This is a genomic window from Streptomyces sp. NPDC050485 (genome assembly GCF_044458185.1).
Taxonomy (GTDB): domain Bacteria; phylum Actinomycetota; class Actinomycetes; order Streptomycetales; family Streptomycetaceae; genus Streptomyces.
The window spans coordinates 507,272-590,068 of record NZ_JBITHR010000003.1; the positions used below are offsets into that span (position 1 = coordinate 507,272).

An 82,797-nucleotide genomic window follows, 5' to 3' on the forward strand; every position below is an offset into this window, starting at 1 on the left:
GGTCGACCTGGTGCGGTCTGACGATCTTCGCGCTCGCCTCCGCGCCCTGGGCGAGGATCCTGGGCCTGCTGTACCCCATGGCCACGCTGGTCGTGATCGTCTCCACGGCGAACCACTTCTGGCTGGACGCGGTGGGCGGCCTGCTCTGCCTGACCTTCGGCCTGCTGGTCTCCCGCGCGTGGTACGGCAGCCTCCCGCACCGGCTGCCGCAGTCGGTGGAGAGCCCGGCGAGGTCGCGTACTACAGGTGCGCCCCGTAGAACCGCTCCTCCACAACCGCCCGCGCCCGTCGCGTAAGACGCCGGTAGTCCTCCAGCATGTCCCCGACGTGCCCCGGCTCGTACCCCAGGTAACGCCCCACCGCGGCCAGCTCCCGCCCGTCGGAGGGGAAGGTGTCGCCGGCCCGCCCGCGCACCAGCATGACCCCGTTGCGCACCCGGGTCGCGAGCACCCACGCCTCGTCCAGTATCGAGGCCTCCTCGGTGTCGATCAGCCCGGCCGCGTGGGCGGCGGCCAGCGCCGCTCTGGTCCTGGTGGTGCGCAGGCCCGGGATCTCCCAGCCGTGCCGCATCTGCATCAGCTGGACCGTCCACTCGACGTCGGACAGACCGCCGCGGCCGAGCTTGGTGTGCAGCGTGGGGTCGGCTCCGCGCGGCATGCGTTCGGACTCCATCCGGGCCTTGAGCCGGCGGATCTCGCGCACCGCGTCGTCACCGAGGCCCTCCACCGGATACCGCAGCGGGTCGATCAGCTCGGTGAAGCGGACCCCCAGGTCCCGGTCGCCCGCCATCACCTCGGCGCGCAGCAGCGCCTGGCTCTCCCAGACCAGCGACCAGCGCCGGTAGTACGCCTCGTACGACTTCAGCGTGCGGACCAGCGGGCCGGACTTGCCTTCCGGGCGCAGATCCGCGTCGATGAGCAACGGCGGGTCGGTGGTGGGGAGTTGGAGCAGTCTGCGCATCTCGGCGACCACTCTGGCCGCGGCCCGCGAGGCCTCCTGTTCACCGACGCCCTCGCGGGGCTCGTGCACGAACAGGACGTCCGCGTCGGAGCCGTAGCCCAGCTCGTGGCCGCCGAAGCGGCCCATGCCGATGACGGCGAACCGGGTCGGCAGGGTGTCGCCCCACTCGGCCCGCACCGCCGCGCGCAGGGCGCCCGCGATGGTGGCCGCGTTCAGGTCGGTGACCGCGTTGCCGACCCGGTCGACGAGCGCGCCCGGGTCCTGTTCGGCGGGTCTGTCCTCGGTGCCGTACGAGCCGATGAGGTCGCCGGCCGCGGTGCGGAACAGTTCGCGGCGGCGCACTCCGCGGGCCGCCGCGACCGCGCCCTCGGCGGTCTCCGCGCGGCCGACCGCGGCCAGTATCTCCTGCTCCAGGTGGTCCCGGCCGCGCGGGACGAGGCCGCCCTGGTCGCCGAGGATGGCCACCGCCTCGGGGGCCCGGAGCAGCAGGTCGGGGGCGAGCCGGCCGGCCGAGAGGACCCGGGCCAGGTTCTCGGCGGCGGCGCCCTCGTCGCGCAGCAGCCGCAGGTACCAGGGGGTCTTGCCGAGCGCGTCGGAGACCTTGCGGAAGCCGAGCAGTCCGGCGTCGGGGTCCGCGGAGTCCGCGAACCAGCCCAACAGGACGGGCAGCAGGGTGCGTTGGATGGCGGCCTTGCGGCTCACCCCCGAGGACAGCGCCTCCAGGTGGCGCAGGGCGGCGGCCGGGTCGGCGTAGCCGAGCGCTTCGAGGCGGACTCCGGCGGCGCGGGCGCTGAGCCGGATCTCGCCGGGCGCGAGCTGGGCGACCGCGTCCAGGAGCGGCCGGTAGAACAGCTTCTCGTGCAGCCGCCGCACCGCGGACGCGTGCCGCTTCCACTCCTTGTTGAGGCTGGCGACCGGCTCGGTGCGCAGCCCGAGCGAACGCCCGAGCCGGCGCAGATCGGCCTCGTCCTCCGGGACGAGGTGGGTGCGGCGCAGCCGGTAGAGCTGGATGCGGTGCTCCATGGCGCGCAGGAAGCGGTACGCCTCGCCGAGCTGGGCGGCGTCCGCCCGGCCCACGTAGCCGCCCGCGGCGAGCGCGTCGAGCGCGTCGAGGGTGGTGCCGCTGTGCAGCGTCGCGTCGCTGCGCCCGTGCACCAACTGGAGGAGCTGGACGGCGAATTCGACGTCGCGCAGCCCGCCGGGCCCGAGCTTCAGTTCGCGCTCGACCTGGGCCACGGGGATGTTGTCGACGACTCTGCGCCGCATCTTCTGCACGTCGCCGACGAAGTTGTCCCGGTCGGCCGCCATCCACACCAGCGGTGAGACGGCCTCGACGTACTCCTGGCCGAGCTCCGGGTCGCCCGCCACCGGCCGCGCCTTGAGCAGCGCCTGGAACTCCCAGGTCTTGGCCCACCGCTGGTAGTACGCGAGATGGCTGGACAGGGTGCGCACCAGCGGCCCGTTGCGGCCCTCCGGGCGGAGGTTGGCGTCGACCGGCCAGATCACGCCCTCGACGGTGGTCTCCGAGCAGATCCGCATGAGGTGCGAGGCGAGCCGGGTCGCGGCCTGCAGGGCCTTGCCCTCGTCGGCCCCTTCGACGGGCTCGGCCACGAAGATGACGTCGACGTCGGAGACGTAGTTGAGCTCGTGCCCTCCGCACTTGCCCATCGCGATCACCGCGAGCCGGCACTGGGCGGCGTCGGCGGGCGCGGCGGTGCGGGCGATGGCGAGCGCGGCGCGCAGCGTGGCGGTCGCGAGGTCGGCCAGTTCGGCGGCGCTCTGCGCCATGTCGGTCGTCCCGCACACGTCGCGGGCGGCTATCGCGAGCAGACAGCGCCGGTAGGCGACCCGCAGCGTCACCGGGTCGACGGCGTCGGCGAGACCCCGCTCGAATTCGGCGACCCCGGGGTGCAGGTCGGCCGCCTCATAGGTGACCAGGGCGTGCCAGTCCCGGGGGTGGCGGGCCAGGTGGTCGCCGAGCGCCTCGGAGGCGCCGAGCACCCCGAGCAGCCGGTCCCGCAGCGGCTTCGCCGCGACCAGCGTGTCCAGGAGCGCCTGACGCTCGTCGGCGTCCTGCGCCTGAATCGCCTCCACGACACGGACGAGTCCGAGGAGGGCCAGATCGGGGTCGGCGGTGGCGCCCAGCGCGTCCAGGAGGACCGGATCGGACCGTACGGCCGAGAGCTCGGGGGTCTCCAGGAGGCGCTCGGCGGCCGAGGGGTCGGTGAAGCCATGTCGCAGCAGTCGCGTGAACGTACTGCTCCTGCGCCCCGGCACCGTCATCTGGCCGCCTCCCACGTCGTACGCGCGCACGCCCGGCCCGGGTCCGGCGGAACCCGGCCCGCCCGGTCGGGCTGCCCCGGCTTCCGAGCCTAGCCGCAGTGGGCGCTCGGAGGCCCGGCGAGGTGTTCCCCGACGGCCGGAAGGGACGGCCCGCGCACCCCCCGGGGTGATCAAGGCCACATGACTGGTCCCGAGTCCAAATGAACCCGATTCTTGGCCCTTTCGTCTTCCCTGCCGATCAGGTTCTGACCAGCCCTGATCGAGCACTCAGGACCGGACCCGGCCAGGACGTGCTCCGCACCCTGACCGGCCGCCGAGGCCGCCGTACCGAAAGACCGCACCCATGAAGCCCAGGCTGCCGCTGCGCTCCGCGCTGCTCTCCCGCCGTGGCGCCGTCGCCGGCTCCGCGCTCGTCGCCGCGCTGCTCACCGGCGGGGTCTTCGCGGAACTCGCGATGTCCGACACCGAGGGCACGGACACCCCGGGCGCCGCCGCCTCGGCCGCGCCGGCCGCCGTGTCCTCGGGACCGGTGCGGCCCGCGGGCGGCTCCGTGCTGCAGATCATGGCCCACCCCGACGACGACCTGTTCTTCATGAACCCGGACACCGGCCAGTCGCTGCGCTCGGGCCGCCCCATCACGTCGGTGTACGTCACGGCCGGCGAGTCGGACGGCGTGAACTCCCCGCCGCCGAAGAAGCCGGGCGGCCCGCGGCCGAAGGCCGACCGGGCCAAGTACGCCGAGGCCCGCCAGAACGGCATACGCGGGGCCTACGCGCAGATGGCGACCGGCGACCGGGCCGGCGCGTGGACGCGCGTCTCCATACCCACCGCGGGCGGTGGCACCGCCGAGCTCGACACGCTCGACGCCCGCCCCGACATCCACCTGGTGTGGGTGCAGCTGCGCGAGGCGGAGACGATCCTCGGCAACCAGCCGCACAGCCTGCGTGGCCTGTGGAACGGCCAAGTCGCCACGCTCACCTCGCAGTTGTCCTCGGGCAGCCCGGCCCACTCCTTCACGTACACGAAGGACCAGATGGTCAAGACGCTCGCCGGGCTGATGGAGCGGTTCCGCCCGACGCATGTGCGCACCCTCGACCCGACGCCGGGCGTGGACGGCAAGCCGCAGAAGATCATCGACCACCAGGACCACATCTTCAGCGCCCGTTTCGCCCAGGCCGCGCTCCAGCTGTACGCCAAGTCCGCGAACCACCCGGACTTCACCGTCCAGACGTACTTCGGCTACAACACCAGCCACCTGCCGCACGCCTTCGCCAAGCCGGCCTCCGACGCCAAGGCCGACATCGTGAAGACGTACGCCTGGATGGACCCGGACGACAACTACTGCGACAGCACGGCCGGTTGCGGCGACCGCAAGGTGTCGACCGACGTGTACGGCAACAACTGGGCCCAGTCGGTCCGTTACAGCCGCACCAACTCCACCTCCTGGCTGCAGTCCGGCAAGGACGGGAGCCTGTGGGCGTTCGGCGTGCTCGACCAGCGGCTCGCCGTGTGGCACAAGGCGCCCGGCGCGGACGGCACTTGGGGCAAGCCCGAGCTGCTGCCCGGCGACGGCATGGACCCGGGGGTGAGCTCGACGCGGCTGCCGGACGGCCGGCTCGCGGTGTTCGGCACCCGTACGGTCTTCGGCGCCGGGCTCACCGACTACCACCGCGAGGTGGTGGCCGCGGTGCAGACGGCCGACGGCGGCTTCGGTCCCTGGCGTTCGCTCGGCGCGCCCGAGCGGAGCGGCAGCGACGGCATCTTCGACATGTCCACGCCCACCGCGGCGGTGGACGGCTCCGGCAGGCTCACCGTGTTCCTGCGCGGCGGCGACCGCAGCCTGCACTCCGCGACCCAGACCGCGGACGGCGGCTGGACCCCGTGGGCCGGCCTCGGCGGCGCCGACCTGGTCGGCGACCCGGTGGCGGCCACCGACGGCGGCGGCCGCGTCCACGTGTTCGCCAGCACCCCCACGTCGATGCCGACCTGGGCGCAGGCCACCCCGGACGCCCCGATGCCCGCGCGCGCCGAGGAGACCAAGCTGCCGCCGAACACGATAGGCATGTCCGCCCGCGCGGACGGCGACGGCGTGCGGGTGTACTACCGCAAGGGCGGCTCGGGCAACGTCCAGAGCGTGCTGTTCACCGGCGCGGACCCGGCCGGGGTCACCGACCTCGGCGACACCTCCGGCTACGGCATGGTCGGCGCGGCGGGCCCGCTCCTGGCGGGTCGCACCGCCTCCGGCGCGCTCGCCACCCTGGAGCCGGGCGGCGCGGACCCGCAGTGGAAGCCGGACGGCACCATCCTGTTCACCGGTGCCCCCTCGGCCGTGCAGGACGGCCAGAACGCCGTGGCGGCGGCGATCGGACTGGACGGCCGGCTGTACTGGACGCAGACCGCCGGCCCGGGCGGCCCGGCCGGCGGCTGGAAGCCCGTCCCTTAGCGGGTGCCGGTCACGGCACGAGGCTCTTCTCGCGCTCGGCGGGCGCGGCCACCGGCGTCGGCGGCTGCGGCTCGGGGACCAGCCACCTCGGCAGGCGCGGCTCCACCAGGGGCCGGACCAGGACGCGTACCGGCTTCGTCGACAGCAGTGCGACCACCGCCACCGCGACCGCGCTGAGCACCAGCTGTCCCGAGAGCCCCGTCTGCCGGACGATCCGGAAGACCCCGTAGTACTCGGCGACGCGGAGCAGGATCCCGTGCAGCAGATACGGGTAGAGGGTGACCGCGCCGAACGCCGTGATCCACAGGCGGCGGCCCGGCACCAGTGCCAGGAACGACGCCACCAGGAGCGCGCTCACCGCGAACAGCGCCAGCCTGAGCAGCAGGTACCGGCCGAGCGGGACGTGCAGCGCGACGTTCCCGGCGTCCATGGACAGCCAGTCGTCGCTCGGTTCCGGTGACAGCCGGTAGGCGAGCGCGAGAGCGCCGATGAAGACGGGCACGGCGAGGCGGCGGGCCGTGCGGGTGCGCAGCCGGGCGAAGTGTTCGGGGCGCAGCCGCAGTCCCAGGACGAAGTACGGCAGGAACATCAGCACCCGGGGCAGCGCCAGGTCCCCGCCGATGACGGTCGTGCCCGCGGCGAGCGAGACGACGACCGCGATGGCGACCGGATGGCGCACGGCGTTCCAGACGGGCGTGGTGAGCCGCCAGACGAACAGGGCGATGAGGAACCAGCACAGGTACGTCGGCGAGGTCGGGGTGATCGCGAGCTCGGTGCCGCGCAGCCAGTGGTAGACGAGGCTGTAGATGGTCTCGAAGATCAGATACGGCACCAGCACTCCGGACAGGAGCCGGCGGATCTGGTCGGGGCGGCCGGTGAAGCTGCGGGAGAAGTAGCCGGAGAGCAGAATGAAAGCCGGCATGTGAAAGGCGTAGACCAGGTTGTGCAGGGCTCTGAGGGCCTGCGTGTGGGGGGTGATCACCTGCTCCCAGCTGTGGCCGAGCGCGACCAGGGCGATCAGCAGGAACTTGGCGTTGTCGAAGAACGGACTGCGATCGGGGGTTCGGGGACTGCCAGGACCGGGATGGGGGGTGGAGCTGGTCATTCACCCCAATGTAGGGGGACGGGAGTGCCTCATGGGGACGTCATCGCCGTGGGCACGGGACGTTCCCCGGGTCTTCACTCACTTTCACCTTCCCGGTTGACATGGACACCCCTAACCTCTGGGTGCACCGCCCCCCGCCATCCCCCCACGTCATCCGGAGGTAGCCGTGTCCGGCGAGCCGAAACCGCGCCGCACCCGCACCGCCCTGCTCTGTGCCCTCGGCCTCGCGGCCGCGTCCGCCGGCCTGTGGGCCGGCCTCGGCGGGACGTCCTCCGCGCACGCCGCGGCGAGCGTCCCCACCCCGGACCACGTGATCGTGGTCGTCTTCGAGAACCACGCGTACAGCCAGGTCATCGACAGCTCCAGCGCCCCGTACATCAACTCGCTGAAGTCCGGCGGCGCCAACCTCTCCGCCTCGTACGCCGAGACCCACCCGAGCCAGCCGAACTACTACGCGATGTTCTCCGGCGCCACCCAGGGCATCACCGACGACAGCTGCGTCACCCCCGGCTTCTCCGCCGCGCCGAACCTCGCCTCCGAGCTGATCGCGGCCGGTAAGACCTGGGCGAGCTACAACGAGTCGCTGCCCGGCGAGGGCTCCACGACGTGCTCCAGCGGAAAGTACGCGCAGAAGCACAACCCGTGGTTCGGCTTCTCCAACGTGCCGACGTCGTCGGCCCACACCTTCGCCCAGTTCCCCACCGACTACTCCACGCTGCCGCAGGTCTCCTACGTCGTCCCGAACCTGTGCAGCGACATGCACGACTGCTCGGTCGCCACGGGTGACAGCTGGCTCAAGAAGAACCTGGGCGCGTACGCGACCTGGGCCAAGACCCACAACAGCCTGCTCGCCATCACCTTCGACGAGGACAACCGGCTCAGCGGAAACAAGATCCCGACGGTCCTGTACGGCCAGCAGGTGACCCCGGGCTCCTCGTCGTCCACCCAGTACAACCACTACAACCTGCTGCGCACGATCGAGGACATGTACGGCACCGCGCACGCGGGCCAGGCCGCCAACTCCACCGACATCACGGGCATTTGGACCTCCTGACGTGTACGTAGCGGACAGCCGCGGCAATCCAGCCGCCGCGGCCGACGCCGCCCGGGTCTCCTCCGGGCGGCGTTCGGCCGTCGCCCCCACCGTGTTCGCGCTCGGCACGGTCAGTCTCATCACCGACGTCTCCTCGGAGATGGTCACCGCCGTCCTCCCGCTGTACCTGGTGACCGGTCTCGGCCTGTCCCCGCTCGGCTTCGGCCTGCTCGACGGCGTGTACAACGGCTTCAGCGCGCTGGTGCGCCTGGTCGGCGGCCATCTGGCCGACCGGGGCGGGCGCCACAAGACGGTCGCGGTGCTCGGCTACGGCCTCTCCGCGCTGTGCAAACCCCTTCTGCTCCTTGTGAGTTCACTGCCGCTGATCGGCGCGGTGCTCGCCGCTGACCGCACCGGGAAGGGCCTGCGCACCGCGCCGCGCGACGCCCTGATCTCGCTCGCCTCCGAGCCGGAGGCGCGCGGCCGGGCGTTCGGGGTGCACCGGGCGATGGACACGGCGGGAGCCCTCCTCGGCCCCCTGACCGCCTTCCTGATCCTGCGTCAGGCGGCCGACGGCTACGACGCCGTGTTCACGGTGAGCTTCTGCGTGGCGGCGATCGGCGTCCTGGTCCTGCTCCTCTTCGTGCCCTCCCGCACCACGGCGGCTCCCGCCGGGGACGCCCCCCGCCCCTCCCTGAAAGCGGCCCTGGCCCTCCTTCGCGACCGGACCGTACGCCAACTCGCCATCGCCGCACTCCTGTTGGGCCTGGCCACGGTGAGCGACTCGTTCATCTACCTGCTTCTCCAGCACCGGCTCGGCGTCCCCGACCGCTGGTTCGCGCTGCTTCCGCTGGGCACGGCCGCCGCCTTCCTGCTGCTCGCCGTGCCGCTCGGGCGCCTCGCCGACAAGGTGGGCCGCTGGCAGGTGTTCCTCGGCGGCCATCTCGCCCTGCTCCTCGCGTACGCACTGCTCCTGACCGGCTGGCAGAGCCCGGCGCTCCCCTTCCTCACGCTGGCCCTGCACGGCGGTTTCTACGCGGCGACCGACGGCGTCCTGATGGCCGCGGCGGCCGGGTCGGTTCCGGCCGCACTCCGCTCCTCCGGGCTCGCGCTGATCCAGACCGGCCAGGCCGCGGCCCGCTTCGTCTGCTCGATCGCCTTCGGTGCGGCCTGGACGGCCTGGGGCGACCGGACGGCGCTGGGCACGGCGGCGACGGCCCTGGCCGCCTGCGCGGTGGGCGCCTTTCTGCTCCGCCCCTCGACCAGCGCGAAGGAAGTCCGGCCTTGACGCTCCGCAACAAGATCCTGGTGCTGGTGGCGGCGCTCGCCGTGCTTGCGGCCGTCGCCACCGCGTCCGTGCTGCACGCGGCCGGCCGCGCGGACCGCAAGAACCAGACCCAGGCGGGCGGCCCCCAAGTGACTGCGGGAAAGGTGTCGTTGACGCCCGGCGCCACCCGCCGGATCGTGTTCCGCAACATGGCGTGGGGCCCGCACCGCGACGAGCTGGCCACCGTCCCGGCCACCGATCCGGCGGGCCCGCGCACCGCCTCCGGCGTGAAGTGCCTGCGCTTCTACGCGGCGGCGGGCACCGGCATCTGCCTCCGGGCCGAACACGGCACGGTCCAGGACTCGTACCGCGCGGTGCTCCTGGACGCCCAGCTCAAGGAGCGCGCGCACTACGGCCTCCCGGGCATCCCGACCCGGTCCAGGGTCTCACCGAGCGGCCGCTGGGTGGCCTGGACGGTGTTCGTCGGAGGCGACTCGTACGCGGGCACGAACTTCTCGACCCGCACCGCGATCCTCGACACCAGGACCGGTCAACTCACCCAGTCCCTCGAAGACTTCAAAGCTATGAAGGACGGCAGGGAGCACCACGCAGCGGACACCAACTTCTGGGGCGTGACCTTCGCCGCCGACGACCGGCGGTTCTACGCGACGATGGCGACGGGCGGCCGGACCTACCTCGTGCGGGGCGACCTCGCGGACCGCACCGTGACCACCGTCCACACGAACGTCGAGTGCCCCTCGCTCTCCCCCGACGGCACCCGGATCGTCTACAAGAAGCGGGTGCCGGGCCTGCCCGCCGACGCCCCCTGGCGGCTGTACGCCCTGGACCTGGCGACGATGCGCGAGAGCGCGCTCGCGGAGCCGAGGAGCGTCGACGACCAGGCGGTCTGGCAGGACGACCACACGGTCGCCTACTCGCTCGCCGGGGACTACGGAGCCGACCTGTACACGGTCCCCGCCGACGGCACGGGCAGGCCGCAGCACCTGCTCACGGCGGGCCTGGCCCCGGCCTACCTGGGCTGAGGGCCCGGCTACTCCTTGTGGGCGCGGTAGTAGTCCCGCTCCATCTCCCGGGTCTCCACCATGACGTGCAGGCGGCGGCCCGCGACTCCCGTCACATGCTTGCGGGCGATCTCCAGGACGGTCTCGCTCAGCTCCTCGATCGCCTTCGGGGTGCGCCCGGAGAGGATCGCGACCTGGATGAAGACGGCGTCGACATCGTCCTCGGCCGCGCCGAAGTACGACTCCTCGATGCGCCGGAAGCGGGTCTTGAACGCCTCGGTGGTGGCGTTGATCGGGGCGGGCGCGACCTCGTGGACCTCACGGGCGAAGGCCCGCCGGTCGAAGGTCGCGGCGAGCCGCTCGGAGTACTCGACGGTGACGAATGGCATGAGGCCAATTCCCTTGTGTAGTAGTGCCGTTGATCAGGTGGACGTCTTGCGGGCCGCGTAGTGGCGGGCGGCCCGTACCCGGTTTCCGCACTTGGTGGTGCACCAGCGGCGGGCCGCGTGGGAGCGCAGGAACCAGCGGGTGCAGCCCTGGGCGCCGCACGGCGCGAGCAGGTCGGCGTCGGGCCCGGTGAGCAGGTCGGCGCCGTCCTCGGCGAGCAGGGAGAGGGCGGCGCCGGCCGGGTTCCCGGTGTCGGGTTCGTCGGCGCGGTGCGGCGCGCGGCCGGTCCAGACGAGGCGGGGTGTGGGAGGCGCGGCGGCCAGCGCGGAATTGAGCGCGTCCAGGCTCGGCGCGGGCGGCCGGGTTCCCTCGGCCCGCGCCGCGAACAGCTCCCGGAGCGCCTCGCGCAGGGAGCGCAGCCGGCTCGCCTGGCGGCCGTTCAGAACCGTCCGGTCGGGCAGGAGTTCATGACGTACCAGCCAGAGCCGCGCGGCGTCGGTGTCGTCCAGTAGGTCCACCGGCCCGTGGCTGAGCGCGAACCGGGTGTTCACCAGGGCGAGGGAGGCAAAGCGCTCCTCGCCGGGAACCGGCAGCTGATGGAGGTAGTGCGGCGCGTCATGATCCACGCCTCTCATGCTAACGCTTGCCGTTCCCCGTGAGAAGGTCTAGCGTTCCTCACGGAAAAAGGAAATCCAAAGCGTTAGACAGCGTTAGACAGGGGGCGCCCGAAGATGGCGTACGACGTGCCGGACTTCGACGTGGACCGGATACGCGAGGACTTCCCGATCCTCGGCCGCACACTCGACAGCGGGGCCCAGCTGGTCTATCTGGACTCGGGCGCCACCACCCAGAAACCGCTCCAAGTCCTGGACGCGGAACGGGACTTCTATCTGCACCACAACGCGGCCGTGCACCGCGGCGCCCACCAGCTCTCGGTCGAGGCGACCGACGCCTACGAGGGCGCGCGCCGCACGATCGCCTCCTTCGTCGGCGCGGCCGAGGACGAGATCGTCTTCACGAAGAACACCACCGAGAGCATCAATCTGGTGGCGTACGCCCTCGGCAACGCGGGCGCCCTCGGCCCCGGCGACAAGATCGTGGTCACCGAGATGGAGCACCACGCGAACCTGGTGCCCTGGCAGCAGCTCGCCGAGCGGACCGGGGCAAGGCTCGCCTGGTTCGGCCTCACCGACGAGGGGCGCCTGGACCTGTCGGACCTCGACCGGCTGGTCGACGGGACGACGAAGGTCGTCGCCCTGACCCACCAGTCGAACGTCCTCGGAACGCTCAACCCCGTCCGTACGATCGCGGACCGGGCGCACGCGGTGGGCGCGCTGGTGGTGGTCGACGGCGCCCAGTCCGTACCCCATCGGCCGGTCGACGTACGGGAGTTGGGCGCGGACTTCCTCGCGTTCTCCGGGCACAAGATGCTCGGCCCGAGCGGCGTCGGCGTCCTGTGGGGCCGCGCGGGCCTGCTCGACTCGCTCCCCCCGTTCCTGACGGGCGGCTCGATGATCGAGGTGGTCGAGATGGAGCGCTCGACGTTCCTTCCGCCGCCCCAGCGCTTCGAGGCGGGCGTCCCGATGACCGCCCAGGCGGTGGGTCTCGCGGCGGCGGTCGACTACCTTCAGGCCCTCGGGATGCCGGCGGTCGCGGCGCACGAGGACCGGCTCACCGCGCTCGCCCTCGACCTCCTCGGGGAGATCCCCGGGGTGCGGATCATCGGCCCCCCGGACCTCACCGAGCGGGGCTCGGCGGTGTCGTTCGTCGTGGCGGGCATCCATCCGCACGACGTCGGCCAGGTCCTCGACGACCGCGGCGTCGCCGTCCGGACCGGCCACCACTGCGCCCGCCCGCTCGCCCGCCGCCTGGGAGTCCCGGCGACGACGCGGGCGAGCTTCTACCTCTACAACACCCCGGCGGAGGTGAAGGCCCTGGCGGACGGGGTGCGAGCGGCCCAGAAGTACTTCGCGTGAGGGGACCTTGCCTGGGAGCCGAGGGGCCTCCGAGCTGAGGGGGCTGACGCCCCCTCAACTCCCTTACAGCACCGGCAAGTTCTTCCGCAGCTCGAACGCGGTGACCTCGCTGCGGTACTCCTCCCACTCCTGCTTCTTGTTGCGCAGGAAGAAGTCGAAGACGTGCTCGCCGAGCGTCTCGGCGACCAGCTCGCTGCGCTCCATCAGGGCGATCGCCTCGCCGAGGTTCTGCGGGAGCGGTTCGATGCCCATGGCGCGGCGCTCGGCGTCGGTCAGCGCCCAGACGTCGTCGTCGGCGCCCGCCGGGAGCTCGTAGCCCTCCTCGATGCCCTTCAGGCCGGCCGCGAGGAGCAGGGCGTAGGCGAGGTAGGGGTTGCAGCCCGAGTCGAGCGAGCGGACCTCGATCCGGGAGGAGCCCGTCTTGCCCGGCTTGTACATCGGGACGCGGATGAGCGCCGAGCGGTTGTTGTGGCCCCAGCAGATGTACGAGGGCGCCTCGCCGCCGGCGCCCGCCGTACGCTCCGAGCCGCCCCAGATCCGCTTGTAGGAGTTGACCCACTGGTTGGTGACCGCGGCGATCTCGGCGGCGTGCTTGAGGAGGCCCGCGATGAAGGAGCGGCCGACCTTGGACAGCTGGTACTCCGCGCCCGACTCGTAGAACGCGTTGCGGTCGCCCTCGAAGAGGGAGAGGTGGGTGTGCATGCCCGAGCCGGGGTACTCGGAGAACGGCTTCGGCATGAAGGTCGCCTGCACGCCCTGTTCGAGCGCGACCTGCTTCATGACCAGGCGGAAGGTCATGATGTTGTCGGCCGTGGACAGCGCGTCCGCGTAGCGCAGGTCGATCTCCTGCTGACCGGGCGCGCCCTCGTGGTGGCTGAACTCGACCGAGATGCCCATCGATTCGAGCATCGTGATCGCCTGTCGGCGGAAGTCCATCCCGACGTTCTGCGGGGTGTGGTCGAAGTAGCCCGAATTGTCGGCCGGGACGGGGCGGGTGCCGTCCAGCGGCTTGTCCTTCAGCAGGAAGAACTCGATCTCGGGGTGCGTGTAGAAGGTGAACCCGAGGTCGGAGGTCTTGGCGAGGATGCGCTTGAGGACGAAGCGCGGGTCCGCGAAGGACGGGGAGCCGTCCGGCATCCGGATGTCGCAGAACATCCGGGCGGTGCCGGGCGCCTCGGCGCGCCACGGCAGGATCTGGAAGGTGGACGGGTCCGGCCTGGCGATCATGTCGGACTCGTAGACGCGGGCGAAGCCCTCGATGGCCGAGCCGTCGAAGCCGATTCCCTCGTCGAAGGCCTGCTCCAGCTCGGCCGGGGCGACCGCCACCGACTTGAGGAAGCCCAGCACATCGGTGAACCACAGGCGCACGAACCGGATGTCGCGCTCCTCGAGAGTCCGGAGCACGAACTCCTGCTGCTTGTCCATAGCCACATCCTTGCAGTTCAGACGGCCTGTGCATCACTACCCCGCCAAGAACGGGGACGGCGTGGGAGCCCTCAGTATCGAGGCGCGGGATTACCTCCACATTACGCACTCGGTATGACGTAGAGCACGTCCCCTCCCCTGGGGTGCCCCGGCGCGTTCCTCGGAGGCCGATGTGGTGGATACTCGCTCCTCGTTGCCCGCAGAAAGGCTGAGGAGAACCGAGCATGACCGGCACCCAGGTGGACCCCCCGGATACCACCGTCGCATCCCCCGAGCGGCGCCGCTGGCGCGGCTGGCTGCTCGACGGGCTCAGCGAGCGCTCCGCCCGCCACCCCGGGCCGCACGGCACCCCGCCGGCCGAGCACAAGGGCCAGCGCTGGTGGCGGGTCATGTGCCTGACCGGCGTCGACTACTTCTCCACGCTCGGCTACCAGCCCGGCATCGCCGCGCTCGCCGCCGGACTGCTCTCGCCGCTCGCGACGCTGGTGCTGATCGCGCTGACGCTCTTGGGCGCGCTGCCGGTCTACCGGCGGGTCGCGAAGGAGTCGCCGAACGGCGAGGGCTCGATCGCGATGCTGGAGCGGCTGCTCCCCTGGTGGGCCGGGAAGATCTTCGTCCTGGTGCTGCTCGGCTTCGCCGCCACCGACTTCATGATCACGATCACGCTGTCGGCCGCGGACGCCTCCGCGCATGTCGTGGAGAATCCTTTCGCCCCGAACTTCCTGCACGGCTCCAACCTGTGGATCACGCTCGCCCTGGTCGCGGCGCTGGGCGCGGTCTTCCTCAAGGGGTTCAAGGAGGCCATCGGGATCGCGGTGGCGCTCGTCGGCGTCTATCTGGCGCTGAACCTCGTGGTCCTCGCCACCGCCGTCTGGAAGATCGCCACCGAGCCGGTCGTCATCGGCAACTGGTGGGACGCGATGACGGCCCAGCACTCCTCGCCGCTCGCGATGATCGGGGTCTCGCTGCTCGTCTTCCCGAAGCTCGCGCTCGGCATGTCCGGGTTCGAGACGGGCGTGGCGGTCATGCCGCAGATCCAGGGCGACGCCTCCGACACCCACGACAAGCCGGCCGGCCGCATCCGCGACACCCGCAAGCTGCTGACCACCGCCGCGCTCATCATGAGCGGCTTCCTGCTGGTCTCCAGCCTCGCGACGACGATCCTGATCCCCGAGTCCGAGTTCAATTCCGGCGGCCAGGCGAACGGGCGCGCCCTCGCCTACCTCGCCCACCAGCACCTGGGCGAGGCCTTCGGGACGGTGTACGACATCTCGACCATCGCCATCCTGTGGTTCGCCGGGGCCTCGGCGACGGCGGGCCTGCTCAACCTCGTACCGCGCTATCTGCCGCGGTACGGGATGGCGCCGGAGTGGACCCGCGCGGTCCGGCCGCTGGTCCTGATCTTCACGGCGATCGCCTTCTTCATCACCTGGTGGTTCGACGCCGACGTCGACGCGCAGAGCGGCGCCTACGCCACCGGCGTGCTGGTGCTGATGCTCTCGGCCTCGTTCGCCTCCACGGTCGCCGTGCACCGGCGCGGCAAGCGGGGCGCGGCGCTCGGCTTCGGGGTGATCACCGCGGTCTTCGCGTACACGCTGGTCACGAACGTGATCGAGCGGCCGGACGGCATCAAGATCGCGCTGCTGTTCATCGTGGCCATCGTGGTGTCGTCGTTCGCCTCGCGGGTGCACCGCGCCTTCGAGCTGCGGGCGACGGCGGTGACCTTCGACGAGTGCGCCGCCCGGTTCGTGGACGAGGCCGCGCGGAGCGGGCCGCTGCGGATCATCGCGAACGAGCCGCACGAGCACTCGACGCGGGAGTACCGCGCCAAGGAGTACAGCCAGCGCGAGGAGACCCACATCCCCGAGGGCCGGCCCGTGCTGTTCCTGGAGGTCTTCATCCAGAACTCCTCGGACTTCACCACCGAGCTGACCGTCCACGGCGACGAGAAGCACGGGGTGCGCAGGCTGCGGGTCGAGGGCGCGGTGGTGCCCAACACCATCGCGGCCGTGATGATGGAGCTCCGCCACCGTACGGGCGAGGTCCCGCACGCCTACTTCAACTGGACCGAGGGCCATCCGCTCAGCCACCTGCTGCGCTTCCTGGTGTTCGGCGACGGCGAGGTCGCGCCGGTGACCCGCGAGGTGCTGCGCCGGGCCGAGCCGGACCTGAGCCTGCGCCCCCGGGTGCACGTCGGCTGAGCCCGCTGCGATGATTCCGGCCGGGTGACGCCCCGGCCCGCCGTGAGCCGCACTCCTCCCCCAGCATCTGCGCCCGGGGGAGTGCGGCTCACGCGTATCACGCGCCTGCTCCGCCCCGACTCCCCCTCAGCAGAGGGACGTTACGGACAGATGACCACCAACGGCACGTCAGGGCCCGGGCGCAAGACTGGTGCAGGGCTGTGCTGAGCGCTGCGCGGTGGGCCCGGAGAAGCAGTTGGCACAGGGCGTGGTCGACTCCCAGCGGTCGGAAATCGACCTGATGGCACAAATGCTGAAGAAAGGGGGCGCTCAGGCGCCCTCCAACTGACCGTCACTAAACGCTCTTTGGCGTTTCTTGGTGATCACTTGCCCCCCGCATGAACTGTTCCTGACAAGAGTGACGCATTACGTGCGCGCATCAGACAGCACACGTACAGCATGCGAAGACCTTCACGCAGGGGGTTACATGAGAACCAGCCGCGCCAGGCGGCGCGCCGTTGTGAGCATGGCAGCGACACTGCCCGTGCTCGCCGGTGCGCTCGCCTTCGGCATACCGTCCGCTCAGGCGGCCGATCCGGTCCCGAGCGGACGGGCGGCCCTCGCGGGCACCAAGCCCGTGTGGGCCACCGGCTCCGCCGACCAGGGTGCCACCGCCAAGTCCGCCCCGGTCAACGCCCGGGTGTACCTCGCCGGGCGGGACGCGAAGGGCCTCGACGCGTACGCCGCGGCCGTGTCCGACCCGAAGTCGGCCTCGTTCGGCAAGTACCTCAACGCCGAGCAGGCGCAGCAGCGCTTCGGCGCGACCAAGGAGCAGATCGACGCGGTCACCAAGTGGCTGAAGTCGTCCGGACTGACCATCACGGGCTCCAACCAGCACTACATATCGGTGTCCGGCGACGTCGCCGCGGCGCAGCAGGCGTTCGCCACGCAGCTGCACGACTACCGCAAGGACAACCGGACTTACCGGGCCCCGTCGAAGGCCGCGTCCGCGCCGCACGGGCTGGCCGACGCCGTCCTGACGGTGACCGGCCTGGACAACGCGCCGCACCAGTCGACGCACCAGGACACGCTGCCGGGTCCGGGCGCCGGGTTCCGCAACTCGGGCCCGTCCTCGACGTACTTCGGCTCCAACGTCGCCAAGACGCTGCCGGACGCGTACGGCACGAAGATCCCGTACGCGGTGCACGGCTACACCGGCAAGCAGCTGCGGGCGGCCTACGGTGCGGGCAAATACACCGGCAAGGGCGTGACGGTCGCGATCACCGACGCGTACGCCTCGCCGACCATGGCGTCGGACGCGGCGACCTACGCCAAGCGCAACGGTGACGCGGCCTACAAGAAGGGCCAGTACACCGAGGTCCTCCCGGCCGCCTTCAACAGCGTGGACGCGTGCAAGGCGTCCGGCTGGTACGGCGAGGAGTCCCTGGACGTCGAGGCCGTGCACGCCGTCGCACCGGACGCGAACATCGTGTACGTGGGCGGCGCGTCCTGCAACGACCCGGATCTGCTCGACGCACTCAACAGGGTCGTCGACAAGCACCTCGCCGACATCGTCTCCAACTCGTGGGGCGACGTCGAGAGCAACGAGACCCCGGACATCCAGGCCGCCTACGACCAGACGTTCAAGCTGGGCGCGATCGAGGGCATCGGCTTCTACTTCTCCTCCGGTGACAACGGCGACGAGGTCGCCAACACCGGCAAGAAGCAGGTCGACACCCCTGCGAACTCGGCCTGGGCCACGTCGGTCGGCGGCACCTCGCTGGCGGTCGGCAAGGGCGACAAGTACCAGTTCGAGACCGGCTGGGGCACCGAGAAGGCCGCCCTGTCCGCGGACGGCAAGAGCTGGGTGAAGTTCCCGGGCGCCTACACCGGCGGCGCGGGCGGCGGCACCAGCTCGCTGGTGAAGCAGCCGTTCTACCAGCGCGGCATCGTGCCGGACTCGCTGGCGAAGGCGAACGGCGCGACGCCGATGCGTACCGTGCCGGACATCGCGGCGGTGGCCGACCCCAACACCGGGTTCCTGGTGGGCCAGACGCAGACCTGGCCCGACAAGTCGGTCAAGTACGACGAGTACCGCATCGGCGGTACGTCGCTGGCCGCTCCGGTGATCGCGGGCGTCCAGGCGCTGGCCCAGCAGGCCGGCCGCTTCCCGATCGGGTTCGCGAACCCGGCGATCTACGCGCGCTACAACTCGCCGCTGTTCCACGACGTCACGGACCACCCGCTGGGTGCGGGCCGCAACATCGCCGTGGCCCGCGTCGACTTCGCCAACGGCGTCGACGCGACCGGTGGGCTGCTCACTTCGGTGCGCACGCTGGGCAAGGACAGCTCGCTGAGCGCGGTCAAGGGGTACGACGACGTGACGGGTGTGGGCTCGCCCGCGCCCGGCTACGTGGCGTCGTACGGCTTCCCGTTCCGCCGCTGACCCCCTGACGGGGTCCCCGTCCCGCCCCTGGCCGCGAGTTGCTGCGGCTGGGGGCGGGGCTTTTTTTCTTCCCCCACCCCGCCCCTTCCCGAAACCCTCCGGGGGTGGGACGGGGAAGGTGGTCTCCCGGGGCTCCGCCCCGGACCCCGTTCGCGCCTCACGGGCGTACTGCCCGCGCCACCTCCCCCGGGCTGTCCAGCATGACCAAGTGGCCTGCGCCAGGGGCCAGTTGGAAGGTTGCGGCCAGCGTGGACGCCAATGCGCGCTGGCGGTGGATCCAGGTCGGGCCGCCCGCCCCGCCCGCCAGTACGGTGACCGGGACCGGGGGGAGCCCGAACTGGCCGCGCAGGGAGAGGAGTTCGGCCGCCACCGCGTGGTAGCGGGTGTTCTCCAGGAGCATCCCCCGCAGCACCCGCGACGTGCGGTAGCAGCGCCGCACCACATCGCGCGGCGCCGGATCCCCGCCCCCCGCGCGGGACGCGCGGACCATGCCCCGGCGCGCCGAAGGGCCGAGCGCGGCCGGCACTCCCGCACGGCAGAGCACCGCACCCGCCGCCCGCGCGAACGCCAGCCGCAGCGCCGGAGCGACCGGCGGACGCGCGCGCTCCTCGATGCTGGAGTCGACTAGGACGAGCCCCGCCGTACGGGCCGGGTACAGCCGCGCGAAGGCCTCCGCGTGGAACCCCGCGATGGAGTGCCCCACCACCGTCACCGGCTCGGCGAAGCCCAGCGCGTCGAGGATCCCGGCGATGCGGTGGGCCTCCCCCGCCCCCGTCGGCGCCACCGCGGCGGGCCCGGACAGACCGTGCCCGGGGCGGTCGAAGCGTACGACCGTGTGGTGCGGGGCGAGCAGCGGCACCACCGGGTCCCAGTCGAACCAGCTCATGCCGAGCCCCGCGCTGAGCACCACGACCGGTCCGGCCCCCTCGACCACCACGTGGTGCGGCACCCCGCCCACTCGTACGAACGTCATGTCCGCCGCTCCCGCGCCACGCTCAGCGCGAGTACGCCCAGCCACACCGCCACGAGCAGCACCTGGGAGCGTTGTCCCGCACCGAGCGCCCAGGTGCCCCGGCCGGCCTGGAACGCGGCGACGGAGGCCAACGTCCAGGCGGTGGCGAGGAGTTCGAGGGCGGCGAGGGTCGGCCCGAGGCGGGCGGCCAGCAGGGGCCAGTGGCCGTAGCGGCGGGCTGCGACCGTGAGCCCCACCACCCCGACCAGCGCTCCCACCATGGCGAGGCTGCTGCTCACCGCGTGCGCGGTGTGCGTCGCCGGGACGAGGCCGGCCGTTTCGCGGGCCGCGCACACCGGGTCGGCGGTGGGCGCGCAGCTCAGCGGAAGGCGGGAGTCGACCGCGGTGGCGGCGCCGAAGAGCGCGAGGCCCGCCCAGCCGGCCAGCGACCAGGGCCGGTGGTCACGACACCCGAGCGCGCACACCGCGCCCGCCAGGACGAGGAGTCCCGCGGTCAGGTCGGTGGCGCGGAAGAGTCCGCCGAGCGGCTGGTCGGCGGCCGCGAGTTCGCTCACGTACGCCTGGATCGGGTCGAGTCCGGTCTGGAAGAGGAGCTCAAGGACCCAGGCCGTGTACGCCAGGGCGCCGAGCGCGAGCAGGACGGCCACGGGCCGGGTTCGCACACCACGCTGGGACATAGTGGGGCCAATGCTACGGGGCGGCCTCGCCCCCGGCCGTGATCCGCCGGACACCCCTCTCTTGGTGGTCCGGATGCACCCAGCCCGGCTTGCGGAACTTCAGGAAGGCCAGCGGGGCCGCGATGCCCAGGGCGAGCAGTCCGCCGCCGACGGCTCGGCGCCGAACCGCTCACCCAGCGGTAGATGCCGCCGGTCCAGCCGGAGGCGAGTTCGGCGCCGACCAGCGCGGTGGGCAGCAGGAAGACGAGGGCGGGCGGCAGGTAGAGGAAGATCGCGGCCAGGCCGTAGACGGCCATGGCGGGCGAGGGGCGCAGGCTCGCGACGGATGCCGTCGTCATCAGGCCCAGCGTCACCCAGGAGACGAACTGCCGTTTTGTCCCTTCGGTCGCGACGAGTTCCTCATCGGAGGCATCCGTGGCCGTCATGGGCCCGTGATCGGCTCGGCGCCCGGGTCCCGCACGTCGGGCCGCGGGAACGGCCCGCTCCCCGGCGGGCCCCGCGCCCGGCCCGGCGGGCGTCCGGCACGGGGCGCCGCGCGCCTCCTCGGCACCCCATCGCGTCGCATTGACGATTACACTGGCCGGGTGCCTCAACTACGCCTCGCCCTGAATCAGATCGACTCGACGGTCGGCGACATCGCCGGCAACGCCGAGGCGATCGTGCACTGGACCCGGCACGCCGCCGAGCAGGGGGCGCACCTCATCGCGTTCCCCGAGATGATGCTGACCGGCTATCCCGTGGAGGACCTGGCTCTGCGGTCGTCCTTCGTGGAAGCGTCCCGGGCGGCGCTGGCGGCGCTCGCGGTACGGCTGGACGCGGCGGGCTTCGGGGAGATTCCGGTGGTCGTCGGGTACCTGGACCGGTCCGCGTCCGCCACCCCCAGGCTCGGCCGGCCCGCGGGCGCCCCGCAGAACGCGGCGGCCGTGCTGCACGGCGGCCGCGTCGTGCTGGCCTTCGCCAAGCACCACCTGCCCAACTACGGCGTCTTCGACGAGTTCCGCTACTTCGTGCCGGGCGACACCCTGCCTGTCGTGCGGGTGCGCGGCGTCGACGTCGCCCTCGCCATCTGCGAGGACCTGTGGCAGGACGGCGGCCGGGTCCCGGCCACCCGCTCCGCCGGCGCCGGGCTGCTGATCTCCATCAACGCCTCGCCCTACGAGCAGAACAAGGACGACTCCCGGCTCGACCTGGTCCGCAAGCGGGCCCAGGAGGCCGGCTGCACGCTCGCGTACGTGGCGACCATCGGCGGCCAGGACGAGCTGGTCTTCGACGGCGACTCGATCGTGGTCGACGCGGGCGGCGAAGTCGTGGCGCGGGCACCGCAGTTCTCCGAGGGCTCGGTCATCCTCGACCTGGAGCTGCCGGCCGCCGGCCCGGTCCCCCGCGGTGTGCTGGACGACGGTCTGCGCGTCGACCACGTGGTGATCTCCGAGGAGCCCCTCGCGGCGTACGAGCCGGAGCTCACCGGCGGTTACGCCGACCGTCTGGACGACGACGAGGAGGTCTACTCGGCGCTGGTGGTGGGCCTGCGGGCGTACGCCGCGAAGAACGGCTTCCGGTCGGTCCTGATCGGCCTGTCCGGCGGCATCGACTCGGCGCTCGTCGCCGCGATCGCCTGCGACGCGCTGGGCGCGGCGAACGTGTACGGCGTGTCCATGCCGTCGAAGTACTCCTCGGAGCACTCCAGGGGCGACGCGGCGGAGCTCGCACGCCGTACGGGGCTGAACTTCCGCACCGTCCCCATTGAGCCGATGTTCGACGCGTACATGGTCTCGCTCGGTCTGGCCGGGCTCGCCGAGGAGAACCTCCAGTCGCGGCTGCGCGGCACGATGCTGATGGCGATCTCCAACCAGGAGGGCCACATCGTCCTGGCCCCGGGCAACAAGTCCGAGCTGGCGGTGGGCTATTCGACGCTGTACGGCGACTCGGTGGGTGCCTACGGGCCGATCAAGGACGTCTACAAGACCGCGGTCTTCCGGCTCGCCGAGTGGCGCAACCGGGCGGCGGCCGAGCGCGGCCAGACCCCGCCGATCCCGGAGAACTCCATCACCAAGCCCCCGAGCGCCGAGCTCCGCCCCGACCAGGTCGACACGGACTCGCTGCCCGACTACCCGGTCCTGGACGCGATCCTGGCGATGTACGTCGACCGGGACCGGGGCGCCGACGCGATCGTGGCGGCCGGCTACGACCCCGAGCTGGTGGCGAAGACGCTGCGGATGGTGGACACGGCGGAGTACAAGCGCCGCCAGTACCCGCCGGGCACGAAGATCTCGGCGAAGGGCTTCGGCAAGGACCGCCGCCTGCCGATCACGAACCGCTGGCGCGAGTCACTCTGAACCACGGGGAAGGGGCGCGCCTGCGGGGGCGCCCTCTCCTCACACCTGGAGCCGCGCCGCGACCGGCAGGTGGTCGCTGCCGGTCTTCGGCAGGGTCCACGACGACTTCGGCTGGATGCCCTTGACCATGATCTGGTCGATGCGGGCCATGGGGAACGCGGCCGGCCAGCTGAAGCCGAAGCCGTTGCCCGCGGCGCCCTGGGTGGAGCGCATCTGGGAGGTGATGTTGTTCAGCGAGCGGTCGTTCATCGTGCCGTTGAGGTCGCCGAGCAGGACCACCTTCTTGAGCGGCTCGGCGGAGATCGCCTCGCCCAGCGTGTAGGCGCTGTTGTCGCGCTGGTTGGCGGTGAACCCGGCGTTCAGCTTGACCCGTACCGAGGGCATGTGGGCGACGTACACCGCGACATCACCGGTCGGGGTCTTGACCGTCGAGCGCAGCGCGCGGGTCCAGCCGATCTTGATGTCGACGGGCCGGCTTTCGCTCATCGGGTACTTGGACCACAGGCCCACCGTGCCCTGCACCGAGTGGTACGGGTAGATGTCCGCCAGCGCCTTCTTGTACGCCTCGACCTTGTCGCCCGGGATCTCCTCCAGGGCGAGGACCTGCGCGCCGGAGGCGGCGACCTGGCGGGCGGTGCCGGCCGGGTCGGGGTTCTCGGCGTTGACGTTGTGGGTCGCGACGATCAGGTTGCCGCCCGCGCTCTGCTTGTCGGTGAGCAGTCCGCCGAACAGGTTGAGCCAGACGACCGACGGGAGCAGCAGCGCGATCAGCGCGGTCGCCGAGCGGCGCCACAGCGCGAGACCGAGCAGGACCGGCACGAACAGGCCGAGCCACGGCAGGAACGTCTCGGTAAGCGAGCCGAGGTTGCCGACTGAGTTGGGGATCTTCGCGTGCAGGACCATCACCAGCGCCATGACCGCGGCGATCCCCGCGAGCACCAGGCCGCGGCGCCAGATGCCGGGGTCGCCCCGCCAGCCGTCGAGCAGGCGCCGGAACCGGGACCCGGTGCGCTCGCCCTCCGCGCCGCCGTCGCCCGTTTCCGTCACATACGCCCGCGCCATACCGCTGTCCTCACTGCTGTCGCCCACACACCGTCACCGCTGTCGACCCTAGGCGAAGACGGGTGGCTTTCCCTGCTGTCGTACTCCTCGTACGAAAGCCGTACGCCCCGCAGGACGACCGGGTGCGGTGGCGGGTTCCAGGCGGGGGCCCGGCGGGGGGCCCTGTGACGAAACGCGCATATTAGCGAGCCGGGCGCAGCCCTTCGAGTACGGCGTCGACGATGCGCTCGGCGAACTCGGGCCCCGGCAGCTCAGTGCCAGGCCGCATCATGGTGCGGACCAGCATCGGGGCGACGAAGAGGTCCCCGGCCATTTCGAGGTCGATCCCGGCGCGGATCTCGCCGTTCTCGATGCCCCGCCGCAGCACCTCGTCCATGAGCTCGCGGCGGGGGCCGATGACCAGGCTGTGGTACTTCGACCAGAGCTTGGGATAGCTCTGCATCTGCGCGAAGACGTTGTGCAGCAGCGCGGAGGACTGCTTGGCGGCGCTGCGCTGCCGCACGTTCTCGACCATGCGGACGAGGTCGTCGCGGAGCGAGCGGCCGGGCAGCGGCGGGGTCGGGGACTCCATGGACTGGACGACCTCGACGAACAGCTCCTCCTTGCCGGCCCAGCGCCGGTAGATGGTGGCCTTGCCGACGCCGGCGGTGCGGGCGATGCGTTCGATGGAGAGGTCGGCGAGCGACACGCCGTCTTCCAGAAGCTTGATCACGGCCTCCAGGATCTGCCGCTCGGCGGCCTCGGAGCGGGGCCGCCCGCGCCGTGGTTCGCCGTCCTTGTCCTGCTTGTCCATCAGGGTCACGCCCGCTCCGCTTCTGTCGACCGACCCGCATTCTTCCCGACCGGCGCCGCGCTACCGCCGGGCGGCCTCGGCGGGACGGTCCTCGGCCCGGGGAGCGCCGGCCGCGGGCGGCTTCGCGGGCAGGAACAGGAGGACGACGACGGCGCCGAGGAGGGCCACCCCGGACGAGGCGAGGGCGGTGACGTGCATGGCGTGGAGAAAGGCGTCGTCGGCCGGGCCGATCAGGGCCTTGCCCGCGGGGCCCATCTTCTCGGCGATGCCGAGGGTCGCCTCGATGGACTCGCCCGCCGCCTTGCGCGCCCCTGCGGGGACCGCGCCGAGGTGGCCCTCGATGTCGCCGCGGTAGACGGTGGAGAGCACCGAGCCGAGCACGGCGACCCCGAGCGCGCCGCCGACCTGGCGGAAGGTGTTGTTGACGGCCGAACCCGAGCCGGCCTTCTCGCGCGGCAGCGACTGCATGATCGAGACGGTGACCGGCGGCATGATGTGGGCCATTCCGGCGCCCTGGAGGAAGAAGACGACCGCCATGGCCCAGATCGGGGTGTTCGCGTCGTACAGCGCGAAGGCCGCGAGGCCGATCGCCACCAGGACAAGACCGGCCGTGCAGACCGCGCGGGCGCCGAAGCGCTCCACGACGAGCCGGGCGCGCGGCGCGAAGATCATCTGGGCGACGGCGAGCGGCAGGATGAGCAGACCGGCCTGCAGGGCGCTGTAGCCGCGCACGCTCTGCAGGTAGAAGACCGAGAAGAAGGTCACGCCCATCAGCGCGAAGAAGGTCAGCGCGATGGCGACGACGGCGGCTGAGAAGGCGGGCTTCGTGAAGAAGCCGATGTCGATGGCGGGGTGGTCGCTGCGCTTCTCGTACACGACGAAGCCGGCCAGCACCGCGATGCCCGCGAGGATGGTGGCGAGCACCGACGTATCGGTGAAGTCCGCCAGTTGGCCACCGTGGATGATGCCGTACACGAGCAGGACCAGGCCCACGACGGAGAGCAGCACGCCCACCGGGTCGAGCCTGCCCGGGGCGGGGTCCCTGGAGTCCGGTACGAGGACGATCATGGCGATCAGCGCGATGAGCACGACCGGCACGTTGACCAGGAAGACCGAGCCCCACCAGAAGTGCTGGAGCAGCACGCCGCCGGTGATCGGGCCGATCGCGATGGCCAGGCCCACGCCGCCGGTCCAGATGCCGATCGCCTTGGGCTGTTCCTCGCGCTCGAAGACGTTCATGAGGACGGCGAGGGTGGCGGGCATCACGAAGGCGCCGCCGAGGCCCATCAGGGCGCGGAACGCGATGAGTTGGCCCGAGGAGCCGGAGAAGGCGGCGAGCACCGAGCCGAGACCGAAGACCGTGATGCCGAAGAGCAGGACCTTCTTGCGGCCGAGCCGGTCGCCGAGCAGGCCCGAGGTGAAGAGCAGTCCGGCGAAGACGAGCGTGTAGGCGTTGATCGCCCACTCCAGCTCGCTCTGGGTGGCGCCGAGGCCGGTGGGGGCGGGGCTGGCGATCGTCTTGACGGCGACGTTCAGGATCGAGTTGTCCAGGACGACGATCAGCAGGCTGAGCATCAGGACGGCGAGGATCGCCCAGCGCCGGCGGTGGACCGCCTCGGGCATGCGGGGAGCGGCCGGCACTCCGGACGCGGCTGACGTTGTTGACATGCCCATCAACCTAGAGCCATTTCGATACGGAACCGTCTCGTATTGGAATGTCTTTACTTTTCGGCCACCGGTTCGTGTTCACGGCCGATGCGCGTTCCGGGGACACCCTTCCCGGCACCGGGCACGGGATGCCACCATGGATGTGGTCCGGAGACGCCGTAAGGGCGCTTCGAGATGACGAACAGGAGCCGTTGCGATGACGCAACAACTTCAGGCTGCCCAGAAGCAGGCATCCGACAGCAGCAATCCCAAGGCGCTGTACGGAGGCAAGGGCACCCGGCGCATCACCGTGCACGACATCGCCGGCGCGAAGGCGCGCGGCGAGAAGTGGCCCATGCTCACCGCCTACGACGCGATGACCGCGTCCGTCTTCGACGAGGCCGGCATCCCGGTCATGCTCGTCGGCGACTCCATGGGCAACTGCCACCTCGGCTACGAGACGACCGTCCCGGTCACCCTGGACGAGATGACCATGCTCGCCGCGGCCGTCGTACGGGGCACCTCGCGCGCCCTCATCGTCGGCGACCTTCCCTTCGGCTCGTACCAGGAAGGCCCGGTACAGGCGCTGCGCAGCGCCATGCGCCTGGTCAAGGACGCGGGCGTCGGGGCGGTCAAGCTGGAGGGCGGCGAGCGCAGCCACGAGCAGATCCGGCTGCTTGTCGACTCCGGCATCCCGGTCATGGGCCATGTCGGCCTCACCCCGCAGTCCGTGAACACGCTCGGCTACCGGGTGCAGGGCCGCGGCGAGGAGGCGGCCCAGCAGTTGCTGCGCGACGCCAAGGCGGTCCAGGACGCGGGCGCCTTCGCGATCGTCCTGGAACTGGTCCCGGCCGAGCTCGCCGCCGAGGTGACCCGGGTCCTACACATCCCGACGGTGGGCATCGGCGCGGGCGTCGAGTGCGACGCGCAGGTGCTCGTCTACACCGACATGGTGGGCCTGACCCCCGGCAAGACCCCGCGCTTCACCAAGCAGTACGTGAACCTGCGCCAGTCCCTCGGGGACGCGGCGAAGGCCTTCGCCGACGAGGTCGTCGGCGGCGCCTTCCCCGCCGAGGAACACACCTTCCACTAGCCGCTGCGGTTCCGACGACAGTCCGCCGACTCCCCCCTCGGCGGGCTGTCCGTCGTCTTCCGGTCGTCTGTCGGCGGGTTTTCCACAGGCTGTCGGTGGACTGTCGGTCGTTTGTCGGTGGCGGCTGGCACCTTGGTGTCCATGACGCGAATCGACAAGAACCCCACGGGTGACGGCGCCGGCAACGCCATCACCGTCCGGGGGCTGGTGAAGCACTACGGCGACACCAAGGCGCTGGACGGCGTCGACCTGGATGTCCGCGAAGGCACCGTCCTCGGTGTCCTCGGGCCGAACGGCGCCGGCAAGACCACCCTCGTACGCTGCCTGTCCACCCTGATCGTGCCGGACTCCGGCACCGCCACCGTCGCCGGGTACGACGTGGTGCGCCAGCCCCGGCAGCTGCGCCGCACCATCGGCCTGACCGGGCAGTACGCCTCGGTCGACGAGAAGCTGTCCGGCCGCGAGAACCTGTACATGATCGGCCGGCTGCTCGACCTGTCCCGCAAGGACGCGCGGACCCGCGCCGACGAGCTCCTGGAGCGGTTCTCGCTCACGGACGCCGCCAAGCGGCCCGCCATGACCTACTCCGGCGGTATGCGCCGCCGGCTCGACCTGGCCGCCTCCATGATCGGCCACCCGGCCGTCCTCTACCTGGACGAGCCGACCACCGGCCTCGACCCGCGCACCCGCAACGAGGTGTGGGACGAGGTGCAGCGGATGGTCGCCGAGGGCGCCACCGTGCTGCTCACCACGCAGTACATGGAGGAGGCCGAGCAACTGGCGAGCGAGCTGACGGTCATCGACCGCGGCAAGGTCATCGCCAACGGCAGGGTCAACGAGCTGAAGGCGAAGGTCGGCGGCCGCACCCTGCAGATCCGGCCCACCGACCCGGACCAGCTGGGCGCGATGGCGCGGGCCGTCACCGAGGCGGGCCTCGACGGCGTCGCGGGCACCCAGGTCGTCCCCGACGAGGGCGTGCTGAACGTGCCGATCCTCAGCGACGAGCAACTGACCGCCGTGGTAGGCCTGTTGGGCGCACGCGGCTACGGAATCGCCCACATAGGAACCCATCTGCCCAGCCTGGACGAGGTGTTCCTGGCCATCACCGGCCAGAAGACCGCCGACTCCCAGGACGGCAACCGTGAGATCGAGGAGGTCGCGGCATGAGCGCCACCACCACTGTGAACGCGCCTGCCCAGCAGGCCCCTTCGAACCCGCGGCCGCCCGCCGCGTCCGACGACATACGGATCGGCCTGCGCGCCAATCTGCGTCACATCGGCGCCCTGGCGCGCCGCAACATGCTCCAGATCAAGGCCGACCCGGAGTCGATGTTCGACGCCGTCCTCATGCCGATCATCTTCGTGCTGCTCTTCGTGTACGTCTTCGGCGGCGCGATGTTCGGCAGCGGCAACCAGGGCGCGTACGTCAACTACCTGGTCCCCGGCCTGATGGCGATGATGGGTATGAACATCGCCATGGCGGTCGGGACCGGCGTCAACGACGACTTCAAGAAGGGGGTGATGGACCGGTTCCGGACGATGCCCATCGCCCGGTCGTCCGTGCTCATAGCCAAGATCGTGGTCGAGATCGGCCGGATGCTGGTCGCCATCTCCATCCTGCTGGTCATGGGCTTCATCCTGGGGCTCACCATCCACACCTCGGTGCTGGCGCTGCTCGCGGCCATCGGCCTGTCCGTGCTGTTCGGGGCCTCACTGATGTGGATCTTCATCCTGCTCGGACTCACCATGAAGACGGCCCAGGCCGTCCAGGGAATGGCCATGATCGTGCTGATGCCGCTGCAGTTCGGCTCTTCGATCTTCGCGAAGCCGACCACGATGCCGGGCTGGCTGCAGTCCTTCACCGACTACAACCCGCTGTCCAACCTCGCGGACGCGGCCCGCGGCCTGATGACCGGCGGCCCGGTCGCCCACTCCGCACTGATGACGGTGGCCTGGTCGGTGGGGATCACCCTGGTGACGGCTCCGCTCGCGGTCGCCAAGTTCCGCAAGCGCACCTGATACTGACGCTTCGTCAGTTCTTGCGATCGCGCCGCACGAGGGCGGTGGCCTCCTCCGCACAGAGGCCACCGCCCTCGGCGTACGCGGCCTCGTACGCGGCGGCGTCGAGCAGGGCGCGCACGCTCCGCTCGGCGACGGCCCGCTGCTCCACCTGCACGGGCGCGGAGAAGTGGCCCGCCGGGAGCAGCGCGTCGTGCGCGCCGATGAGCCGGGCCGCGTCCAGGCCGTTGCCGGTGCCGCCGAGCCCGGCGATCGCGCGGGCCGCGCCGAGCAGGTGGATGGCGACCATCTCGGGCGCGACCATCAGTGACAGCGGCTCCTGGGCCCGCTCCAACGAGGCCAGCGCCCCGGCGAGCCCCTCGGTGAACCGGCCCTGAGCGTTGTCCAGCCAGGCCCGCACCCCCAGGACGAACCCCTCGAACAGCGCGAGGTTGGCGGAGCGGAACTCCCGCAGCATCAGCTCGACGTGCTCGCGCGCCTCCTCGTACCGGCCGGTGCGGCCCAGCCACATGGTGAGGAAGAGCCGGGCCGCGGGCCGCGCCTCGAAGCCCGTCCGCCGCTCGTCGGCGAGGATCTCGCGCAGCATCGCCTCACCGCGCTCGGCCTCCCCCGTCTCCATCAGCATGGCGGCGAGCCTGGCCCGCAGCAGGGTCACCTGGGACTGGGCGCCGAGCTGCTCGGCGTACTGGAGCGCGGCGGTGAAGTCCTCGGCGGCCGGGCCGAATTGACCCCGCTTCTCCCGTGCCTCGCCGCGCGCGCCCAGCGCCTCGGCGGCGCCCCACGCGTCGCCGAGGCGCCGGAACAGCAGGAGGCTTGCGTCGGCGTCGGCGGTCGCGTCGGCGGCCCACTCGGTCCGGTTGGCCAGCACGTTGGCGCGCATCTGGAGGGCGGCGGCCAGCTCCCACTCGTAACCGAGTTCCCCGCAGGCCACCACGGTCGCGTCCAGCACTTCCTTCAGCCGGGCCACGTCGCCGGTGAGCACCACCGGGAAGAACCAGAGCGAGCCCGGCATCCGGCAGGTCTGCGGAAGACCCGGCCGGTAGACGGAGGCGATCACGCGGAGCCGTGCGAGGGCGGTCGGACTGGTCCACAAGTCCAACTCGTGGTCCATGGAGGCAAGTTGGATGAGCCGCACGCCGCGGCGCGCCTCCTGGAGCACCTCGGGGTCCATCGGCGGCGGGTTCTCGGTGCAGCGGACGTACACCGGGGGCGCGGGCGTCACCGGCGGCTCGAACGGGTCGGGTCCGAGCTCGGCCGCCTCCTGCGCCCAGTGCCGCGACTCGCTGCGCAGATCGCGCATCTGCCAGTACCAGACGAGGGCGTGCACCAGGCAGAGCACCTCCTGCTCGTCGCGGAGCGCGACGGCGCGGCGCAGCGCGGTCCGCAGGTTCTCGTACTCCCGCTCCAGCGTGTCGATCGCGGCCCGCTGGCCGGGGCCGCGCAGTCGGGCGTCGCGGTGGCGGGCCAGTTCGCGGTAGTGCGTGAGGTGCCGCCGCTCCGTACCGGTCCGGTCCCCGGCGTCGTCGAGCCGTTCGGCCGCGTACTCGGCGACGGTTTCGAGCAGCCGGTAGCGCATCTCGCCCGTGTCGTCGGGGGCGGCCACGACGAGCGACTTGTCGACAAGGGAGCCGAGGACGGCGGGCACGTCCCAGGCCGCGACGGAGGGGGCTCCGGTGAGCGGGACCTCGTCGGAGCACACCGCCTCGGCCGCCGCCAGGTCGCAGCCGCCCGCGAAGACGGCGAGGCGGCCAAGGACCGTGCGCTCGGGCGCCTCAAGGAGCTCCCAGGACCAGTCGACAACGGCCCGCAGGGTCTGCTGGCGGGGCAGTACGGTGCGGCTGCCGCTGGTGAGGAGGCGGAAGCGGTCGTCCAGGCGGTCGGCGATCTGACGCGGGGTCAGCATGCGTAGCCGGGCGGCGGCCAGTTCGATCGCCAGGGGCAGTCCGTCGAGGCGGCGGCAGATCTCGGCGGCGGCCGCGGTGGTCTCGTCGTCGGCGTCGGTGCGGAAGCCGGGCCGGGCCGCGGCCCCCCGGTCGGCGAGCAGCCGCAGTGCGACCGGCGCGGGCAGCGGCTCGACGGGGCGCACCAACTCGCCCGGTACGCCGAGCGGTTCGCGGCTGGTGGCGAGGACGGCCAGGCCCGGGCAGCGGGCCAGCAGGTACTCGGCGAGTTCGGCGGCGGCGCCGATGACGTGCTCGCAGTTGTCGAGGAGCAGCAGCATGCGGCGCGGCCCGCAGTGTTCGGCGAGCCGGACCACGGGGTCGTCGGCGTGCCGGTCGCCCGCCCGGAGCTCCTCGGCGCCGGCCGAGTGCAGCACCGTCGTGCGGGCGCCGACGGCGGTGAGCACGGCGGCGGGCACCCCGGCCGGGTCGTCCACGGGCGCGAGTTCGGCCAGCCACACCCCGTCCGGCCAGCACTGGGCCGCGCCCTCGGCGGCCTCTTGCGAGAGCCGGGTCTTGCCCGCCCCGCCGGGCCCGAGCAGGGTGACGAGCCGGGCGCTTTCGAGGTCGCCGCGAATGTGCGCGAGGTCCGCCTCGCGGCCGACGAACGAGGTGAGGCGGGCCCGCAGGTTGCCGTTCACCGGGGTGGCCGCGGGCGCGGGCGGGGGCGCCGGGTTCAGCAACTCGGCGTGCAGGGAACGGAGTTCGGGCCCGGGGTCGGCGCCGAGCTCCCCGGCGAGGGTGGCGCGCACGCTCTCGTACGCGGCGAGCGCCTCGGCGGGGCGGTCCGCCGCGCGCAGGGCCCGGATGCGCAGGGCGTGCAGCGGCTCGTCCAGCGGATGGGCCTCGCACAGCGCGGCGAGTTCGGCGAGCGTCTCGCCGGGGCGGCCGAGGGCGAGGGCGGCGGCGAGCCGGAGCCGGCGGGCGTCCAGCCTGCGGGCCTCCCAGCGGGCCGCGGGCGCGGCGCGGTCGGGGAGGTCGGCGAGGGCGGGGCCGGCCCACAGCGCGAGCGCGTCGTCGAGCAGGGCCACCGCCTTGGCCGGTTCGCCCTCGTCCAGGGAGCGTGTTCCGTCGGCGGTGAGCCGCTCGAAGCGGTGCAGGTCGATGTCGTCGGACTCGGCGGCGAGCCCGTATCCGCCGCCGTCGGCGGAGAACACGGCTTCGTGCCCGATGACCCGCCGCAGCCGCCCGACCAGCGCTTGCAGCGCGCCCGTGGCGTCGGCGGGCGGTTCGCCATCCCATACCTCGTCCACCAGGACGCCCACCGGGACGGCGCGGCCGGGCCGCAGCGCGAGCACCGTCACAAGGGCGCGCAGCCGAGCGCCGCCGAGCGCGACGGGGCTGCCGTCGGGGCGGAGGACCTGGGTGGTGCCGAGAATCCGGTAGCGCACGCCCCCATTCTCAACGACGCGCCGGGCGGAGCTCCCCCGGCCCGGCCGAACCCGGCCCGGAGGGGCGGAACTCCCGCCGCTTCCCGAGTCGTTGAAGGCCGTAAGTGTGTGATTCGAGGCAGTAAGGGGGCGAACCGTGCGCTGAAGATTCTTGCCCGGCCTGGATTTCCCGCGCGCTCCCGGCCCCTGTACGGTCGGGCGCGACCCGCCGGACACCCCCTACCCCCAGGAGCCCTTGGCATGGCCACCGCACACTTCCGCCACTCCGACCGGCGGATCAGCCCGGTCTTCCTCGGGATCGTCGCCGTCATGGCGGTCTCCGGGTGGGCGGTGTGGACGAGCTATGCCGCCTCCCGCGGCCTCGCCGTGTTCCTGTTCGTGACGGCAGCCTGGGTCGTGTCGCTGTGCCTGCACGAGTACGCGCACGCCCGCACCGCGCTGCACAGCGGGGACATCTCGGTCGGCGCCAAGGGCTATCTGACGCTCAACCCGCTGAAGTACACGCACGCGCTGCTGTCGATCGTGCTACCGGTGATCTTCGTGATCATGGGCGGCATCGGTCTGCCCGGCGGCGCCGTGTTCATCGAGCGGGGCCGGATCCGGGGCCGCTGGCGGCACAGCCTGATCTCGGCGGCGGGCCCGCTCACCAACGTACTGTTCGCGATCGTGTGCACCGCGCCGTTCTGGCTGCACGCCCTTGACGGGGTGCCCGCCGACTTCCGCAGCGCGCTGGCCTTCCTGGCGCTGCTCCAGGTGACGGCCGCGGTCCTGAACTTCCTGCCGGTGCCGGGCCTGGACGGCTACGGGATAGTCGAGCCGTGGCTGTCGTACGAGGTGCGGCGCCAGGTCGAGCCGTTCGCGCCGTTCGGACTGCTCGCGGTGTTCGGGCTGCTCTGGATCCCCCAGCTCAACCAGGAGTTCTTCCGCCTGGTCTACGCGCTCCTGGACGGGCTCGGGGTGTCCGACCTGGACGCGGCCACCGGCCACAGCCTCTACCAGTTCTGGCCGGACCTCTCACTCACTCCGCCGCGCTAGCGAGCCGCCCCTTGCGCAGGTAGTACCACGTCATGTTGGACGAGAGCCCGGCCAGCAGGACCCAGATGATCCCGAGCCAGCTGCCCTGGACGAAGGAGACCACGGCCGCGGCGACGGCGAGGACACAGACGACGAGGGCGTACAGAGCGAGGCGGGGCATGGAGGTCGGCTCCTGTCGGGTACTTCGGCTACTTCGGCACTGATGTCGAAACGGCGGACGGTGAGTGCCGCCGGGCACTCACCGTCCAGTGTCCCCCATGGCCCGGGGCCGCTCACACGTCGGTGACGCGCAGCCCCGCGTGGGCCTTGTGGCGCCGGTTCACCGAGATCAGGTTGGCGACGAGCGACTCGACCTGGTGCGCGTTGCGCAGCCGCCCCGCGAAGACACCGCGCATCCCGGGGATCCGGCCGGCCAGCGCCTGCACGAGGTCGGTGTCGGCGCGGACCTCGCCGAGCACCATCACGTCCGTGTCGATCTCCTCGATCGACTCGTCCTGGAGCAGCACGGCCGACAGGTGGTGGAAGGCCGCGGTCACCCGGGACTCCGGCAGCAGCGCGGCGGCCTGCTGGGCGGCGCTGCCCTCCTCGGGCTTCAGCGCGTACGCGCCCTGCTTGTCGAAACCGAGCGGGTTGACGCAGTCGATCACGAGCTTGCCCGCGAGCTCCGCACGCAGCGAGTCGAGCGTCTTGGCGTGCCCGTCCCACGGCACCGCCACGATCACGATGTCGCTGCGCCGCGCGCACTCGGCGTTGTCGGCGCCCTCGACGCCGAGGCCGAGTTCGTCCGCGGCGCTCCGCGCGCGCTCGGCGGCCCGCGAGCCGATGATCACCTTCTGGCCGGCCCGGGCGAGCCGGTAGGCGAGGCCGCGGCCCTGGTCGCCGGTGCCGCCGAGCACGCCGACGACGAGGCCGGAGACGTCCGGAAGGTCCCAGGGATCCCTCGCGGCGGGCTTCGAAGCGTTCCCAGCATTGTCAGTGGAAGTCATGAGGGCGACCCTACTCGGCCGTAGCGGGGGCCTTCCTTCGGATGAGGAAGCTCCGTTCGGGCCCCGCCGCGCGCGGGATGCGGCAGGATGCCGGGCCATGGACGCCGTACGGGTCGCGCTGCTGCGGGAAGTGCTCGCCGGGACGGAGTGGCTGCGGGCCACCCGCCGCTTCGCGGGCGTGCTGCGCTCCTCCGTCGTACCGCACGGCGGCGGGCTGCTCCTGGTCGGGACCGAGCGGTACGAGCCGTGGCATCTGGCCGCCCACCTCACCGACGAGGCGGCCTGGTCGGGGCTGCCCGAGCTGAGCCCGACACTGGTGCGCCACCGCACCGAGCCGGGCGGGCCCCGGCACCTGTCCGTCGGGCTCGGCCGCCTGGCGGCGGCCCGGCGCGGCGAGACCCTGCTCGTGGTGGCGCCGGAGCGGCCCGCCGAGGGCCTGCTCGAACGCGTCCACGACGCACGCCGGGCGGGCGCCACCGTCCTCGCCCTGGACGGCGGCGACCGGGAGGTGCGGGGCCTGGTCCACGAGTGCCTGACGGTGACCCCGGACGCGGAGCTCGACCTGGACACCATTCAGCACCTGGTCAGCGCCGCCGCGGGCGAGAACACGCTGCCGCCGCAGCGCGGCCCGCGCCGGTTCCGCGACCGCCTCAGCCGGCTGGCCGACCAGCTGACGGCCCCGCCGCCGGGACGCTGGTAGCCGCTTGCGGGGTCAGTCCGTTTCGCCCTGCGAGGACTTGTCGTGCCACTTGGGGTCCGTCTCCCACTCCAGGTTCCGCTCCTGCGCGCTCTCCATCGCGTGCGTGGCCTCCTCGCGACTCGTATACGGCCCGAACCGGTCCTTGGCCGGGCACTCCGGGCCCTCCTCGACCTTGTGGTGGACCAGGCAGTAGTACCACTCGCCGGGTTTGCCGACGGTGCGCTTCTTGAACAGAGCCATGGGTGCCTCTTCCCTGGGACAGTGGGCCGTGGGCCTCAAGGCCATGCTGCCCCACACCCGCTCGATAGACTCGCCGGCATGTCTGGCCAGCCGAAGTCGCAGTCCCTGCTCGCGCCCGGGGAGATCTCTCCGGCCCGTTCCGTCCCGGGTAACATCCGGCGTCCCGAGTACGTCGGGAAGCCGATGCCCACGCCGTACACCGGCCCCGAAGTGCAGACCGCCGAAACGATCGAGCTGATGCGGACCGCGGGCCGGATCGCGGCGCGGGCGATGGAGGAAGCGGCCAAGCTCATCACGCCGGGGGTGACGACCGACGAACTCGACCGGGTCGCCCACGAGTTCATGTGCGACCACGGCGCCTACCCCTCGACTCTCGGCTACCGCGGCTTCCCCAAGTCGCTGTGCTCCTCGGTGAACGAGGTGATCTGCCACGGCATCCCCGACTCGACCGTCCTGAAGGACGGCGACATCGTGAACCTGGACGTCACCGCGTACATCGGCGGCGTGCACGGCGACAACAACGCCACCTACTTCTGCGGGGACGTCGACGAGGAGTCGAAGCTGCTGGTCGAGCGGACCCGGGAGTCCCTGAACCGCGCCATCAAGGCGGTCCGGCCCGGCCGCCAGATCAACATCATCGGCCGGGTGATCGAGTCGTACGCGAAGCGCTTCGGCTACGGCGTCGTACGGGACTTCACGGGCCACGGGATCAGCACGGCCTTCCACTCCGGCCTGATCGTGCCGCACTACGACGCCCCGCACGCGACCACCGTGATCAAGCCGGGCATGACCTTCACGATCGAGCCGATGCTCACCCTCGGTACCCACGAGTACGACATGTGGGAGGACGGCTGGACGGTCGTCACCAAGGACCGCAGGCGGACGGCCCAGTTCGAGCACACCCTGGTGGTCACCGAGACGGGCGCGGAGATCCTCACCCTGCCGTAGTGCGGGCGCCGCTTTTTTCGAGCGCGTGTCCTGTCCGGGCCCAGCGGGTACGTTTTTACCGACAGGACGTCGGGAACTGGTTGACTTAGGTAAGCCTAAGTTGAGACGATTCCCGTGGTTCCCGCAATCGGTCCCCGGAGGCCCGCCTTGACCACGACCGCGACCACGCCGTTCTCCACCCTCATCCGCACTGCCTCGCACGAGCAGCACACGGAGGCGGAGACGTCGACGTTCATGGGGGATCTGCTCGGCGGCCGGCTCGGGGTGGCGGCGTACGCCCGCTACACCGAGCAGCTCTGGTTCGTGTACCGGGCCCTGGAGGAGGGCGCCGCGGCCCTCGCCCAGGACCCGGTGGCCGGGCCGTTCATCCGGGCCGAGCTGATGCGCACCGCCGAACTGGAGCGGGACCTGGCCCATCTGCGCGGCGCGGGCTGGCGGCGCGCCGCCGCCCCGCTGCCCGCGACGGCCGCGTACGCCGAGCGCGTCGCCGAGTGCGCGCGGAGCTGGCCCGCCGGGTACGTGGCGCACCACTACACCCGCTACCTCGGCGACCTCTCGGGCGGCCAGATCATCCGCGACCGGGCGGAGCGGACCTGGGGCTTCGCGCGCAAGGGCGACGGCGTACGGTTCTACGTCTTCGAGCAGATCCCCAACCCGGCCGCGTTCAAGCGGAGTTACCGCGAACTGCTCGACGCGGTGCGCGCGGACGACCTGGAGAAGCAGCGGATCGTGGACGAGTGCAAGCGCGCGTTCGCGCTGAACACGGCGGTGTTCCGAGAGCTCGGCGAGGAGTTCCCGCTCAGCGCGTGACGCTCCGCTGGGGCGGGGGGTGCGCAATTCCCCGCGCCCCCTATCGGGTCCGGGTGCGGGCCGTGCGGGGTTGCTCGCACAGTTCCCCGCGCCCCTAAAGGCCTCGCGTGACAGCGCGTTCCAACCGCACCCGCCCGCCGATCTCGATGGTGCCGTCGGGGCCGGGGGCCGTGAGGAGCTGCGAGCCCCGGCCCTGGGTGATGTTCAGGGCCCGGCCGAGCTGCTGGGTGAGCAGCAGGGCGGCGGCGCCGGTCGCCTCGTCCTCGTCGATGCCGTCGCCACGGCCGGGGAAGGCCCGCGCCCGTACCCGCCCGGCGGCCTCGTCGGCCCAGCCCCAGGCATAGATCCACTCCCCCGGTTCGGGCACCGCGAGCGCGTCGACCTCAGCGGCCGACGCGTACTGCCGCAGGGTGCGCGGCGGGGCCCACTCCGCGCGGGCCGTGATCCAGGTGAACTCCCCGTCCTGGCGGGCGAGGATGTCGCCGACGGGCAGTTCGAGGACGTCCAGGTCGAGCAGCCAGGCGGTGCCGACCAGCGGGTGCCCGGCGAACGGCAGCCGCAGTCCCGGGGTGTAGATGTCGACGGTGCCGCGCTCGGGGTCGTCCACGAACACGGTCTCGCTGAAGCCGAGTTGGCGCGCCAGCTCCTGCCGGGCCGCCGCACCGGGCACGGCCGTGCCCTCGCGCACCACACCGAGGGCGTTTCCGTGCCGCCCGTCGGGGCCGCAGAAGACGTTGAGCACGTCGATCAGTACGTCGAGTTCCATCACGCAGGCATTGAAGCATCAGGGCGCCGCCGGTCCCGCCCCAGGTCCCGGGCTCGCCGGACAGGCGCGGTGAGAGTTGAATCACGCACCCCGTGGACAGACGTTAGGTAAGGCTCGGTTAAGTTAGGTCAGCCTCAGTAGGGGCGTTCGACCCTGACCCAGCGTGGAGCCCGCATGCGACCCGTCCGTACCTCCGTAGTCACCGCCGCCGCTGCCGTGGCGGCCCTGACCGCCGTCACGGGCTGCGCGGACAAGAGCGACACCAAGGCCGGCGGCGCCGGTGGCGCGGTCCAGGTGACCGCCACCGACGACTCCTGCAAGCTGTCGAAGACCGAGTTCCCGGCCGGACACATCACGTTCGACATCGCGAACAAGGGCGCCAAGGTCACCGAGGTCTACCTCCTCTTCCCCGACGACCGCATCGTCGCCGAGCGCGAGAACATCGGCCCCGGCCTCAAGCAGCAGCTCACCGCCGAGGTCAAGGCCGGCTCCTACGAGGTCGCCTGCAAGCCCGGCATGAAGGGCGACGGCATCCGCCAGAAGGTCACCGTCACCGGCGCCGCCGCGGTCAAGCGCAACCCGCAGCTGGACACGGCGGTCGCCGAGTACCGCAAGTACGCCCAGGAGCAGGCCGACGAGACGCTGCCCAAGGCGAAGGTGTTCACCGACGCGGTGCGGGCCGGCGACCTGGACGCCGCGAAGAAGGCGTTCGCCCCCTCGCGGCTCGGCTGGGAGCGCACCGAGCCGGTCGCCGAGTCGTTCGGCGACATCGACCCGAAGACCGACACCCGCGAGAACGGCCTGGAGAAGGGCCAGAAGTGGACCGGCTGGCACCGCCTGGAGAAGGCGCTGTGGGCCGACAACAGGATCGGCCAGGACGAGAAGGACCTCGCCACCGAGCTGGACAAGGACCTGACCGACTGGCAGAAGCGGGTCGGCACCGCCGAGATCACCCCGACCTCGATGGCCAACGGCGCCAAGGAACTCCTGGACGAGGTCGCCACCGGGAAGATCACCGGCGAGGAGGACCGCTACAGCCACACCGACCTGTCCGACTTCAAGGGCAACGTCGAGGGCGCCCAGAAGGCGTACGAGCTGCTCAAGCCGGTCGCCGCGAAGAACGACCCGGCGCTCACCACCGAGCTGGACAAGCAGTTCGCGGCCCTGGACGCGCTGCTCGACAAGTACCGCACGGACAAGAACTCCTACGACTTCACGGCGTACGACAAGGTCGGCGAGAGCGACCGCAAGCAGCTCTCCGACACGGTGAACGCGCTCGCCGAGCCGCTGTCGAAGCTCGCCGCCGCCGTCACGAAGTAACGCCCGGAGCCAGGAGGAGATCCGTCATGACCGACACGACCGAGGTCACCGGGCCCGCCAGGGCACCGTCCCGCCGGGCGCTGCTCGGCTGGGGAGGCGCGGGCCTCGCGCTCGGCGCGGCCGCGGCCGGCGGCGCCGTCGCGGCCGTGAAGGCGAACGGCGGCGATACGGTGCCGACCGCCGACACCGGTGCCGCGGTGCCGTTCCACGGCGCCCACCAGGCCGGCATCGCCACCGCCGTCCAGGACCGGCTGCACTTCGCCTCGTTCGACGTGACGACGAAGGACCGCGCCGAACTCGTCCAGCTCCTCAAGGACTGGACGGCGGCGGCGCGGGCGATGACCGAGGGCAAGGCGGTCGGCGAGGGCGCGTACGGCGGTCTCGGCGAGGCGCCGCCGGACGACACCGGTGAGGCGCTCGGCCTCAAGCCGTCCCGGCTGACCCTGACCTTCGGCGTCGGCCCCTCCCTCTTCGCCAAGGACCGCTTCGGACTTGAGGCCAGGCGGCCCGAGGCGCTGGTCGACATCGAGCGGTTCCCCAAGGACAACCTCGACCCGGCGCGCAGCGGCGGCGACCTGTGCGTTCAGGCCTGCGCGGACGACCCGCAGGTCGCGGTGCACGCGATCCGCAACCTGGCCCGCATCGGCATGGGCAAGGTCGCCATCCGCTGGTCGCAGCTGGGCTTCGGCAAGACGTCCTCGACGACGCCGGACGCGCAGACCCCGCGCAACATGATGGGCTTCAAGGACGGCACCCGGAACGTGTCGGGCACCGACGCCAACGCCCTCGACCAGCACGTCTGGGTCGGCGAGAAGGACGGCACCGACTGGATGACCGGCGGCTCCTACCTGGTGGCCCGCCGCATCCGGATGCACATCGAGACCTGGGACCGCACCTCGCTCCAGGAGCAGGAGGACGTCTTCGGCCGCGACAAGGGCGAGGGCGCCCCGGTCGGCAAGGCCAAGGAGCGCGACGAGCCGTTCCTGAAGGCGATGAAGCCGACCGCGCACGTCCGGCTCGCCCACCCCGACACCAACAACGGGGCGACGATCCTGCGCCGCGGCTACTCCTTCACGGACGGCACGGACGGTCTCGGCCGCCTGGACGCGGGCCTGTTCTTCCTGGCGTACCAGCGCGACGTACGCAAGGGCTTCCTGCCGATCCAGCGCGGCCTGGCCAAGAACGACGCGCTCAACGAATACATCCAGCACGTGGGTTCGGCGATTTTCGCGATCCCGCCGGGCGTCCGCGACAAGGGCGACTGGTGGGGCCGGGGACTCTTCGGCTGAGAGGACGACATGTTCGCCAACTATCTGATCGGCCTGCGCGAGGGTCTGGAGGCCAGCCTGGTCGTCTGCATCCTGGTCGCGTACCTGGTGAAGACCGGCCGGCGCGACGCCCTGAGGCCGGTGTGGACCGGCATCGCGGTCGCCGTGACCGTGGCCTTCGGCTTCGGCGCCGGGCTCGAATTCGGCTCGCAGGAAATGACGTTCAAGGCCCAGGAGGCGCTCGGCGGATCGCTGTCGATCATCGCCGTGGCCCTGGTCACCTGGATGGTGTTCTGGATGCGGCGCACCGCGCGGCATCTGAGGACCGAGCTCCACGGCAAACTCGACTCGGCGCTGCGGATGGGCACCGGCGCGCTGGTGGCGACCGCGTTCCTCGCGGTCGGCCGGGAGGGTCTGGAGACCGCGCTGTTCGTGTGGACCTCGGTGCACGCGGCCGGTTCCGAGAACGGCACCGCCCAGCCGATGATCGGCGCCCTGCTCGGCCTGGCCACCGCGGTGTGCCTGGGCTGGCTGTTCTACCGCGGCGCGCTGAAGATCAACCTGGCCAAGTTCTTCACGTGGACCGGCGGCATGCTGGTGGTCGTCGCGGCGGGCGTCCTCGCGTACGGAGTGCACGACCTCCAGGAGGCCGACTTCGTCCCGGGCATCAACTCCCATGCCTTCGACATCAGTTCGGCGATCCCGCCGGACAGCTGGTACGGCACCCTGCTCAAGGGCGTCCTCAACTTCCAGCCCGACCCGACCGTCGTCCAGGTCGTGGTGTGGGCGCTGTACCTGATCCCCACGCTCGTGTTCTTCTTCGCCCCGGTAGGGTTCCGGAAGTCCAAGGGGACCACGAGGGTCGAGGGGCAGAAGGCGGTTCATGAGACGGGTGAGTCGGCTGGTGGCGGGGCTCGCGACGGCGACCGTACTGACGGTGACCGCGAGCGGCTGCGTGACGGTGCACGGGGAGCGGGACGTCGTACCGTCGGCGACGAGGGCTGAGGCCGCCAAGGCGCTCGCCGACTTCACCGACGCCTACAACAGGGCCGACAAGGCCTACGACCCGGCCCTGGACGCGGGCCGGGTCACCGGCGCGCTCGGCGCCACCAACCAGGCGGGCCTCAAGGCGCGCCATGCGACCAACCCCGGCGGCAACACCCAGCACTCGGAACTGGCGCTGACGGACGCCAAGTTCACGATCCCCAAGCAGGCGGGCTGGCCGCGCTGGTTCGTCGCCGACACCGACCCCGACCGGGGGAACCACAAGGGTCCGAACGACACCCGCTGGCTGCTGCTCTTCCTGCGCGGCGGCCCCGACCAGGTGTGGAAGGCCGCCTACCTGTCGGTCCTGGGCGCCGCGGACGTACCCGCCTTCAAGACGGACAAGGACGGCTGGGCGGAGCCGGTGCGCCCCGACGACCCCTCGCTCGCGCTCGCCCCGAAGGACGTGAGCGCGGACTACGCCTCGTACCTCCAGGACGGGAAGCCGCCGGTGTTCGCGGACGGCGAGAACACCAGCGGCTGGCGGAACTCGCGCCAGAAGAACGCGGTACGGTCCGGCCGGATCAGCCAGTTCATCGACCAGCCGCTGACCGACGGCGACTTCGCACCGCTGGGCCTGCGCACCGCGGACGACCGGGCGCTGGTCTTCTTCTCGACCCGCCACTTCGAGCGCCAGACCGCGGCGAAGGGCGTCCGCCTGGACATCAGCCCCGACGAGAAGGCTCTCCTGACCGGCGACGTCAAAACCTCCCTCACAAGGGAGTGGATCTCCAACGAACTGGCCCTGATCCCGACCCAGGGCCGCGTGGTGGTGGCGAACCGGGTGCAGGGGCTGGTCTCGACGAAGGGCGAGTGAGGCCACGCGCGGGGAACTCCACGCCGAAGGCGCCCACCGCCGCCCGGGGGGCTAGCGCCCCAGGGGCCAAGCCACGGCGTGCGACCCGGCCTCACCCGCGTACCGCGCACACGCATCGGTCAACGCCTCAAGCAGCGTCAGCGGATCCGGAAGCGCATGCTCCGGCCCCCGCACCCACCCCACCCCGAGCTCGCCCGGCAACCGCGCCGGCGGCACGAGCACATAGCTCCCCCGGCAGTGCCACCGCAGCCCCGGATGCTCGTCCATCGTCTCGGGATGGCAGTCGAGCTCGCAGGGCCACCATTCGTCCTCGTCCTCGGGCGTGCCCCGGGTCGCGGTGAAGAACAGCATGCGCCCGTGGTCCCCGTCGCCGCCGGACTCCGCGACGGGGCCGACCTCGACCCCCTCGGACAGGAGCCGGGCGAGCGCCTCGCGCCCCGCCTGTAGCGGCACGTCGAGCACGTCGTGGACCATGCCGGTCGCGGTGATGAAGTTGGCCTCGGGCTGCCCCAGCGCCCAGCGCTCGATCTGCGCGCGGTCGGTGGTCGACTGCGTCTGCCAGGCGAAGGAGACGGGGTGGCGGGCGGGCGTGGGACACCCGACGCGCTCACAGGAACATCGGAAGCCGACGGGGTACGCGGCGGGCGCCAGCGGCAGCTCGGCGGCGGCCACGGCCAGGAGCAGCCCGAGCCGGCCCTGGTCCGCGCCCGGAGCGTCCTTGGGCCGCCTGCGCAGCCAGCGGGACAGTTTGCTCTCCTCGCCGCGGGAACGGCCGAACTCAGCGCCCATCTATCCCCTCACCTCACCGTTGACCCCAACGGACTCGTCCACGATGAACATCGTCCCACCATCCTGCGCCCCGGGTGACCGCACTCGACAACCGGGGTGTGTGACATGACCCGCCCATGACCAACGGGCGGCCGCCGGATGATCAGCGCGGGGCGATTGCGCGCAGCGCGTGGCCGACGGCGCTGTCCGCGTACGCGTGGGTGAGCGGCGGGGTCCGCAGCAGCCGGCGGCCGGGGCCCGGGCGGCGGCCTGGACCCCCTGGCACACGAGCGCGAGCTGCTACGGAAGCTGAAGGAGGGGCGCACGGCACCACAAGCGCCGGGAACGCGCGGCTGAACCGTATGGGCCAGGTGAAAAACACCCGGACGGTTCACTGCGCGGGCGCCCGGCACGGCGGACCATGGCTGCACGGGGCTGCGCGCTCGTGCGGCCCAAGTCGCCCGTGAGGAGCCCTCATTGCCTCGTAACGCCCGTGACCTCCGCTCGCCGAGAACCGCCCGACCCCGGCGCTATCTGATGTGCCCACCGGCACACTTCAAGGTCACGTACTCCATCAATCCCTGGATGGACCCCGCGAAACCGATCGACCTGCCGCTGGCCCTGGCCCAGTGGGAGGACCTGCGCGACCGGTACCGCTCGTTCGGCCACACCGTCGAACTGCTCGAACCCCGCCCCGACCTGCCCGACATGGTCTTCGCCGCCAACGGAGCCACCGTGATCGACGGCCGGGTGCTCGCCGCCCGCTTCGCGCATCCGGAGCGCGCGGCGGAGGCCGAGGCCCACCTCGACTGGTTCCGTGCGCACGGCTTCACCACCGTCCACGAGCCGTCCCACATCAACGAGGGCGAAGGCGACTTCGCCGTCACGGCCTCCTATCTGCTCGCCGGGCGCGGCTTCCGCTCCAGCCCGCTCTCGCACGACGAGGCCCAGGAGTTCTTCGGCCGCCCGGTGATCGGCCTCGACCTGGTCGACCCGCGCTACTACCACCTGGACACGGCCCTCTGCGTCCTCGACGACACGGCCGACGAGATCATGTACTACCCGCCGGCCTTCTCGCCCGGCAGCCGGGCCGTGCTGTCCAGGCTGTTCCCGCACGCCCTGCTCGCCGAGGAGCCGGACGCGGCGGCACTCGGGCTCAACGCGGTGAGCGACGGCCACCACGTCCTGCTCCCCCAGGCCGCGGTCGGCCTCTTCGACCCGCTGCGCGCACGCGGTTACGAGCCGGTCGGCATGGATCTGGGCGAGCTGCTCAAGGGCGGCGGCAGCGTGAAGTGCTGCACCCAGGAACTGCGTTCCTGACTACGGGGCCGGCTCTGCGGGGTGGGGCGGCCAGGAGTCGCCCCACTCGGCATCCCGGGCCGCGCGGTACAGAGCGCCGTGACGTTTGGTGACCGTCTCGCGGCGCAGCTGCTCCTCGGCGGTGCACAGGTCGAGCAGCACCTGGCCCTTGCGGATCTGGGGCCGGCGGGTGACCCGCGCGGTGGCGGGTTCCGGGGTGAACCTGGTAGCGGCGACGTAGCTGAACTTCTCGTCCTCGTACGCCAGTGAACCGCCCTTGACCTGGCGGTGCAGGGAGGAGCGGCTGACCCGGGCCGAGAAGTGGCACCAGTCGGTGCCGGGCTCGATGGGGCAGGCGGCGCTGTGCGGGCAGGGCGCCGCGATGTGCAGTCCGGCCGCGATCAGCCGGTCCCGCGCCTCGATGATCCGGGCGTAGCCGTCGGGGGTGCCGGGCTCCACGATGACGACGGCGCCGGTGGCGGCGCGGGCGGCGGCGTCCACGAGGGAGCGGCGGTCGTCGGGGGTGAGCTCGTTCAGGACGTAGGAGACGGTGATGAGGCCGGTGCTCTCCAGGGTGAGCGCCGAGCCGATGCGGGCGCGTTCCCAGCGGGCGGCGCGCAGCCCGGGGAGCCCGGAGGCCTGGGCGAGTTCGCGGCCGACGGCGAGCGCGGGCTCCGCCCAGTCCAGGACGGTGGTGGCGACGGGGGCGCCGGGTTCGTCCTGCCAGGCCTCGGCGACCGCCCAGCTCGCCGCGCCGGTGCCGCCGCCGATGTCGGTGTGCGTGGCGGGGGTCCACTCCCCGGTCGCGTCCCGGAACGCGCCGAGCGCGGAGCGCACCGCCTCGAAGGTGGCGGGCATCCGGTACGCGGCGTAGGCGGCGACATCGGAGCGGTCCCGCAGCACCGGGGCGTGGGTGGGCACGACGCCGCGGTAGTGGCCGATCAGCCGGTCGACGGCGACCGCGGCCTGCGAGGGCGGCAGTCCGTCGAGCAGTCCGGCCAGGGCCGAGCGCAGCACTTCCGGGAAGGGGAGGGAGTGGTTCACCGGGGGAGTCTACTTTTGCGGCGTCGCGGGAACGGCCGCTGAGGTGAGCGGCCCGGCCTTGAGCTGCCAGGGCCGGCACAGCAGCAGGAAGCAGAGCAGGGCCGCGACGGCCGAGGCGAGCTGGACGACCGCCATGGGCACGGCGGTCGCCTCGCCCGCGATGCCGACCAGCGGGGAGACGATCGCGCCGATCAGGAACGAGGAGGTGCCGAGCAGGGCGGATGCGGATCCGGCGGCGTTCGGGGTGCGCATCAGGGCCTGGGCGTTGGTGTTCGGCATGGCGAGCCCCATCGCCGACATCAGGACGAACAGTCCGGCCGCGATCGGCGCGAGACCGACGTGGCCGAACACACCGGAGGTCATGAGGAGCAGCGCCGTCGCCGCCAGGGTGATGACGGCCAGACCGAAGCCGAGCGCCTTGTCCAGGCTGACCCGGCCGATGAGGAGCTTGCCGTTGATCTGGCCGACGACGACCAGGCCGACGGAGTTCAGACCGAACAGGAGGGAGAACGTCTGCGGGGAGGCGCCGTAGATCTCCTGCACCACGAACGGGGAGGCCGAGATGTAGGCGAACAGTGCGGCGAAGGCCAGCCCGCCCGCGAGCATGTAGCCGGTGAAGACCCGGTCCTTGAGCAGGCCGCCCATGGTCCGCAGGGCCTCGCCGACACCGCCCGAGTGCCGCCGGTCCACCGGCAGCGTCTCGTGCAGCCACTTCCAGACGACGGCGGTGAGCAGGACACCGATCACGGTCAGCACGGCGAAGACGCCGCGCCAGTCGGTCAGGCGCAGCACCTGTCCGCCGATCAGCGGCGCCACCACGGGTGCGACGCCGGAGATCAGCATCAGGGTGGAGAAGAAGCGGGCCATCTCCACACCGTCGTACAGATCGCGCACCACGGCGCGGGCGATCACGATGCCCGCGGCCCCGGCCAGGCCCTGCAACAGGCGGAAGGCGACGAGCAGTTCGACGTTGGGGGCGAAGGCGCAGACCGCGGTGGCGACGACGTACACGACCATGCCGATGAGCAGGGGGCGGCGGCGTCCCCACTTGTCGCTCATCGGCCCGACGACGAGCTGGCCGAGTGCCATGCCGACCAGGCAGGCGGTCAGGGTGAGCTGGACGGTCGCGGCGGGCGAGCGCAGCGCGCCGGTGACCTCGGGCAGCGCCGGGAGGTACATGTCCATGGAGAGCGGGGGAAGCGCGGTGAGCCCGCCGAGCACGAGGGTCACCAGAAGACTGGTGCGGCGAACGGCGGCCTTGGCACCACCAGGGGCAGCCTTGGCGGCGGCCTCGGTGGCGGCTCTGGTCGATGTGTGGCTCTGGGTGTCCTGGCCCCCGCGCTCCGGCATCAGTTTCTCTCCTGAAAGTTGAATCGAATAACCATGCTCTCAGCCCGCCCCGGCTGGTGGGGCCACTCGGGGCGGACGGGAAAGGAGGGACGGGTCACACCGGAAGGCCGGGGGTAAACCCCTGGGCCTGGGGCGGACCGGCAGGTCGGGGGCAGACCGGCAGGCCCAGGCACACCGGCACGCGGCTCCCACATGGCGGACGGGGGGCCTCGCGGGGACTTCGCTCCCGTACGCTCCGGGCGCATGGACATCACCTCGCAGAAGTCTGCCGTCGTGACGGGTGCCGGGTCCGGCATCGGCCGTTCCGTGGCGCTGGTCCTGGCCGGTGCGGGCTGGGCGGTGACCCTGGCCGGGCGCCGCGCCGAGGCCCTGGAGGAGACCGCGGCGCTGGCGGGGCCGGCCGCCGAGGTGCTGTGCATCGTTACGGATGTGACCTCGCCGGAGGAGGTCGGCGCGCTGTTCGGCGCGGCGCGGGCGGCGCATGGGCGGCTGGACCTGCTGTTCAACAACGCGGGGACGTTCGGGCCCGGCGGGGTGCCCGTCGAGGACCTGTCGTACGAGGCGTGGCGCGCGGTGGTGGACGTGAACCTGAACGGGGCGTTCCTGTGTGCGCAGGCGGCGTTCCGGGCGATGAAGGAGCAGTCTCCGCAGGGCGGGCGGATCATCAACAACGGGTCGATCTCGGCGCACGCGCCCCGGCCGAAATCGGTGGCCTACACGGCGACGAAGCACGCCATGACCGGGCTGACCAAGTCGCTGTCCCTGGACGGGCGGCCGTACCGGATCGCCGTCGGGCAGATCGACATCGGCAACGCGGCGACGGAGATGACGCAGCGCATGCAGACCGGGATCCCGCAGGCCAACGGGGAGTTGGCGGTGGAGCCGGTGATGGATGCGCGGGACGTGGCGCGCACGGTGCTGCACATGGCGGAGCTGCCGCTGGAGGCGAACATCCAGTTCGCCACGGTGCTGGCCACCACGATGCCCTACATCGGCCGGGGCTGAGAGCCGGTGTCCGATACCCCGCCCGGGCCCACGACGCCTGGCACCGCGCACACTCGCCGCCCCCCGCCCGGGCCCACGACGCCTGGCACCGCGCACACTCGCCGCCCCCCGCCCGGGCCCGCGACGCCCGGCACGCACGCCTGCCGTCCCCGCCCGCGCGCAGCAGTGCCGAGTGGCCTGGAATAGCCCGGCCGGGAGGGGAGTTGGGGTGGGCATGACCAGTGCTGCGCGGACCGAGGTTCTTCGATACACCGCTTTCTCCAGTGATCCCGCCGGGGGCAATCCGGCCGGTGTCGTCCCGGACGCGTCCGGGCTTGACGATGCCGCGATGCTGGCGATCGCCGCCGAGCTGGGATACAGCGAGTCGGCGTTCCTGACGCCGCCGCCGGAGGGGCTCGGGGAGCCGGGGCGGGCGTTCACGCTGCGGTACTTCAGCCCGAAGGCCGAGGTTCCGTTCTGCGGGCACGCCACCGTGGCGACGGCGATCGCGCTGGGCGAGCGGATCGGCACCGGCGGGCTGACGTTCGCGACGCCCGTCGGCACGGTCCCGGTGACCGTCGCCGAGGACCCGGTGAGCGGCGGGCTGCGCGCCACCCTGACCAGCGTCGAGCCGCACTCCGAGGCGGTCGACGGCAAGGATCTCGCCGAGGCGCTGGCCGCCCTCGACTGGCCGGCCGAGGCGCTCGACCCGGCGATCGCACCCCGGATCGCCTTCGCCGGGGCCCGCCACCTCGTGCTGGCCGCCGCCACCCGGGAGCGCCTCGCCGATCTCTCCTACGACTTCGACCGGCTCGCGACGCTGATGCACCGGCTCGACCTCACCACCGTCCAACTGGTCTGGCGCGCCTCGGAGTCCGTCTTCCACGTGCGCGATCCGTTCCCGGTCGGCGGCGTCGTGGAGGACCCGGCGACGGGTGCGGCGGCCGCCGCGTTCGGGGCGTACGCGCGTGAACTGGGGCTGGTCGCCGAGGAGTCGGTGCTGACGCTCCATCAGGGCGAGGACCTGGGCCGCCCCGGCGTGCTCACCGTGACGCTGCACGCCGGTGATCCGCGCGTGCGGGTGAGCGGCACCGGCACCCGCATCCCCGGGTGATCCAGGGAGCAGCTGGTCACGCCTGCCCGGTCTCGAAGCGGCTGACCTTCCCGTCGTCGACGGTGAAGCGCCAGGAGGTGCGCATCTCGCCCCAGGTGTCGTTGCGGTAGTTGGCGACCAGGCCGAGCCCGTCGTGCGTCTGCTTCTCGATGTCCATGTGCCCGCCGGAGGAGAAGATCTCGCGCTCGGTCCAGTCGGAGACGTCCCGGTCCGAACCGTCGTCGGACATGGTGGCGCCGGGCGTCAGAGCGGCGGCGAAGGCATGGCGGTCACCGGCGTTGAGCGCACCGACGAAGGCCCGCACGGCCGGTTCGGTCAGCTTGTCGAGGGCAATGGTCACGGTCTCTCCTGGTCGGTACGGAACGGCCCGCTTCCGGGGCGTACATCCCCCAGGACACCCCAGCCCGGCGCCCCTCGCCACTCGTGTTCTGCCGAGTGATGACACCGTGGGCCCATGGACGACTCCACCTGGAACTCCCCCTGGCCCACCGTCACCGCCCTGCACGCCTGGCTGACCGAGCAGAGCCCCGTACCGCCCGAGCAGCAGACGCTGCTGCGGATGCTGAAGCTGTCGGAGGAGGTGGGCGAGGTCGCCGAGGCCGTCATCGGCGCCACCGGCCAGAACCCGCGCAAGGGCGTCTCGCACAGCTGGCAGGACGTCCAGTCCGAGCTGTGCGATGTGATCGTCACGGCGATGGTTGCGTTGACCACCCTGACCCCGGACGCGGGGGCCGTCTTCGATGCCCATCTCGCCAAGGTGGCCCGGCGTTCGCTCGGCAGCGACTGAGCCTCCGCGGGCTGGGCGGGAATTCGGCTGCGGGCGCTTCGTGGCTGGTCGCTCCCCCACGTTCTCGGCTTCTCCCCCAAGGCCTTAACCCATCGCGGCGGAGCCGCACGATGTCACAGCCCCGCGCCCCTTCAGGGCTCGAAGCCTGCCTCCGCCATGGGCAGCCGCAGCGTCGTAACCGCCCCGCCGGTGGGCGCATTGGCGAAGCGCAGGGCGATGCCGAGGACTTCCGCCTGGCCGACCGCGATGGTCAGGCCCAGGCCGTGGCCCCTGCCGCGGCCGGGGTCGCCGGTGCGGAAGCGCTGCGGGCCGCGGTCGATGAGTTCGGCCGGGTAGCCGGGCCCGTGGTCGCGGACCTCGATGACCGGGCCGTCCACCGTGACGCTCACCGGGGGCGCGCCGTGCCGGTGGGCGTTGACGACGAGGTTGGCGATGATCCGGTCCAGGCGGCGCCGGTCGGTGCGTACGGTGGCATCGCGTACGACGCGTACCTCGCAGGGCAGCGCCGTGGCGCGGACCGCGCGTCCGGCGAGCGCGCCCAACTCGTGCTCGGACAGCTCCGGTTGCTCGGCGCCCGCGTCGAGGCGGGAGATCTCCAGGAGGTCTTCGGTGAGGGTGTGCAGCGCGTGCAGACGGTCGTTGATCATCTCTTTGGGGCGGCCCTCGGGCAGCAGCCCGGCGGCGGCCAGCATCCCGGTGAGCGGGGTGCGCAGCTCATGGGCGACGTCGGCGGTGAAGCGCTTCTCCGATTCGAGGCGGCGTTGCAGCGACGCGGCCATCGAGTCCAGGGCGACGGCGACCGCCGTCACCGCGTCGCGTTCGGCGCCCTTGCCGCCGGCCGGGATGCCGGTGCGCACATCGAGGTCGCCGTCGGTGATCCGCCGCGCGACCGTGGCCGTATGGCGCAGCCGGCGGCTGATCCGCCCGGCGAAATAGGTGCCGGCCAGCGTGACGCTGCCCGCCGCCAGCAGCGCGGAGCCGAGGATCGCGGTGTCCATCTGGCGCAGGTGGTCACGGGTGCTCCTGTACGGAATGGACAGTGCGAGCACGTGCCCGCCGGCCGGGGCCGCCGCCCACATGACCGCCTCGCCGCCCTGCTCGCCGACCATCATTCCGCGCTGGCCACCGGACGCCAACTTCCGCAGCGGGACGGGCAGTTCGGCAGGGTCGAGCGTGGCGGCGTGCCCGTCGCCGGTCTCGGTGCCGTACGCGTACTCCTTGAGCGCGGCGTCGAGGTCCTGCCGCGCCTCCTTGCGGACCTCGTCCACCCGCTGCCGGGTCAGCACGTTGTGCACCAGGACGCCGAGGATCGCGGCGACGGCGCAGGCCACCCCGGCCACGGTGAGCACGATCTTCCAGCGCAGGCCGTACGTCCAGCCCGGCCGCAGCCGCTCGCGCCAGGCCGTCATGAGGGGCCGCCCCGGCCCCGTGCGGGCGACGGTGTGACGCAGGGGATGCCGGAGCTCTGCTTGAGTGCGCGGCAGGTGTCGAGCTTGAGCTCGCTGAGGGCCATCATCCGGCCGTCCCAGCCGTAGTGCGCGACGTACACGAACATGTCGTTCGAGGTGGGTTCGCGGATCGCGAGGTGTCCGGCGGCGAGTTCGACGCCTTCGAGGACCGCGCGCCGGGAGAACACCCTGGTGACGACGGAGTCGACCACGTGGTAGACGCGCATTTCGCTGGTCCTGCCGTCGATGTCGACGGCGGTGATCAGTTCGGCGCGTCCGTCGCCCGTCAGGTCGCGCAGGACCGGTTCGCGTATCCCGCAGTCGGCGGCCCGCGCGCAGTGGACCACCCGGTCGGCGGCCCTGCGGTCCACCAGCCAGCCGTTGCCCCGGTCCTCGCGTTCGGCGGCGGCGAGGTCCGCCTTGACCACGGCGAGCGGATCGGCGTCCCGCATGTCGCCGGAGTGCACCTCGGGCACACCGGGCACGGCGAACGGCCGGCCGCGTTGCTGCTCGGGGCCGGGCGGGGAGGGCAGGATCCGCGGCCACAGGGGTTCCGGCGGGGAGACGCTCGCCGCCGCTCCGTCGCGGTGCAGCCCCTCCACGTCCGCGCAGCCAGCCAGTACGGCGACCAGGCAGACGGCCAGGACGGGCCACTTCGCGGGACGGCGGACGGCACCCGCGCCGGAGTGCTCAGCCAAGCTGTCCGAGCATGCCGGTGACCGAGTTGATCGCGGTGTGCAGCGACGGAGCCATCGCCGTGTCGGCGAAGTAGAACCCGAACCCGGCGCAGACGAGCGCGTGCGAGAGCTTGGTGCCGCCTTTGTGGCAGAGGAAGAAGGCGGCGGCCGCGAGGGCGGCCATCACGGGAAAGTGCAGGGAAGGCACGGCGGTTCACCTCGTGTGCCCCGAGTCGGAGTGTGCGGCGCCTGCCGAGGGCCCCGCCGCCTCGGCGGCCGGACGGGCTCCCGGTTCGGTGCCGCAGATCACGCTACGACCGCCGTCCGCGATCCGCCACACGAGCGATGACCGTACGGTCACATACGGTGAAACCCGCAGGTGGGCCACTCATGGGCCCGAGCCGGTCACGGCTCAGCGCGTGAGTCACGCGCCATGGACCCGAACCGGTAGCGACTCAGGGCGTGAGCCGGGCCGTGAAGCTGAACCGGTCGCCGCGGAAGAGCGAGCGGACGCACTCGACGGGGACGCCGTGCGCGTCCTTGGTGACGCGGTTCATGAGCAGCATCGGCAGCGCGGGGCTGGTGCCGATCAGCCGTGCCTCACGCGGGGACGCCAGCACCGTCTCGATGCGCTCGTCGGCCTCGGCGAGCAGCACGCCGGTCGCGGCCAGGTGCCGGTAGAGGGAGGTGGCGGGGTCGAACTCGGCGAGCAGGGTGGGGAACCGGCCCACCGGGAGGTGGGTGCATTCCAGGCCGACGCGTACGCCGTCCGCGAGCAGCAGCCGCTCCAGGCGCAGCACGGCGGAGCCCGGCCCGATGGCGAGCCCGGTGGCCACGGCCTCGTCGGCCGGTACCTCTTCGAAGGCAACGACCTGGCGGCCCGGTTCGAGGCCCTGCTGCCGAACTCCCTCGGTGTAGCTGGCCAGTTGGAGCGGTTGCACCAGTTTGGGTCCGGCGACGACGGTGGAGCGGCCGCGTCGCTCCACCCGCCCTTCGAGGCGCAGTTCCCTGATGGCCTGCCGGACGGTCGTGCGCGAGACGGCGAACCGCTCGGCGAGTTCTCGTTCGGTGGGCAGGACCGCGCCTTCCCCCAGCCCGCCGAGCAGGGCCGAGACCCGCATCTTCACCTGGAAGTACTTGGGCAGGCCACCCGTTTCGCTCACCCGGCCGAGCCTAGTCGACGCGCCGGGAGGCGCCGTTCGCCTGCTGAGCAAACGACGAGGCACCGTTCGCCCGCTGGGCAGGGGACGAGCCGCTCTTCGCCTGCCCGTCAGGGGACGAGCCGCCGTTCGCCCGCCCGGCAGGGGACGAGCCGCGCTTCACCCGCCCGGTAGGGGACGAGCCGCCGTTCGCCCACTCGTCGCCTGCCGAGCAACTCGCCTTTCACCGGGCGCCGTTCACCACGACCACCCTTACCGTGTTTGGGCTAGCCCAATTGCTCGGACAGCGTGTCCCCCCATCGCGTCAGGAGAGAGCAATGCATCTGCGCACCCCGAGACCGCGGCTTCGCCGGAGTCGGGTCCTCGTTCTGTCGACCGTGCTGCTCGGCGTCGCGGGCTTCACCACGGCCACCTCGTCGGCGTACGCCGGCCAGGTCCCCGCCCCCTCGGCCCCGAACCGCACCGCTGCCGCTGCCGCTCCGGCCACCAGCGGCAACCTGCTGGTCGACGCGGGCGGCGAGTCGGCTGCCATCTGTTCGCCCAACGGGCTCGACGGCATGACCGTGCCCGGCTGGACCATCACCGGCGGCGAACCGAACGTGGTCTGCTACGGAGCGGCCGGCGGCTACCCCACCGCGAGCACCCCCGGATCGCCCACCCGGGGCAAGGGGTTCTTCGCGGGCGGGGCGACCGGCAATTCCGGACTGAGCCAGAACGTCGACGTCTCGTCGGCCGCGTCGGCGATCGACGCGGGCGGGGTCGGCTACAACCTGTCCGGCTGGCTGGGCGGTTACGCCTCGCAGAACGACCGCGTCGCGCTGAGCGGCACCTTCCTCGACGGCAGCGGCAACACGCTCGGCAGCACCAGTCTCGGCCCGGTGACCAACACCGACCGCGGCAACACGACCGAGTTCCTGCAGAAGACCGGTACCGGCACCCTGCCCGCCGGCACCCGCTCCATCAAGGTCGCACTCGCCTTCACCTGGTCCGCGGGCAGCACCACCGACGGCTACGCCGACGACCTGTCCCTCACCCTGTCGGCCGCCGTGCCGACCCCCGCCCTCACCGCGCCCCCGTCCTCCGTGCCCGGGTACGACCACGTCTTCCTGGTCTACATGGAGAACGAGAACTACGAGAACATCATCGGCAACACCTCGCAGGCCCCGTACATCAACAGCCTCGCGAGCGCGAACTCGGTGCTCTCCCAGTCGTACGCCACGACCCACCCCAGCGACCCGAACTATGTGGCGCTGGCCGCGGGCGGCCTGTACGGGCTGACCGACAACTCGATCACCACCACCACGATCGACGCCCCCCACCTGGGCACCAGCGTCGAGGCCGCGGGCAAGACCTGGAAGTCCTACGTCCAGAACATGCCGAGCAACTGCTACCCGCAGAACAGCGGCAACTACTCGCCCGACGACACACCGTTCTACTACTTCAAGGACATGAAGACGGACAACGCCTACTGCCAGGCGCACTTCCAGCCGCAGACCAGCATGGTCGACGACCTCAAGTCCGCTGCCACCACCCCGAACTTCGTGTGGTTCGCCGCGGACGGCTGCAACGACATGGAGGGCTGCGGGATCACCGCGGGTGACGACTACCTGAAGTCGACCCTGCCGACGATCTTCAACTCGCCGGCCTGGACCCAGGAGCGTTCGCTGCTCATCCTCACCTGGGACGAAGGCGCGACCAAGGCCTATGGCCCCGGCTACCCCAACCGCGTGCCCACCATCCTGGTCGGCTCGCAGAACTCCGTGAAGACCGGCTACCAGTCCAGCCAGCGGACCGACCAGTACGGCCTGCTGCGCACCGTCGACAACGCCCTCGGCCTGGCTCCCCTGACCAACAACGACCGCTACGCCGCCACCGTCAACGACACCTGGAAGTAGACCGCGAGGCCGTAACGGCCGCACGAGGCCCGGGCGCCGCGAAACCTGCGGCGCACGGGCCAAAACCCCCAGGTCAGAGACCTAGGGGCAGACGAGTCGGGCTGTACGCCGGGTTCTGTGCCCCGGGACCTCGCGGTCGTCGGGGCGACGGCCATCCATCTAGGACCGGCGTTGCCGCCGGCCTCGTGCGGTCTACCCGCGGACTCGGGCAGGCTGCCCTCGGTCGTCCGCGCAGAGCCGCGTTTTACGGCGGCTCCTCTTGACCTTGCTCCGGGTGGGGTTTACCTAGCCGCCTGAGTCACCTCAGGCGCTGGTGGTCTCTTACACCACCGTTTCACCCTTACCCGGCGCCTGAGCGCCGGGCGGTCTGTTTTCTGTGGCACTGTCCCGCGGGTCACCCCGGGTGGGCGTTACCCACCACCCTGCCTTGTGGAGCCCGGACGTTCCTCGGGAAGATCCAGAGGATCTCCACGCGGCCGTCCGCCCGGCTCGTCTGCCGTGCTGACCATGCTACCCGCCGTGCGGGGGCACACAGGCCGTGACCCCGGCGGCGACGCGTCCTGGCCGGCTCGGCCTCGTCGGTCCCAGCCCGCTTGACCTTGCCGCAGCGTCAGGGTTTCTACTGAGGGCATGCGGATCTCGGAGATCGCCGCGCTGGTGGGGGTGACCACCCGGGCGGTCCGGCACTACCACCACCTCGGACTGCTGCCGGAACCCGCCCGGCTGGCGAACGGCTACCGGCAGTACTCGGCGCGGGACGCCATCGCGCTCGCCCGCATCCGGCGCCTGACCGAACTGGGTCTCGGCCTCGACGAGGTGCGGGACGTGATCGCCGACGACGCCGGGCGCGAACTGGCGGAAGTCCTGGCCGAGTTGGACACGGACCTCGCCCGCCAGGAGGCGGAGACCCACGCCCGCCGCGCCCGGCTCGCCACCCTGCTCGCCCGGGCCGGGAGCGGGGGCCTGACGTCCGACGACGAGCTCTCCCCCGAACTGGCCGATCTCTTCAGGGAGTTGGGGGCGAGCCGGACCGGTTCGGCGATGGCCACCAAGGACCGGGAGCTGCTCGCCCTGCTTGCGACCGTCGCGGACCCCGAGGAGCGGGACCGGCTGCTGGCCGCCCTGCGGACCCTGGCCGCCGCGCCGGGAGCGGCCGAGCGGGCGCACGAGGTGTACGCGCCCCTTGACGAACTGGCGGACGCGGATCCGGCCGACCCCCGCGTGGAGACGGCCGCGCGGGCGCTCGCCGACTGCCTCCCGCCCGAGCTGGCGATGGAGCTCGGCGCCGGCACCGGCCTCGCGGCGGCGGCCGACAACGGATTCCTCAAAGCCTTCTTCGCCGACTTCGCACCCGCGCAGGCGGAGGCGGTACGGCGGGCGATGCGGAGAGTTTCGGAGAAGGGTGGGGCAAGGGAATGAGACTGGGCTTCGTGCAAGGGACGCTGCGCCGGCTGGCCGCGCACGAGCTGCGGATGTTCACCAGTTTCGGGCTGTGGATCGCCCGGCGCCGCCACCAAGTACGCTCGGCGGACCGGCCGTTCGGGTACGCGAGCCCGCAGGCCGCGACGGTGTACGGGCTCGCCTTCGTGTGCGTGGTCGAGACCGTCGGGGTGTCGTTCATGGTGCGGGACTGGCCCGCCGTGCACGCGGTGCTCCTGGTCCTCGACCTCTATACGGTCCTGCTGGTGCTCGGCACGCAGGCCGTCGCCGTGACCCGGCCCCATGTGCTGACGCCGGACACCCTGCGGCTGCGCCGGGGCGTCCAGGTGGACCTGGCGATACCGCTGGCCCACATCACCTCCGTACGCGAGGAGTTGCGCTTCGGGGACGGGAAGGCGACACCGGAGGAGGTTCTCGACCTGGCGGTCGGCTCGCAGACCTCTCTGACGGTGGAGCTGGCCGCGCCCGTCACCCACGTACAACTCCTGGGAAAGCGGCGGCAGGTGACGACCGTGCGCTTCCACGCGGACCGGGCCGGGGAGCTGGCGAAGGCGCTGCGGGCGGCGGTCGCGGCAGGGCCGGGGTCGCCGGAGGACTGGGGTCACCCGTAGGGCTGCGCGCGCTCAGGCCGGGGCGAAGAGGACCTTCGCGGTGCCCGGGTCGGCCTGGGTCAGGCGGACCCTGAGGCGCTCCCCGAGCGGGAGCGCCCGGTCGCCGCCTTCGATGCGGGCGACCACCGCCGGATCCGCCAAGTGGACGGTTCCCACGGCCGGTTCCTGTTCCTTCACGTCCACGACGGTCGCGTCGAACAGCTCGCCCACCCGGTCCTTGAGCAGCGCCGCCTCCACGATGTCGACGCATTCGCGCTCCACGGTGTTGGCGCGGCGGGTGCCCTCGGCCATCTCCTTGGGGAGCCCGTCGAGCGCGGCCGTCACCCAGTCCGGCGGGGTCTGCCCCGCCACCGCCGCCAGGCACAGCTCGCCGGCGTAACGGTCCACGAGGCGGCGCAACGGGGCCGTGCAGTGCGTGTACGCGGCGGCCACCGCCGCGTGGATCGCGAGCTCGGGCGCCGCGCCGCCGGTGAACACGGTGTACCCGGCGCCGCGCAGCAGCGTCGTGCACTCCTGGAGGAACGCGGCGTGGTTCGGTTCGCGCGGATCGAGGGAGCGGACGACCGCGGCGTACGGGACGTGGTGCGGCCAGTCGATGCGCAGCGCGGTCGCCGAGCGGCGAAGCCGGGCGACCGCACCGCCCGGGGCGCTGGGCAGGGTGCGCAGGATTCCGGTCCCGTACGCCAGCATCAGCTGGGCGGCGGCCATGCCGGTGAGCAGGGAGATCTGGGCGTTCCAGCCGTCGGCGGGCAGCGGGGCGCGGTAGCTGAGGTCGTAGCGGTGGCCGCGCTCCACGATCTCCTGCTCGGGGACGTTGAGGGAGATGCCGCCGCGGGCGACTTCCTGCTGCTCGCGCAGGGTGCCGATGTCGCGGAGGAGGGCGAGGGATGCGGGCGCGGTGCCGGTGTCGATCTGCTTCTGCACGCCCTCGTAGTCGAGTTTGGCGCGGCTGCGGATCAGAGCGCGGCGTACGTCGGTGGCGGTGGTCGCGCCGTCCGCGTCGAGGTCGATCTGCCAGAGCAGGGCGGGGCGGTCCTGGCCGGGGAGCAGGCTCGCGGCGCCCTCGGAGAGGAGGGTGGGATGCAGCGGAATCCGCTCGTCCGGGAAGTAGAGGGTGGTCACCCTGCGGTGGGCCTCGGCGTCCAGCGCGCCTCCCGGGGTGACGAAGGCGGCGACGTCGGCGATGGCGTAGTGCACCCGGTAGCCGCCGCCCGCCCGGCGCTCCAGGTGCATGGCCTGGTCGAGGTCGGTGGAGGTGGGCGGGTCGATGGTGAAGAAGTCGATGCCGGTCGCGTCGTACGTGGGCAGGCGGGGTGCGGCGGCCGCGTGCTCCGCCTCGGCGACGACGGCGGCGGGGAAGCCGCCGGGGACTTCCAGCGTCGTACGCAGTCGGGCGAGAGCGGCGCGCAGCGGGGCCTCTGCTGCGCCGGTCACGTGGAGGTGGCGGCGGGGCATGCCACCGAGCGTAGGGTTTTTCCCACCCGCCCGCCCGTTCTGCCGAAACGGGGAAGCCGAGCCCCTCGCGGGGCGTTCCCGCCGTCGCCGACTGCGGAGTGCTGGGGCGCGTGGCGCGTGGATGGGGGGGCAGGGGCCGGGGCGAGCGCTGCAAGGGCGGACCGGGTGGGCGTACCCCGTAGGCTGGCGCGGGGGCCGCACCCCCTCCCCCGTACGTACAGAAGGAGAATCGCCGTGCTGGTGCTGTTGCCGCCCTCCGAAGGAAAGGCCGCTTCGGGGCGCGGGGTGCCCCTGAAGGCGGAGTCGCTCTCACTGCCGGGGCTCGCGGACGCACGCGCGGCCGTCCTCGACGAGCTCGTCGAGCTCTGCATGGCCGACGAGGAAAAGGCCCGCGAGGTACTGGGACTCAGCGAGGGCCTGCGCGGCGAGGTCGCCAAGAACGCCGAACTGCGCACCGCGGGCGCCCGCCCGGCCGGCGAGATCTACACGGGCGTGCTGTACGACGCCCTCGACCTCGCCTCCCTCGACCCCGCCGCCAAGCGCCGCGCCGCGAAGTCGCTGCTCGTGTTCTCCGGGCTGTGGGGCGCCGTGCACACCGGTGACCGGATTCCCTCCTACCGCTGCTCGATGGGCGTGAAGCTGCCCGGTCTGGGTGCGCTCGGCGCGTACTGGCGGACCGTGCTGGACCCGGTCATGACGGAGGCCGCGGGCGAGGGCCTCGTCCTTGATCTGCGGTCCTCCGCGTACGCCGCGGCCTGGAAGCCGAAGGGCGCGGTCGCGGGCCGCACGGCCACCGTGCGGGTGCTGCACTCCCAGATGGTCGACGGCGTGGAGAAGCGTTCGGTCGTCAGCCACTTCAACAAGGCGACGAAGGGCCGGCTGGTGCGCGATCTGCTCACCGCCGGAGCCGCCCCCGCCGACCCGGCGGAACTCGTGGAGACCCTGCGCGGCCTCGGGTACGTCGTGGAGTCCGCGCCGCCCGCCAAGCCGGGCCGGGCCTGGTCCCTGGACGTGGTCGTGACCCAGATCCACTGACGCGAGCGGGTGGGGCGGCCGGCCGTAGCCCACGACGGCGGCCGACCGTTGCAACATACGCAACGATCGTTGCGTACTCCGCACACCGTCGGCAGGATGGGCGCATGACGCCCCCCGCCGCGCCCCCCACCACACCCTCCGCCGCCCCCTCCGTCCTGGACCTCGCCCCCGTCGTCCCGGTGGTGGTGATCGAGGACGCCGCGAACGCCGTGCCGCTCGCGCGGGCGCTGGTCGCGGGCGGGCTCCCGGCGATCGAGGTGACGCTGCGTACCCCGGCGGCGCTGGACGCGATCCGGGCCATCGCTGCGGAGGTCCCGGACGCGGTGGTCGGCGCGGGCACCGTGACAACCCCGGCCAGGGTCGCCGACGCGGTGACCGCCGGGGCCCGCTTCCTGGTGAGCCCCGGGTGGTCTCCCACCCTGCTGGCCGCGATGAAGGCGTCCGGGGTGCCGTTCCTGCCCGGGGTCTCGACGGCCTCGGAGGTCGTGGCGCTGCTCGAACAGGGCGTGACGGAGATGAAGTTCTTCCCGGCGGAGGCGGCGGGCGGCACGCCCTACCTGAACTCCCTCGCGGCCCCCCTCCCCCAGGCCCGCTTCTGCCCCACCGGCGGCATCACCCCCGCCTCGGCCCCCGCCTACCTGGCCCTGCCGAACGTAGGCTGCGTCGGCGGCACCTGGATGCTCCCCCCAATCGCCCTCACATCCCACGACTGGCCCCAAGTGGAGTCCCTGGCCCGCGAGGCGGCGGGGTTGCGGGGGTAACTGCCCTGCATTGGCGAGGAGTTGGACAATACGGCCGACCCGGGCCCCGGGTGACGGGTGGGCAAGTGACCGGCGCCCGCCTCAGCCCAAATGCCCCGTATCGTTCAGCACCCGCACCGACGCGTTCCCATCCCGGTAATACGCCACCTCCGACAGCGACGCCGCCGACAGTTCCATGCGGAACAGGGACTCGGGGGGCGCCCCCAGGGCCAGTCGCACCAGGGTCTTGATCGGGGTGACGTGGGTGACCGCGAGCACCGTGCGCCCGGGGTACGCGGCGATCAGCCGGTCCCGCGTCGCCGACACCCGCCGCGCCACCGTCGCGAAGCTCTCGCCGCCCCCCGTCGGGGCCGCCTTCGCCGAGGCCAGCCATGCGTCGAGGTCGTCCGCGTACCGCTCGCGCACCTCGGCGAAGGTCAGCCCCTCCCACGCCCCGAAGTCCGTTTCGCGCAGGCCCTCTTCGATGTGGACGTCGAGCCCGAGGCGGGCCGCCACCACGGCCGCCGTCTCGCGGCACCGCCGCAGCGGGGACGAGACGATCGCCTGGACGGTGCCCCGGGCGGCCAGCGCCGCCGCGGCCCGTTCGGCCTGGCCGCGCCCGACGGCCGACAGCTCGGGGTCGGATCCGCCGCTGCCGGAGAACCGCTTCTCGGGCGTGAGCGCCGTCTCGCCGTGCCGCAGCAGGAGGAACGTCGCGGGTGCGCCCAGATCAGCGGCCGACCCCCAGCCGACGCTCGGCGTGGGGGCAGCAACCACCTTGTCCCGTACGGGAGTTGAGGCCGAAGCCGTGGCCCCCGCCAGCGCCGCCCGCGCCCTGGCCGCGCCCGCCGCCGCATCCCCGACCACCCGGGCCGCACCCGCGTCACTGGACAGACCGGACCTGGACAGCTCCGCCATAGAAGACGACGGCTCCCAGCGCCTCCCCCGCTTGCCCGCGTCCATCGCCTCGTTGGCCAGCCGGTCCGCGTGCTTGTTGCGCTCGCGCGGGATCCACTCGTACGACACCTGCGAGGAGGGCAGGATCCGCGCCGCCTGTGCCGCGAGCGGCTTCATGTCGGGGTGCTTGATCTTCCAGCGGCCCGACATCTGCTCCACGACCAGCTTGGAGTCCATGCGGACCCGCACGTTCGCCGCCGGGTCGAGTTCCTTCGCGGCGCGCAGGCCGGCGATCAGCCCCTTGTACTCGGCGACGTTGTTCGTCGCGACGCCGATGTACTCGGCCGCCTCGGCGAGCGTCTCGCCGGTCGCCGGGTCGAGGACGACCGCGCCGTACCCGGCGGGACCCGGGTTGCCCCGGGAGCCGCCGTCGGCCTCGACGACGAACTGCCGTACCGCGGAAGGCACTTACAGACCCGATTCCGACGTACGCACCAGAATGCGGCGGCAGTTCTCGCAGCGCAGTACGGCGTCCGGGGCAGCCGCCTTCACCTCGTTCACCTCGGTGATGTTGAGCTCCAGGCGGCAGCCCTCGCAGCGGCGCTGGTAGAGGCGGGCCGCACCGACGCCGCCCTGCTGCGCGCGCAGCTTGTCGTAGAGCTTGAGGAGGTCGGCCGGTACGGAACCGGCGACGATCTCGCGCTCCTTGGTCACCGAGGCGGCCTCGGCGTCGAGCTCGCCCAGCGCGGCGTCGCGGCGCGTGGTGGCGTCGTCCGTCTTGGCCTGCACGGAGGAGACCCGCTCGGTCAGCTCGGCGGCCCGCTCCTGCGCGGACTCGCGGCGCTCCATGACTTCGAGGACGACGTCCTCCAGGTCGCCCTGGCGCTTGGCGAGCGAGGTGAGTTCGCGCTGGAGGCTCTCCAGGTCCTTCGGCGAGGAGACGGCGCCCGAGTCGAGGCGCTGCTGGTCGCGGACGGCACGCTGGCGCACCTGGTCCACGTCCTGCTCGGCCTTGGTCTGTTCGCGGGCGGTGTCGCTCTCCTCGGTCTGCGCGGCGACGAGCAGGTCGCGCAGCTGCGTGAGGTCCTTGGTCAGGGATTCGATCTCGGCGTGCTCGGGCAGCGAAGTCCGCTTGTGGGCGAGCTGCGACAGGCGTACGTCCAGCGCCTGTACGTCGAGGAGGCGGATCTGGTCGGCGGGCGCGGCGTTCAGTTGGGGGCTCCATCAATAGAAGGGGAAGTGTGGTGGGCGGACCACGGGTCGGTGACCGTCTTCGAGACGTGCACCCTGAGGTCCCAGCCGTGGCGGTCGGAAATCTCGTCGAGCTGGGCGGCGGCCTGCTCGCACCAGGGCCATTCGGTGGCCCAGTGCGCGGCGTCGATCAGACCGAGCGCCGACTCCTTGCACGCCTCGGACACCGGGTGGTGACGCAGGTCGGCGGTGAGGAAGGCGTCTGCTCCCGAGGCGCGTACGGCGTCGAAGAGGCTGTCGCCGGAGCCGCCGCTGACCGCGACCGTGCGGACGGTGGTCCCGGGGTCGCCCGCGACACGGATGCCCTGCGCGGTGGCGGGCAGGACGGCGGCGGCCCGGGCGGCGAACTCGCCGAGCGTCATCGGGTGGTCCAGCTCGCAGAGGCGGCCCAGTCCACGCCGTCCGGCGGGGTCGGTGGGGTCGGGCACGAGGGGGCGTACGACGCGTACGTCCAGGGCGCCCGCCAGCGCGTCGCTGACGCCCGGGTCGGCGCTGTCGGCGTTGGTGTGCGCGACGTGCAGCGCGATGTCGTGCTTGATCAAGGTGTGCACGACGCGGCCCTTGAAGTGGCCGGCGGCGACCGTGGTGGTGCCGCGCAGATAGAGCGGGTGGTGGGCGACGATCAGGTCGGCGCCCAGCTTCAGCGCTTCGTCGACGATCTCCTGAACCGGGTCGACGGCGAACAGGACCCGGCGCACTTCGGCATCGGGGTCGCCGCAGACGGTGCCGACGGCATCCCATCCCTCGGCCCGCTCGGGCGGCCAGAGGGCGTCGAGCGCGGCGATGACTTCAGACAGACGGGGCACGGACACAGGTTACCTGCGCTCCGCGCCCCGCCGGTCGGCCACCGGGGGCTACTTCTTGCCGAGGAAGCCGCGCAGGTCGTCCAGGACCGAGTCGGCGGCGGTGACGCCGAGGCCGAGGTACCAGGTCTCGTCCTTGACGTCCTTGGCCTGCCCGGCCTTGACGGCCTTCAGGTTCTTCCACAGCGGATTTCCCTCGGCGCTCTCCCGCTTGGACTTCTTCGGGTCGCCGTAGACGCCGGTGAAGATCCAGTCGGCGTCGGCCTGGTCGATGGTCTCCGGGCTGACCTCGGTGGCGAGGTCGACGGCCTGCTGGTTCTTGGGGCGCGGGATGCCGGCGTCGTCCAGGATCGTGCCGATGAAGGAGGCCTTGGCGTAGAGGCGGACCTTGCCCGGCAGGTAGCGGAGCATCGTCACGGTGGGCTTGTTCGCGCCGAGGTCCGTGCCGAGCTGCTTCGCCTTGGTCTCGTACGCGGCGAGCTTCGCCTTCGCGTCGGCCGTCTTGTCCAGAGCGGCGGCGTTGAGCAGGAAGTTTTGCTTCCACGGGAAGCCGGGGCGGATCGAGAAGACCGTGGGGGCGATCTTGGCGAGTTCCTTGTACTTGTCGGCGGCGCGCAGCTGGCTGCCGAGGATGAGGTCCGGCTTCAGCGCGGCGATCGCCTCCAGGTTGGGGCTGTTGATGGTGCCGACGTTCTTCGGGTCGCCCGCGCCCTTCTTCAGGTAGCTGGGGATGCCGTCGTCGCCCTCGGTGGGCGCGTAGCCGACGGGCTGGATGCCGAGCGAGACGACATTGTCGAACTCGCCGACGTCGAGGACGACGACCCGCTTGGGCCGCGCCTTGATCTCGGTGGAGCCCATCGCGTGGTTGACGGTGCGCGGGAACTGGCCGGGCTTGGCGTCGGTGCCCATCTTCGCGGTCTTCTCGGCGGCCGCGGCGAAGTCCTTGCCGCCCTGCGCGACGGACTTCTTGCCGCCCGCGTCCGCCTTGCCCGAGGCCGACGCCGAGGTCTTGTCCGCGCTGTCACCGCTTCCGCAGGACGCGAGGGAGAGCCCGGCGGCCACGGCGAGGGCGACGGCGGCGGTGCCGCGGCGGCGTAGGGACATCACAGGCTCCTGTACAGCGGGAATCGAGCGGGGTGCGACGGGCCGCACCGGGCGGCCCAGTACGAGTTAGGTACGCCTTACCTTACATAAAACGTTCCTGCACAGACGCCTCCCCCCGCACAGCGAAATCGCCCGACAGCCACCCTTTGGTGTGAAGCGAGTGGTCTCGTGTTGTTCGTCAGGAAGTGCGAAAACTAGCTTCGGGGGCCGGAGGTGAGCCATCTGATGACGGCTTTGGCCATCGAGACCGCCGCCGGGGGCGGCACGGTCGGGAGTACGGGATTCGCGATCACCGCGAACGGCGCGTACGGCGCGAGGCTGGTGCGGAACGGCGGCGACGGGGACGCCTGGTTCCCGGAGCGCTGGACGCTCGACGGCCCCGAGCCGTACGCGGTGCCGCTCCCCGGCAACCAGCCGGAGGAGCCGGACACGGGGGTGCTGCCCATGGCGGACGGCAGGGTGCTCATCCACCGCCGGGTCGCCGACCGGCACACCTTCGCGCTGCTCTACCCGACCGGCCCCGCCACCGGCGAGCTGCCGCTCGGCGCGGTCGACGCGGCGGCGGGCGCGCTCACGCTGCTCCCGCCGTCCCCGGACGGCAGCTGCGCCTACGCCCTGGCGGCCGGCCCGGACGACAGCGCGCTGTGGCTGGTGGCGGGCGGCGCGTTCGGGCCCGAGCTGGTGGCCCGCGTCAAGGGGCGCTGCTCGGGCGGGGTGTGGCTGGACCGGACCGGCCGGATGCTCGCCCTGGACCGGGATCTCGACGGCCGCACCAAAGCGGTGGCCATCGATCTGGAGCGCGGCGGCGAGGTCACCGAACTGCTCCAGATCACCGAGGACAGCGACGACCGGCTGCTGCTCGCGGACGCCGACAGCGGGCTGATCCTGATCCGCTCCAACGCGCCGGGCCACGACCGGCTCGGCTGGGGCGTGCTCGGCTCCACCCTCCCGGTCCGCTTCCCCGAATGCCTGCGCCTCGCGGACGCGGCCGTGACGCCGTTCGCTGTGCAGCCGGGCCTGGTCCTGATGCCGGAGTCGTGCCAGGTGGCGCTGCGCATCGACGCGGCGAGCGGCAGCTGGCTCGGCATCTGGCGCCCGGCGGGCCGTCATCTGCACCAACTCGCGGCGCCGCAAGGGTGGTTGGCCGGTTCCGGGCTGTGGACCCGGGAGGGGGTGCTGAGGCTCCCGTACAGCACGGACGCGAACCCCTGCGCGGTGCTCGGCGTACCCGCGCCGCCGGACCCCGCGCCCGCCCCGGCGCCGCCCCCCGTCCGGCCCGCCGCACCCAAGCCCGTACCCCTGGCGCAGGCACCCCTGACCGGCCGTCGGCAGCCGACAGGAGATCGTTAGAATCGGCGCGCTGTACGAGGGATACGTGAACACAACAACGGGGTGACCACAGCTCATGTCCAACCAGACCGACACCCGTCCGCAGGGGACGGGGAACGACAGCGCAGGCAAGCACCGGGGCGGGGCCGCGTCGACCGATGACTCGGCGACACCGGCGCACGGACGCCACCGCCGCCACGAGGACGCGAACAGCAACGCCTGACCGGCGGTCGTACGCGCAGAGACCCCCGGGGCCGACCGCCCCGGGGGTCTCGTCCTGTCCGCCGTGCGGTCAGCCGCGTTTGAGCCCGAGCACCTCGGCCGCCGCGAAGGTCTCGTTCGCGGGCCGGTCCTCGTAGTAAGGGGAGATCAGCTCGTCCAGTTCCTGGTACGAGAAGGCCTCCTTCGCCGAGTCGAACTGGGCGGCCACCTTGGGCCGTTCGACGATCGCGACCATCCCGCCGTGCACCACGAGCAGCTGCCCGTTGACCTTGGCGGCCGCCGGGGACGCCAGATAGCCGACGAGCGGCGAGACGTGCTCGGGCGCCAGCGGGTCGAGCTGCCCGTCCCCCGGCTCCTGGCTGCCTGAATTTGCTGGAATGGCTGCGAAAACGTCCTCCGTCATCCGGGTGCGGGCGCGCGGGCAGATGGCGTTGGCCGTCACCCCGTACTTGCCGAGCGCGAGGGCGGTCGAGGTGGTGAGGCCGACGATGCCGCCCTTGGCCGCCGCATAGTTGGGCTGGCCCGCCGAACCGGCGAGGAAGGCCTCCGACGAGGTGTTGACGATGCGGCCGTAGACCGGGCCGCCCGCCGCCTTGGAGCGCTCGCGCCAGTGCGCGGCGGCGAAGCGGGTGGTGTTGAAGTGCCCCTTGAGGTGCACATGGATCACCGAGTCCCACTCGGCCTCGCTCATCGAGAAGATCATCCGGTCCCGCAGGATGCCCGCGTTGTTGACCAGGATGTCGAGCTTCCCGTACGTGTCGATCGCCAACTGGACGAGTTCTCGGGCATGTTGGTGGTCGGCCACGTCCCCGGTGTGGGCGACGGCCCGCCCGCCCGCGGCCCGGATCTCGGCGGCGACCTCCTCGGCGGGGCCCTTCGACGCCTGGCCCGAGCCGTCGCGCCCGGGCTGCCCGAAGTCGTTGACGACGACGGCCGCGCCGAGCCGGGCGAGTTCCAGCGCCTCGGCCCGGCCGAGCCCGCGCCCGGCCCCGGTGACGATCGCGGTCAGGCCTTCAAGTGGCAGTGCTGCCATGCCGGTTGGGTCCTCTCGGGGTCGGAAGGAGGATCAGATTTCGATGCACGTACGGAGGGCTTCCCCGGTACGCATCTGGTCGAGGGCGTCGTTGATCCCGGCGAGTTGCACCCGGTGGGTGATCAGGCTCTCCAGGTCGATCCGGCCCGCCCGCCACAGCGCGATGGCCCGCTCGTAGGAGCGCAGCACGTCGCCGCCGCCGTACAGGGAGGGCAGGATGCGCTTCTCGTCGAAGAACAGCTCGAACATGTTGACCTGGAAGAAGTCGTCCATGGCGCCCGCGCCGACCACGCACAGGGTGCCGCCGCGCCGGGTGTTCTCGTACGCGGTGCGGGCGGTCGCGGACCTGCCGACCACCTCGAAGACGTAGTCGAAGCCCTCGCCCGCGGTGACGCGCTGCTTGGCGTCGGCGAACTCCTCGGGCGAAACCGCCTCCGTCGCCCCGAACGTGAGCGCCGCCGCGCGCCGGGACGCGACCGGGTCGACCGCGACGATCTGCGCCGCGCCCTGCACCCGGGCGCCCTGGATGGTGGAGATGCCGACCCCGCCGCAGCCGATGACGGCGACCGACGAACCCGCCGCCACCTTCGCGGTGTTGATGGCCGCGCCGAGCCCGGTGGTCACCCCGCAGCCGATCAGCGCGGCGATCTCGTACGGCACGTCGTTGGGGATCGGCACCGCGCAGCCGGCCGCGACGACGACCTCCTCGGCGAAGGTGCCGGTGCCCGCAAAGCCGAACACGTCGCCGCCGGGCCGCCTGAAGTTGGGGGTGCCGGCGTTCATGAACCCGGCCAGACAGAGCTGGGTCTGGCCCCGCCTGCAGGACGGGCACGTCCCGCACGCGGGCAGCCAGCACATCAGGACCCGGTCGCCCTGCTTCAGGCTCGTCACGCCGTCGCCCACTTCGATGACCTCCCCGGCCCCCTCGTGGCCCGGGACGAACGGCGCGGGCTGCGGCAGCACGCCGCTCATCGCCGAGAGGTCGGAGTGGCAGAGCCCGGTGGCGCGGACGCGGAGCTTGACCTTCCCCGGGCCGAAGCCGGTCGCCTCCACGTCGTCGAGCACATCGAGCTTGTCCTGGCCGATCTCGTGCAGTACGGCTGCGCGCATGGCGCGGCTCCCCTCAAGTCCCTCGGGAATCGGGTCAGTTGTGTTCCACGGTCGTGTCGGAGAGGACCGGCGCGTCGTCCCGTTCGACGGCCGTCACCGACACCTGGACGCGGCCGGGGCCCGACCACATCCGGATGCGCAGGGTCTCGCCCGGGAAGACGACCCCGGTGAACCGGGTGGCGTACGAGCGGACGCGGGTCACATCGCCGCCGAGCAGCGTGTCCACGACGGCCTTGAGCGTCATCCCGTACGTGCAGAGCCCGTGCAGGATCGGCCGGTCGAAGCCCGCGAGCTTGGCGAAGTCGGGGTCGGCGTGCAGCGGGTTCCAGTCCCCCGACAGGCGGTAGAGCAGCGCCTGCTCCTCGCGGACGTTCCGCTCGATCACCTGGTCGGGGGCCCGGTCGGGCTGCTCGACGCGCGCCGAGGGCCCCCGGTCCCCGCCGAAGCCGCCCTCGCCGCGCACGAAGATCTGCGCGTCACTGGTCCACAGCGGCCCGTCCGCGTCGGCGGCCTCGGTGCGCAGGACCAGGATGGCGGCCTTGCCCTTGTCGTAGACGGCGGCGACGCGGGAGGTCGAAGTGGCCTTGCCCCGTACGGGGATCGGCCGGTTAAGGGTGATGGTCTGCCCGCCGTGCAGCACGGCCGCCAGGTCCACGTCGATGCCGGGCGCGGAGAGCCCGCCGACCACGCCCATCCCGGCGCCCGCGACGGTCGCGAAGGAGGGCAGGACGTGCAGCCGGGACTCCAGGGTGTAGCGCAGCTCGTCGGGATCGGTGGCCGGGCGGCCCGCCCCGAGCCCCAGGTGGTAGAGCTGTACGTCCTTGTGGTCCCAGGTGATCTCGGTGGACCGGGGCTCGGCGGCGACCGCCTTCGCGGCATCAATGGGCATGTGGATGCTGCTCCTTGAGCGTTGTGCGGGCACGGGGAAAGACCTCGGCGCGGTCGTCCGCACCGTCGGCCGCACCGAGGCCGTACTGGACCGGGCCGAGGACCCGTTCTAGAACGCGTTCTAGGCCGATGGCCCCTAGGTATAGCGCACGCCCCGGCAGTTGGGAAGTCTCCTGACGCTACGTCAGATCTGCTCGCGGGCGCCCCGCACCATGACATTTGTCCTGACCAGGTCCGTACAAGCGCATCTGGGGCGCCCCCGCCGCGCTCCGTAGGTTCGAGGCATGACGCAGACGACGACACAGAGCGCCACCGCGGTCCGCTTCAGCGGGGTGGTCAAGTCCTACGGGGCGGTCCGGGCCGTGGACGGGGCCGAGCTGACCATCGGGCGCGGCGAGACCGTGGCGCTGCTCGGCCGCAACGGGGCCGGCAAGTCCACCACCATCAGCCTGCTGCTCGGCCTGAACGAGCCCGACGCGGGCGAGGTGCGGATCTTCGGGCGGACCCCGGAGGCGGCCGTACGGGCCGGTCTGGTCGGGGCGATGCTCCAGGAGGGCAGCCCGATCGCCCGGGTGACCGTGCGGGAGCTGGTGTTCTTCATCGCCAGCATGTACCCGCAGCCGATGCCGGTCGCCGAGGCGCTCGGCCTCGCCGGGCTCACCGAGTTCGCCGACCGCCGGGTCGACAAGCTCTCCGGCGGCCAGACCCAGCGGGTCCGGTTCGCCATGGCGCTGGCCGGCAACCCCGAACTGCTGCTGCTCGACGAGCCGACGGCCGCCCTCGACGTGGCGGCGCGCCGCGCGTTCTGGGAGTCGATGCGCGGCTATGCCGGGCGCGGCAACACCGTGCTGTTCTCCACCCATTACCTCGAAGAGGCCGACGACAACGCCGACCGGATCGTCGTCATCGACCAGGGCCGGATCGTCGCGGACGGGCCCGGTGAGCGCATCAAGCGGGCGGCCGGCGGCAGCCTGGTCTCCTTCGACCTCGCGGGCATGCCGACCGAGGGGCTCGGGCTGCTGCCCGGGGTGGCCTCCGTCGAGATCCGCGGCGACCGGGCCCGGCTGCGCACCGACGACTCGGACGCGACCGTCGTCGCACTCGCCGCGATGGGCGCCGTCCGCCGCCTCGAAGTGGCCCCCGCCAGCCTCGAAGACGCCTTCCTCTCCCTTACCGCACGCGAAAGCGAGACCGTCTGATGGTCGAGTACATCAAGCTGGAGATGCGGCGCACGCTCCGTGACGCCTCCTTCGTGATCTTCGGCATCGGGATGCCCGTGCTGATGTATCTGCTCTTCACCAACATCGGCGGCGGCGACGGCAACGGCGCCGACTGGAAGGTCCAGTCGATGATCGGCATGGCGGCGTACGGCGCGCTCGGCGCGGCCATGAACGCCGGGACCGGGGTCGCCGCCGACAAGTCGATCGGCTGGCTGCGGCAGCTGCGGATCGCCCCGCTCCAGCCGGCCAGGGTGGTGACCGGGCGCGCGATCAGCGGCTCGGTGACCGTACTGCCCGGCATCCTCGCGGTGCTCCTGTCCGGCGCGCTGATCAACGGCGTGCGCATGGACGCCTGGCAGTGGATCGTGCTGACGCTCCTGCTGTGGATCGGGGCGCTGCCCTTCACGATGCTCGGCCTCGGCACCGGCTACCGGCTGTCCGCGCAGGCCACCGGCGTGGTCAACGTGGCCTGTCTGATGGGGCTCGCGATCCTGGGCGGGCTGTGGTTCCCGGTCTCGGCCTTCCCCACCTGGCTGCGCTCGATCGCCGAGTACACTCCGACCCACCGCTTCGCCGACCTCGGCTGGGCCACCTCGCAGGGCCACGCCCCGAGTGCGGCCACCATCGCGCTGATGACAGCCTGGCTGCTGGCCTTCGGTTCGTACGCCGTGTTCTCCTACCGTCGGTCCGCGCGGACCGCGTGAGCGCACGGGCACCGGGGCCGGGCGAGCGCATGAACCATCAGTACGGGGAGAACACGATGCCATCACTGCTGCCGAAGCTGCCGCCACGGGGTGAGTGCCCGAAGGCCGAGGCGTTCCCCGGCCCGCCCGCCAACGGCTACGCCTTCCTGCCGTGGCTGCTGATGGGCACCGGCGCCGTCATCGAGGTGGCCAAGGGCAAGGCGGGTTACCCCTGGCTCGGCGGTCCCGGAATCCTCGCCTTCGCCGTGCTGTACGGGAAGGTCGTCTTCCGCGCCTTCGACAAGAAGCGGCGCGACGAGCGGGCCACCTTCGTCCTGCTCGGCGCGCTGGCCGCCGTCACCTACGCCCTCGGACTCGGCTACGGCGGCAGCTGGCTGCTGTTCTTCCCGCTGCTCTCGCTGTCCTGCGGCGCGGTGCTGCGGGACAAGCGGCTCGGCTTCGTGATCATGACGCTTGCGGTCTCGGTGGGGGTGATCTCGGGGATCCGGACCGGCGACCCCTGGTCCAACATGACCATCGCGTACGGGACGTTCATGTCCGGCATGGTGATCGCCGCGCTGCTCACCCTGTCCGAAACGGTCCGCGAACTGCGCGACACCCGGCAGGAGTTGGCCCGTACCGCAGTCGAGAAGGAGCGCCTGCGCTTCTCCCGCGACCTGCACGACCTGCTCGGCCACACGCTGTCGGTGATCGTGGTGAAGTCGGAGGCCGCCCGCCGGATCGCACCGCGCGACCTGGACGCGGCGCTCGGCCAGGTCGCCGACATCGAGTCGGTCGGCCGGCAGGCCCTCACCGAGATCCGCGAGGCCGTCACCGGCTACCGCGAGGGCAGCCTCGCCACCGAACTCGACCGGGCCCGCTCGGCCCTGAGCGCCGCCGAAGTCGAGCCGGTGGTACGCCAGTCGGGCCCGCCGCTGCCCGCGCAGGCCGAGGCGCTGCTCGGCTGGGTGGTCCGCGAGGCCGTCACCAACGTCGTACGCCACAGCGCGGCAAACCGCTGCGACATCGTGGTCGACGGCACGCCGGAACGCGTGACCCTGACGGTCACCGACAACGGCAAGGGCGCCCCCGCCGAGCCCTCCCCCGCCCCCCGCATCGGCGGCACGGGCCTCAAGGGCCTCACCGAACGCCTCGCCGCGGCGGGCGGCTCCCTCACCGCGGGCCCCGCCCCCCGCACCGGCTTCCGAGTCACCGCCGAACTCCCGGTAGACCCCAAGGACACCGCCCTGGACGCCGAACTGACCACGGCCCCGGGCAACGGCTGAGCAGCGGCCGCGCATCCCCTTGACCCGTGGAGATGGAGGGACAGCCTGCCCGTGTCAGCCGCTTGCCCCTCCCTCCAAGTTCCCCTGCATTTCTACCAGTTGAGGGTTCTGGCCGCTGAGGCGGTCTTGACGCGTCTCGGCGAAGGAGCGACGGTCGAGCAATCGGGCACAATCGGACCAACTCGGGGAGAAGTCATGAGCTTCCGTTTCCTGGGGATCATCCCGAACACCGGCAAGGACGACTCGCCCACCATGTGGCTTCACGAGGAGACCGGGGATCTACTGATCCAGTCGTACAAGGCCACGGAGGAAGAGGTGAAGAAGTGCCAGGAGATCGGCTCAATCCCCGGGCACGGTACGGACGTTCCGGATCACGAGACGATCATCCGGCTGCCCAAGGTCATGATCCAGTACATTCCTCGCCCGGACGGAGACTCCGCCGATGAAGCCCCCGGCACGTGAGCCGCTGGCTCAGGCCCGGCGGTCGGCAATTCACCTTGAGGTCCGTGACCACTACCACAGCACAGACCCTGACTTCCTTGCGTGGCGGGAGGGACGCCTCAAGTTCACCCGGGACAACAGGGCGGACTGGTGGGAGGGTTGGCACGACGTCGTGCACGCTGCCGTGGCCCGAGGAGTGGCAGTCCGTCGCGCCCGCGTCGTCTCCGAGCCGCTGACTGAGTACGTGCGCTGGGAGTACGACTACGCCGTGACCAACGTCGCTGCGGGCGAGCAAGTCCGTTGGCTCCCTCGGCGCAAGGCCAAGGATCTGGCGGTACCCGCCGTGGATTTCTGGGTCTTCGACGGCGAGTTGGTGCTGTTTCACCACTTCAGCGGGAACGGCACGCTGGTCGAGCGTGAGTACGTCACAGACACTGCGTTGGCCGCTTGGTGCACCGAAGCCTTCGAGGCGGTCTGGAAGCGGGCCACACCACACGAGGAGTACAAGCCGGTCTAGTGCAATCAGCATCATCCAGTGTCCAGGAAGCCCGGCAAGCGCTGGCCAACCGCCTACGGGAATTGGCCAAGGATGCCAGGCTGGACGGCAAGGATCTCGCCGCACTATGCGGCTGGCATCCCCCCAAGGTGTCTCGAATCTCGACAGCGAAGACGCAGCCCAGCGTGGACGACATCCGGGCCTGGTGCCGAGCCTGCGGCGCCGAGGACCAGGCAGAGGACCTGATTGCCTCGCTTCGCGCCGTTGAGGGCACATGGCTGACTTGGCGACGGCTGGAGCGCGCCGGGCTGAAACGGTCCCAAGAGGAACGGCTACCGCTGTACGAGCGCACTCGCCGATTCCGCTCGTACAGCGTGTGGGCCCTTCCCGGACTCCTTCAGACGTACCAGTACACCGAGGACGTACTTCGGACGATCCAGCAACAACGGGTGCCACTTGACGATGTGGCCGACGCCGTGGCGGCGCGCATGGAACGTCAGCGGGTGCTGCGTGAGGGGCAACGGCGCTTCGCGTTCCTGATTGAAGAGCCCGTTCTCCGAAACACGCTCAGCACCGAGGAGGCACAGGAAGAGCAGCTAGAGCACCTGCTTTCCATGAGCCGTATGCCGAACGTCAGTCTCGGCGTGGTCCCGGTGGCCCAGCGACGTTGCCAACTCCCGGTAGAGAACTTCTGGATCTACGACAACGCCCAAGTCAACGTTGAGCTCGTGTCCGGCTACCTCACGCTGACGCAGCCGAGCGAGGTGAAGGCATACGCCGACACGTTCGCCACCCTGGCCGCGATGGCGGTCTACGGAGCGAAGGCGCGTGCACTGATCAACAGGGTGCGTGACTCGCTCACGTAATTGACGTGCAATCGCGCGCAATCGGTTGGGAGTTGAGGCATGTGGATTCCTAGCGTGGTGGTCACCAAACCACGCGAGGGGATGGCGATACAGCGATGACTGAACCACGGACCTACCCACAGCCACCAGTCGAGCTGGCTGCGTTTGTCGATGACTACCTATACGGCTGCGATCCAGTGGAAGCGTGCGGAGTGTGTACGGCGCTGTCGGCAGAGCTGTCCGAGGCGCGCGAGGCCAAGAAGTGGGGAAGCGCGTACGACGCTGCGGCGGAGATCAGAAACCATCCGCATCCGGTTAAGGGGTAGCCCAGGGCAGCGCTGGCCGAGGCTCTCCGCTGCCCTCGCCGTACTCTGTGGCCCATGGACGAGATGCCCGAGAACCACCGACCTGCCAAATCCGTAAGAGTCCTCCTCGCCGAGGACCAGGGCATGATGCGCGGCGCGCTCGCCCTGCTGCTCGGGCTTGAGGAGGACATGGAGGTGGTCGCGCAGGTCTCGGCGGGCGACAAGATCGTGCCCGAGGCCCTCAACTCCCGCCCCGACGTGGCCCTGCTGGACATCGAGCTGCCGGGCCGCAGTGGTCTGGACGCGGCCGCCGACCTGCGCGAGGAGGTGCCGGACTGCCGGGTGCTGATCCTCACCACGTTCGGCCGCCCCGGCTATCTGCGCCGCGCGATGGAGGCCGGCGCGGCGGGCTTCCTCGTGAAGGACGGCCCGGTCGAGGACCTCGCGGAGGCGATCCGCCGGGTGCTGCGCGGCGAGACGGTCATCGACCCGGCCCTCGCGGCCGCCGCCCTCAGCGCGGGCCCCAGCCCCCTGACCGCCCGCGAACGCGACGTGCTGAACGCCTCGGTGGACGGGGCGACCGTCTCCGACATCGCGGGCAAGCTGCATCTGTCGGAGTCGACGGTACGGAACTATCTGTCGTCGGCGATCGGCAAGACGTCCACCCGCAACCGCATGGAGGCGGTACGAGCCGCCCGGCAGCAGGGCTGGCTGTAGCCGACGTGGGGACGCCTCAGCGTTTGGCGGGGCTCACCGCCCTGGGCAGCCACACCAGCGCCAGCACCACGCTGCCAAGGAGCACGAACCCGCCGACGCGGAAGGCGAGCGCATAGCCCGCCGTGAGGGACTCGGCGCTCTGGACCGCCCCCGTCCGCGACGCCGCCACCGTCGACAGCACCGCGAGCCCCAGCGCCCCGCCCATCGTCCGGGACGTGTTGATGAGGCCCGACACCAGCCCCGCCTCGCTGGGCGCGGCGCCCGAAGTGGCCAGTGCCGCAAGGGGAGTTGTGGCGAGGCCCGCGCCGGTCATCATCAGGACACCGGGCACCAGGATCGACAGCCAGTACGGATCGTCCGCCCGCATGGTGGACTGCCAGCCGAACCCCGCCGCGGTCACCAGCATGCCAAGGACGGTCAGGTTCCGGGCCCCCGTCCTCGGCATCAGGCGCGGCGCCAGCTTCGAGCCGAGGACGACGCAGAGCGAGCTGGGGATCAGGGCGAGTCCGGCGTCCAACGGGCTGTAGCCGAGCACGTTCTGGGCGTACAGCGTCATGAAGAACCAGGTGCAGAACATCGCCGAGCCGCACACGAACATCACCGCGTTCGCGGCCGAGACCGCCCGCAGCCGGAACAGCCGCAGCGGCATGAGCGGCGCCTTCGTACGCGACTCGACCACGAGGAACGCGAGCAGCAGCGCGAGCCCGCCGACCAGCGGGACCAGCGTCCCGGACGCGCCCCAGCCTCCCTGTTCGGTCTGGACGATGCCGTACGAGAGCGTCGCGAGCCCGGCCGTGACGAGGACGGCGCCGGGCAGGTCGAGGCGGTGTCGCTCACCGGCCCGCGACTCGGTGATCCAGAGCGCGGCGCCGAGCAGGACGAGTGCGCCGACGGGCACGTTGATGAGCAGCACCCAGCGCCACGACAGCGCGTCGGTGAGGAGGCCGCCGACGAGTCCGCCCGCCGCGCCGCCGCCCGCGCCGACCGCCGCCCAGGTGCCGATCGCCCGGGTGCGCGCGGCGCCCTCGGGGACGGCGGCGGTCAGGATGGTGAGGGTGGCCGGCGCGAGCACGGCGGCGCCGAGTCCCTGCGCGGCACGGGCGATGAGCAGCTGCCAGCCCTCCTGGGCGAGTCCGCCGCCGAGGCTGGCCGCGGTGAACAGCCCGAGCCCGACGAGGAACATCCGCTTGCGTCCGTACAGGTCACCCGCGCGGCCGCCGAGGAGCATGAACCCGGCGAAGGCGATGGCGTACGCGTTGACCACCCACTGCAGTCCGTCGGCGCTCATGCCGAGGCCGCTGCGCATCGAGGGGAGGGCCACGTTGACGACGGACACGTCGAGCACGACGAGGAACTGGCCCGCGCAGGCGGCGAGTACGACCGGCCAGGTGCGAGGGGTTCGGGTGGGCGCGGATATGTGGGTGTCAGCGGGGGCTTGGGGCATGCGGGTAATGGTTGCAGCTAGCAGGTGGCCCTTGCATCCATTTCTGGCCGCAATCCCGACGGTCCGAAGGTCCTAGGACCGAAGCCCTCCGCGGCCCCCCCTACCCCCTCCGCAGCACCGTCACCACCGCCGCCCCGCCGAGACCGATGTTGTGCGCGAGGCCGACGCGCGCGTCGGGGACCTGGCGCGGCCCCGCCTCGCCGCGCAGCTGCCACACCAGCTCCGCCGCCTGCGCGAGCCCCGTCGCGCCCAGCGGGTGGCCCTTCGAGATCAGACCGCCGGAGGGGTTGACCACCCAGCGGCCGCCGTACGTCGTCGCCCCGGACTCCACGAGCTTCCCGGACTCCCCCGCTCCGCACATCCCCAGCGCCTCGTACGTGAGCAGCTCGTTCACCGAGAAGCAGTCGTGCAGCTCGATCACATCGACGTCCTCGATGCCGAGGCCGGAGCGTTCGTACGCCTGCCGCGCGGCCTCCCGCGACATCGGCTGTCCGACCGCGTCGATGCAGCTCCCCGAGGCGAACGACTCCTCCGTGTCGGTCGTCATCGCCTGGCCCGCTATCTCAACTGCCTTGGATTGCAAGTGGTGTTGGGCGATGAACCGTTCAGATACGACCACGGCTGCCGCCGCGCCGTCCGACGTCGGCGAGCACTGGAGCTTGGTCAGCGGGCGGTGGATGGTCTTCGCGGCGAGGACATCCTCGACCGAATAGGCGTCCTGGAACTGGGCGTTGGGGTTGTTCGCCGAGTGCCGGTGGTTCTTGGCGCCGACCGCGGCGAGCTGCGCCGCGGTCGTCCCGTACCGCTCCATGTGCTCGCGGGCCGCGTTGCCGAAGATCTGCGCGGTGGGCGGCGACATCTCGAAGCCGTGGCGGGCCGCCATGACGCCGTAGTGGCGGGCCACCGGCGAGGTGGCGAAGTCCCCGCCGTCCGAGCCGCCGCCGAGCGCGCCCCGCTTCATCTTCTCGAAGCCCAGCGCGAGCACGCAGTCGCTGATGCCGCCCGCCACGAACTGCCGGGCCAGCATCAACGCGCTCGCTCCCGTCGCGCAGTTGTTGTTGACGTTGTAGACGGGGACCCCGGTCAGACCCAGTTCGTACGCCGCCCGCTGCCCCGCCGTCGAGGCCTGGAAGCAGTAGCCGACCGGGACCTGTTCCACCAGGCCGTACGGGATTCCGGCATCCGCCAGCGCCGCGCTCCCCGCCTCCTTCGCCATGTCCCAGTACTGCCAGTCCCGGGACTCCGGCTTCTCGAACCTGGTCATGCCTACGCCGACGATGTAGCTCTTCACGTCAAGGGGACCCTTCAGTCTCGGGGCAGGCCGAGGATGCGCTCGGCGACGACATTGAGCTGGACCTGGGTGGTGCCGCCCGCGATGGTCAGGCAGCGCGACATGAGGAAGCCGTGCACGGCCCGCTCGCCGGGGCCTTCGGCGACCGCGCCGTCCGGGCCGAGGAGTTCCAGGGCGAGCTCGGCGATCTTCTGCTGGTGCGGGGTCTGGACGAGCTTGCGGACGCTGGCCCCCGCGCCCGGCTCCAGGCCGGACACCTGCCGCATCGTGGTGCGCACTCCGATGCAGGCCAGCGCGTGCGCCTCGGCGGCCAGCGCGCCGATCCGGGCCCGGTACGCCCCGTCGAGGTCCCCGGCGCGGGCGATCAGCGCTTCGAGGCCGGTGTCGAAGGTCAACTGGTCGGCCATGTGGACGCGTTCGTTGCCGAGGGTGTTGCGGGCGACCCGCCAGCCGCCGTTCACCTCGCCGACCACGGAGTCTGCGGGCAGCAGCGCCCCGTCGAAGTACACCTCGTTGAAGAGGGAGTCCCCGGTGATCTCCTTCAGGGGGCGGATGTCGATCCCGTCCGTCCGCTTCATGTCGACGAGGAAGTACGTCAGGCCCTGGTGCTTGGGGGCGTCCGGGTCGGTCCTGGCCAGCAGGATGCCGTAGTCGGCCCACTGCGCGGCGCTCGTCCACACCTTCTGGCCGGTGACGCGCCAGCCGCCGTCCTCGGTGCGTTCGGCCCTGGTGCGCAGCGAGGCGAGGTCGGAGCCCGCGCCGGGTTCGGAGAAGAGCTGGCACCAGAGCAGTTCGCCGCGCAGGGTGGGGCCGAGGAAGCGGTCCTGCTGCGGCCCGGTGCCGTACGCGAGGAGCGAGGGCACCACCCAGGTGGCGATCCCGAGGTCGCTCACCTTGACCCCGGCGCTCTTCAACTCCTCCTGGATCACGAGTTGTTGGACCGGGCCCGCGCCGAGTCCGTACGGGGCGGGCAGGTGCGGGGCCGCGTACCCGGTGGGTGCGAGGGCACGGCGCACGGCGCCCGGGTCCAGGCCCCGTACGCTCTCGATCGCGGCGCGCGCGGGCCCGCGGAAGTTCTCGGCCTCCGGCGGCAGCTCCATGCGCAGTTCCCGGCGCGCTCCGCCGCGGGCGAGCCGCACGGCCCGCAGCCGGTGGGTGTCCCCGGCTCCGAGCAACTGGCGGGCGACCAGGGCCCGGCGCAGATACAGATGGGCGTCGTGCTCCCAGGTGAAGCCGATGCCGCCGAGGATCTGGATGCAGTCCTTGGCGCAGGTGTACGCGGCGTCCAGCGCGGTGGCCGCGGCGAGCGAGGCGACGAGGCCTCGCACCTCGGCGGGCTCGTCCATGGCCCGCGCCGCGTCCCACACCAGCGCGCGGGCCTGCTCGACCCGTACGAGCAGGTCCGCGCAGAGGTGCTTGATCCCCTGGAACCGGCCGATGGGGCGCCCGAACTGCTCCCTGACCTTGGCGTAGTCGGCCGCCGTCTGAAGTGCGCGGGCCGCGGTGCCGCAGGACTCGGCGGCGAAGAGGACGGCCGCGAGGTCGCGGACCAGCGCGGAGTCGAGGTCCAGGACCCGGCCGGCGGGGACCACCACGCCCTCGGCGCGCACTTCGGCGGTGGGGCGGGTCGGGTCGGTGCTCTGGTGCGTACGGATCCGCAGCGCTTCGGCGTCCACCGCGAGCCACAGCGTCCGGTCGTGGGCCTCGGCCGCGAGGATCACCAACTCGGCCTGGCCCGCGGTCAGTACCGGCGGCGCTGCGCCGTCGAGCAGCCAGCCGCCCGCGCACCCGACGGCGGTGAGCGTCCCCGCCCCCAGGGCCACGGCCGCGGTCCGCCGCCCTTCGGCGATGTCCGCGAGGAGGTCCTGGTGCCGCCCGGCGCGGCGCAGCAGCTCGGCTGCGAGCACACCGGAGAGGTACGGTCCGGGCAGCGCCGCCCGCCCGGCCTCCTCCAGGACGACGGCGAGCTCGGGCAGAGCGCCCCCGCCGAACTCGGCGCCGAGGTGGATCCCGAGCAGCCCCTGTTCGGCGAGCCCGTCCCAGTACTCCGGCCGGGCCCCGGCCGCCCCGGGCGCGTCCAGGAGTTTGCGCACCTCCTCGACCGGCACGGCACGCGCCAGCCAGCCCCGCACCGCCTCGGCGAGCTCCCGCTGTTCTTGCGTGATCGCGATGCCCATGTACGCCCTCACCCGTCGCCGGACCCGGAACGGCGCAAGAGTAGAACACGTTTCAATCTGACGGAAGGTCAGATCGCCATGACCTTCCCCGGCGGGGCCCTGAGCTTCCGGACCCCGCCCGGCCGAGCCCGCGCCGGCGGCGTACGGCACCATGGACCGCCCACACACCTACGACCCAGAGGAGCCGGGCCGTGGCCACTGTCCAGCCTCAGATCCTGGCCGCCTTCGAGGCGGCCAAGGGCTTCATGCCCGTACGGGAAGGCCTGGCGCTGTACGCGGCGGCCACCCGGGCCGGGGCGCTCGGGCTGCCGCTCCTGGAGGTCGGTACCTACTGCGGGCGCTCCACGATCCTGCTCGCCGAGGCCGCCCGTGCGAGCGGCACGGTCGCGGTCACCGTCGACCACCACCGCGGCAGCGAGGAGCAGCAGGCGGGCTGGGAGTACCACGACCCGACGGTCGTCGACCCGGAGGTCGGCGCGATGGACACGCTGCCCACCTTCCGGCGGACCCTGCACGCGGCCGGTCTGGAGGACCATGTGATCGCGGTGGTCGGACGCTCGCCGCAGGTGGCGCGGGTGTGGGGCGGGCAGCTCGGCTTCGTCTTCATCGACGGCGGGCACACCGACGAGCACGCGAGCGCCGACTACGAGGGCTGGGCGCCGAAGCTCGCCGAGGGCGGCACGCTGGCCATCCACGATGTCTTCCCCGACCCGGCGGACGAGTTCACCGGCCAGGCCCCGTACCGCATCTACCTGCGGGCCCTCGAATCCGGCGCCTTCACCGAGGTCTCGGCGACCGACTCCCTGCGCGTCCTGCGGCGCACGGCCGCCGCACTGTGACATTCCGCGGCGCCGGGTACGCGGCTCTCCGCGGCCCGCGGAAGGGGCGCGGGGAACTGTGCGACCAGCCACGCCCGGCCCGCGGCCAACGAACGCCACTCCCCGCGGAGCGCTTAGCATCGCAGCGTGTCGTACGACAGCGAGTCACAGAACTCTGACAGCCGGTCGCGCCGTATGCGCGGCCGGGCCCTCGTCGTCCTCGCCGCCCTCGCGCCGACCGCGCTCGCGGGGTGGCTCGTCTGGCAGGCGATGGGCGGGCCCGGCGGGCCGGACGACAAGCCGCCGCGGGTGCTGCCCCTGCCGAGCCGCACCGAGCAGTCCGCGCGCCCGGGACCGGGTGCCGCGACGGTGACCGTGACGGCCACGCCCGGCTCCCCCTCGACCCCGGCCCCGTCAAAGGGCCAGCCCGGCGGCGGACCGCTCGCCGGAAAGACCGTCGTCATCGACCCCGGTCACAATCCGAAGAATTTCCAGCATACGACCGAGATCAATCAGCAGGTCGACATCGGAACGAACAAGAAGGAATGCGACACCACCGGCACCGAAACCAACGACGGTTATACGGAGGCCGAGTTCACGCTCGATGTGTCGCACCGGGTCAAGGCGATCCTCGAAAAGCAGGGCGCGAAGGTCATCTTCACCCAGGACGACGACCACACATTCGGCCCGTGCGTGAACGAGCGCGCCCGGATCGGGAATCAGGCCAAGGCGGACGCCGTGGTGTCGGTGCACGCGGACGGCGCGGAGGAGGGCCAGCGCGGCTTCCATGTGATCCTGCCCGCGCTGGTGAAGGGCGGCGCCGCCGACACCGCGCCGATCATGGGTCCTTCGCGTGAACTCGGTGTGCGGATCGCGGGGAAGTTCGTCCAGGACACCGGCATGAACGCCTCCAACTACGTGGGCGACGGCACCGGTCTGGACACCCGCAGCGACCTCGGCGGGCTCAACCTGTCGACCGTTCCGAAGGTGTTCATCGAGTGCGGCAACATGGGAGATTCCCGGGATGCGGCGCTCCTGAAGAGTGCGGACTGGCGCCAGAAGGCGGCCCAGGGCATCTCGGACGGCATTACGTCGTTTCTCCGCGGGTAGGCTCCCGACCCGCCGTACGGCCCACGGACGCAGACGATAGATTCTTCCGCACAGGGGGAACCACCTAGAGCTTCACGCCGTGTGCACGTACACCGGCGGCAGCGATGACCGCCCCGACGAGACGACATAAAAGAGGACTTTTACGTGAACATCCGCTCCCTCACACGAGGCGACGGCGTGGTGATCGGTGCAGCGGTGGTGCTGTTCATCGCCTCGTTCCTGGATCTCACCTCCGCGCCGAGCTGCTCCGGCCAGTTCTGCCCGAGCGTCAGCGCTCCGAACGCCTGGGACTCGCTCTCGCTCCTGATGAGCATGTTCCTGTCCGGCATCATCGGTGCCGTGCTGGTGGTCGTCGGCCGTTCGCTTCCGCAGCCGAAGAAGGTCGCGGGCCTGGACCTCGTGCAGTTCGGTGTCGCGTTCACCGTCTTCGCCGCGTGGACCGCGTTCTGGACGATCATCGACGCGCACGGCTCCGGCGCCGGCATGATCCTCGGCCTCATCGCCACGCTGGCACTGGCCGCGGGCGCCGTCGCCTCCCCGCTGGTCGCCGCGCTGAAGGCGCCGCTGGTCGGCACCCCGGCCCCGGCCGTCGGCCAGCCCTACGGCTACCCGGGCGCGGCCCAGCCGGCCGGCGGCTACGGCTACCCCGGCGCCGCCCAGCAGCCGTACGGCGCGCAGCCGGTCGACCCGAGCCTCGGCGGTCAGCCGCAGGCCCAGGCGCAGCCGTTCGGCGCGCAGCCCGCCCCGGACCTGAACAAGGACGCCCAGGCGCAGCCCGCCACGGCCGCCGCCCCGGCCGGTGACTTCGCCCCGTTCTGGTTCGCGGTCCCGGTCGCCCGCCCGCTGTACGCGGAGGACGGCTCGCCCACCCCGATCGCCGAGCTCGCCCCCGGCACCTGGTACCTGGCCGTCGACCAGCGCGGCCCCGGTCTGGTCGCCCAGACGCAGGACGGCCGGCGCGGCGTCCTCCAGGACACCACGGGCATACAGCGCGGCTGATCTCCCGGCACCTCCAACGGCCCCCCGCCCCTTCCGGATGCTGTTGGTTAATCCGGGGGTTCGCGTGACGTCGGCCTTCAGGACCTGGTTGTGGTCTTGAAGGCCGACGTTGTCGTATGGGGTGTGGGTG

The 82,797-nt window shown here is 71.9% G+C and carries 75 protein-coding genes, 1 other RNA gene and 1 pseudogene (1 of these 77 running past the window's edge); 41 read left to right on the plus strand and 36 right to left on the minus strand.

Annotation, left to right across the window (positions count from 1 at the left end; translation table 11 throughout):
• On the plus strand, nt 1-296 hold the 3' end of the coding sequence (locus ACIBK6_RS08885) for a phosphatase PAP2 family protein (protein ID WP_399050037.1). It extends 625 nt beyond the left edge of the window; only the last 296 of its 921 coding nucleotides appear in the window; its start codon lies off the left edge, out of view; its stop codon occupies nt 294-296.
• Here the strand turns inward: ACIBK6_RS08885 and ACIBK6_RS08890 are convergent.
• A complete protein-coding gene (locus ACIBK6_RS08890) occupies nt 241-3,243 on the minus strand; it encodes a bifunctional [glutamine synthetase] adenylyltransferase/[glutamine synthetase]-adenylyl-L-tyrosine phosphorylase (RefSeq protein WP_399050039.1) in 3,003 nt (1,000 codons plus the stop codon). The genes ACIBK6_RS08885 and ACIBK6_RS08890 overlap by 56 nt on opposite strands.
• Nucleotides 3,244-3,586: 343 nt before the next feature.
• On the opposite strand from ACIBK6_RS08890, the gene ACIBK6_RS08895 reads away from it, so the two are divergent.
• Nucleotides 3,587-5,686, plus strand: coding sequence for a PIG-L family deacetylase (locus ACIBK6_RS08895; RefSeq protein ID WP_399050041.1), 2,100 nt, complete (start codon nt 3,587-3,589; stop codon nt 5,684-5,686).
• A 10-nt stretch (nt 5,687-5,696) separates the two neighbouring features.
• Here ACIBK6_RS08895 and ACIBK6_RS08900 read toward each other — a convergent pair whose 3' ends face one another.
• Entirely contained in the window at nt 5,697-6,791 is a 1,095-nt protein-coding gene (locus ACIBK6_RS08900) for an acyltransferase family protein (protein WP_399050042.1), read from the minus strand.
• Between the two features lie 166 nt (nt 6,792-6,957).
• Between ACIBK6_RS08900 and ACIBK6_RS08905 the strand changes: the two genes are divergently transcribed.
• From ACIBK6_RS08905 to ACIBK6_RS08915, 3 genes are read left to right on the plus strand one after another with little or no spacing between them, the layout of a single operon-like run.
• Entirely contained in the window at nt 6,958-7,845 is an 888-nt protein-coding gene (locus ACIBK6_RS08905) for an alkaline phosphatase family protein (protein WP_399050044.1), read from the plus strand.
• Nucleotide 7,846: 1 nt separating this feature from the next.
• Nucleotides 7,847-9,112: an MFS transporter gene (locus tag ACIBK6_RS08910; RefSeq protein ID WP_399050046.1), complete on the plus strand. Its 1,266-nt coding sequence runs from the start codon at nt 7,847-7,849 to the stop codon at nt 9,110-9,112.
• On the plus strand, nt 9,109-10,134 hold the full coding sequence (locus tag ACIBK6_RS08915; RefSeq protein ID WP_399050047.1) for a TolB family protein: 1,026 nt from the start codon (nt 9,109-9,111) through the stop codon (nt 10,132-10,134). The genes ACIBK6_RS08910 and ACIBK6_RS08915 overlap by 4 nt, the downstream gene beginning before the upstream one ends.
• A gap of 8 nt (nt 10,135-10,142) precedes the next feature.
• Here the strand turns inward: ACIBK6_RS08915 and ACIBK6_RS08920 are convergent, their stop codons facing one another.
• Both ACIBK6_RS08920 and ACIBK6_RS08925 read right to left on the minus strand, forming a co-directional pair.
• Nucleotides 10,143-10,502 carry a 5-carboxymethyl-2-hydroxymuconate Delta-isomerase gene (locus ACIBK6_RS08920; protein ID WP_399050048.1) on the minus strand — a complete coding sequence of 120 codons (360 nt, stop codon included), beginning with the start codon at nt 10,500-10,502 and terminating at the stop codon, nt 10,143-10,145.
• Between the two features lie 33 nt (nt 10,503-10,535).
• A complete protein-coding gene (locus tag ACIBK6_RS08925; protein ID WP_399050050.1) occupies nt 10,536-11,135 on the minus strand; it encodes a CGNR zinc finger domain-containing protein in 600 nt (199 codons plus the stop codon).
• A gap of 96 nt (nt 11,136-11,231) precedes the next feature.
• Between ACIBK6_RS08925 and ACIBK6_RS08930 the strand changes: the two genes are divergently transcribed.
• On the plus strand, nt 11,232-12,476 hold the full coding sequence (locus tag ACIBK6_RS08930) for a cysteine desulfurase (protein WP_399050052.1): 1,245 nt from the start codon (nt 11,232-11,234) through the stop codon (nt 12,474-12,476).
• Between the two features lie 63 nt (nt 12,477-12,539).
• Here ACIBK6_RS08930 and ACIBK6_RS08935 read toward each other — a convergent pair whose 3' ends face one another.
• Complete coding sequence (locus tag ACIBK6_RS08935) at nt 12,540-13,901, minus strand: glutamine synthetase family protein (protein WP_189960966.1); 1,362 nt, start codon at nt 13,899-13,901, stop codon at nt 12,540-12,542.
• A gap of 224 nt (nt 13,902-14,125) precedes the next feature.
• Here ACIBK6_RS08935 and ACIBK6_RS08940 point away from each other — a divergent pair, with 224 nt between their 5' ends.
• Together ACIBK6_RS08940 and ACIBK6_RS08945 are read left to right on the plus strand one after the other, a co-directional pair.
• Nucleotides 14,126-16,102: an amino acid transporter gene (locus ACIBK6_RS08940; RefSeq protein ID WP_399050054.1), complete on the plus strand. Its 1,977-nt coding sequence runs from the start codon at nt 14,126-14,128 to the stop codon at nt 16,100-16,102.
• Between the two features lie 466 nt (nt 16,103-16,568).
• Nucleotides 16,569-18,527 carry a protease pro-enzyme activation domain-containing protein gene (locus tag ACIBK6_RS08945; RefSeq protein ID WP_399050056.1) on the plus strand — a complete coding sequence of 653 codons (1,959 nt, stop codon included), beginning with the start codon at nt 16,569-16,571 and terminating at the stop codon, nt 18,525-18,527.
• A 157-nt stretch (nt 18,528-18,684) separates the two neighbouring features.
• Here the strand turns inward: ACIBK6_RS08945 and ACIBK6_RS08950 are convergent, their stop codons facing one another.
• From ACIBK6_RS08950 to ACIBK6_RS08960, 3 genes and pseudogenes are all read right to left on the minus strand, one after another.
• A complete protein-coding gene (locus ACIBK6_RS08950; protein WP_399050057.1) occupies nt 18,685-19,500 on the minus strand; it encodes an alpha/beta fold hydrolase in 816 nt (271 codons plus the stop codon).
• Nucleotides 19,497-20,177 carry a DUF998 domain-containing protein gene (locus tag ACIBK6_RS08955; RefSeq protein ID WP_399050059.1) on the minus strand — a complete coding sequence of 227 codons (681 nt, stop codon included), beginning with the start codon at nt 20,175-20,177 and terminating at the stop codon, nt 19,497-19,499. Before ACIBK6_RS08955 ends, ACIBK6_RS08950 begins: the two co-directional genes overlap by 4 nt.
• 167 nt (nt 20,178-20,344) lie before the next feature.
• Nucleotides 20,345-20,602: pseudogene (locus ACIBK6_RS08960) on the minus strand (amino acid:proton antiporter); the annotation flags it as partial.
• 159 nt (nt 20,603-20,761) lie between these two features.
• Between ACIBK6_RS08960 and ACIBK6_RS08965 the strand changes: the two are divergent.
• On the plus strand, nt 20,762-22,513 hold the full coding sequence (locus tag ACIBK6_RS08965; protein WP_399050061.1) for an NAD+ synthase: 1,752 nt from the start codon (nt 20,762-20,764) through the stop codon (nt 22,511-22,513).
• A 39-nt stretch (nt 22,514-22,552) separates the two neighbouring features.
• Here the strand turns inward: ACIBK6_RS08965 and ACIBK6_RS08970 are convergent, their stop codons facing one another.
• The 3 genes from ACIBK6_RS08970 to ACIBK6_RS08980 form a co-directional block, all read right to left on the minus strand.
• Entirely contained in the window at nt 22,553-23,575 is a 1,023-nt protein-coding gene (locus ACIBK6_RS08970; protein WP_399050180.1) for an endonuclease/exonuclease/phosphatase family protein, read from the minus strand.
• A 181-nt stretch (nt 23,576-23,756) separates the two neighbouring features.
• Nucleotides 23,757-24,368: a TetR/AcrR family transcriptional regulator gene (locus ACIBK6_RS08975; protein WP_399050182.1), complete on the minus strand. Its 612-nt coding sequence runs from the start codon at nt 24,366-24,368 to the stop codon at nt 23,757-23,759.
• A 60-nt stretch (nt 24,369-24,428) separates the two neighbouring features.
• Complete coding sequence (locus ACIBK6_RS08980) at nt 24,429-26,036, minus strand: MFS transporter (RefSeq protein WP_399050062.1); 1,608 nt, start codon at nt 26,034-26,036, stop codon at nt 24,429-24,431.
• A gap of 196 nt (nt 26,037-26,232) precedes the next feature.
• Here ACIBK6_RS08980 and panB point away from each other — a divergent pair, with 196 nt between their 5' ends.
• The 3 genes from panB to ACIBK6_RS08995 all read left to right on the plus strand — a co-directional run bounded on the left by panB (nt 26,233) and on the right by ACIBK6_RS08995 (nt 29,126).
• On the plus strand, nt 26,233-27,108 hold the full coding sequence (gene panB / locus ACIBK6_RS08985; RefSeq protein ID WP_399050064.1) for a 3-methyl-2-oxobutanoate hydroxymethyltransferase: 876 nt from the start codon (nt 26,233-26,235) through the stop codon (nt 27,106-27,108).
• A gap of 141 nt (nt 27,109-27,249) precedes the next feature.
• The gene (locus ACIBK6_RS08990; RefSeq protein ID WP_399050066.1) at nt 27,250-28,275 is read left to right on the plus strand and encodes an ATP-binding cassette domain-containing protein; all 1,026 of its coding nucleotides are present in this window, start codon (nt 27,250-27,252) and stop codon (nt 28,273-28,275) included.
• A complete protein-coding gene (locus ACIBK6_RS08995; RefSeq protein WP_399050068.1) occupies nt 28,272-29,126 on the plus strand; it encodes an ABC transporter permease in 855 nt (284 codons plus the stop codon). Before ACIBK6_RS08990 ends, ACIBK6_RS08995 begins: the two co-directional genes overlap by 4 nt.
• A 13-nt stretch (nt 29,127-29,139) precedes the next feature.
• Here ACIBK6_RS08995 and ACIBK6_RS09000 read toward each other — a convergent pair whose 3' ends face one another.
• Nucleotides 29,140-32,457: a BTAD domain-containing putative transcriptional regulator gene (locus tag ACIBK6_RS09000; protein ID WP_399050070.1), complete on the minus strand. Its 3,318-nt coding sequence runs from the start codon at nt 32,455-32,457 to the stop codon at nt 29,140-29,142.
• A gap of 240 nt (nt 32,458-32,697) precedes the next feature.
• Here ACIBK6_RS09000 and ACIBK6_RS09005 point away from each other — a divergent pair, with 240 nt between their 5' ends.
• Nucleotides 32,698-33,492, plus strand: coding sequence for a site-2 protease family protein (locus tag ACIBK6_RS09005; protein WP_399050072.1), 795 nt, complete (start codon nt 32,698-32,700; stop codon nt 33,490-33,492).
• Here ACIBK6_RS09005 and ACIBK6_RS09010 read toward each other — a convergent pair.
• Together ACIBK6_RS09010 and npdG are read right to left on the minus strand one after the other, a co-directional pair.
• Nucleotides 33,476-33,652 (minus strand): hypothetical protein, encoded by a 177-nt coding sequence (locus ACIBK6_RS09010; RefSeq protein ID WP_399050074.1) that lies wholly within the window; start codon nt 33,650-33,652, stop codon nt 33,476-33,478. The genes ACIBK6_RS09005 and ACIBK6_RS09010 overlap by 17 nt on opposite strands.
• A 112-nt stretch (nt 33,653-33,764) precedes the next feature.
• Nucleotides 33,765-34,478, minus strand: coding sequence for an NADPH-dependent F420 reductase (gene npdG, locus ACIBK6_RS09015; protein WP_399050075.1), 714 nt, complete (start codon nt 34,476-34,478; stop codon nt 33,765-33,767).
• Between the two features lie 97 nt (nt 34,479-34,575).
• Between npdG and ACIBK6_RS09020 the strand changes: the two genes are divergently transcribed.
• Entirely contained in the window at nt 34,576-35,178 is a 603-nt protein-coding gene (locus ACIBK6_RS09020) for a hypothetical protein (protein WP_399050076.1), read from the plus strand.
• A gap of 12 nt (nt 35,179-35,190) precedes the next feature.
• On the opposite strand, the gene ACIBK6_RS09025 is transcribed toward ACIBK6_RS09020, so the two are convergent.
• On the minus strand, nt 35,191-35,418 hold the full coding sequence (locus tag ACIBK6_RS09025) for a hypothetical protein (protein WP_399050078.1): 228 nt from the start codon (nt 35,416-35,418) through the stop codon (nt 35,191-35,193).
• 78 nt (nt 35,419-35,496) lie between these two features.
• Here ACIBK6_RS09025 and map point away from each other — a divergent pair, with 78 nt between their 5' ends.
• Both map and ACIBK6_RS09035 read left to right on the plus strand, forming a co-directional pair.
• Nucleotides 35,497-36,366, plus strand: coding sequence for a type I methionyl aminopeptidase (gene map, locus ACIBK6_RS09030; protein WP_399050079.1), 870 nt, complete (start codon nt 35,497-35,499; stop codon nt 36,364-36,366).
• 147 nt (nt 36,367-36,513) lie between these two features.
• On the plus strand, nt 36,514-37,176 hold the full coding sequence (locus ACIBK6_RS09035) for a heme oxygenase (biliverdin-producing) (protein ID WP_399050081.1): 663 nt from the start codon (nt 36,514-36,516) through the stop codon (nt 37,174-37,176).
• A 94-nt stretch (nt 37,177-37,270) separates the two neighbouring features.
• Here the strand turns inward: ACIBK6_RS09035 and ACIBK6_RS09040 are convergent, their stop codons facing one another.
• A complete protein-coding gene (locus ACIBK6_RS09040; protein WP_399050184.1) occupies nt 37,271-37,942 on the minus strand; it encodes a PhzF family phenazine biosynthesis protein in 672 nt (223 codons plus the stop codon).
• Between the two features lie 174 nt (nt 37,943-38,116).
• On the opposite strand from ACIBK6_RS09040, the gene efeO reads away from it, so the two are divergent.
• Genes efeO through ACIBK6_RS09060 form a run of 4 tightly spaced genes read left to right on the plus strand, consistent with a single transcriptional unit; the run spans nt 38,117 to nt 42,391 of the window.
• Nucleotides 38,117-39,262 (plus strand): iron uptake system protein EfeO, encoded by a 1,146-nt coding sequence (gene efeO, locus ACIBK6_RS09045; protein ID WP_399050082.1) that lies wholly within the window; start codon nt 38,117-38,119, stop codon nt 39,260-39,262.
• A gap of 26 nt (nt 39,263-39,288) precedes the next feature.
• Entirely contained in the window at nt 39,289-40,551 is a 1,263-nt protein-coding gene (efeB, locus tag ACIBK6_RS09050; RefSeq protein ID WP_399050083.1) for an iron uptake transporter deferrochelatase/peroxidase subunit, read from the plus strand.
• Between the two features lie 9 nt (nt 40,552-40,560).
• Complete coding sequence (gene efeU / locus ACIBK6_RS09055) at nt 40,561-41,535, plus strand: iron uptake transporter permease EfeU (RefSeq protein ID WP_399050084.1); 975 nt, start codon at nt 40,561-40,563, stop codon at nt 41,533-41,535.
• Nucleotides 41,423-42,391, plus strand: a complete 969-nt coding sequence (locus tag ACIBK6_RS09060) for a hypothetical protein (protein WP_399050186.1) — start codon at nt 41,423-41,425, stop codon at nt 42,389-42,391. The genes efeU and ACIBK6_RS09060 overlap by 113 nt, the downstream gene beginning before the upstream one ends.
• A 51-nt stretch (nt 42,392-42,442) precedes the next feature.
• On the opposite strand, the gene ACIBK6_RS09065 is transcribed toward ACIBK6_RS09060, so the two are convergent.
• On the minus strand, nt 42,443-43,180 hold the full coding sequence (locus ACIBK6_RS09065; RefSeq protein WP_399050086.1) for a bifunctional DNA primase/polymerase: 738 nt from the start codon (nt 43,178-43,180) through the stop codon (nt 42,443-42,445).
• A gap of 456 nt (nt 43,181-43,636) precedes the next feature.
• On the opposite strand from ACIBK6_RS09065, the gene ddaH reads away from it, so the two are divergent.
• A complete protein-coding gene (ddaH, locus tag ACIBK6_RS09070; protein WP_399050087.1) occupies nt 43,637-44,479 on the plus strand; it encodes a dimethylargininase in 843 nt (280 codons plus the stop codon).
• Here ddaH and ACIBK6_RS09075 read toward each other — a convergent pair whose 3' ends face one another.
• Both ACIBK6_RS09075 and ACIBK6_RS09080 read right to left on the minus strand, forming a co-directional pair.
• The gene (locus ACIBK6_RS09075) at nt 44,480-45,502 is read right to left on the minus strand and encodes a small ribosomal subunit Rsm22 family protein (protein ID WP_399050089.1); all 1,023 of its coding nucleotides are present in this window, start codon (nt 45,500-45,502) and stop codon (nt 44,480-44,482) included.
• Between the two features lie 9 nt (nt 45,503-45,511).
• Nucleotides 45,512-46,852, minus strand: a complete 1,341-nt coding sequence (locus ACIBK6_RS09080; protein ID WP_399050090.1) for a Bcr/CflA family multidrug efflux MFS transporter — start codon at nt 46,850-46,852, stop codon at nt 45,512-45,514.
• A gap of 243 nt (nt 46,853-47,095) precedes the next feature.
• Here ACIBK6_RS09080 and ACIBK6_RS09085 point away from each other — a divergent pair, with 243 nt between their 5' ends.
• Together ACIBK6_RS09085 and ACIBK6_RS09090 are read left to right on the plus strand one after the other, a co-directional pair.
• Entirely contained in the window at nt 47,096-47,857 is a 762-nt protein-coding gene (locus tag ACIBK6_RS09085; RefSeq protein WP_399050092.1) for an SDR family oxidoreductase, read from the plus strand.
• A 214-nt stretch (nt 47,858-48,071) separates the two neighbouring features.
• Nucleotides 48,072-48,950, plus strand: a complete 879-nt coding sequence (locus ACIBK6_RS09090) for a PhzF family phenazine biosynthesis protein (RefSeq protein ID WP_399050094.1) — start codon at nt 48,072-48,074, stop codon at nt 48,948-48,950.
• Nucleotides 48,951-48,966: 16 nt separating this feature from the next.
• On the opposite strand, the gene ACIBK6_RS09095 is transcribed toward ACIBK6_RS09090, so the two are convergent.
• Nucleotides 48,967-49,290, minus strand: coding sequence for a nuclear transport factor 2 family protein (locus tag ACIBK6_RS09095; protein ID WP_399050096.1), 324 nt, complete (start codon nt 49,288-49,290; stop codon nt 48,967-48,969).
• A 114-nt stretch (nt 49,291-49,404) separates the two neighbouring features.
• On the opposite strand from ACIBK6_RS09095, the gene ACIBK6_RS09100 reads away from it, so the two are divergent.
• Nucleotides 49,405-49,737, plus strand: coding sequence for a MazG-like family protein (locus ACIBK6_RS09100; RefSeq protein ID WP_399050098.1), 333 nt, complete (start codon nt 49,405-49,407; stop codon nt 49,735-49,737).
• A gap of 131 nt (nt 49,738-49,868) precedes the next feature.
• On the opposite strand, the gene ACIBK6_RS09105 is transcribed toward ACIBK6_RS09100, so the two are convergent.
• The 4 genes from ACIBK6_RS09105 to ACIBK6_RS09120 all read right to left on the minus strand — a co-directional run bounded on the left by ACIBK6_RS09105 (nt 49,869) and on the right by ACIBK6_RS09120 (nt 53,025).
• Nucleotides 49,869-51,146 carry a sensor histidine kinase gene (locus tag ACIBK6_RS09105; protein ID WP_399050100.1) on the minus strand — a complete coding sequence of 426 codons (1,278 nt, stop codon included), beginning with the start codon at nt 51,144-51,146 and terminating at the stop codon, nt 49,869-49,871.
• Nucleotides 51,143-51,883: a hypothetical protein gene (locus ACIBK6_RS09110; protein ID WP_399050102.1), complete on the minus strand. Its 741-nt coding sequence runs from the start codon at nt 51,881-51,883 to the stop codon at nt 51,143-51,145. The genes ACIBK6_RS09105 and ACIBK6_RS09110 overlap by 4 nt, the downstream gene beginning before the upstream one ends.
• Nucleotides 51,876-52,070 carry a hypothetical protein gene (locus ACIBK6_RS09115; protein ID WP_399050103.1) on the minus strand — a complete coding sequence of 65 codons (195 nt, stop codon included), beginning with the start codon at nt 52,068-52,070 and terminating at the stop codon, nt 51,876-51,878. Before ACIBK6_RS09115 ends, ACIBK6_RS09110 begins: the two co-directional genes overlap by 8 nt.
• Before the next feature lie 247 nt (nt 52,071-52,317).
• On the minus strand, nt 52,318-53,025 hold the full coding sequence (locus ACIBK6_RS09120; RefSeq protein WP_399050105.1) for a GntR family transcriptional regulator: 708 nt from the start codon (nt 53,023-53,025) through the stop codon (nt 52,318-52,320).
• Nucleotides 53,026-53,339: 314 nt separating this feature from the next.
• On the opposite strand from ACIBK6_RS09120, the gene ACIBK6_RS09125 reads away from it, so the two are divergent.
• The gene (locus ACIBK6_RS09125; protein WP_399050107.1) at nt 53,340-54,917 is read left to right on the plus strand and encodes an alkaline phosphatase family protein; all 1,578 of its coding nucleotides are present in this window, start codon (nt 53,340-53,342) and stop codon (nt 54,915-54,917) included.
• Between the two features lie 88 nt (nt 54,918-55,005).
• Here the strand turns inward: ACIBK6_RS09125 and rnpB are convergent.
• Nucleotides 55,006-55,409, minus strand: an RNA gene (gene rnpB / locus ACIBK6_RS09130) — RNase P RNA component class A.
• Between the two features lie 138 nt (nt 55,410-55,547).
• Between rnpB and ACIBK6_RS09135 the strand changes: the two genes are divergently transcribed.
• Together ACIBK6_RS09135 and ACIBK6_RS09140 are read left to right on the plus strand one after the other, a co-directional pair.
• Nucleotides 55,548-56,336 (plus strand): MerR family transcriptional regulator, encoded by a 789-nt coding sequence (locus ACIBK6_RS09135; RefSeq protein WP_399050109.1) that lies wholly within the window; start codon nt 55,548-55,550, stop codon nt 56,334-56,336.
• Entirely contained in the window at nt 56,333-56,968 is a 636-nt protein-coding gene (locus ACIBK6_RS09140) for a hypothetical protein (protein WP_399050111.1), read from the plus strand. The genes ACIBK6_RS09135 and ACIBK6_RS09140 overlap by 4 nt, the downstream gene beginning before the upstream one ends.
• A gap of 12 nt (nt 56,969-56,980) precedes the next feature.
• Here ACIBK6_RS09140 and ACIBK6_RS09145 read toward each other — a convergent pair whose 3' ends face one another.
• Nucleotides 56,981-58,423, minus strand: a complete 1,443-nt coding sequence (locus ACIBK6_RS09145) for an RNB domain-containing ribonuclease (protein WP_399050113.1) — start codon at nt 58,421-58,423, stop codon at nt 56,981-56,983.
• 234 nt (nt 58,424-58,657) lie between these two features.
• On the opposite strand from ACIBK6_RS09145, the gene yaaA reads away from it, so the two are divergent.
• Both yaaA and eda read left to right on the plus strand, forming a co-directional pair.
• Entirely contained in the window at nt 58,658-59,458 is an 801-nt protein-coding gene (gene yaaA, locus ACIBK6_RS09150; RefSeq protein ID WP_399050115.1) for a peroxide stress protein YaaA, read from the plus strand.
• A gap of 104 nt (nt 59,459-59,562) precedes the next feature.
• Nucleotides 59,563-60,219 (plus strand): bifunctional 4-hydroxy-2-oxoglutarate aldolase/2-dehydro-3-deoxy-phosphogluconate aldolase, encoded by a 657-nt coding sequence (gene eda, locus ACIBK6_RS09155; RefSeq protein WP_399050116.1) that lies wholly within the window; start codon nt 59,563-59,565, stop codon nt 60,217-60,219.
• Nucleotides 60,220-60,300: 81 nt separating this feature from the next.
• On the opposite strand, the gene ACIBK6_RS09160 is transcribed toward eda, so the two are convergent.
• Genes ACIBK6_RS09160 through ACIBK6_RS09175 form a run of 4 tightly spaced genes read right to left on the minus strand, consistent with a single transcriptional unit; the run spans nt 60,301 to nt 64,253 of the window.
• On the minus strand, nt 60,301-61,563 hold the full coding sequence (locus ACIBK6_RS09160; protein WP_399050118.1) for a bifunctional RNase H/acid phosphatase: 1,263 nt from the start codon (nt 61,561-61,563) through the stop codon (nt 60,301-60,303).
• Nucleotides 61,564-62,307, minus strand: a complete 744-nt coding sequence (locus tag ACIBK6_RS09165) for a zinc ribbon domain-containing protein (RefSeq protein WP_399050188.1) — start codon at nt 62,305-62,307, stop codon at nt 61,564-61,566.
• Complete coding sequence (locus ACIBK6_RS09170) at nt 62,304-63,152, minus strand: Nif3-like dinuclear metal center hexameric protein (RefSeq protein ID WP_399050120.1); 849 nt, start codon at nt 63,150-63,152, stop codon at nt 62,304-62,306. The genes ACIBK6_RS09165 and ACIBK6_RS09170 overlap by 4 nt, the downstream gene beginning before the upstream one ends.
• A 48-nt stretch (nt 63,153-63,200) precedes the next feature.
• Nucleotides 63,201-64,253 carry an ABC transporter substrate-binding protein gene (locus ACIBK6_RS09175; RefSeq protein WP_399050121.1) on the minus strand — a complete coding sequence of 351 codons (1,053 nt, stop codon included), beginning with the start codon at nt 64,251-64,253 and terminating at the stop codon, nt 63,201-63,203.
• Nucleotides 64,254-64,478: 225 nt separating this feature from the next.
• On the opposite strand from ACIBK6_RS09175, the gene ACIBK6_RS09180 reads away from it, so the two are divergent.
• Together ACIBK6_RS09180 and ACIBK6_RS09185 are read left to right on the plus strand one after the other, a co-directional pair.
• On the plus strand, nt 64,479-65,603 hold the full coding sequence (locus ACIBK6_RS09180; RefSeq protein ID WP_399050122.1) for a hypothetical protein: 1,125 nt from the start codon (nt 64,479-64,481) through the stop codon (nt 65,601-65,603).
• A 55-nt stretch (nt 65,604-65,658) separates the two neighbouring features.
• Nucleotides 65,659-65,805 carry a hypothetical protein gene (locus ACIBK6_RS09185; protein ID WP_399050123.1) on the plus strand — a complete coding sequence of 49 codons (147 nt, stop codon included), beginning with the start codon at nt 65,659-65,661 and terminating at the stop codon, nt 65,803-65,805.
• Between the two features lie 69 nt (nt 65,806-65,874).
• On the opposite strand, the gene ACIBK6_RS09190 is transcribed toward ACIBK6_RS09185, so the two are convergent.
• The 3 genes from ACIBK6_RS09190 to ACIBK6_RS09200 are packed head-to-tail and all read right to left on the minus strand — an operon-like array spanning nt 65,875 to nt 68,836.
• Complete coding sequence (locus ACIBK6_RS09190; protein WP_399050124.1) at nt 65,875-66,837, minus strand: 3-oxoacyl-ACP reductase; 963 nt, start codon at nt 66,835-66,837, stop codon at nt 65,875-65,877.
• Between the two features lie 33 nt (nt 66,838-66,870).
• The gene (locus ACIBK6_RS09195) at nt 66,871-67,947 is read right to left on the minus strand and encodes a Zn-dependent alcohol dehydrogenase (RefSeq protein WP_399050126.1); all 1,077 of its coding nucleotides are present in this window, start codon (nt 67,945-67,947) and stop codon (nt 66,871-66,873) included.
• A gap of 34 nt (nt 67,948-67,981) precedes the next feature.
• Nucleotides 67,982-68,836: a MaoC/PaaZ C-terminal domain-containing protein gene (locus ACIBK6_RS09200; RefSeq protein ID WP_399050127.1), complete on the minus strand. Its 855-nt coding sequence runs from the start codon at nt 68,834-68,836 to the stop codon at nt 67,982-67,984.
• Between the two features lie 283 nt (nt 68,837-69,119).
• On the opposite strand from ACIBK6_RS09200, the gene ACIBK6_RS09205 reads away from it, so the two are divergent.
• The 7 genes from ACIBK6_RS09205 (at nt 69,120) to ACIBK6_RS09235 (ending at nt 74,828) form a co-directional block, all read left to right on the plus strand.
• A complete protein-coding gene (locus ACIBK6_RS09205) occupies nt 69,120-70,034 on the plus strand; it encodes an ATP-binding cassette domain-containing protein (protein WP_399050129.1) in 915 nt (304 codons plus the stop codon).
• The gene (locus ACIBK6_RS09210; RefSeq protein ID WP_399050131.1) at nt 70,034-70,759 is read left to right on the plus strand and encodes an ABC transporter permease; all 726 of its coding nucleotides are present in this window, start codon (nt 70,034-70,036) and stop codon (nt 70,757-70,759) included. Before ACIBK6_RS09205 ends, ACIBK6_RS09210 begins: the two co-directional genes overlap by 1 nt.
• A gap of 56 nt (nt 70,760-70,815) precedes the next feature.
• Nucleotides 70,816-72,024, plus strand: a complete 1,209-nt coding sequence (locus ACIBK6_RS09215) for a sensor histidine kinase (RefSeq protein ID WP_399050133.1) — start codon at nt 70,816-70,818, stop codon at nt 72,022-72,024.
• A 195-nt stretch (nt 72,025-72,219) separates the two neighbouring features.
• Nucleotides 72,220-72,486 (plus strand): hypothetical protein, encoded by a 267-nt coding sequence (locus ACIBK6_RS09220; protein WP_399050135.1) that lies wholly within the window; start codon nt 72,220-72,222, stop codon nt 72,484-72,486.
• Nucleotides 72,467-72,982 carry a DUF6879 family protein gene (locus ACIBK6_RS09225; protein ID WP_399050137.1) on the plus strand — a complete coding sequence of 172 codons (516 nt, stop codon included), beginning with the start codon at nt 72,467-72,469 and terminating at the stop codon, nt 72,980-72,982. Before ACIBK6_RS09220 ends, ACIBK6_RS09225 begins: the two co-directional genes overlap by 20 nt.
• Entirely contained in the window at nt 72,982-73,827 is an 846-nt protein-coding gene (locus ACIBK6_RS09230) for a helix-turn-helix domain-containing protein (protein WP_399050139.1), read from the plus strand. The genes ACIBK6_RS09225 and ACIBK6_RS09230 overlap by 1 nt, the downstream gene beginning before the upstream one ends.
• Nucleotides 73,828-74,186: 359 nt before the next feature.
• A complete protein-coding gene (locus ACIBK6_RS09235) occupies nt 74,187-74,828 on the plus strand; it encodes a response regulator (RefSeq protein ID WP_399050140.1) in 642 nt (213 codons plus the stop codon).
• Between the two features lie 16 nt (nt 74,829-74,844).
• Here ACIBK6_RS09235 and ACIBK6_RS09240 read toward each other — a convergent pair whose 3' ends face one another.
• The 3 genes from ACIBK6_RS09240 to ACIBK6_RS09250 form a co-directional block, all read right to left on the minus strand.
• Nucleotides 74,845-76,272, minus strand: coding sequence for an MFS transporter (locus ACIBK6_RS09240; protein WP_399050142.1), 1,428 nt, complete (start codon nt 76,270-76,272; stop codon nt 74,845-74,847).
• Nucleotides 76,273-76,372: 100 nt separating this feature from the next.
• Nucleotides 76,373-77,563 carry a lipid-transfer protein gene (locus ACIBK6_RS09245; RefSeq protein ID WP_399050143.1) on the minus strand — a complete coding sequence of 397 codons (1,191 nt, stop codon included), beginning with the start codon at nt 77,561-77,563 and terminating at the stop codon, nt 76,373-76,375.
• Nucleotides 77,564-77,577: 14 nt separating this feature from the next.
• Nucleotides 77,578-79,740: an acyl-CoA dehydrogenase gene (locus ACIBK6_RS09250; RefSeq protein WP_399050145.1), complete on the minus strand. Its 2,163-nt coding sequence runs from the start codon at nt 79,738-79,740 to the stop codon at nt 77,578-77,580.
• Between the two features lie 245 nt (nt 79,741-79,985).
• Between ACIBK6_RS09250 and ACIBK6_RS09255 the strand changes: the two genes are divergently transcribed.
• From ACIBK6_RS09255 to ACIBK6_RS09265, 3 genes are all read left to right on the plus strand, one after another.
• Nucleotides 79,986-80,579, plus strand: coding sequence for a class I SAM-dependent methyltransferase (locus tag ACIBK6_RS09255; protein ID WP_399050190.1), 594 nt, complete (start codon nt 79,986-79,988; stop codon nt 80,577-80,579).
• A 126-nt stretch (nt 80,580-80,705) separates the two neighbouring features.
• Nucleotides 80,706-81,668 carry an N-acetylmuramoyl-L-alanine amidase gene (locus ACIBK6_RS09260; protein ID WP_399050146.1) on the plus strand — a complete coding sequence of 321 codons (963 nt, stop codon included), beginning with the start codon at nt 80,706-80,708 and terminating at the stop codon, nt 81,666-81,668.
• Between the two features lie 144 nt (nt 81,669-81,812).
• Complete coding sequence (locus ACIBK6_RS09265) at nt 81,813-82,667, plus strand: hypothetical protein (protein ID WP_399050148.1); 855 nt, start codon at nt 81,813-81,815, stop codon at nt 82,665-82,667.
• Nucleotides 82,668-82,797: the final 130 nt, after the last annotated feature.

Excerpts from the sequence above, each read along its gene's own strand:
- efeB (WP_399050083.1), top strand. The coding sequence starts at position 39,289 with ATGACCGACACGACCGAGGTCACCGGGCCCGCCAGGGCACCGTCCCGC.
- ACIBK6_RS09010 (WP_399050074.1), bottom strand. The coding sequence starts at position 33,652 with ATGCCCCGCCTCGCTCTGTACGCCCTCGTCGTCTGTGTCCTCGCCGTC.
- ACIBK6_RS08930 (WP_399050052.1), top strand. The coding sequence starts at position 11,232 with ATGGCGTACGACGTGCCGGACTTCGACGTGGACCGGATACGCGAGGAC.
- ACIBK6_RS09125 (WP_399050107.1), top strand. The coding sequence starts at position 53,340 with ATGCATCTGCGCACCCCGAGACCGCGGCTTCGCCGGAGTCGGGTCCTC.
- ACIBK6_RS09210 (WP_399050131.1), top strand. The coding sequence starts at position 70,034 with ATGGTCGAGTACATCAAGCTGGAGATGCGGCGCACGCTCCGTGACGCC.
- ACIBK6_RS09100 (WP_399050098.1), top strand. The coding sequence starts at position 49,405 with ATGGACGACTCCACCTGGAACTCCCCCTGGCCCACCGTCACCGCCCTG.
- ACIBK6_RS08890 (WP_399050039.1), bottom strand. The coding sequence starts at position 3,243 with ATGACGGTGCCGGGGCGCAGGAGCAGTACGTTCACGCGACTGCTGCGA.
- ACIBK6_RS08895 (WP_399050041.1), top strand. The coding sequence starts at position 3,587 with ATGAAGCCCAGGCTGCCGCTGCGCTCCGCGCTGCTCTCCCGCCGTGGC.
- ACIBK6_RS09180 (WP_399050122.1), top strand. The coding sequence starts at position 64,479 with ATGACGGCTTTGGCCATCGAGACCGCCGCCGGGGGCGGCACGGTCGGG.
- ACIBK6_RS09005 (WP_399050072.1), top strand. The coding sequence starts at position 32,698 with ATGGCCACCGCACACTTCCGCCACTCCGACCGGCGGATCAGCCCGGTC.
- ACIBK6_RS09185 (WP_399050123.1), top strand. The coding sequence starts at position 65,659 with ATGTCCAACCAGACCGACACCCGTCCGCAGGGGACGGGGAACGACAGC.
- efeU (WP_399050084.1), top strand. The coding sequence starts at position 40,561 with ATGTTCGCCAACTATCTGATCGGCCTGCGCGAGGGTCTGGAGGCCAGC.
- ACIBK6_RS09090 (WP_399050094.1), top strand. The coding sequence starts at position 48,072 with ATGACCAGTGCTGCGCGGACCGAGGTTCTTCGATACACCGCTTTCTCC.
- ACIBK6_RS08900 (WP_399050042.1), bottom strand. The coding sequence starts at position 6,791 with ATGACCAGCTCCACCCCCCATCCCGGTCCTGGCAGTCCCCGAACCCCC.
- ACIBK6_RS09140 (WP_399050111.1), top strand. The coding sequence starts at position 56,333 with ATGAGACTGGGCTTCGTGCAAGGGACGCTGCGCCGGCTGGCCGCGCAC.
- ACIBK6_RS09240 (WP_399050142.1), bottom strand. The coding sequence starts at position 76,272 with ATGCCCCAAGCCCCCGCTGACACCCACATATCCGCGCCCACCCGAACC.
- ACIBK6_RS08940 (WP_399050054.1), top strand. The coding sequence starts at position 14,126 with ATGACCGGCACCCAGGTGGACCCCCCGGATACCACCGTCGCATCCCCC.
- ACIBK6_RS08990 (WP_399050066.1), top strand. The coding sequence starts at position 27,250 with ATGACGCGAATCGACAAGAACCCCACGGGTGACGGCGCCGGCAACGCC.
- panB (WP_399050064.1), top strand. The coding sequence starts at position 26,233 with ATGACGCAACAACTTCAGGCTGCCCAGAAGCAGGCATCCGACAGCAGC.
- ACIBK6_RS08925 (WP_399050050.1), bottom strand. The coding sequence starts at position 11,135 with ATGAGAGGCGTGGATCATGACGCGCCGCACTACCTCCATCAGCTGCCG.
- ACIBK6_RS09025 (WP_399050078.1), bottom strand. The coding sequence starts at position 35,418 with ATGGCTCTGTTCAAGAAGCGCACCGTCGGCAAACCCGGCGAGTGGTAC.
- map (WP_399050079.1), top strand. The coding sequence starts at position 35,497 with ATGTCTGGCCAGCCGAAGTCGCAGTCCCTGCTCGCGCCCGGGGAGATC.
- ACIBK6_RS09200 (WP_399050127.1), bottom strand. The coding sequence starts at position 68,836 with ATGCCCATTGATGCCGCGAAGGCGGTCGCCGCCGAGCCCCGGTCCACC.
- eda (WP_399050116.1), top strand. The coding sequence starts at position 59,563 with ATGACGCCCCCCGCCGCGCCCCCCACCACACCCTCCGCCGCCCCCTCC.
- ACIBK6_RS09220 (WP_399050135.1), top strand. The coding sequence starts at position 72,220 with ATGAGCTTCCGTTTCCTGGGGATCATCCCGAACACCGGCAAGGACGAC.
- ACIBK6_RS08945 (WP_399050056.1), top strand. The coding sequence starts at position 16,569 with ATGAGAACCAGCCGCGCCAGGCGGCGCGCCGTTGTGAGCATGGCAGCG.
- ACIBK6_RS09175 (WP_399050121.1), bottom strand. The coding sequence starts at position 64,253 with ATGTCCCTACGCCGCCGCGGCACCGCCGCCGTCGCCCTCGCCGTGGCC.
- ACIBK6_RS08975 (WP_399050182.1), bottom strand. The coding sequence starts at position 24,368 with ATGGACAAGCAGGACAAGGACGGCGAACCACGGCGCGGGCGGCCCCGC.
- ACIBK6_RS08935 (WP_189960966.1), bottom strand. The coding sequence starts at position 13,901 with ATGGACAAGCAGCAGGAGTTCGTGCTCCGGACTCTCGAGGAGCGCGAC.
- ACIBK6_RS08955 (WP_399050059.1), bottom strand. The coding sequence starts at position 20,177 with ATGTCCCAGCGTGGTGTGCGAACCCGGCCCGTGGCCGTCCTGCTCGCG.
- ACIBK6_RS09215 (WP_399050133.1), top strand. The coding sequence starts at position 70,816 with ATGCCATCACTGCTGCCGAAGCTGCCGCCACGGGGTGAGTGCCCGAAG.
- ACIBK6_RS09145 (WP_399050113.1), bottom strand. The coding sequence starts at position 58,423 with ATGCCCCGCCGCCACCTCCACGTGACCGGCGCAGCAGAGGCCCCGCTG.
- ACIBK6_RS09225 (WP_399050137.1), top strand. The coding sequence starts at position 72,467 with ATGAAGCCCCCGGCACGTGAGCCGCTGGCTCAGGCCCGGCGGTCGGCA.
- ACIBK6_RS09135 (WP_399050109.1), top strand. The coding sequence starts at position 55,548 with ATGCGGATCTCGGAGATCGCCGCGCTGGTGGGGGTGACCACCCGGGCG.
- ACIBK6_RS09065 (WP_399050086.1), bottom strand. The coding sequence starts at position 43,180 with ATGGGCGCTGAGTTCGGCCGTTCCCGCGGCGAGGAGAGCAAACTGTCC.
- ACIBK6_RS09085 (WP_399050092.1), top strand. The coding sequence starts at position 47,096 with ATGGACATCACCTCGCAGAAGTCTGCCGTCGTGACGGGTGCCGGGTCC.
- ACIBK6_RS08920 (WP_399050048.1), bottom strand. The coding sequence starts at position 10,502 with ATGCCATTCGTCACCGTCGAGTACTCCGAGCGGCTCGCCGCGACCTTC.
- ACIBK6_RS09250 (WP_399050145.1), bottom strand. The coding sequence starts at position 79,740 with ATGGGCATCGCGATCACGCAAGAACAGCGGGAGCTCGCCGAGGCGGTG.
- ACIBK6_RS09255 (WP_399050190.1), top strand. The coding sequence starts at position 79,986 with ATGCCCGTACGGGAAGGCCTGGCGCTGTACGCGGCGGCCACCCGGGCC.
- ACIBK6_RS09040 (WP_399050184.1), bottom strand. The coding sequence starts at position 37,942 with ATGGAACTCGACGTACTGATCGACGTGCTCAACGTCTTCTGCGGCCCC.
- efeO (WP_399050082.1), top strand. The coding sequence starts at position 38,117 with ATGCGACCCGTCCGTACCTCCGTAGTCACCGCCGCCGCTGCCGTGGCG.
- ACIBK6_RS09105 (WP_399050100.1), bottom strand. The coding sequence starts at position 51,146 with ATGACGGCCTGGCGCGAGCGGCTGCGGCCGGGCTGGACGTACGGCCTG.
- ACIBK6_RS09235 (WP_399050140.1), top strand. The coding sequence starts at position 74,187 with ATGGACGAGATGCCCGAGAACCACCGACCTGCCAAATCCGTAAGAGTC.
- ACIBK6_RS08970 (WP_399050180.1), bottom strand. The coding sequence starts at position 23,575 with ATGGCGCGGGCGTATGTGACGGAAACGGGCGACGGCGGCGCGGAGGGC.
- ACIBK6_RS09020 (WP_399050076.1), top strand. The coding sequence starts at position 34,576 with ATGGACGCCGTACGGGTCGCGCTGCTGCGGGAAGTGCTCGCCGGGACG.
- npdG (WP_399050075.1), bottom strand. The coding sequence starts at position 34,478 with ATGACTTCCACTGACAATGCTGGGAACGCTTCGAAGCCCGCCGCGAGG.
- ACIBK6_RS08995 (WP_399050068.1), top strand. The coding sequence starts at position 28,272 with ATGAGCGCCACCACCACTGTGAACGCGCCTGCCCAGCAGGCCCCTTCG.
- ACIBK6_RS08980 (WP_399050062.1), bottom strand. The coding sequence starts at position 26,036 with ATGTCAACAACGTCAGCCGCGTCCGGAGTGCCGGCCGCTCCCCGCATG.
- ACIBK6_RS09080 (WP_399050090.1), bottom strand. The coding sequence starts at position 46,852 with ATGCCGGAGCGCGGGGGCCAGGACACCCAGAGCCACACATCGACCAGA.
- ACIBK6_RS09195 (WP_399050126.1), bottom strand. The coding sequence starts at position 67,947 with ATGCGCGCAGCCGTACTGCACGAGATCGGCCAGGACAAGCTCGATGTG.
- ACIBK6_RS09205 (WP_399050129.1), top strand. The coding sequence starts at position 69,120 with ATGACGCAGACGACGACACAGAGCGCCACCGCGGTCCGCTTCAGCGGG.
- ACIBK6_RS09190 (WP_399050124.1), bottom strand. The coding sequence starts at position 66,837 with ATGGCAGCACTGCCACTTGAAGGCCTGACCGCGATCGTCACCGGGGCC.
- ACIBK6_RS08950 (WP_399050057.1), bottom strand. The coding sequence starts at position 19,500 with ATGACGTTCGTACGAGTGGGCGGGGTGCCGCACCACGTGGTGGTCGAG.